Source organism: Streptomyces sp. NPDC020742 (assembly GCF_040641675.1).
Taxonomy (GTDB): Bacteria; Actinomycetota; Actinomycetes; order Streptomycetales; family Streptomycetaceae; genus Streptomyces.
Genome location: NZ_JBFAEA010000024.1, coordinates 1 through 106,366, shown reverse-complemented (window position 1 = coordinate 106,366; position 106,366 = coordinate 1). Strand labels below are relative to the sequence as shown.

Here is a 106,366-nt window from a genome sequence, read left to right as displayed (position 1 = left end):
CTGCAGGGGGGACCCTGTGGGAGAGTAGGACGCCGCCGAACTATTATTAGCTCCGGTCCCTGAACCCTTGTGGTTCAGGGACCGGAGCTTTTTTGCGTTGGCGGGTGACCTCGGGACCCTCGGTTATGAAGCCCACGGCTGGTCGTGCGGTCGCCTGTGTTAGCTGGTGCGTCCAGAGCGTCCAGAGCGGCGGCGCGATTCCTGTTGGATGCCCCTCTTCTGCACGTGGGTGTGTTGAGCCAAAGCCCGTACGGCCGGGCGTTGTGGCCTTGTTCCGGAGGAGGCGCTGCCGCAGGCCTGCATGTGCCCTTCTTACGTGCATCCCCGGTTCGGGTGCTCAGCAGGCTTGGGACTTGGGGCCGTGTTGGCTCGGCTGGCTAGAGAGGCAGACACGGGGGGAGGGCTGGCACTGGCAGGGGAGACGTGCGGCCCGTTGCCTGGTGTGGGGCGGGCGGCGTATGGGGGTTAGAGGCGGCCGGAGGCCTTGAGGGTGAGGTAGGCGTCGGCCAGGTCGGGGGCGAGGAGGGCCGGGGTGGAGTCGATGACGGTGATGCCGTGGCGGCGGAGGCGGTCGGCGGTGCGGCGCCGGGCGGCGCGGGTTTGTTCCGCGGCGGCGGCTGCGTAGACGGCCTGGGGTGTGTGACGGCCGGCGGCCATTTCCTCGATACGGGGGTCGGCAACGGCGGCGACGATGAGTTCGTTGCGCCGGGTGAGGCCGGGAAGGACGGGCAACAGGGCCTCTTCCACGGGTGCTGCGTCGAGGCCGGTGAAGAGCACGATGAGGGACCGGCGCGGGGTGCGGCGGTGGATCGTCGCGGCCAGGCCGCGGGCGTCGGCCTCGACGAGTTCGGATTCGAGGGGTGCAAGGGCGTCGGTCAGCGCGGGGAGGACGTCGCGGGCGGCGCGGCCTTGTACGGAGGCGCGTACCCGGCGGTCGTAGGCGAGCAGGTCCACGCGGTCGCCGGCGCGGGCGGCGAGGGCGCCGAGTAGCAGGGCGGCGTCCATCGAGGCGTCGAGGCGGGGGATGTCGCCCACGCGGCCGGCGGAGGTTCGGCCGGTTTCCAGGACGAGCAGGATGCGGCGGTCGCGTTCGGGGCGCCAGGTGCGGACGGCGAGGTCCTGCCGGCGGGCGGTGGCGCGCCAGTCGATGGAGCGGGTGTCGTCGCCGGGGGTGTAGTCGCGGAGGCTGTCGAATTCGGTGCCTTCACCGCGGCTCAGGATGCTGGTGCGGCCGTCGAGTTCGCGGAGCCGGGCGAGTTTGGCCGGGAGGTGCTTGCGGCTGGTGAAGGGGGGCAGGACGCGCAGTGTCCAAGGGACGTGGTGGTTGCCTTGGCGGGCTGCGAGTCCCAGGGGGCCGTAGGAGCGGACCGTGACGCGGACGGCGTGGTGGTCGCCGCGGCGGGTGGGGTGGAGCGTGGTCGTGAGGCGGCGGCGTTCGGCGGCGGGGACGCGGACGGTGTGGCGTGCGGCCGGGCCTTCGGTGTGGGGGTGGAAGGAACTCGGCGGCCAAGCGTCGCGGATCTGGGCGCGCAGGGTGCGGCGGCTGGGGTTGGTGAGGGTGAGGTGGCTGTGGGCATCGTCAGCCAGTCGAACAGTTGTATCACCGGTTCGGGTGAAATGGAGCTTTCGCACTGGCGCGGCGAGCGCGAGGTCGCACAAAATTGCTATCAGCAAGGTGAGTTGGACGGTGAGTATGCCGAGCCAGCTGGGCAGCACCAAGCCGACGAAGAGAGATCCGAGAGCGGAGATGAGGGCGGTGCGTCCGGTGAGGGCCACGGTGTCGCCTCAGCGGGGGACGGGGAGATGAGCGAGTACAGCGTTGATCACGGAGTCCGCAGTGACTCCTTCCATCTCCGCTTCCGGCCGGAGCTGGATGCGGTGACGGAGTGTGGGAAGAGCGAGCGCCTTGACGTCGTCGGGGGTCACATAGTCGCGGCCGGTGAGCCAGGCCCAGGCACGTGACGTCGAGAGCAGGGCGGTGGCGCCTCGGGGGGAGACGCCGAGAGAGAGCGAGGGGGATTCGCGAGTGGCACGGCAGATATCGACGATGTAGCCGGTGACTTCGGGGGAGACCGAGGTCTTGGCAACGGCGGTGCGGGCCGCTTCGAGATCGGCGGCCGAGGCGACCGGCCGTAGCCCGGCGGCGTCCAGGTCGCGGGGGCTGAAGCCGGCCGCGTGGCGCGTGAGGATGTCTATCTCGTCCTGACGTGCGGGAAGAGGGACGGTCAGCTTCAGCAGGAACCTGTCGAGTTGGGCCTCCGGCAGCGGATAGGTGCCCTCGTACTCCACGGGGTTCTGAGTGGCTGCTACCAGGAACGGCTCGGGGAGGGGACGGGCTGTGCCGTCGACGGTCACCTGACGCTCTTCCATGGCCTCCAGCAGGGACGCCTGGGTCTTGGGAGGGGTGCGGTTGATCTCGTCGGCGAGTAGCAGGTTGGTGAAGACGGGCCCCGGTTGCAAGGAGAACTCCGCACTGCGGGCGTCGTAGACCAGCGAGCCGGTGATGTCACTCGGCATGAGGTCTGGGGTGAACTGCACCCGCTTGGTGTCGAGTTCGAGGGCGGTCGACAGGGCGCGGACCAGCAGGGTCTTGGCGACGCCCGGGGCTCCTTCGAGGAGTACATGACCGCGGCAGAGGAGTGCGACGACCAGGCCGGTGACGGCGGGGTCCTGGCCGACGACGGCCTTGGCTATCTCGGTGCGCAGCTCCTCCAGGGAGGCGCGGGCGCTGTCAGCGGTCGGGGTGCTCACGAGGGGCATGCCTCTCTTGGGAAACGATCGAGGATTCAAGGGCGTCGAGGTGGTCGGCCAGCTGCACCAGAGCCCGGTCGTCCGCGGGGGCCGGGCCGAAGAGCAGGGCGCGCAGATCCGCCCCGGTCTCGGGGGCTGAGGCCAAGTGGGCCTGGAGGGGCGGGAGAAGGGTGTCGGGGGTGTGGGCGTGCGTCGGGGGCACGCCGATGAGGGGAGCGAGCCGGTCCCGGGTGGCCGAGCGCAGCACGTCGGCAGCCCGGTCGCGGGCGTGGGACTGCTCGTAGAGGCGGGCGTGGCCTTCGGTGGTCTCGGCTGCGGGCACGGTGACGGGCAGTCGCTCGTGGACCAGTGGGCCCAGCCGGCGGGCGCGCCAGACGGCGGCAAGGCAGGCGGCGAAGGCCAGTTGGAGCAGGGCCCAGAGCCAGCTGGAGGGGATCAGGTCGAAGAGGCTGCGCCGGTCGTCCTCGGCCGAGGACGGATCACTGACGGAGGGGAGGTACCAGACCAGATGCTTGTACGGACCGAGAAGCTGAAGTGCCAGCGAGGCGTTGCCGTGTGCGGCGAGATGCTGGTTGTAGAGGAGATCGGGGGCGCCGAGGAGCACCGTGTCCCGGCCGGAGGCCGGGGCGGGCAGTTGTACCAGGGTGGGCTTGCCGTCGCTGAGGTAGCAGCGCTCGGCGCCGTCGTCGGGAGTGGTGTAGCGCAGGCCGCCGAGAAGGGCGTTGCCGGCGCGGCGCGCGTCGGGCAGCGAACATCCGGGGCGGAGCGTGGTGTTGCCGGCTGCGGAGCTCGGCTGGACGCTCGGGGCGAAGGTCTGCAGGGCCGTGGCGCCGGGGGCGAGCAGAACGGTGCGGCCGGGCGTGTGGGCGGTGGCGGCGTGCAGGCCCGCCAGCTGAGAAGGGGTCAGGACGTCGGGGTCGGTGACAAGCAGAGTGGTGTCGGGGCCGGCCGCGGCGGCGGCCTCCTCGGCGGACGTCACGACGTGCGTGGAGACGCCGTGGGAGGCAAGGAGCCGGGCCAGCGCACGGCTTCCGGACCGGTCCGCCGAACGAGGGTCGAGCCGGCCATGCTGCTCGCCGGACTGCAGCGCCGCCAGGACGATGCCGCTGACGGTGAGCAAGAGGAGAGCGAGCAGCGGGCCGCGGGACCGGGCCCACAACTGACGGGAAGTGGTGGAGAGCGCGGGGGCGTTGGCGGTGGCCGTGGTCATCCGCGGCTCCTGGCAGGGGCGGTCGCCGGGGCGGGCCTGGCGTGCTGCAGGTCGGTGTCGAGGACGGTCAGGAGGGCGTATGCCTGCTCCGTACCGGGGCGGCCGCCGTATGTGACGTCGTCGAAGATGCGGGCGGCGGTGCGCAGTTGGTCGGCATGCCGTGGCAGGGCCCGGCCGGCTTCGGTGGCCGCCTCGTCGGCGGTGCGGCCGGGGCCGGGGGTGAGCAGGGCCCGTTCCTCCAGGGCGAGGACGATCGCCCGCATGCGGTCCTGGATCGCCTGGCTCCACAGGCCGGCCGTGGCGTACCGTGCGGCGGCCGTGCGGTGTTCGGCTGCGGTGCGGGGTGTGGTGGCGAAGAGCGTGCGGCGCGTGGTCGGGGTGCGGCGTACCGCACCGAGTCGCAGTCGGAGTGCGAGGAGTAGCAGCAGTACGCAGGCGGCGATGGTGAGGAGGCCGATCCAGCCGCCGGGGGTGGCGCCGGCGGCCGTGTGGAACAGCTCGTCGAGGCGGTCCCAGAGCCAATCGAGGGCGCGCTGGATCGGGTTGGGGTCGTGCTGGTGGTACCGGGGGTCGGACAGTTCTCGCTCGGCCGCTTCGCGGGCGGGGAGGCGAGGGGTCCGCACCGGTATACCGTCGTCATCGGCGCGCGCCAGGAGGCCGGGCGCTGCCATGTTCCCCCCTGTGGTCACCGCATCAGCTTCCCGGTGCGGCGTCGGACGGGCGCGGTCCGGAGCTGTCGCTGGAGTCGTCGCCCGAGGCGGTGCCGGCCGATGGGTCCTCGGCCGGCACGTCGGGGGCGGGGACACCGTGGGTGGGGAGGCCGTGGGCGGGAGGTTCGGTGCCGTAGCCGGGAAGGCCGGCGGCGCGGGCGAGTTCGAGGTCGAGTGCCTCGCGGCGGATGCGCTGGTCCATGTAGAGGAGCGAGGTGACGCCGGCGCTGATCGGGAAGGTGATGGTGGAGCTGATGACGGCGCCGATGCCCAGCACGATCAGGAACGACCAGCTGGTGGTGTTGCTGCTGCCGTTGGCCCAGTCCAGCAGGCTCTCACCGTCGATGAGGAAGGCGATGAGGGTGGCCGGGATCTGGATGATGAACTCGACGATGCCGATCAGGAGGAAGGCGAGCAGCTGGGCGCCGAGCACCCGCCACCAGGCGCCCCGTACGAGCTTGGCGGAGCGGCGCATGGAGGCGATGACACCCTGCTTCTCCAGCATCAGGGCGGGGGAGGCGAGGCTGAAGCGGACCCACAGCCAGATGTTCACGGCGGAGGCGACCAGCCCGCCCAGCACGGCGAGGAGCAGGCCGGTGTCCAGCGATGCAGTGGCGGCGAGGAGCACGCCCGGGGCCATGCCGACGGCGAACACTGCGGCGAGGAGCAGCGGGAGCAGGACGAGCAGGCCGAGCAGGCGGGGGAGTTGGCCACGGGCGTCGTTCCAGGCGTCGCCGGTCGTTACCGGGCGGCCCAGGACCGCACGGCTGACGACCATGGTGAGCAGGCCGGTGGCGATGATCGTGGCGAGCAGTCCGATCACCGAGGTGATGGCGCTGCCGGTGAGCGAGTCGCCGATCTGGCGCATCGTCTCGCGGATGGCCGGGACACGGTCGTTGGACACCGCCGGTGCGGCACCGGATCTCTGGAACCACAGTCCGGTGACGACGGTGACCGCGGTCTGTGCGACCACCGCCACGAGCAGCGAGATGCCGAGGACGGTGCGCCAATGGGCCCGCATGGTGGCGACCGCGCCGTCGAGTATTTCGCCGACGGCGAGCGGGCGCAGCGGGATGACACCCGGCTTGGCCGCCTGTGGTACCGCCGCCCAGTTGCCGCCCCACGGGGGCTGATTGCCGGGGCCCGGCGCGGTGCCCCAGCCGGGGCCCGGGCCGGAGGAGGCACGGGTCCGTTCGCTGGTGTGCCCCCGGGCGTCGCTCTGGCCGGGGATGCCGGCCGGGGCCGACCACTGGCCGGCGGGCGGCTGGTCCTTGGACCAGTTCGGTGGGGACGGCTGCTCGGCGGTGCCGGTCCGGTCGGGGGAAGGGGTCGGGGTGGGCTGCTCCTGCGCGCCGCGGCCCGGCTCGTCGGAGGGCGTGGATCCGGGCGAGGCCCAGCCCGGAGAGTTGTTCATCGTCGCTCCTTCTTGCTGCCCGTCCGCCGGGGCGGCCGAGATCCAGGGTCCGCGGTGGCGCTCATCGTGTCATGGCACGGGGTGTTGTCCACCTGTGCCCTGAGGATGAGGGGACCTTCTGCTGGAGGGGCAGTCGGCGGCAGACTGAACGGATGGGCGATCAGCACGAGGTATCCGAGACGGGCGCCGGGGCGCTCGCCATCCCGTCCCTTCGCTGGGAGGAACCGCCGGAGGGGCCCGTCGTGGTCCTCCTTGACCAGACACGGCTGCCGGCGGAGGAGGTGGAGCTGGTCTGCACGGACGTTCCGGCGCTGGTGGCGGCGATCCAGTCGCTGGCGGTACGCGGCGCTCCGCTGCTGGGGATCGCGGGGGCGTACGGCGTCGCGCTGGCCGCGGCGCGGGGTTTCGATGTGGAGGAGGCCGCGGTGGTGCTGGCGCAGGCCCGGCCGACCGCGGTCAATCTGGGGTACGGCGTGCGACGGGCGGCGGACGCCTATCGCGCGGCGGTGGCCGGCGGGGCGGAAGCCCCGGCCGCGGCGGCGCTGGCCGAGGCCAGGGCCGTCCACCGGGAGGACATCGACGCCAGCGCGCGGATGGCGGCGCATGGCCGTGCGCTGCTGGGCGAGCTGCTGCCGGGTGGTGGTTACCGGATCCTCACGCACTGCAATACGGGCGCGCTGGTGTCCGGGGGAGAGGGCACCGCCCTGGCGGTGGCGCTGGCGGCGCATCGGGCCGGTGAGCTGCGCCGGCTGTGGGTGGATGAGACGCGGCCCCTGCTGCAGGGGGCGCGGCTGACCGCCTTCGAGGCGGCGCGGGCGGGCATGGCGTACACCGTGCTGTCGGACGGTGCGGCGGGATCGCTGTTCGCCGGAGGTGAGGTGGACGCGGTGCTGATAGGCGCGGACCGGATCGCGGCGGACGGGTCGGTGGCCAACAAGGTGGGCAGCTATCCGCTGGCCGTGCTGGCGCGGTACCACCACATTCCGTTCGTGGTGGTGGCGCCCACCAGCACGGTGGATCTGGCGACGGAGCAGGGGGCCGACATCGAGGTGGAGCAGCGGCCGGGCCATGAGGTGACGGAATTCTCGTTGCCGTCCGTACGCGGGGCCGGAGCACTGTCGGCCACCGGCGTGCCGGTGGCGCCGCTGGGCGCACAGGCCTACAACCCGGCCTTCGACGTCACCCCGCCGGAGCTGGTGACCGCGATCGTGACGGAGGCGGGAGTGGTGTCGCCGGTGACCCGGGAAGGCCTTGCGGGGCTGTGTTCCACGTCACGTTGGAGTAAGTCACGATCAGGTAATGGGATGATGGCCGAATGAAGGGACGCGTCCTGGTCGTCGACGACGACACCGCACTGGCAGAGATGCTCGGCATCGTGCTGCGCGGCGAAGGCTTTGAACCGTCGTTTGTGTCGGACGGTGACAAGGCCCTCGCGGCCTTCCGCGAGACCAAGCCGGACCTTGTCCTGCTCGATCTGATGCTGCCCGGCCGGGACGGCATCGAGGTGTGCCGGCTGATCCGTGCGGAGTCCGGTGTGCCGATCGTCATGCTGACCGCCAAGAGCGACACGGTGGATGTGGTGGTCGGCCTGGAGTCGGGCGCGGACGACTACATCGTCAAGCCGTTCAAGCCCAAGGAGCTGGTGGCCCGCATCCGGGCGCGGCTGCGGCGTTCCGAGGAGCCGGCGCCCGAGCAGCTGGCGATCGGTGACCTGGTCATCGATGTGGCCGGGCACTCCGTCAAGCGGGACGGGCAGTCGATCGCGCTGACCCCGCTGGAATTCGATCTGCTGGTGGCGCTGGCGCGCAAGCCGTGGCAGGTGTTCACGCGTGAGGTGTTGCTGGAGCAGGTCTGGGGCTATCGGCACGCCGCCGACACCCGGCTGGTCAACGTCCATGTGCAGCGGCTGCGCTCCAAGGTCGAGCGGGATCCGGAGCGTCCGGAGATCGTGGTGACGGTGCGCGGTGTCGGCTACAAGGCCGGGCCCAGCTGAGATGGTCCGGGACGGTTCGGCCCCGGAGGGAAAGCGGGGGCGCACCGTTGGACCGACGGGTGATATGTCCTTTTCGGGGAAGTTGTCCGCCTGGTTGTTGCGCGGCGGGCAGCTGCTGCCCGACGGCGCGGTGAGCGGGCCCGTCCACCCCCTGCTGCGCCTCTTCAGCCGCTGGGTGCGGCGGCCGCTGCTGCCCGCCCTGCGACTGTGGCGCCGCAATATCCAGCTGCGGGTGGTGGCCACCACCCTGCTGATGTCGCTCGCCGTGGTGCTGCTGCTCGGCGTCGTGGTCGTCGGACAGGTGCGCAACGGCCTGCTCACCGCGAAGGCGCAGGCCGCGCAGAGCCAGGCCGTGGGCGGCTTCAGCGTCGCCCAGAAGATGGCCGACGGAGCCGATGACAACGCCTCCGACGACCCCGCCCGCACCGGAAACCGTGGCACCCAGGACTCCGCGACCTGGCTGACCGGCCTCGTCGAACAGCTCGCCAGCGGTGGCCAGGGCGTCTTCTCCGTCGTGGCGCTCAGCTCCGACTCCGACGAGCCGTTCGGCGACTCCAGCCCCGGGACCCGCGGGCCGCGCGCCTCGGGTGACGTCGACCCCGAGCGGAGCGTGCCCGCCGACCTGCGGCGCAAGCTGGACACCAAGGCCGGCACCTTCCGCCAGTACACCCAGATCAAGCGGATCGGGTCGGACGACGGCGTACCGGCGCTGATCATCGGCAAGCGGCTCAACGACGTCAACAGCAACCAGTACCAGCTCTACTACCTCTTCCCGTTCAGCCAGGAAGAGGAGTCGCTCAAGCTCGTGACGGGGACGCTCGCGACGGCCGGCGTGTTCGTGGTGATCCTGCTCGGCGCGATCGCCTGGTTGGTGGTGCGGCAGGTCGTCACCCCCGTACGGATGGCCGCGGGGATCTCCGAGCGGCTGGCCGCCGGCCTCCTCCAGGAACGGATGAAGGTCACCGGCGAGGACGACATCGCCCGCCTCGGCGAGTCCTTCAACAAGATGGCGCAGAACCTCCAGGTCAAGATCCAGCAGCTGGAGGAACTGTCCCGGATGCAGCGCCGCTTCGTCTCCGACGTCTCCCACGAACTGCGTACCCCACTGACGACCGTACGGATGGCCGCCGACGTCATCCACGACGCGCGCGACGAGTTCGACCCCGCCACGGCACGCTCCGCCGAGCTGCTGCGCGGCCAGCTCGACCGTTTCGAATCGCTGCTCGCCGAGCTCCTGGAGATCAGCCGCTTCGACGCCGGCGCCGCCGCGCTGGAGGCCGAGCCGGTCGACCTGCGCGACGTGGTGCACCGCGTCATCGAGGGCGCCGAACCGCTCGCCGAACGCAAGGGCACCCGCATCGTGGTGCGCGGCGCCGAACAGCCGGTCATCGCCGAGGCCGACCCCCGCCGGGTGGAGCGGGTGCTGCGCAACCTCGTCGTCAACGCCGTCGAGCACGGCGAGGGCCACGATGTGGTGGTGCGCCTGGCGTCCGCGGGCAGCCGCAGCGGCGGCGCGGTGGCCGTCGCGGTCCGCGACTACGGCGTCGGCCTCAAGCCCGGGGAGGCCACCCGGGTCTTCAACCGCTTCTGGCGCGCCGACCCGGCGAGGGCCCGTACGACCGGAGGCACCGGCCTCGGCCTGTCCATCGCCGTCGAGGACGCCCGGCTGCACGGCGGCTGGCTGCAGGCCTGGGGCGAGCCGGGCGGCGGCTCGCAGTTCCGGCTGACCCTGCCCCGCACGGCCGGTGAGCCGCTGCGTGGATCCCCGATCCCCCTGGAGCCGGAGGACTCGCGACGCAACCGCCGGTCGGCCGAGACGACGCAGCCGCAGGCCGGAACCGTACCCGCGATGCCCCCGATACCCGGCCAGGCACGGACCTCACAGGACGCCGACGCGGCACCGGACGTCACGGACGGGCAGACCACGGCCCGGCCGGACACCGCTCCGGCGGAGCCGGCCGGCGACGATTCCCGGGCGGCCCCCCAGGGGGCGGGCACGCGGGGCGACGAGGCGGCCCCGGAGACCGGGGTCGGGCAGGACGCCGGGCAGGGCCTGGAAGCGGAAGGCGAGCTGCGTGGAAACTGAGCGCGGAAACGAGCAGGGGGCGGGGCCGGCGCGCCGCAGGCGCACCCGTAAGGGGACCGGGCCGGCCGGCAAGGCGCTGCTGATCGGCTGTGCGGGCGCGCTGCTCGCCGGCTGTGCGTCGATGCCGGACAACGGTGATGTCACCGCCGTCGACCAGTCGCCGCGCGCCGAGGGCGACTCGCAGGTGCGGGTCTACGGCGTCCCACCGCAGGACGGCGCCCAGCCGACCAACATCGTGCGCAGCTTCCTCGACGCGACGACCAGCGACGAGGCGGACTTCCGCACGGCCATCCAGTACCTCGCCAAGCCGGCCAAGCGGACCTGGCGGCCGTTCCAGGTGACCAAGGTGCTCCAGGAGCGCCCCAAGCCCGAACCGAAGGTGCAGCCCAACCGCGAGGACGGCAACGGATATACCGTCACCCTCTCGGGCAGTCAGGTGGCGTCGGTCGACGACAACCACGCCTACACGCCCGAGGAGAAGCCGTACCGACAGACGATCCACCTGGTCAAGGAGGACGGCCAGTGGCGCATCGACCGGCTGCCCAACGGGCTGGTGCTGGGCCTGTCCGACTTCCAGCGCATCTACCGGTCCGTCAACAAGTACTACTTCGCGTCCTACCACTCGGAGTCACAGGACCCGAAGGCGAGCCGGAACGTACTGGTCGCAGACCCGGTCTACCTGCGGCAACGGATAAAGCCGATCACGTCCAGCGTCCAGGCGCTGCTGGCCGGGCCCACCGACTGGCTGAACGAGGTGACGAGCTCGGAGTTCCCGCGGGGCACCCGGCTCGCCGCCCGTGACCTCGCGCTGGACGACTCCAACGCACTGCACGTCAAGCTCAGCAAGCAGGCGGCGAACACCGACACCACCCAGTGCAAGCGGATGGCCGCTCAGCTCTTCTTCACCGTCCAGGACATGACGCGGGCTTCGAAGATCAGCGAGGTGGAACTGCAGGACCCCGGCGGCAACTCGCTGTGCGAGCTGTCCCAGGAGCAGGCCGAGCGGGACTTCGTCTCCTCGCCGCGCAGCGCGAGCTCCGCCAAGGAGTACTTCATCGACGCCGACCACAAGGTGGTCGCCATGTCGGACTACGCGACCGAACCGACGCCGGTGCGCGGCCCGTTCGGCACCGGCCGGACCCCGCTGCGCTCGGTCGCGATCTCGCGCGCCGAGAACACCGCGGCCGGGGTGTCCAGCGACGGCCGGTCGCTCTACGTGGCTCCCCTGGAGGACGGCACCGAGCGCGGTGGGCCACTGCTGACCAGCGCCGGTCCGGTCAAGAGCGCCGACGAGGGGCTGACCGCGCCGAGCTGGGACGGCCTGGGTGATCTGTGGATCGCGGACCGGAGCGCGCACGGTTCGCGGCTGCTGCGGATGCGCGAGGGCAAGGGCGACCCCGAAGAGGTCGCGGTGCCCGGCCTCGGCGGGCGGCGGATCAAGGCGATCAAGGTTGCCGCGGACGGTATCCGGATCGCGATCCTGGTGGAGGACAAGGGGCGTACGACGCTTCAGCTCGGCCGGGTGGAGCGGAAGGGCAGTGCCCTGCACCCGGTGCTGTCGGTGCAGGAACTCCGGCCGATCGCACCGCAGTTGGAGGACGTGGTGGCCGCGTCCTGGGCGGGTGGCAGTCGGCTGGTGGTCGTCGGGCGGGAGTCCGGCGGGGTGCAGCAGATGCAGTTCATGGAGACCGACGGCTCGGCGTCCAACGCGCAGACACTGCCGGGCGTCAACGGCGTCAAGGCGGTCGCGGCGTCGGAGGACGAGACCCGACCGCTGATCGCCGATGCCACCGAGGGCATAGTGCGGCTGCCTCCGGACGCGAACTGGAAGACCGTGGCGAAGGACGGGACGGCGCCGGTGTATCCCGGGTGACGGGGCGGACGGGGGAGGCGTGGCCGCGGGGTGGTGGCTGCCAGGGAGCGCTCTGTGGTCGCGACGGAAGGTCACTGAACGGCCCCGAACGGCCTGAACGGTCCGGGACGGCTCCGAACGGTCCCGAGCGGCCCGGGCCGTCCTTGGTGGTCGGTAGGTCGAACCACCCCGAATGTCCCGGACGATACGAAACGGTCCTGCGCGACACCGGACGGTCCAGACCGACACCGGACGGGTCTGAGCGTCCCCGAGCGATGCCGGGCGTCGGGAGTGGTCCGGGAACCGTCCAGCGGCCGGTGGCCGCCGCCCGTGTCCGCGCCCGCACCCCGCCACGACCGGTGGGGCCGCGCCGGGGCCGTGCCGGGGGTCGGGGTCTGGCCGGCGGGCGGATCCTTGCCTCCGCGGGTGCGTCATGGTGTGACGCGGTGCGTTCGACGGCAGGCCTGGCTGAGCGGCGGTGAATCGCGGATCACTGGTCCGCGGACCGACTCCGGAGCGTTTCCTGGAGATATCCACAGGGGTGGTAGGCGGCCCCCGCCCGGCGGCACAGTGGAGACATGCAGGGGGTGTGGCGCGAACTGGCCGGTCTGGTGCTGCCGGTGGCCTGTGCGGGGTGTGGCCGACCGCGTACGGAACTGTGCACGGGGTGCCGCCGGGCGCTGGCGCGGGACGGGCGCGGGGCGGGCCGGGTGCAGCCGTGGCCGGTGCCGCCGGGACTGCCCCGGGTGTGGGCGGGAGCGCCGTACGCCGATGAGGTGCGGGCGGTGCTGTTGGCGCACAAGGAACGTGGCGCGCTGCGGCTGGCCGGGCCGCTGGGGGCAGTGCTGGCCGGTGCGGTACGGGGCCTGCGGCCGGGCGGCGGGCCGCTGCTGCTGGTGCCGGTGCCATCGGCCCGCAGGGCGGTGGCCGGCCGGGGGCACGATCCGGTGCGCCGGATCGCGCTGGCCGCGGCCGCCGCACTGCGAAGGGGGATGGGGGAGGGGGCGGGGGTGGGGGCCCAGATCTTCCCCGTGGCGGGGGCCCAGGTCCTCCCCGTGCTGCGGCAGCGGCGCCCCGTGGCCGATCAGGCGGGCCTGAGCGCCCGGCAGCGGCGGGCGAATGTGGCCGGTGCCCTGGAGGTGCGGAGTACGGCCGGGAGGCTGCTGAGGGGGCTACCAGTGGCGCTGGTGGACGATCTGGTGACGACGGGGGCGACACTCGCCGAAGCTGCCAGGGTGGTCGCGGCGGCCGGCGGCAGGGTGATCGGTGCGGCCGTGGTGGCGGCACCGATCAGCGCCTTCGGCACCGAAGTGATCTCCCCGTCCGGATCGAGGTGATCCCCCCCGTCCGGACGAGGAGATCTCTCCAGTGGGGGGGAAGCGATCTCCCCGGCGGGAGGGAAGTGATCTCCCCGGTCGTCCGGGGTATGTCATTCCGGCCGGGCACATGGTTGTCGGGCGCAAGGGTATGGAGAAAAAATCACCTGAACGGAGCCGGTGGCTACCAGGGGGTGCCGACATCCGCCCCGGAGAGCTATGTTCGGTTGTGAGGACTTGGCGGGTGTTTTGCCTCGGATGTCGCGATAAATGCGTTCAGGGGCGTTTGCGGCGACCCTGAAAGCGGGGGGCGTGGAGACCGTGTCGTCGGGGGAGGAGGAGGTGAAAGTCGCCAAGTCCGAGGCTTCGGCAATCACCGGAGCCTGGTGCAAGAAGGAATCGCCCCGCCCGACGGGTGGAGCGATCCGGGAACGGAGTTCTGCGTGGACATCGTCGTCAAGGGCCGCAAGACCGAGGTGCCCGAGCGGTTCCGCAAGCACGTGGCCGAGAAGCTGAAGCTGGACAAGGTCCAGAAGCTCGATGCCAAGGTGATCAGCCTGGACGTCGAGGTGTCCAAGGAGCCCAACCCGCGGCAGGCCGACCGTTCCGACCGAGTGGAGATCACGCTCCGCTCCCGTGGCCCGGTGGTCCGGGCCGAGGCGGCCGCAGCCGACCCGTACGCCGCGCTGGACCTGGCAACCGCCAAGCTGGAGGCGCGGCTGCGGAAGCAGCACGACAAGCGCTTCTCGCGGCGTGGCAACGGCCGAATTCCGGCGAGCGAGGTCGCGGTCAGCGTGCCCGACGCCGCGAATCTGAACCCCAACGGCGAACTCGCCGCCGAAGCCGAGGAGAAGATCCCCACCACGAAGATGGGGTCGATCGACGTCCAGGGTGAAGGGCCGCTGATCGTCCGGGAGAAGACCCACTCGGCCGCACCGATGTCGCTCGACCAGGCGCTCAATGAGATGGAGTTGGTCGGTCACGACTTCTATCTCTTCGTCGACGCCGACACCAAGCTCCCCAGTGTCGTCTACCGGCGGCACGCATACGACTACGGCGTCATCCACCTGAACCCCGATTTGTTCGGGGAGGAAGAGCCCGGCGGCGCAGGCGGCGCGCTGGGCGGCTGAACCCCACCCGCTCGGTGCCCCCGGCGTACGCCGGGGGCACCATCGTGCCCGGAGAAAGCAGGAGTTGAAGCCGTATAGTGTTTGTGCCGGCCAGGGAGTACGGGGACGCAAAGCGGCGACGAGCCGGGGAGACGGTCGTATGGCATTGATCGGGCTGGCCGCCGAGGGCTGCTGTCAACCAGCCTTATGTCCAAGCTCTGTCCTTTCGGCGGAGTAGGTGACGGGGAGGATCCATGGGGGACAGTTTTGGGCCCGTGCGCGGTGACGCGGACGACGAGGAAGGCGGCACCGGCGACGACCGGGCCATGAGCGTGCCGCGCCAGGAGCCGATCCGGGTCCTGGTGGTGGATGACCACGCGCTCTTCCGCAGAGGCCTGGAGATCGTCCTGGCCCAGGAGGAGGACATCCAGGTCGTCGGCGAGGCGGGAGACGGCGCGGAGGCGGTCGACAAGGCCGCCGACCTGCTGCCCGACATCGTGCTGATGGACGTACGGATGCCCAAGCGCGGCGGGATCGAGGCCTGCACCTCCCTCAAGGAGGTGGCCCCCAGCGCGAAGATCATCATGCTGACGATCAGCGACGAGGAGGCCGACCTCTACGACGCGATCAAGGCCGGCGCCACCGGCTACCTCCTCAAGGAGATCTCCACCGACGAGGTGGCGACCGCGATCCGCGCGGTGGCGGACGGGCAGTCGCAGATCAGCCCGTCGATGGCGTCGAAGCTCCTGACCGAGTTCAAGTCGATGATCCAGCGCACCGACGAGCGCCGGCTGGTGCCCGCGCCCCGGCTCACCGACCGTGAGCTGGAGGTCCTCAAGTTGGTCGCCACCGGCATGAACAACCGCGACATCGCCAAGGAACTCTTCATCTCCGAGAACACGGTGAAGAACCACGTCCGCAACATCCTGGAGAAGCTGCAACTGCACTCCCGGATGGAGGCCGTGGTGTACGCGATGCGGGAGAAGATCCTCGAGATCCGCTGAGCGGCCGGGGCGTCGGCGTCCGGCCGCTCCCCGCCGCTCAGACCGGCGGCTGCAGTCGGTCCAGCTCCGCGCGCAGGGCGGCGGCCAGCCGCGGGTCGTCACAGCGCTCGACGCGCACCGCGTCACAGCCGACCCAGCCCGCGGCCTCCAGCAGGGCCTGAGCCATCGGGGCGACGGCCTTGTCGTCCTGCATCGAGACCTGGCGGGCGACGAGGGTGGTGCCCTCGCGGCCCGGGTCCACCCGGCCCCGCAGCCGGCCGCCGGCCAGCAGGGGCATCGCGAAGTAGCCGTGTATCCGCTGGGGGCGGGGGACGTAGGCCTCCAGGCGGTGGGTGAAGCCGAAGATCCGTTCCGTGCGGGGGCGGTCCCAGATCAGGGAATCGAACGGTGAGAGCAGGGTCGTACGGTGCCGGCCGCGGGGCGGGGTGGCGAGCGCGGCCGGATCGGCCCAGGCCGGCTTCCGCCAGCCCTCGACCTCGACCGGCACCAGGCCGGAATCGGCGATCACGGCATCGACCTGCTCGCCCTTGAGACGGTGGTAGTCCGCGAGGTCGGCGCGGGTGGCCACGCCCAGGGCGGCCCCGGCCTGGGCGACCAGGCGGCGCAGGCAGGCGGTGTCGTCGAGGTCGTCGTGGAGCAGGGGGCCGGGGACGGCACGCTCGGCGAGGTCGTAGACCCGCTTCCAGGCGCGGCGCCGGGTGCAGACCACCTCGCCGGTGTCCAGCAGCCACTCCACCGCGATCTTGGTTTCGGACCAGTCCCACCACTCTCCGCCGTTGCGTCCGCCGCCCAGCTCCGTGGTGGTCAGCGGGCCGTCCGCCGTCAGCCGGTCCAGGACGGCGGCGCAGGAGCGCTCGCGGTCCGCCATGAGGTGCCAGCGGTGCCCCTTGGCGCGCCGGGCGCGGCGGCGGAAGGCGAAGTGCGGCCACTCCTCGATGGGCAGGATGCAGGCCGCGTGCGACCAGTACTCGAAGCTGTGCCCGTCGGCCCAGTAGGCGGACTCGACGTCCGGGCGGCCGACGGCGCCGAGGCGGGCGTAGGGGACCAGCTCGTGGGAGCGGGCCAGCACCGAGATGGTGTCCAGCTGTACGGCGCCGAGGTGCCGCAGCACACCGCGGACCCCCGCCCTGCGGTCCGGAGCGCCGAGCAGGCCCTGGGCCCGCAGGGATAGGCGCCGGGCGTCGTCCCGGGAGAGCGTGGTCACGGGCTTGGGCAGGGCCGGTGGTTGTGTCACGGCGGTCATGCGGAACAGCGTAGGGGCGGCCACTGACAACGGGCCCGGGCCGTAAGCGGCCGACCGGGACCGCCGCGGCACGCCCATCACACCCGCCACGTCAGGGCACATCTGTCGCGTCAAGCCACATCCGTCGCGTCAAGCCGCATCCGCCACGCCCGACACACCCGCCGGGCGCCGGCGGACCGGAGCGGTTCAGCGGGGGTGGGGCAGGTAGGGCATGCCGTCGGGCAGCGAGAGGCCGGCGGTGCCGTCCGAGGCGTACTGCGGGTCCCCGGCCAAGTCGGAGGGGAGGAGGGAGCCGATCCAGGCGTCCCGGCGGGTCCCGGAGTGCACCAGCTTGGCCCGCAGGGCGCCCTCCCGCTGGAAGCCGAGTCGGCGGGCGACCGCCCAGGAGCCCGCGTTGCCGACCTCCGCCACCCACTCCATCCGCTCCACGCCGAGCTCGTGGAACGCCCAGCGGAGCACGGCCCGGCCCGCCTCGACGGTGTAGCCCCGGCCGCGCTGCTCCTTCGCCGTCCAGTAGCCCAGCTCGGCCTGCCGCTGGGGAGCGTGCAGGGCCAGGCGGACCAGGCCCATGGCGCCGACCAGGGAGCCGTCCGCCCGGGAGACGACGGCGAAGTCGTAGGCGGTGTCGTCCCGCCAGCCGTCGGGGACGACCGTGCCGGTGAACTGCTCGGCGTGCTGGAGCGTGTAGGGGGAGGGGACGCTCGTCCAGCGCGGGATGTCGGGCTCCTGGCAGGCGGCGTGCACGGCGGGCGCGTCGCCGGGCTCGAAGGGGCGCAGCACCAGGCGCTCGGTGGTGAGGGTGACGGGCTTCATGGCCTGATTCTGCGAGCTTGCGGAAGACCCCGCGACGGATTTTTCGGCGTGATTCCCGGCACCCGTGCGGCACCTTCCCGCGGCCTCGTGCGTTCACGTGGGGAAGGGACAGCGGCGTTCGCTGCGGCGGTCCTCCCGGCTCGGCGGCGTCCTCCTTTACGATGGCCGTTGCGGCGGGGCCTGCCCCCTTGGAAAAATGCCGCGCCCGCGCACTCGACCGTGCAGGCCCGACCGGCAAGGAGACCAGCCCTAGTGTCCGTCTTGACGAAGATCATGCGTGCAGGCGAAGGAAAGATCCTGCGCAAGCTGCACCGCATCGCGGGCCAGGTCAACTCCATCGAGGAGGATTTCGCGGCCCTCTCCGACGCCGAGCTGCGGGCGCTCACGGACGAGTACAAGCAGCGCTACGAGGACGGCGAGAGCCTCGACGACCTGCTGCCCGAGGCGTTCGCCACGGTCCGTGAGGCCGCCAAGCGGGTGCTCGGCCAGCGCCACTACGACGTCCAGCTGATGGGCGGCGCGGCCCTTCACCTGGGGTATGTAGCCGAGATGAAGACCGGTGAGGGCAAGACCCTGGTGGGTACCCTCCCGGCGTACCTCAACGCGCTGTCCGGCAAGGGCGTCCACCTGATCACGGTCAATGACTACCTGGCCGAGCGGGACTCCGAGATGATGGGCCGGGTACACAAGTTCCTGGGCCTGACGGTCGGTTGCATCCTCGCCGACATGACCCCGGCGCAGCGCCGTGAGCAGTACAACTGCGACATCACCTACGGCACGAACAACGAGTTCGGCTTCGACTACCTGCGCGACAACATGGCCTGGTCGCAGGACGAACTCGTCCAGCGGGGCCACAACTTCGCCATCGTCGACGAGGTCGACTCGATCCTCGTCGACGAGGCCCGTACGCCGCTGATCATCTCCGGCCCGGCGGACTCGGCCACCAAGTGGTACGGCGACTTCGCCAAGTTGGTGCAGCGCCTGAAGCGGGGCGAGCCGGCCAACCCGCAGCGCGGCGTCGAGGAGACCGGCGACTACGACGTCGACGAGAAGAAGCGCACGGTCGGCATCCACGAGTCCGGTGTCAGCAAGGTCGAGGACTGGCTGGGCATCGAGAATCTGTACGAGTCGGTCAATACGCCGCTGGTCGGGTACCTCAACAACGCCATCAAGGCCAAGGAGCTGTTCAAGAACGACAAGGACTACGTCGTCATCGACGGCGAGGTCATGATCGTCGACGAGCACACCGGCCGTATCCTCGCCGGCCGCCGCTACAACGAGGGCATGCACCAGGCCATCGAGGCGAAGGAGGGCGTGGAGATCAAGGACGAGAACCAGACGCTCGCCACGATCACCCTGCAGAACTTCTTCCGCCTCTACGACAAGCTCTCGGGCATGACCGGTACGGCCATGACCGAGGCCGCGGAGTTCCACCAGATCTACAAGCTCGGCGTGGTCCCGATCCCGACGAACCGGCCGATGGTCCGCAAGGACCAGGCGGACCTGATCTACCGCACCGAGCCCGCGAAGTTCGACGCGGTCGTCGAGGACATCGTCGAGAAGCACGGCAAGGGCCAGCCGATCCTGGTCGGTACGACCTCCGTGGAGAAGTCCGAGTACCTCTCCCAGCAGCTCAACAAGCGCGGTGTCCGGCACGAGGTCCTCAACGCCAAGCAGCACGACCGGGAGGCGTCGATCGTCGCCCAGGCCGGCCGCAAGGGCTCGGTCACGGTCGCCACGAACATGGCCGGCCGCGGTACGGACATCAAGCTCGGCGGCAACCCCGACGACCTCGCCGAGGCCGAGCTGCGGCAGATGGGCCTGGACCCGGTCGAGCACGTCGAGGAGTGGGCGGCCGCGCTGCCCGCCGCCCTGGAGCGGGCCGAGGCCGCGGTCAAGGCGGAGTTCGAGGAGGTCAAGGAGCTCGGCGGGCTGTATGTGCTGGGCACCGAGCGGCACGAGTCGCGCCGGATCGACAACCAGCTGCGCGGCCGCTCCGGCCGTCAGGGCGACCCGGGCGAGTCGCGGTTCTACCTCTCGCTGGGCGACGACCTGATGCGCCTGTTCAAGGCCCAGATGGTCGAGCGGGTCATGGCGATGGCCAATGTGCCCGACGACGTCCCGATCGAGAACAAGATGGTGACCCGGGCGATCGCCTCCGCGCAGTCGCAGGTCGAGCAGCAGAACTTCGAGACGCGCAAGAACGTCCTGAAGTACGACGAGGTGCTCAACCGTCAGCGTGAGGTCATCTACGGCGAGCGTCGGCGCGTTCTGGAGGGCGAGGACCTGCAGGACCAGATCAAGCACTTCATGGACGACACCATCGACGCCTACATCCAGGCCGAGACCGTCGAGGGCTTCGCCGAGGAGTGGGACCTGGACCGCCTGTGGGGCGCGTTCAAGCAGCTCTACCCGGTGAAGGTGACCATCGAGGAGCTGGAGGAGGAGGCCGGCGACCGCGCGGGCATCACCTCCGACTTCATCGCCGACGCCGTCAAGGAAGACATCGGCGAGCAGTACGCGGCCCGTGAGGAGCAGCTCAGCTCGGACGTCATGCGGGAGCTGGAGCGCCGGGTCGTGCTGTCCGTCCTGGACCGCAAGTGGCGTGAGCACCTTTACGAGATGGACTACCTCCAGGAGGGCATCGGCCTGCGGGCGATGGCCCAGAAGGACCCGCTGGTCGAGTACCAGCGGGAGGGCTTCGACATGTTCACCGCGATGATGGAGGGCATCAAGGAGGAGTCCGTCGGCTACCTGTTCAACCTGGAGGTCCAGGTGGAGCAGCAGGTCGAGGAGGTCCCGGTGGAGGAGGCGGCCCAGGCGCCGTCGCTGGACAAGGAGCTCCAGGGTGCGGTGCCGGCTGGTGCCGGGCGCCCGGAGATCCACGCCAAGGGCCTGGAGGCGCCGCAGCGTCCCGACCGGCTGCACTTCACCGCGCCCAAGGTGGACGGTGACGGCAGCGTCATCGAGGGCGACTTCATCAGCGATGAGGAGGCCGGCGGCCCGGCCCGTTCCGAGGCGGACGGGCTGACCCGTGCGGAGCGCCGCAAGGCCCAGAAGAGCAGCGGACGCCGTCGTAAGAAGTGACCGATGAGCGGTGATGCGGCCGCGGTGCCTGGCACCGCCGCCGGATGACGGAGAGCGCCCCGGCCGGGGAACGGCCGGGGCGCTCGTGCGTCCGGCGGTCATCGGGCCGGGCTCCCGGTGCCGGGGGCCGGGCCGAGGTCGAGCGCGGCACAGCGCCAGCGGGAGTCCGCGCCCAGCTCCAGTCGGAAGGCGAGGGCCCGCAGCCGCTCACCGGTGGCGATCCGGGCGAACGCCTCGATGACGCCGCGGCCCGGCCGGCACAGCCCGCACTCCCGCAGGGCCGGCACGGGGCCGCGGCGCCCCGCGACGAGGGGCCGCAGCGGCGCCTGCGGGGCGAGCTCCGCCAGCCGGTCGTAGGCGGCGGGCAGCGCGTGCCCCAGCAGGGCGTGTACCGGCCGCTGTCCGCTGAGCGTGAGCACCAGCTGCTCGGCGAACCACAGGTGCGGCCGGCTCTGCCGGGCCCTGCGCTGGGCGCCGACGGTCGGCAGGGGTGGAGTGCCGGGGCCGGCGGCGCGGGCCTGGCGGGAGCCGGTGCGGGTGGGGCCGCGGCCGGCCGCTCCGGGGCCCCGACCGGCCGGGCCGAGGGGGCGCCGGGTCGCGGCGGGGGCCCGCCGGGGCCGGGGGACGGTCACTGGTGCTGGTGCTGGTGCTGGTGCTGGTGCCGGTGCGGCGGCCGGACCGGTCGCGGCCGGGCGGGCCGGGCGGGCCGGCGGGGTGCGGGGGTCCGACGGGGTGCCGGCCGGTTCCTGCGCCGTGGGTGCCATCGATGTCATCGGTGCTGTCGGTGCTGTCGGTGCTGTCGGTGCAGTGGGTGCCGTCGGTGCGGTCCGCGGGCCCGGCACAGTGCCGGTGCGGCGGACGGCGCCGGTGTGGGTGGCCGTGTCGTGGGCGGCGGTGGTGCGGGTCGTGGTGCCGTTGCCGACGGTCGTGATGGTGATCGCCCCCGTGGTGCCGGGCCCGGTGAATTACTGGGCGGTAGCTTTTTGGTGGGGACCTTTCGTACCGGCGGGGACGAGGGGGCGGCAAGGCGCGGCGGGGCCCAAGAGCGATGGTGCGGAGTTCACCCGTCCGTGGTGCCGGCCCGGGGTTGAGCGCCGGGAGCGGGGTGCGGGACGGGCCCGGAGCGGGCGCCACCGGGGCCGGCGGGCGGCACGATGGGGGACTCACGCCCGTATGCTGGCTGGACCATCGACGGTGTCGAGCGAATCGAGCGGAAGCGGCTGCCATGCGCGTCTACGTCCCCCTGACCCTCTCCGGACTGGCAGCGGCCCACAAGAACGGCGAGCTGGGCGCCGGCCCCCTGGGCGCGTACGCGGTGACGCCCGCGCTGCGCGAGTGGTACGTCTCGGACGACATCGAGGAGCTGGAGTACGCCGCGCTCAACCGCGCGGCCCAGGCCTCACTGCGGCTGCTCGCCGGGGACCCACAGGTGGCGCGGCGCCGCGTGGTGGTGGCCGTGGACGTGCCGGACGGCGCGGCGGTGGCGGACCCGGACCGCGGGCTGGACCAGTCGGCGCTCGGCGAGGTACGGGTCGCCGGGCCGGTGCTGCTGTCGAAGGCCGCGTCGGTGCATGTGGACGCCGAGGACGCGGTGGCGGACATCGCGGCGGCCGCGGCGGCGCTCGGCGCGGCGGACCAGGGCGACGACGACGCGCAGTTCACCGTGGACGGCGCCGAGGACCACGACCTGATGTGGTTCGGCGTGCAGGAGATTCCCGAACTGATCGGCTGATACCGGCGCCGGAGCAGCGCCGTTCTCGCCGTTCCGGCTGCGCTGTCAGTGCGGCCGGGTACGTTTTCTGCAGGGAGGCAGCGCGCGAGCGCACGGAGATCGACCTGGGGAAACGCATGGGGAAGCACGCCACACACATCGTCTGGGACTGGAACGGCACCCTGTTCCACGACATCGACGCCGTCATCGGGGCGACCAACTCCGCCTTCGAGGAGATCGGGCTGGAGCCGATCACCCTGGAGATCTACCGGGAGCTGTACTGCGTGCCCATCCCGCAGTTCTACGAGCGGCTGATGGGGCGGATGCCGTCGGAGGCGGAGTGGCTGGTGATGGACGAGGCGTTCCACCGGCACTACAGCGCGCACCGGCTCGGCTGCGGTCTGACCGAGGGGGCGGACCGGCTCCTGGAGAGTTGGCAGGAGTCGGGGCGCAGCCAGTCGATCCTCAGCATGTTCGGGCACGACGAGCTGATACCGCTCGTCCGCGGCTTCGGCATCGAGTCGCGGTTCGTGCGGGTGGACGGCCGTACGGGGCCCTCCGGTGGCACCAAGAGCGCGCAGATGGTGCGGCATCTGGCGGCGATGGAGCGGGTGGACCCGGGGCGGACGGTCGTGGTCGGGGACGCCGTGGACGATGCGGTGGCGGCGCGGGACGCCGGTGCCTATGCGGTGCTGTACACCGGCGGGTCGCACAGCCGCGGGAGCCTGGAGTCCGCCGCGGTGCCGGGGGTACCGGTGGTGGACAGCCTCGCCGAGGCCGTGGAGCTGGCGGAGGCCATCGTCGTCGGATAGCGGCGGCCGGGACCGTGGCGACCGCCGGGCGCCGGCGGGGCGGCGGTGACCTCCTGTCCGGCGTCCTGTTCGGCGGTCACCTCCGTCCCGGCGTCCTGTTCGGCGGCCACTTCGGTCCGGCGTCCTGTCCGGCGGTCACCTCCGTTGCCGTCCCGGCCTCCCGGCCGGTGTCCGGACCGGTGTGCTGCGCGGCGATGGCGCCCACGGGCGCGGCGCCCCGGGCGGCGGGGGGACGCATACGCCGCCCTTTGCGGCGTTGTCCAGAAGGTCCAAGTCCGCACCGAGGTTTTGTACGCACAAGGCCCATGACGGCACCCGTGGAGGGAGCGATAGCCTTGCACCGTGATCAGCGCGATATCCCGCGGGGGCGCCGAGGCCCCCGCCCTGCGCCCGGGGCACTACCGTGACCGGGCGGTCGCTGGTCCTTGCGGCCGACGCACCATGTCGACTCCTCCAAAGTTCGTCGATATCGGAGCGGCCCCCTCCCCACGCGGCATAGCGTCGACAGCGACAGGACACCCCGCGTCGCTCCAGCGTTGTGCGGCTTCCACACCGTTCTTCCACAACGTCACGCAACGGCGCGCGACAGGAGCCAGAGGACATGCAGACCAAGCTGGACGAAGCCAAGACCGAGCTGCTCGCCAGGGCCGCCCGGGTCGTTGAAAGCAGCCCGGCCGGGGGCAAGCACCCGGTACGCGGTCTCGACCCGGACTTCCTGACGGGATTTCTCCAGCGCTACTACCTGCACACCGCCCCTGAGGACCTGATCGACCGGGATCCGGTCGACGTCTTCGGCGCCGCGCTCTCGCACTACCGCCTGGCGGAGCAGCGTCCGCAGGGCACCGCGAACGTCCGGGTGCACACGCCGACGGTCGAGGAGAACGGCTGGACCTGCACCCACTCCGTCGTCGAGGTCGTCACCGACGACATGCCCTTCCTGGTCGACTCGGTCACCAATGAGCTCTCGCGCCAGGGCCGCGGCATCCACCTGGTGATCCACCCGCAGGTGATCGTCCGCCGTGACCTCACCGGCAAGCTCATCGAGGTGCTCGACACCAACGGCGAGGTGTACGGCAACGGCGCCCGGGGCAAGACCGCCGAGCTGCCGCACGACGCGGTGGCCGAGTCCTGGATCCACGTCGAGACCGACCGCGAGACCGACCGGGAGGACCTCAGCCAGATCACCGCGGATCTGCTGCGGGTGCTCTCCGACGTCCGTGAAGCCGTCGAGGACTGGGACAAGATGCGCGGCGCCGCGCTGAGCATCGCCGCGCAGATGTCCTCCGAGCCGCTCCCCGACGACCTGCCCCCGACGGAGGTCGAGGAGGCCCAGGAGCTGCTGCGGTGGCTGTCCGATGACCACTTCACCTTCATCGGCTACCGCGAGTACGCCCTGGACTCCGCGCCCGGTGAGGGCGGCGTCCAGGAGGACGTGCTGACCGCCGTGCCCGGGACCGGGCTGGGGATACTGCGCTCGGACCCCCCGCACCGCGAGAGCGACGCCGGCCACCCCGTCTCGCCGTCCTTCAACCGGCTGCCCGCCGACGCCCGCGCCAAGGCCCGTGAGCACAAGCTGCTCATCCTGACCAAGGCCAACAGCCGCGCCACCGTCCACCGGCCCTCCTACCTCGACTACGTCGGGGTGAAGAAGTTCGACGCGCAGGGCAACGTCATCGGGGAGCGGCGCTTCCTGGGCCTGTTCTCCTCGGCCGCGTACACCGAGTCCGTGCGCCGGGTGCCGGTCATCCGCCGCAAGGTCGCCGAGGTCCTCGAAGGCGCCGGCTTCACCCCGGACAGCCACGACGGCCGCGACCTGCTGCAGATCCTGGAGACCTACCCGCGCGACGAGCTCTTCCAGACCCCGGTCGACGAGCTGCGGTCCATCGCCACCAGCGTGCTCTACCTGCAAGAGCGCCGTCGGCTGCGGCTCTTCCTGCGCCAGGACGAGTACGGCCGGTACTACTCCGCGCTGGTCTACCTCCCGCGGGACCGCTACACCACCGCCGTCCGGCTGCGCCTGATCGACATCCTCAAGGAGGAGCTCGGCGGCACCAGCGTCGACTTCACCGCCTGGAACACCGAGTCGGTGCTGTCCCGACTGCACTTCGTCATCCGCGTCCAGCCCGGCGCGACCCTGTCCGACCTCACCGACGCCGATGCCGACCGCATCGAGGCCCGGCTGGTGGAGGCCGCCCGCTCCTGGGCCGACGGCTTCTCCGAGGCGCTGGTCGCCGAGGTCGGTGAGGAGCGCGCGGCCGAACTGATGCGCCGCTACGGCCACGCCTTCCCCGAGGGCTACAAGGCCGACAACAGCCCGCGCAGCGCCGTCGCCGACATCCAGCACCTGGTGAAGCTCACCGAGGAGCCCGGCAAGGACTTCTCCGTCAGCCTCTACGAGCCGGTGGGTGCGGCCCCCGGCGAGCGCCGCTTCAAGATCTACCGCACCGGTGAGCCGGTCTCGCTGTCGCGGGTGCTGCCCGGCCTGAACCGCCTGGGCGTCGAGGTCATCGACGAGCGCCCGCACGAGCTGCGCTGCGCCGACTCCTCGCTGGCCTGGGTCTACGACTTCGGGCTGCGGATGCCGGAGCACGTCAAGGGCGATGACGCCCGCGACCGTTTCCAGGAAGCGTTCACTGCGGTGTGGACCGGCGCGGCCGAGAGCGACAACTTCAACACGCTGGTGCTGCGGGCCGGGCTCAACTGGCGCCAGGCGATGGTGCTGCGCGCCTACGCCAAGTACCTGCGGCAGGCCGGGTCGACCTTCAGCCAGACGTACATGGAGGACACCCTCTCCAACAACGTCCACACCACCCGGCTGCTGGTCTCGCTCTTCGAGGCGCGGATGTCGCCGGAGCGGCAGAGCGCGGGCACCGAGCTGACCGACGGGCTGCTGGAGGAGCTGGACGGCGCGCTGGACCAGGTCGCCTCCCTGGACGAGGACCGGATCCTGCGGTCCTTCCTCACGGTCATCAAGGCGACGCTGCGCACCAACCACTACCAGAAGAACGCCCAGGGCCAGCCGCACGGCTACCTGTCGATGAAGCTGGACCCGCAGGCCATCCCCGACCTGCCGGCGCCCCGCCCGGCGTACGAGATCTGGGTGTACTCGCCCCGCGTCGAGGGTGTCCACCTGCGCTTCGGCAAGGTCGCGCGCGGTGGTCTGCGCTGGTCGGACCGTCGGGAGGACTTCCGCACCGAGATTCTCGGCCTGGTCAAGGCGCAGATGGTGAAGAACACCGTCATCGTGCCGGTCGGCGCCAAGGGCGGCTTCGTCGGCAAGCAGCTGCCGGACCCCTCGCAGGACCGGGACGCGTGGCTGGCCGAGGGCGTCGCCTGCTACCAGACCTTCATCTCCGGTCTGCTGGACATCACCGACAACCTCGTCGGTGGCGAGGTCGTCCCGCCGAAGAACGTGGTCCGCCACGACGAGGACGACACCTACCTCGTCGTCGCCGCCGACAAGGGCACCGCGACGTTCTCCGATATCGCCAACGAGGTCGCGCAGGCCTACGGCTTCTGGCTCGGGGACGCCTTCGCCTCCGGCGGCAGCGCCGGCTACGACCACAAGAAGATGGGCATCACCGCCCGCGGCGCCTGGGAGTCGGTCAAGCGGCACTTCCGCGAGCTGGGCCACGACACCCAGACCGAGGACTTCACCGTGGTCGGCGTCGGCGACATGTCCGGCGACGTCTTCGGCAACGGCATGCTGCTCAGCGAGCACATCCGGCTGGTGGCCGCGTTCGACCACCGGCACATCTTCCTCGACCCCAACCCGGACGCGGCGACCTCGTACGCCGAGCGCCGCCGGCTGTTCGAACTGCCCCGCTCGTCCTGGGCGGACTACGACACCGAGCTGCTCTCGCAGGGCGGCGGCGTCCACCCGCGCTCGGCGAAGTCCATCCCGATCACCGCGCAGGTCCGGGCCGCCCTCGGCATCGACGCCGGGGTGAAGAAGATGACCCCGGCCGACCTGATGCGGGCCATCTTCCGGGCGCCGGTCGACCTGCTGTGGAACGGCGGCATCGGCACCTATGTGAAGGCCGCGACGGAGTCCAACGCCGAGGTGGGCGACAAGGCCAACGACGCGATCCGGGTCAACGGCGAGGACCTGCGGGTCAAGGTGGTCGGCGAGGGCGGCAATCTGGGCCTGACCCAGCTGGGCCGGATCGAGTTCGCCATGGCCGGCGGGAAGATCAACACCGATGCGATCGACAACAGCGCCGGTGTGGACACCTCCGACCACGAGGTCAACATCAAGATCCTGCTCAACGCCGTGGTCGCCAACGGCGATATGACGGTCAAGCAGCGCAACAAGCTGCTGGCGGAGATGACCGACGAGGTCGGCGCGCTGGTGCTGCGCAACAACTACGCGCAGAACACCGCGCTGGCGCTGGCGCAGGCCCAGTCCCCCAGCATGCTCCACGCCCAGCAGCGCTTCCTGCGCCGCCTGGTGAGCGACGGCGCACTGGACCGGGCCCTGGAGTTCCTGCCCACCGACCGGCAGATCCGCGAGCGACTGAACACCGGCCGGGGCCTGACCCAGCCGGAGACCGCGGTGCTCCTGGCGTACACCAAGATCACGGTCTCCGAGGCGCTGATCCGGACGGTGCTGCCGGACGACGCCTACCTGGAGCGGCTGCTGCACGCCTACTTCCCCTCGGCGCTGCACGACCGCTTCCCCGAGCAGGTCGACGGGCACGCACTGCGCCGCGAGATCATCACCACGGTGCTGGTCAACGACACCGTCAACACCGGCGGTACGAGCTTCCTGCACCGGATGCGGGAGGAGACCGGCGCCTCCCTCGAAGAGGTCGTCCGGGCGCACACCGCGGCCCGTACGATCTTCGGGCTCAACCAGGTCTGGGACGACGTGGAGGCGCTGGACAATGTCGTCGCCGCCGACGTCCAGACCCGGATCCGGCTGCACTCGCGGCGGCTGGTCGAGCGCGGCACCCGCTGGCTGCTCAACAACCGCCCGCAGCCGCTGGAGCTGTCGGAGACCATCGGCTTCTTCGCGGAGCGGGTCGGCCAGGTCTGGGCGCAGCTGCCCAAGCTGCTGCAGGGCAGTGACCTGGAGTGGTTCCAGACCATCCTGGACGAGCTGACCGGCGCCGGGGTGCCCGAGCCGCTGGCCGTGCAGGTGTCCGGCTTCTCGTCGGTCTTCCCGGCGCTGGACATCGTCGCGGTGGCGGACCGGATGGGCAAGGAGCCGCTGGAGGTCGCCGAGGTCTACTACGACCTGGGCGAGCGGCTGCAGATCAACCAGCTGCTCGACCGCATCCTGGACCTGCCGCGCAACGACCGCTGGCAGTCGATGGCCCGCGCCTCGATCCGTGAGGACCTCTTCGCGGCGCATGCGGCGCTGACCGCGGAGGTGCTCTCGGCGGTCAACGGCTCCTCGACGCCGGAGCAGCGCTTCAAGGCCTGGGAGCAGGCGAACGGCGCGCTGCTGGGCCGCGCGCGGGCCACCCTGGAGGAGATCTACGGTTCGGAGGGCTTCGACCTGGCGAACCTGTCGGTCGCCATGCGGACGATGCGCACGCTGCTGCGGTCGCACAGCTGACGGACGGAGCACGACGGGGAAGGGGGCGGCGCCCGGTGCGCCGCCCCCTTCCCCGTGCCCGTACACGGGCCGCCGTTGCCCGCTGGGTGCGGGTGGAGTCCGCGTTCCCGGGCCGCCGTTGCCGGCTAGGAGCGGGTGAACTCCTCGTACGCCTCGATGACCTCGTCGGTGGGGCCGTCCATCAGCAGCTCGCCGCGCTCCAGCCACAGCACCCGGTCGCAGGTGTCCCGGATGGACTTGTTGTTGTGGCTCACCAGGAAGACCGTGCCGGCCTCCTTGCGCAGCTCGCGGATGCGGGCCTCGGAGCGCTTCTGGAAGGCGCGGTCACCGGTGGCCAGCGCCTCGTCGATCATCAGTACGTCGTGGTCCTTGGCCGCGGCGATGGAGAACCGCAGGCGGGCGGACATGCCGGAGGAGTAGGTGCGCATCGGCAGCGAGATGAAGTCGCCCTTCTCGTTGATGCCGGAGAAGTCGACGATGCCGTCGTAGCGCTCGCGGATCTGCTCGCGGGACATGCCCATCGCCAGGCCGCCGAGGAGGACGTTCTTCTCGCCGGTCAGGTCGTTCATCAGGGCCGCGTTGACGCCCAGCAGCGAGGGCTGGCCGTGGGTGTAGACCTTGCCGCGCTCGGCCGGCAGCAGACCGGCGGCGGCCTTGAGCAGGGTCGACTTGCCCGAGCCGTTGGAGCCGATCAGGCCGATCGACTCGCCGCGGTAGGCGGTGAAGGAGACGCCCTTGACCGCGTGCACCTCGCGCACGCCGGCGGACGGCTTGCGGCGGATGATCCGGTTGAGCGCCGCGGTGGCGCTGCCCTTGCCGGCGCCGGTGCCGTAGACCCGGTAGACGATGTGCAGATCGTCCGCGATCACGGTCGGGATGCGCGCCCCGGCGGCCTCGGTCGGCCGGCTGTCGTTGGTCTGTTCCGTCATGAGCTCAGCCACGTCCGTACCGCTCCTCGGCCTTCCAGAAGTACACGAATCCGATGACACCGGCCAGCAGCGCCCAGCCGGCGGCGAACGCCCAAACGTGGTGCGGCAGCTGCGCCTTGGTGAAGCTGTCGATCAGGGCGAAGCGCATCAGGTCGATGTAGACCGCCGCCGGGTTGGCGTTCAGCAGGAGCTCCACCAGGTGCGGGACGTGCTTGCCCTTGAGGATCAGGCTGATGTTGAACATCACGCCCGAGGCGTACATCCACGTCCGCATGATGAACGGCATCAGCTGTGCCAGGTCCGGCGTCTTGGCGCCGAGCCGGGCCATCACCATCGCCAGCCCGGTGTTGAACACAAACTGCAGCGCCAGCGCCGGGATCACCAGCAGCCACGACCAGGTCGGCATCTGCCCGAAGCACAGCAGGATGACGCCCAGCACGCCCATGGAGAACAGCAGCTGCTGGAGCTGCATCAGGCAGAACGAGATCGGCAGACAGGCCCGTGGGAAGTGCAGCGCCCGCACCAGCCCCAGGTTCCCCGAGATCGCCCGGGTCCCCGCCATCACCGAGTTCTGCAGGAAGGTGAAGATGAAGACGCCGGTGACCAGGAACGGGATGAAGTCCTGGACGCCCCGCTTGGTGCCGATCAGCACGCCGAAGATCAAGTAGTAGACGGCCGCGTTCAGCAGTGGGGTCACGACCTGCCAGAGCTGGCCGAGCCGGGCGCTGCTGTACTGCGCGGTCAGCTTGGCGCTGGCGAACGAGCCGATGAAGTGCCGGCGCTGCCACAGCTGGCGGACGTAGTCCGGCAGCGGTGCGCGGGCGCCGCTGACCGTCAGGCCGTGGTGGGCGGCCAGGGCCTGTAGATCGAGGTCGGGGGAGGCGCCGGATCCGGGAGTGCCGGCGGGCGCCGGGGCCGGGGGCGTGAGGGTCTCGGGCATGAGGGCCGCTTTCGCTTGCGTCCGGGGGCCGCGGAACGGCCACGATGGAACGGGTCCGTATCGTCGCGACGCCGACACTAAAGGGAGCTCACGTCGAAACGCAACCGTAGCGTCGTGACGGTAGGCTCATGGCATGGCAAAGAACGGGGCAGAAGTCAGCGCGCAGGAGCACAGCACGCAGGACCGCAGCGGGAAGGACTCCGCGGCCGGACGCCGGGCTCCGGCGGGGGCGGCGGTCCTGCGGGAGGACAAGACGGCGGCGATCCGCGCCGCGGTCTTCGAGGAACTGGCCGCGGTCGGCTTCGCCCGGATGTCGATCGAGGGCATCGCCCGCCGGGCGGGCGTCGGCAAGACCGCGGTCTACCGGCGGTGGCGCTCCAAGCTGCACCTCGTGCTCGACGTGGTCTCCGCGGTGGCGCTCGCCGGTCTGCCGTCGCCGGACACCGGATCGCTGCGCGGGGACGTCCGGATGCTGCTGGAGGTCGCGTCCCGTGCGCTGCGGCACCCGATGGCCTCGCAGATCCTCCCCGACCTGCTGGCCGAGGCGGCGCGCAGCCCGGAGCTGGCCGGGGCGCTCAGGACGGCGCTGCACGACAGTCAGCAGGGCGTCGCCGCCGCCATGGTGGCGCGGGCCGTGGAGCGCGGGGAGGTGCCCGCCGGCGTGGACGGCGCGCTGGCGCTGGACCTGCTGACCGGGCCGCTGTACTGGCGGCTGGTGGCGGTCCGGGACGACCTGCCGGACGGCTACCTCGACGCGCTGGCGCGGTCGGTGGTGACGGCCCTCGGGGCGAAGTGACGGCGTAGGGCGGTCAGTGCCGCCTGCGCCGCCACCCACGGGCGCCGGCCGGGCAGCCGGTTCGGCCTCCCCGGGGTGCGGACCGGGCGGTGGCCGAGGTGCCCGTGGCGTCCGTGGTGGCTGCGGCATGCGTGGCGTCTGAGGTGTCCAAGGCGTCTGAGGCGTCTAAGGCGTCTGAGGGGTCCGTGGCGTCCGTGGCGCCCCACTCGAGCGTCGCCGGCCGTCGACCGCCGGCCGTCGACCGCGGGGACAGCGGCCAGGCAGCCCGGCCACGGCCGCCGCGGTGCGCGGGGACGGCCTCCCGGTGCGCCCGCCTGCGGCAGCGGCCGTGGAGCCGAATACTGAGGGGGTGTCACCTGCCCGCCCGCCCCGCCCCTCCCGCCGACGGCTGCTCCAGGCCACCGGCGTCGGTCTGGGTGCCATGACCGCGGGCGCCGGCGTCTGGGCGTGGTGCCTGGACGAGTTGCCCCGTACGGCCGGACCGGCGGGCGGCAGCCCCGTGGTGGACCCCGCCGACCAGTCCTTCCTCCAGGTGATCGCGCACGCCGACGACGGCCTGTACTTCATGAACCCCGACCTGGAGCAGTCCCTGCGCGCCGGCGCCCGCTCGGTCACGGTCTGCCTCACCGGCGGCGAGGCCGACGGGCGCAACGCCGGCCGCCGCGCCGCCGACCCGGCCGCGGTGCCCCGCAACCGCCCTGCCTTCGCCCGGGCCCGGACCAATGGACTACGCGCCGCCCACGCGGCGATGGCCACCGGCGACCCGGCCGCGCCCTGGGACCTGGCCACAATCTCCCTGCTCCCCGGCTTCCAGGCCGAGCTGCACACCCTCCGCGCCGCCCCGCACCACCAGCTGATCTTCCTGGAATTGGTGGAGGCCCGGGCCGTCTGGCGGGCCCGCGCCACCTCGCTGCGCGGGCTGTGGCTGGGCGCCACCGACACCCTGCCCACGCTGCGCCCGGCCGGCACCCCCGTGCCGCGGCGCTTCCACTACACCCGCGACCAGCTCGTCGAAACCCTGGTCGCGGTCCTCGACCGGGTCCGGCCGACGGTCGTACGGACCCTGGACCCCAACGCGACACACTCCCGCAGGCCCCCGCCGGCCAGCCCCGACCACGACCCCCGGCTGGCCGGCCTGCGCTACTACGACCACCAGGACCACACCGCCTCGGCCTACTTCGCCCAGGCGGCGCTGGCCGCCTACCGGGGGCGCGCCCGCTACCGCCCGGCCGTCGTCGAGAACTACCTCGGCTACGAGGCCGCGGTGCTGCCCAACGACCTCGACCTGCCGGCCGCCCGCCACAAGGCCCGGCTGCTGTCGGTGTACGGCTGGGCCGACCACCGCCGCTGCGGCGACCCGGCAGGCTGCGGCGACCGCAAGGTGGGCGGCTCGGCGCTGAACGGCAGCTCCCGCAACTGGACCCGCTCCACCCGGCTGCGCGCCCCCGGCTCCAACGCCTGGATCCGCGTCGCCGCCGACGGCCGGCTCGCCGCCTTCGCCGTCCTGGGCGGCGCGGCGTACTGCTGGACCGAGACCAGGCCGGGCAGCGGCAGCTTCGGCCGGCCGGCGGAGGTCGGCGGGGAGCTGCTCCAGGGCCAGATCCATGCGGTGCGCCGCCCCGACGGGGCGCTCCAGCTCTTCGCCACCCGCACCGTGCTGCCCGGCCGGAACGCCTCGCACCGCCGGGAGGTGGTGACTGCCGCGCAGCACGGCACCGCACCCGACGGCCGGCCGCGCTTCGCGCCCTGGGAGTCGCTGGGCTCGCCCGACCCCGACCCGGTGCGCTCGCTGGAGATCGGCTTCCCCGCGGCGGCGGCCGCCCCGGACGGCACCGTGCATGTCTTCGTCCGCACCTGGGACGGCAACATCGCCCACCGCAGCGGCCCGAACGGCTCCTACTGGTCGCTGTGGGAGCGGCTGGAGGGCACCGTCAGCACCCTGCAGGCGTCACCGCAGATCGTGGACGGGCTGGACGCCTGTGTGGACTCCGACGGGCTGATCCACCTGGTGGCGGCGAGCGCCCGGACGGTGGCGCACTGGGTGTCCCGGGGCGCCGGGCAGATGCCGCGGCCGGCCGCCGTCACCGGGCTGCCGCAGCCGGCCGGCCCGGTCAGTGCGGTGCCGCTGGCCGACGGCGTGGTGCGGATCGCCTACCGCCGGGCGGTCACCGCACAGGTGCTGATCGCCGAGCGGCCCCGCACGGTCGGCACCTGGCGGGTGGCGGCGCAGTGCGAGGCGGTCGGCGGCTACGGCCGGGTGGCGGCGGCGCCGGTCGGCAGCGGCGACCGGATGGTGCTCGCGGCTCGCGACGACGCGGGCGCGCTGCGGTTGACGATGGCTCAGGACGCCCCCGGGCCCTGGCAGACCGGCAGGGTGCCGCACTCGGCGGCGGCCGGCGTCACCCAGGACGCGGTGGGGCGCGCGGTGGTGGCCGTACTGGGCACCGACGGCCGGCTGCACACCACCCGGCAGGCCTCGGTCGGGCCAGGCGGGCCGTTCCAGGGCTGGCGGTCTCATGCCGGGGCGGCCGGGCGCAGGATCCGCCGGGAGACGAGGTAGGTGAACGGGAGCGCCAGGGCCGCCGCCGCCAGCGGCGCCACCGTGCTGTCCACCCCCAGCCAGCTCACCAGCGCCACCAGCCCCGCGCTCTGCACCGCGTAGTTGGTCAGCTGCGTCAGCGGGAACAGCAGGAACTTCCGCCAGGTCGGGCGGGTGCGGTAGGTGACGTAGGTGTTGAGGAAGAACGAGCCGACCAGGGCCAGCGCAAAGCTCACGGTGTACGCCGCGAAGTACGGCAGCAGGCGGTGCAGCGGCAGGTAACAGGCGTAGAACGTCGCGGTGTTGACCCCGCCCACGGCGGCGAAGCGCACCAGCTGGCCCCAGGGGACGGGCGCGGGGCGGCCCGGCATCAGGCGGCCCCGGAGCCGGCGGTGGCGGTGCCCGCCGGCTCGGGGGCGAGGCCGGGGGCGTTGCTCTCCTTGACCAGGAAGTGCGGCCGCCGCTTGGTCTCGTAGTAGATCCGTCCGATGTACTCGCCGATCAGCCCGAGCATCACCATCTGCAGCCCGCCCAGGCCCACGATGATGGCCACCAGCGTCACATAGCCGGGCGCGGTGACCCCGCCCACGACGGCCGCGCCGATGATCCACAGGGTGTAGACCGCGGCGAGCGAGGCCAGGCCCAGCCCGGCGTAGATGGCCAGCCGCAGCGGGCGGCAGTTGAATGAGAGCATCCCGTCGATGCCGTAGTTCACCAGCGAGCCGAGCCGCCACTTGGTCTCGCCGGCCTCCCGGGCGGCGTTGCGGTAGTCGAAGGTGATGGTGTCGAAGCCGATCCAGGAGAACAGGCCCTTGGAGAAGCGGTTGTACTCCGGCAGCGACAGCAGCGCGTCCACCGCGGTGCGGGACAGCAGCCGGAAGTCGCCGACGCCGTCGGTGAGCCGGACGTCGACCCAGGTGTTGACGACCCGGTAGTAGAGCCGACTGAGCGCGGACCGCAGCCGGCGGTCGCCGTCCCGGCTGCGTCGGGCGATGACCTGGTCGTGGCCGAGCTGGTAGAGGTCGAGCATCTTCTCGATCAGCGCCGGCGGGTGCTGCAGGTCGGCGTCCATGATGATCACCGCGTCGCCGGTGGCCGCCCGGAGCCCGGCCAGTATGGCCGGCTCCTTGCCGAAGTTACGGCTGAAGGACAGGTAGCGGGTGGTGCCGCGGTGCTGCTGGGCCAGGCCGCGCAGCCGGGCCAACGTGCCGTCGGCGCTGCCGTCGTCCACGTAGCACAGCTCGTAGCTGACCCCCAGGCGCGTCAGGACCGCGCGGACCGCGGCGTCGAAGCGGCTCAGCACGGCCTCTTCGTTGTAGCAGGGGACGACGACGGAGAGCTTCATGGGCGGGCCTCCCTGGTGGAGCGGGACCGCGGCCGGCCCCGCAGGCGTCCCCGGAGCGCGACCACGGCCAGCGTCAGGGCGGCCGCGCCGCTCGCCGCCAGCCCCGGGCGCAGCCCCGGCGGGACGTATGCGCATGTCAGCCGCCCGGCCCCGGAGCCCAGCGGAACGGTCAGCAGCCCGCCGAACGACGACGGTGCCCCGTACGGGCCGCCGTCCACCGAGCAGGCCCACCCCGCGACGGCGGGGACGGCCAGCACCGCATGGCCCCGGCTGCCCGCGGGCAGGTGGGCGGTGAGCCGGTGCCCGCCGGCGGTCAGCGTGCGCGGCCCGCGCAGGGCGTGCACCGCCGCGGCGAGCCGGCGCGGCGACAGGCACCCCAGCGCATGCCGGGGCACCAGCTGGCGGCCCTGTCCGAGGAAGCGCACCGCGACCGTGCCGTCGGCGGGCACCCGGCCCAGCCGGCGCACCGGGTTCGCGGTGGAGTCCCACCTGCCGAAGCCCGCGGTCTGCCGGCCTGGCCCGCTGACCCGGCCGGCGAACCACGGCGCCGACCAGACCACCACGCTGCCGGGGGTGCACCGCGCGGTGAAGGTGGTGCCGGTGCGCGCCGGCTCCGCCCCCTGACGGGCCGGGGCCGGCGGCAGCAGCCAGCCGCCGCGCACCGGCACCGGTGCCGCGCCCGCGGCCGGGGTCAGCTCCGGCACCTGGTAGACGCGGGCGCCCAACACCCGCTCCTGGCGGGCGAAGACGGTGCCGGCACGGGCGCCGCCGACGGCCCGCGGCAGCCGGGCGCGTACGGTCAGCAGCGGGGCCGCCGGCCCGGTGTGGTGCACGGCGAACCGGTTGCGGTCGTTGCCGGCCGGCGTCAGCGCGCTGCTCACCCCCATCAGGGCCTGGCCCACCGGGTCCTCGAAGCTCAGGGTGTGACGGCCTCTCATGTACCAGCCGGCGCCCAGCGCCTGCAGGGTGCGGGCGGTGGCCGCGGGCACGTAGCTGCTGTAGTACGCGCCGCCCTCGCCGCCCAGCAGCAGCGGATCGTTGTTGGCGAACTCGTGCGGGCCGGGGTCGGTGCGCGCGTGTGGCCAGCCGGCGCGTGCGACCAGCCCGGAACGGGCCGCCAGGGACGCCCGGTTCAGCGTGATCTTGGGCTGGAACCAGGCGATCCGGTCGCGCGCCGCGGTCACCGAGAACGCCGTGTACGCCGACCCGAGCAGCACCGTGCCGGTCAGCACGGCGGTGACCACGGTCCGCGTCCGGGCACTGTGCACCACCGCCAGCGCACCCAGCCCCGCCAGCGTCACCGCGCCGCCGCCGGCCACCAGGACCCAGGTGGCGTCGCTCACCGCCTCCTGCCCGCGGCAGAGCCAGGCCAGCAGCGCGACCAGCGCACCGCCCGCGGCCAGTTCACCGGCCCGCGGGCGGTGCGCCAGCGCCAGCCAGGAGAGCATCACCAGGATCCCGCTGAGCACGAAGGCGGCGCGGTAGGGGCTGCCGTTGGGCAGGGCGAAGCCGTGCCACAGCAGGATCGTCGGCTCCCAGACGAACGAGGCGGCCACCGAGGCCGCCAGCCCGCACCAGGCCAGCCGCATCCGCAGCGGCACCGCCCGCACGAACGGGAAGGCGGCGGCCAGCAGCAGCCCGGGGACCCCAAAGAAGACGTTGGGCGCCGGCAGCGCGCCGTGGCCGCCGGGCAGCAGCTGCGCCAGCAGGTAGAGCGGCGACGGCCGGTCGTGGGGGAGGAGCGCGGGCGCCGGCTGGGCGGCCCGGCTGGCCGCCAGGCCCACGGTCAGTACCGGCGCCGCGAGCAGGATGCCGGTGGCCGCCATGGTGGTGGCCCGTGCCGCCGCCCGCAGTCGGTCACCGGGCGCCGTCCCCTCGGTCGTGGCCAGCCGTACGCCCAGGACCAGCGCCATCGCCAGGGTCGCCATCGCCGCCGTGTAGAAGTTGCCGGCCCAGGCTAGGGCGAGAAGCAGGGTGCCGGCCACCCAGCGGGTCCGGCGCAGGCACCACTCCGCGGCGATCCCCACCAGCGGCAGCGCCACCAGTCCCCACATCCACATCGGGTCGGCGAAGCCGTCGTTCAGCACCCAGGCGCACAGCCCGTACCCGACCGACAACAGCGCCCGTAGCCATCCGGAGCCCGGGTGCAGCCGCCCCAGGAAGACGGTCATCAGGGCGGTGGCCAGCCCGATGCTCAGCAGGGTGACCAGGAAGACCGGGAGGTCGGCCAGCGCGCGGGGGAAGAGGCCGACCAGCCAGGAGAACGGGTTCATCAGGTAGGTGAAGAAGTCCGCGAGGAAGGGGACGCCGTACCCGCTGCTCCAGTTGAACAGCAGGTCCCCGTTGGCGTCGCCGTGCAGCAGGTCCCATAGCCGGGCGTGGAAGGGCACGAACTGGTTGCCCAGGTCGTTGACGGCACGGGAGCGCGGGCCGAACGGGTAGCTGCCGTGCAGCGCCAGCGCCAGGCAGTACGCCCCCGTGGCCAGTGCCGCCGCGAGCCAGGGCGCGGCCAGCCGCCGGAGGGCACCCCGCGGAGCCGCCGGGCGTTCACTTGCGGGGAGGGGCCGGGCAACCTCCTGGGCCCGGACCGCCTCTTGTGGGGTGGCGGGCGTCGGAGCCACCGGCACTCCTCCACACTCGGCGAACGTTCACCCAAAGTTATATGTCTTAATAGTCCCTTTTGCCGTGCTGGACGCGGGGCTTTCGAGGGATTGCGGTACGAACGATCGGAGGCCGTATGCCGGTGCCCGCCACCCCGCCCGGGGCCACCCCGCCGGACCCGGACGGTGCCGCTCCCCTGGTGTCCGTGATCGTCCCGGTCCACAACACCCGGCCCTACCTCGCCCGCAGCCTCGGCTCGGTCTTCGCCCAGACCCTCGACCAGCGCCGCATCGAGGTGATCGCGGTCGACGACGGCTCCACCGACGGCAGCGCCGACTGGCTCACCGCACAGGTCCGCCACCACCCCAACCTCACCGTCATCCGCCAGGAGGCCTCCGGCGGCGCCGGCCGGCCCCGCAACGCCGGCCTGGACCACGCCACCGGCGCGTACGTCTTCTTCCTCGACTCCGACGACCGCCTCGGCCCCGAGGCCCTGGACCGCCTCACCCGCATGGCCCAGGCCCACGGCTCGGACGTCGTCTACGGCCGGATCGTCGGCGCCGACGGCCGCCCCGCCCCGGTCGACCTGCACACCACCCGCGCCCGCGTCACCCCCTTCGACTCCCCGGTCTACTGGACCCTGGCCGCCTACAAGCTCTTCCGCCGCGCCTTCCTCACCCAGCACCGGCTGCGCTTCGTCGAGGGCCGGCTGCTCGCCGAGGACCTCCCCTTCGGCATCGGCGCCCTGCTCCACGCCGACACCGTCTCCGTCCTCGGCGACTACGACTGCTACTACCTCCACGGCCGCCCCGACGACAGCAACGCCAGCCGCCAGGACCTCGACTGGTGCGCGTACCTGCACTACATCGGCACCGACGTGCTGCCCCTCGTCGAAGGCGGCGTGCCTCCGGGACCGGACCGGGACCGGCTGCTGGTCCGCCACTTCCACGGCGAGATCCTGATGCCCTTCGCCGCCCCCTACCTCGCCCGCTCCCTGGCCGGCCGCCGGGCCATGGCCGAAGCCGCCCGCCCGCTCGTCGCACGCCACCTCACCGAGGGGGTGCTCCGCGCCCTGCCGCCCGGCCTCCGGCTGCGCGCCCACTGCCTGCGCACCGCCGACCACGACGCCCTGACCGCCGTCGTCCGCGCCGACACCGGTGCCGACCCCGGCCCGCCGCGGATCGCCCCCGACGGCCGGGTGCACGCCGGCTACCCGTTCTTCCGCGACCCGGCGCACGGCATACCCGACTCCTGCTACGACCTCACCGACCGGATCGTGATGCGCCAGCGCCTGACCGGCTACCGCTGGGCCGGCGGCGTGCTGCACCTGCGCGGCACGGCCGCCCTGCCCCCGCTCGACGCCGGCAGCGCCGAGGTCCTGCTGCGGGGCCGCACCGCCGAACACCGCATACCGGCGCAGTACGACGGCGAGCGCTGGCGGGCCTCGGTCGACCCTGCCACCGCGGCGGACGGCGACCCGCTCCCCGACGGCACCTGGGGACTCAAGATCGCGCTCACCGCCCACGGGGCGGACGACACGGACGGGGCGGACGGCGCGGACGGTACGGACGGCACCGGGCCGGCTGCCGTCCACCGCGCGGCCTGGCTGGTCCCGGAGGACGCCCCCGCCCCCGGCGAGCCGCCGGACGGCCCCGCCTACACCCCGCGGATCACCGGCCGCGGCCCGGCCGGCCCGACCACCGCCGCCCTCTTCCTCTCCCGGCCGCACGGCCACCTCCACCTCACCCTGGGCCGCGCCGCCACCGAGCACCCCCTCGGCACCGACCTGCGCGGCACCGCCACCACCACCCGCACCGGCCGCACCACCCTCACCGCTCACCTCACCCTGCCCGGCTGCCCTCCGGACGCCGCACTGCACCTACTCCTGCACGACCCCCGCACCGGGCGCACGGCGGCCCTGCGCACCGCCGTCGAACCCGCCGCCGACGACCGCTACACCGTCCGCGCCCGTCTGCGCGGCGGACCGCCCGGCAGCTGGCAGGTGACCCTCCGCCTGAGCGCCGGCCCGCTCCGCCTCGACCTGCCCGTCCGCACCGGCGACGGCCCCGCCCCGCTGACCGTCACCCTGCCCCGGCCGCCGCGGTGGCTGCCGTCACGCTGACGGGCACCCCGGCACCCCGGCACCCCGGTACCCCGGCACCCCGGCACACCGTGCGCCGGCCCGGTAGCGGGAGCACTCTGGTAGCAGCGGTTCCGGAGGTGATCGCGATGTTGCAGACCGCTGTGGGATGGCACGTCGAGATGGAATTCGAGGAGGACACCCACCGCACCCGCGCCGCCGCCCTGGTACGGCTCCCGGACGGCAGTGAGGTGCGGTCGCACGGATACGCCAGCCGCCACCCCGCCGACTCCAATCAGCCGCGGGTCGGCGAGGAAGTCGCGGGAGCCAGAGCGCTGAACGAACTGGCGATGAAGCTGCTGACCAAGGCGCACGACGAGATCGACCAGGCGTCCGGCCGGACGTCATACCCGCTGAGGAGCTGAGCGGCAGCACACCGGGCACCCGGGTCGCGGGCCTCGGCGCCCGCGCAGCAGGGTGCCCGACCATGACCGCCGCACCGGATCCCCGCACCGGATCCCCGCACCGGATCCCCGCACCGGATCCCCGCACCGGATCCCCGCACCGGATCCCCGCACCGGATCCCCGCGCCGGACAGGGGCGTGCAACGACGCACGGAGCGGCCCGCCGTGGCGGGCCGCTCCGTGCGGACGACTGGGGGCTTTAGGCCTCCGGGTGGTGGTGGCGCCAGCCCGCCCACGCCGAGGTGATCATGTCCCGGACGTCGTGGTGCGCCTTCCACCCCAGCTCGCCGGTGATCCGGTCGGCGGACGCCACCACCCGCGCCGGGTCACCGGGCCGCCGCGGGGTGACCTCGGCGGTGACCCCCTGATGGCCGGTCAGCTCGGTGATCAGGTCGATCATCTCGCGCACCGAAACCCCCTCACCGCGCCCGATGTTGAGGGTCAGATCGCGCACCGGGCCGGGCTCGGCGAGCTTCCGGGCGGCCGCGACATGCGCATCGGCGAGATCGGCGACATGGATGTAGTCGCGGATGCAGGTGCCGTCCGGGGTGTCGTAGTCATCGCCGAAGATCCGCGGCGCGGCGCCCTCGGTGAGCTTCTCGAAGACCATCGGCACGATGTTGAACACCCCGGTGTCGGCCAGCTCGGGCGTGGCCGCACCGGCGACGTTGAAGTACCGCAGACAGGCCGTGCTGATGCCGTGCGCCCGGCCCACCGCACGGGCCATCCACTCGCCGACCAGCTTGGTCTCGCCGTACGGATTGATCGGCGTGCACGGGGTGTCCTCGGTGACCAGGTCGACGTCCGGCATGCCGTACACCGCCGCCGACGAGGAGAACACCAGCCGGCCGACACCGCCGGCGACCATCGCCTCCAGCAGCGTCTGCAGCCCGTGGACGTTCTCCCGGTAGTACCGCAGGGGCATCTCCACGGACTCGCCGACCTGCTTCTTCGCCGCCAGGTGCACCACATCGGTGACGCCGTGCTCGGCGAGGGTCGCATCCAGCACCGCCCGGTCGAGGGTCGATCCGACGATCAGCGGGACATCCTCCGGGAGGCGCTCGGCTACCCCCGTCGTCAGGTCGTCCAGCACCACGACCTGCTCGCCCGCCTGCCGCAGCGACCGTACGACATGGGCACCGATGTAGCCGGCTCCACCCGTGATCAAGTAAGACATAGCGCTCATCCTAGGCTCGGGTTCCTACAGGGACAGTGGGCCGGGTCAGGGCCGCAGCCGGCGGGCGGCGATCCGCCACACACTGCGCAGCCCCGCCGCGACCCGCAGCGACAGCGCACCCCCGGTCGTGGCGTACGGCTGCACCAGCAGCACACCGTGCCGCCGGCTGGGCAGGACATGACGCTTCAGGCCCGGTCCTGTCGCCCGCAGCGCGGCCCGGAAAGCCGCGCCGTCGGCACAGCTGACCTGCGCCATCAGGTCCCAGGGCTCGGGGTCGGCGGCCTGGTCGCCCGGTTCCGCCAGCGCCGCTATGTCCAGCACCATCTCGGCGGTCCAGCCGGCGCCCCGGCCGCCGCCGGCCGGCGCCGGCGTCAGCGCCGCGGTGTGCACCGGGCCCCGCCGGTCGTCGCGGCGCCGCCGCAGCTCGACGTCGATGCTCTCCGGCCCCGCCGCGGCCAGCCGCCCGTACAGGTCGTGCACCCGCAGCCGCAGCACACTGCGCCCGCCCACCGCCGGCTCCGCATCGATGGTCACCGGCAGCCGGTGCAGCGGCTTGGAGTCCAGGTCCTCCAGCTCGACGCCCGGCAGGTCCGCTGACCACACCGCCCGCCCCGCCTCCTCGGCGTACGGCGGCAGCAGCCGGCCCGGCCGGGACGCCAGCTGCGTCAGCCGGTCCAGGTCGCGGGGGACGGGCGAGGCCAGCACCACCCGCGCCAGCCAGCGCGCCGGGGCCCGCGCCGCCCGCAGCGCCGACTCGTCGAACCCGGCCAGGTACTCCCGGGTCAGCCGCCACCACTCGGCGCGGTAGTCGGCGCCGCGGGTGTGCAGCTCACGGACGTACATCCGCAGGTCGTGGTCGAGGAACTTGGTGGCCGCGGCGTCCGCCAGCGCCTTGTGCCCGGCGTCCTGGAAGATCCGGACGCTGCTGCGGTGCGCCTCGATCCGCGCCCGCCAGTTCGCCACGTCCTTACGGTCCAGCGAGATCGACTGCCGGGCCGCCGAGCGGCGCACATGCCAGACGTAGACGCTGTCGGGGATGGTCGCGACCCGGGGCGCCGCGGCCAGCACCCGCGCGGTGAACACGAAGTCCTCGTAGGTGAAGCGGCCCTCGGGGAAGGCGATGTCGTGCGCGGTCAGGAACTGACGCTCGTAGAGCTTGTTGACGCACAGCGTGTCCCGGACCAGCTGGGGGCTGGCATCGGCCGGCTCGTGCACCGCCGCCTCCCGGTAGAGCGCCGGCAGCCAGGGCACATCGCGCCGCGCCGGCAGCTCCCGGCGCACACAGGCGCCGGCCACCACCGGGGCGTCATGCTCCAGCGCCGCCGCCAGCAGCCCCCGGGCCGCCCCCGGAGGGAGCACATCATCGCTGTCCAGGAACATCACGAAGCGGCCGGTGGCCGCGCGCAGACCGTCATTGCGGGGCGTTCCGCAGCCGCCGCTGTTCTCGGCGCGGTGGATCACCCGCAGCCGGGGCTCGGTGTGGGCCAGGTCGTCCAGCGCGGCGCCGGTGCCGTCGGTGGAGGCGTCGTTCACCGCGATCACTTCGGTGACCGTTTCACCAGGGCTGCCCTGCGCGAGCGCGGAGCGCACCGCATCACAGACGTGACCGGCATCGTTGTAGGCGATGACGATGATGCTGACCTGTGCGGATGGCGTGATGGTGGGCCCCGCCGGCAGCGGCTCTAGGGCTTCTTTCACAGTCACTGAATCTACATTTCGTGTCGACAGCGTCTCTTGGCGTGAGCGGGGTCCGAACCCATTTTCCGATGATTCAGAGGGCGAATCCCGTCGAGCGGTTGCACCCCTCGCTCCGGTTTCCCGCCCTCTTGCCGTCTTCTTACCCGGCGGGAATCGGGGCTCGGGGTGTACAGACCCGTAAGGGCGCCTGCACATGCTGTAACGACGCGAACGCCACACGATGCCGATCCGCGCGCCACCACCTTGCCGCGGACCGGCCCGCGGTCACCGCTCCATCAGATCCGCGACCCGGCCCGCCGCCCCGCCGTCGTCCCGGTGGCAGAACTCCTGGCGGAAGTCCGCGTACGCCTCCGCGGCCGCCGCCGCGATCCCGTCCAAGTCGCCCAGCGCATCGATCAGTTCACCGGTCGAGGTCAGTAGCGGACCGGGCACCCGGGCCTCGAAGTCCAGGGTGAAACCGCGCAGCGCATCGCGGTAGTGCGGCAGGTCCGGCGTCAGGAACAGCATCGGCCGCCCGGTGTTCGCGAAGTCCGCCGCCAGCGACGAGTAGTCGGTGACCAGCACATCCGCGGCCAACAGCAGCTCGGTGGCGTCCGGGTGCGCCGACACATCCAGCGCGAACGGCGCATGGTGGGCCGGCAACCGGTCGGCGACAAGGGGATGGCTGCGCACCAACAGCACGTGCTCGTCCGCCAGTTCCTTCCGCGCCAGCTCCAGATCCAGCGGCAGATGCAGCCGGTGGTGCCCCGCGTCGTAGGCCATGTCGTCCCGCGGCGTCGGCGCGTACAGCACCACCTTCCGGCCCGGCTCGATGCCCAGCCGCTCCCGCACCGCCGCCGCCCGCAGCTCCCGGTCCGCGGCGAACAGCGCATCGGTGCGCGGCAGCCCCGTCTCCCACACCCGCCCCGAGAACCCCAGCGCCGACCGCAGCACCGGCGTGCTGTGCGCGTTCGGCGACAGCAGCACGCTCCACTGCCGACCGACCCGGGGCCGCGGCGCCAGATGCGCCAGCCCCGCGCACAGCGTGCCCGCCAGATCCGCCCCGATCCGCTTCAGCGGCGTACCGTGCCAGGTCTGGATGATCCGCTGACCCCCGCGCCGGGCGAACCACCGCGGCAGATGGGTGTTGGTGACCACCCAGCGGCTGTGCGCCAGCGCCCCGTACCACTCGGCGCTCCCCACCACCACCGCCCGCGCCGTGTCCGGCACCGTGCTCTGCCCGTCCCGCACCGCCCACAGGTGCTCCACATCCGCACCCCGGCGCACCAGCTCCTCGTGCACCGCCCGCGGCGAATCCCCGTACGCCCGGCCGCCGAAGCTGCTGTAGAGCACGGTGTCCCGCAGCGGACGCGACCGGTGCAGCGCATAGTGCTGCTCCCGCAACACCCGCCGCCGGTAGGGGCCCCGGTCACTGGCCGGCACCGCCGGCCCCGCCGTCACCACCGCCTCGTCCTGCGCCCGCCGATCCAAGGAGAACGGCTTGCCGCGCACCGTACGCACCGCCGGCAGCCCGTCCAGCACCGACGGCGCGATCCGCACCGGCGCGTCCGCCACCGGAACCGGCGCGCCCCGCTCCCGCAGATGCAGCGTCCAGCAGCCCTCCCGCAGCGGCACCGGACCGGCCAGCGACGGCAACGCCCCCAGCGGCAGCGTCCCGTGCAGCCGGCCCTCGTCGTGCGTCGTCGCGAACGCCACCTCGGCGGCGTGCACGGTGTGCCGGAGCACCAGCTCCGTGGCGTGCGGCGCGGCCTGCGGCAACCGGCCCGCCACCAGCAGCGTGCCGTCCGCCCGCCACACCACCCGGTCCAGATACGGCTGCGGCGTCCGGTCGTGCAGCACCAGGTGCCCGCCCGGGGTCGCCGCCACCACCAGCTCCCGGCCGTGCGACAGCGGATACCCCACCGGCGCCAGCGAAGGATCGCAGGCCACCGGACCGGTACCGCCACCGGGCAGCACCAGCTCCGGCGTCCAGCTCTCGGTGTGCGCCGGAGGGATCGCCGACGGCGCACCGTCGCGCGGCGGCCGGGCCGCCGCCAGCGCCTCCAGCCGGACCCGGACGGTCACCTCACCCGCCTCCTGCCGCGCCCCCTCCACCGGGAACGACACCACCGTCCCCGTCCCCTGATGCGTCAGCCGCAGCGCCGTCGGCGCCGGCCCCGGCGCCAGCACCGTCACCTCCAGCGCACCGGCCGCCGCCCGGTGCCCCGCCAGCCGCCGCACCGGGCGGGTCACCGACAGCCGCAGCCGCCCCGCCTGGTACCCGGGCGTGATCCGCACCCCGTCGCCCGCCTCCCCGTCGGCCACCTCATGGGCGGCGGGCGCCGCCCCCGAACCGGTCTCCGGAGGCCCCAGCGGCGCCGCCCGCACCACGCCCGCCGCGGCCAGCACCACCCCCACCGACCAGTCGCCCTCCTCGAAGCGCCCGCCCCGGCGCAGCCGGGCCGGGTCCACCCGCACCTCGAACCCCGCCCAGTCGTAACAGTGCTGCTCCTGACCGGACTCCGCCGTCGCCTCCGGCATCAGCACCGGACGCAGCGGCAGCAGGATCCGCCGCCGCCCGCACGACAGCACCGCCGTCCGCAGATAACGGTGCCGGTGCGCAGCGTCCAGATTGCGGATGTACGCATGGCCGCGCAGCACCAGCGCCCCGTCCCGCCACACCGCCTCCCGCACCGTCGCCCGCACCGGGAAGTCCCCCCGGTCCAGCCGCGTCACCCCCGGCGGCAGCTCCAGCGCCGGGCGCAGCGGCAGCACCGCCCGCTTGCGCAGCGGCGGCCCCGCCACCGCGAACCCGGCCGGATTGCGCGCCTCGTGCCCCAGCAGCGTCAGCAGATCCGCCAGCCGCCCCGCGCGGATCAGGTACCAGCGCATCCGCAACTCCACCGGCAGCGCCGGGAACAGCTGCGGATCCACCCCCGACAGGAAGCCGCGCGCACAGTCCAGGAACGCCGTCCGCGCCTCCGACGACGCGGCCGGCAGCCCCTCGACCAGGTCCAGCAGCCCGCCGGTCAGCTGCGCACGGTCGTAGTCCGACAGATAGGCGTGCAGATGCACCCGGGCCGGGTCGGTCAGGAACCGCCGCACCCCCGCCACCGCCGCGAACCGGTCCCGTACCCCGCGCGCATCCGGGTGCCGGTGCCGGTCCGGCCCCTCCGGCAGCCGCCAGTAGCAGACGTGCTCATGCAGCACGTCCACCGTCCTGGCCAGGAAGTGCGCCGGCAGCGTCACCGCCGCGTCATGACACAACGCCCCCTCCGGGAAGGCCAGTTCGTGCCGCTCCCAGAACGCCCGGCGGAACACCTTGTTCCGGGCGAAGTCGTCGGACAACAGCGCCAGATCCTCGGTGATGTGGGTACGCAACACCGTCCGGTGCGCCGCCGGATGCCGCGCGCACTGGCTGCGCCCGGCCGCACCCAGCCGGTACACATTGCCGGTCGCCAGATCCGACCCCGACCGGTCCAGCAGCCCGACCAGATCCGCGTACGCCCGCGGCAGCAGCACATCGTCCGCGTCCAGGAAGGCCAGGTAGTCGGTGTGCGGATAGGCGTGCCGGGCACCGGTGTTGCGGACCGCTCCGCACCCCGGCGCGGCACCGTCCGCCGCCCGCGGAAGGTGCACGACCCGGAACCGCGGGTCCCGCTCGGCGAACCGCCGGGCCACCGCCGCCGGCCCCTCCCCGGCCCCGGCGTCCCCCGCCCCCGGGCCGGGCCCGCCGTCCACCATCACCACATCCAGCTCGGTCAGCGTCTGCGCCGCCACCGACTCCAGACACTCCTCCACAATCCGCTCCGCCCCCTCACTGCGGTGAACCGGGACGACGACGGTGAGCCGAGGCTTCATACGCGGACCAAGCCTTTCCGGACGGGGTGATGCACAAGACCGGTCCGTTCAACTCACCCATCGGCGGCACGGTCACCGGATCTGCGCTGAAAGGGTGAGAACCCCGCCCGCCACCCCCGGCCCGGCGGTGACCTCCGTGCCGGACGCACCGGCGTGCCGTGGCGCCCCGCCGCGCCCGATGCCGTAGACCCGAGGCACAGCGTCCAGGCGCCCCGCGCGCCGCGTCCGCACGGAAGGTGACCGCGTCCCGATGCCCGGCCGTACCGACAGCTCCGCCACCACCGACAGCCCCGACGCCCATCCGTCCCCCACCGAACCCCGCCCCGCCGGCACCGCCCGCACCACCGGCACCGCCCCGACCGCTTCCACCGCACGGGTCCCGGCCGACCACCCCCGCCACGGCCTCGCCCGGCTGCTGCCCGCCCGCACCCCCTACCGCCGGCAACTGCGCCGGATCGGCGCCCGACGCGTGCTGGAGATCGGCTGCGGCGACGGCGCCACCCTCGCTGGCTGCGCCCCCGGAAGCGTCGGCATCGACCACGACCCCGAGTCGGTGGCGCACTGCCGGTCCCGCGGGCTGACCGCCTACACCGCCGACACCTTCCTCGCCGGCCCGCACGCCCGGCCCGGCGCCTTCGACGCCCTGCTCTGCGCCCACGTGCTGCACCACCTCGACGACGAACAGGTCGAGGGGCTGCTGCGGGCCTACGTCCCCTACGTACGGCCCGGCGGCGGCGTCGTACTGATCACCCCGCAGGAAGCCGGCCACCGCGCCGGCCCCGACCCGGTGCGCTTCACGGACTTCACCCTGCTGCGCGCCTTCGCCGCATCCGCCGGCCTCGCGGTACGCCGCACCTACTCCCACCCGCTGCCCCGGCCGGCCGGGATGCTGCTGCGCCCCAACGCATTCGTCCTGATCGGGCAGGTACCGGGCTGACCTCCAGCGGGGCACGGCGGGCTGCTTCCCGCGGCACGCTGGCTCGGTCGCCGCGGCACGCCGGCCCGGTCGCTGTGACACGCCGGCTCGGTCGCTGTGACACGCCGGGTCTGCCTTGGTGCGGCATGCCGGGCGTGCCCCCGTACGGCACAGGGCCGGCTCCTGTACGGCGCCGGGCGTGCACCTGTACGGCCCCGGGCCGGCTCCCGTACGGCACAGGAGCGGGGAGGGCCCGTACGGCGCGCCAGGCCGGAACGGCGATGCCGCCCCGGCCCGCGCCCACCCGGCTCAGTGCGTCCGGGCCCGCTTCCTGGCCCGGAGGATCGCCCGGGTGACGATCGGCGGCAGCACCTCCCGCGCGACCCTGCGCACCGTGCTGCGCGTCGGCAGCGGCGCACGCGGCACCGCCCGGGCCGTGGACGCCGCCCGGGCCTGCGCCGCCGGCCGCTGCCCGGCACCGGCCGCCGGCCCCGCACGGTGCCGCGACACCGGGTGCGGGGGCTCCTCGGCGCCCTTGGCGCTCAGCCGCACCAGCGGCGCACCGTGCACCTCCTGCACCTCGTGCCAGATGCCGCCACGGGCCTTGATCCACTCCAGCAGCGCCGTCCGGTACGGCTCCGGATCGCCCCACGTCCCGTAGAACTTGGTGCCGGTGATGCAGATGGGACGCAGCCCCTCGGTCGCCACCGCCCCCCAGGTGGCCGCGGCCACCCCCGGGCAGTGCTCGGCACGGAAGTCGTCCAGGACCACCACACCCTCGTCGGTGAGCAGCTCCCGCACCGCCAGGATGTCGCCGTGCACATGCTCGTACAGATGCGAGGCATCGATGTGCGCGAAGCGCACCGACCCCGGGTCCACATGGTCGCTGACGATCGAGCTGAGACCCTGCACGATCGTGGGCAACTCCTCATGGAACGAAAGGTAGTTGGCCTCGAAAGCGCGCCGCGTCAACGTCGCGTAGGACCGCGCCATCTCCCGGGAGTTGGAGGCGTCCTCGGCCGGCGAATCGAAGAGGTCGCAGACCGTGAAGCGCTCGCCGGCGTCCAGCCGGGCACCGAGGAAGATCGCACTCTTGCCCAGGTACGCGCCCAGTTCGAGCAGATCACCCCGCTCGGAACGGCCCCTCTGATGGGCCAGGAACCAGTCGAAGAGCAACTGGTCGGCGGTGAAGAACCAGCCTTTGACCTCGGCCAGCCGGGTGGGGCGCGGGAGCTGTTCGGCACTCTGGTCTGCGATGGGGGCAGTCATCTGCGGTCCGTCTCCAGACGGTCGGGAACCTCGGGCGGGTGCGCTGCGAAAAAACACCACAAAACGTGGGGGAAGCGGGCGCGCGGCGCGGACATCTGCAGTTGGAAACCGTGCGTCCGGCCGGCGGACGGCCGGGCAGCGGCGGGCCCCCGCACAGCGGGCGGGACACCCGCACCCGGCAGGCGAACGGCCGAGCGCCGCCCTCGGTCTCCACGACCGGGCGGCCACGCACCATGGGTGGCACGGCAGTGCGCGACATCGTAGGGGGACCGACATGAACGGCAGGTGTCCACGGCCGCGCCCCGCCTCCACACCCCGCCCGGCCCCCGCCCGGCCCCCGCGCCCCACCTGCGGGCGCGCCGCGCGCGTGGGCGTTATGCGCGAGCGTCCGCCCCGGCCGCACTTCACCGCCCGGCCCGCCCCCCGGCCTCACTTCACCGCCCCCGCCATCACCCCCGACACGAACTGCCGCTGGAACGCGAAGAAGACGATCAACGGCACCACCATCGACAGGAACGCCCCCGGCGCCAGCACATCGATGTTGTTGCCGAACTGCCGCACCTCCTGCTGCAGCGCCACCGTGATCGGCGGACTCCCGCTGTCCGCGAAGATCAACGCCACCAGCATGTCGTTCCACACCCACAGGAACTGGAAGATCCCCAGCGACGCGATCGCCGGACCCCCCAACGGCATCACCACCCGCGTGAACAGCCGCAGCTCACCCGCCCCGTCCAGCCGGGCCGCCTCCAGCAGCTCCCGCGGGATCTCCGCGAAGAAGTTCCGCAGCAGGAACACCGCGAACGGCAGCCCGAACGCCGTATGGAAGAGGATCACCCCCGCCGTGGTCTCGAACAGCCCCACCGCACCGAACAGCTTCGCCACCGGCACCAGCGCCACCTGCACCGGCACCACCAACAGCCCCACCACCACCAGGAACCAGCCGTCCCGGCCCGGAAAGTCCAGCCAGGCGAAGGCGTACCCGGCCAAGGACCCGATGACCACCACCAACACCGTCGCCGGCACCGTGATCACCGCCGTGGTCAGCAGCGAGCCCATCACCTTCCCGTTCGACAGCAACTGGCCGTAGTTGTCGACGGTGAGCTGCGCCGGCCGGACGAACACCTCCCACCAGCCCGACTCCGCGATCTGCTGTGGACTGCGCAGCGACGACACCAGCAGCCCCACCGACGGCATCAGCCAGAACAGCGCCACCAGCACCAGGAAGACCCGCACCGCGCCCCCGCCGGTCCGCGCCGCGAGCCGGGCCGCCCACGACCGCCCCGCCGCGGCCCCACCCGCCCGCCGGTGCCGCCCGCCGTCCGGACGCCGCCCCCGTACGCCACCCGCCACGGCCGTCATCGGCGACGCTCCTTCCGCACCCGCCGGAGATTGACGATCATCACCGGCATCACCAACAGCAGCAGAAACACCGCGATCGCACTGCCCAGCCCCTCGTCGACATCGGTGCCGAACGACGACTGGAACAACTGCAGCGCCAGCACATTCGCCGACCGCAGACTCGACCCCGGCGCGATGATGTACACCAGATCGAAGATCTTCAGCACATTGATCATCAGCGTCACCAGCACCACCACCAGCACCGGCGCCAGCAAGGGCACCGTGATCCGGCGGAACACCTGCCACTCACCCGCCCCGTCCACCCGCGCCGCCTCCAGCAGCTCCCGCGGCACCCCCGCCAGCCCCGCCGCGATCAGCACCATCGCAAAACCCGCCCACATCCACACATACGCCCCGATGATGGCCGGAGTGACCAGCGCCGGCCCCAGCCAGTCCACCCCGCCGTACGGCGCCGCGAAGTTCGCCGCCGGCAGCCGCAGCCGCGCCCCCTCCGCCCGCCCCGCCGGCAACCCGAACGACCCGTCCGCCGCGGTCCTCGCCGACGCCACCACCACGCCACCCCGCACCGCCTCCACCACCACCCCCGCCAGCGCCTTCTCACCCCGGTCAACCACCCCCGGCCGACCGCCCCCGCCCCGGGTGAAGTCCAGCCACACCGTGCCCGTCACCTTCCCCGGCCGCGGCCCGGCCGCCACCGCCACCCGCGCACCCCGCACATCGTCCTGCGCCGCCGCCACCAGCGGCAGCAACACCGGCGACCCCGCCCGCACCACCGACCGCGTGGTGAACCCGCCCCCGCCCGACGGCCGCAGATCCGCCCGCGGCCGCGGCTTCGCCCCCGGGAACGGCACCGGCTCGGCGAACGTGTCATGCACCCCCACCGACACCGCGTTCGCCACCCCACGCCCCGGATCCCGGTCGTACACCAGCCGGAAGATGATCCCGGCCGCCAGCATCGAGATCGCCATCGGCATGAAGACCACCAGCTTGAACGCCGTGCCCCAGCGGATCCGCTCGGTCAGCACCGCGAAGATCAGCCCCAGCGCCGTCGACACCGTCGGCGCCACCACCACCCACACCACGTTGTTCCGCAACGCCGTGACGATGGCCTCGTCCGAGAACATCGCGCCGTAATTGCCCAGCCCCACAAAGCCGTTGCCCGACGCATCGAACAGGCTCCGGTAGACCGAGAACCCGATGGGATAGACCACCAGCGCACCGAGCAGCACCAGCGCCGGCAGCAGAAACACCGCGGCCACCCAGCGCCGGCTCCCTCGCACACCCCGGCCGGGCCGGCGCCCACCCGCACGGCCTATACGGGCCCCTGCCCTCCCGGTGCCGGCCCTCCCGGTCCCGCCGGTCGTGCCGGACTTGCCGGTCCTGCTGTTCCTCCCAGCCCTTCCGGCCCTCCCGGCCCTCCTGGTCCCCCTGATCCTGCCGGTCTTGTCGGTCTTGTCGGTCTTGCCGTTCCTGCCGGTCCGATCGGTTCGTGCCTCGCTCATCCTGACGGTCCCCCCCGTCCGGTTCCGGTCGAAGGTCTCCGGTCGAAGGTCAGCCCTTGAAGGACCTCGCCGCGTCCTTCTCCAACCGCGCCTGCGTCCCCGCCACGTCCTTCGGGTTCTTCACGAAGTCCTGCAGGTCCTTCCACTCGCCCTGCCCCGGCTTCCCGCCGAACGAAGCGGGCGCCTGGTCGGACATGTCGAAGCGGAAGTCGTCCCCCGCCGCGATCAGCGCCTTGGCGATCTTGCGCATCACCGGACTGGCGTACGCGCCCGGGTCGAGCTCCTTGTTCGGCGATACGAAACCGCCCGCACCGGCCCAGATCCGGGCCGCGTCCGTCGACGCCAGGAACGTCAGCAGCGCCTGTGCCGCCTTGCCGTCCTTCAGCGCCACCGCCACATCGCCACCCGTCACCACCGGCGATTTCGCACCCACCGCCGGGAACGGGAAGACCTTGGCATCCGTACCAATCTTCGCCTTCGTCTGGGCGATGTTGGCCGCCGCGAAATCGGCCGAGGAGACCATCGCGGCCTTCGGGACGTCCCCACCGCTGAACGTCTGGGTCACCGACGTCGGGAAGTCCGTCTGCAGCGCCCCCGAACCGCCGCCCGCCAGCAGGTCCTTACGCCCGAACAGCTGCCCCAGCGTGGTCAGCGCCTGCTTGACCGACGGATCCGTCCACGCGAGCTGGTGCCGCGCCAGCCGGTCGTACTTCTCCGGCCCCGCCTGCGAGAGGTAGACGTTCTCGAACCAGTCGGTGAGCGTCCAACCGTCCGAACCGCCCACCGAGACCGGCTCCACGCCCGACTCGGAGAGCGTCTGCGCCGTCTTGAGGAACTCCGTCCACGTCGTGGGCTCCCCGACGCCCGCATCGCCGAACGCCTTGGCGTTGTACCAGACCAGCGACTTGTTGCTGGCCTTGAAGTACACGCCGTACGGGGTGCCCTTGTGCGCGCCGAGGTCCCGCCAGCCCTTGGTGTAGTTCTTGGCCAGCTGCGCCTTGGCATCCGCCCCGAGCGGCTTGAGCCAGCCCTTCTCCGCGAACTCGTTGAGCACACCGACCTGTTGGAGCATGGCGACGTCCGGCGGCCCGCCACCGGCGATCTTCGAACCGATGAAACCGGCCATGTCGTCGCCGCTGGGTACAAAGTCGACCGTGGCGCCGGTGCGCCGCTCGAACTCGTCCAGCACCTTGACGAAGTTCGCCCGCTCCGGTCCCGTCCAGACCGCGGTGACCTGCAACCGCTGCCCATTCAGCCGGGGCAACCGCACCGTCGCCGCCGCCGAGCCGCCCTTGCCCCCACCGCCCCCTCCACCGTCGCCTCCATCCTTCGCACCGCCACCGCCACCGCTCCCACCGCCCCCACAGCCGCCCAACGCCAACGCCAGCGCCATCGCCACGGCCGCCGCCAGCGCGCCCGCGCCCCGTCCACCCATCCGGTCACGTCCCCTGCGCATCCCTCAGCCCCCTGTCGGTCGCCGCGCCGGCCGTCACGCCGCCGCGCGTGCTGCGCGCCGCTCCCTGCCGGCCTGCCGCTACCTGTCTGGCTCTTTCTGGTGGAAATGCTTGCCGCGGCGCCTACCTGGTGCCGCAGATCCCGGCACCCGTGGTGCCTGTGGTGCCTGCGATGCCCGTGGTTCCTTGGTGCCCTTGGTGCCTGTGGTGCCCGCACTGCCCGAGGCGCCCGAGGTGCCCGAGGTGCCTGTCGTACCCGTGGTGCTCGTCGTACCTGCGGTGCCCGAGGTGCCTGTCGTACCTGCGATGCCCGAGGTGCCCGCAGTGCCTGTGGTGCCTGTCGTGTCCGTGATGCGCGTACCCGATGCGGAGAGCTCCGCGGCACCGGACAGGACCGCGCCTGTCTCGTCCGCGCCTGCTGCCCTCGTCCGCGCCCGTCCTCGTCCCGTGCCAGACCGCGTCCCGCGCTCGTCCTGGCCCAGCGTCCTGTTTGCCGGCGCCCGTACGCGAGCCTGCCAGCGCCCGTACCTGTCTGCGCCCGTCCTCGACCCACCCACCCGCCCGCCGAGCCTGTCACCGGCGCCGGACGGGTGACGACGACCGTCCGTCAGGTCTACGCCCTGCCCCCGGCCTCCGCAATACCGCGTCCTGCGCCAACTCACCTTTCGTGATGGTGCTGTTACGGGCGCGGCGCGGCTACGCACACACAAGCCCCCAACCACGAGGGCGGGTGCGGAACGACCCAAAGTAGAGCGGCACAAGGGGGAACGGAACCACCACGGCACTTCCCTCAGGCCGGCGGCGCCCCGACCTCTTCAGCGCACCCGGGGGCGCCCCGACCCGTTCGCGAGACCCGAGGTGCCCCGACCTCTCCGCCTCTCCGCCTCTCTGCCAGACCCGAGGTAGGTACCCCGGGCATCCCCGCCAGCCCCGAGGGCTCCCGAACTCCCCCCCCGGGCCAGCGGCGATCCGCCCTCCCCGCTCCCGGTCAGCCCTCAGACCAGCGGCGACGGGGCCGGCGCGTCCGAGGACTGTGCGGCGCGCTGGAGGGCGCTGGCCAGCAGCGCCAGGTCCGTGGGCCCGTTGCCCAGTTCGCGGAGGGGGCGGCGGGCCGGCGGGTCGCCCATCCGCTGCCACTCCAGTGGTACGACCGTGGGGCGCAGCGTGGACGTACGGGGTATCCGACCGGTCACCCGCCCGGCCTGGAACGGCGTCGAGGTGCCGTCCGCGGCGCGGTGCAGCCGTCCGCGGCCGGGCGGCGCCGGCGGGGCGGGCTCGGCGGCCGGTTCGGCGGGGTCGGTCGGGGTGCCCAACTCGATGCGCAGCTCGGCGCGTTCACCGGTCGCGGTGTCGGCCGTGCGGTCGGGGTGACTGGTGGAGACTATGAGGTGAACCCCGAGCGCCGCTCCCTCGCGGGCCACGGCTTCGAGCGCGCGGACCACGGAGCCGGCGGCGGGGCGGCCGGGGCTGCCCAGTGCGGGGGCCACCAGGGAGTCGAAGTCGTCGACGAGGACGAACAGCCGGGGCATCGGTGCGGCAGGGGTGGCATCGGGGTCGATGGCGGTCCCGGCAGCAGCGGTCCCGGCGGGGGAGTCGGTGCGGGCCCGTAGCCTCAGAGTGCCGCGGGTGCCGCTGGTGCCGGTCGTGGACGGGTCCGCCGGGGTGCCGCCTGCCTCCTCCTTGTTTCGGCAACGATTACGGAAAGTGATTGGTTCCTGCTCTCCGTCACCAGGGTTCGAGGCGACGGAGGCGGCGGAGGTAGGGGAGGCACCGGCCTCAGTAGACCCACTAGGCCCAGTAGATCCGGTGGACTCGGCGGGGCGGCGCGGGGCGATGATCTGCGGGGCCGGCAGATGGGCGGCGCGCCACGCGGCGAACGGGGTGTCGCCCAGTATTTCCGCCCGGCGCTTCAGCTCCGAGCTCAGTGCCTGGGCGAACTGGCGCATCCGGACCGGGTCGGACGCCGCGAGGTACGTCGTGACGTGCGGCAGGTCCGTACAGGCCCGCAGGCCCTCGCCGCGCTCGCTGCCGGCGCCGTCCACCAGCACCAGTGACAGCAGGTCCGGGCGGTCCGCCGCGGCGAGCGAGGCCGCCAGCGAGCGCAGCAGCTCCGTCTTGCCGGTGGCCGCCGCGCCCTCCACCAGCAGATGGGTGTCGTCGGCGGCGAGGTCGGCGTGCACCGGGCCGCGCGGTCCCGCGCCGAGCACCGCGGGTGCGCTGGGCCGGTCGGAGTCCAGGGCGGCGGCCCACCGTGCCATCAGGGACGCGGGGGTGGCGCGGGCCAGGCCCAGTTCGTCCAGCAGCCGGGCCGAGTCGGGCAGCGGGACGGCGGCGCGCGGCGCCGTGGGCCCGCCGGCGAGGGTCGTGGCGTCGACCTCGCGCAGGGGCGCCAGCGCCCGGGCGAACCGGTCGGCCCAGGCGGCGGAGACCGCGTCGACGGCCGCGACCGTGCCGTTCGGTCCGGAGCCCGGCTGGACGACGCGCAGTGCGGTGGCGACATCGCCGCTGAGGACCGCGACCGCGCCGCACTCGCCGAAGGCGGGCGACGCCGCGCGGGCCGCCTCGTACGTCGAGGCCAGCGGGAAGGCGGGGGAGGCCGCCGGGGTCTCGGCCAGGCAGAGCAGGTGGATGCCGGCCGCGGCGCCGCTGGAGGCGAGCCGGGCGGTGGTCTCGCGCAGTGCGGAGGAGCCGGGGTCGCCGTCGACGATCAGCAGGGTGTACGGGCCCTGGTGGCGGGCGGCGGCCAGGGACACCTCGGCGCGTTCGGCGCTGGCCCAGCCGGGGCCGAGCGGGCCGTCGTCGAGCCGGCGTACGAGTTCGGCGGCGCGGGCGGTGGCCTGTTCGGTGTCGTGGGCGAGCAGCAGCCGGCAGTCCTGGCCGTGGGCGGGGCGGACGTGCGGCAGCCAGCCGAGCCAGGACCAGTCCGCCACCCGTTCCTCGGCGGTGCGCGCCCGGTCCGCGCTGATCAGCACGATGTCGAGGGTGCCGGGGGAGTGCAGCGCGGCGAGCTGGGCGAGGGCGGCGCGGGCCAGGCCGATGAGCCGGGCGCGGGGGCCGGCGAGGCCGAGGGAGCCGGCGCGGCGCAGCTCGACGGTGACGGGGACGGCGGCCCGGCCGCCGCCGCGGCTGGCGGTGCCCAGCCGGACGGTCAGTGCGTCGGGGTGGGCAGGGCCGCGTTCCCACAGGCGGGGACCGGGGCCGAGGGCGGTGAGGAGGACGGCGGCGGCGTCCGGCCAGCGGTCGTCGTCGGCGGTTCCGGAGGGGGCCGTGCCGCGCTCGGGGTCGTGGGCGTCCTGGGGGAGGGGTGCCGGGGCGTGGCCGGGCGGGAGGGTGCCGTCGGGGCGATCCGCGGCGGGCCGCGCGCCGGTGAGCCGGCGGGCCCACGCACCGAGCCCGCCCCGGCGGGCCACCTTGCGGGGGGCCAGGTCGCTGCGGGGGTGGGCGGACGGGTCGGACGGGGCGTACGGGCCCGGTGCGTCGGACGGGCCGGAGGCCTCGTACGGGGCGGACAGGGCGGCAGCGTCGTACGGGGCGGACGGATGGTGCGGGTCGTACGGGGCCAGCGGCTGCCCGCTGCCGTGTGTGGGGTCCGTGGCACCGTACGGGGCGCCGTGGGCGGCTTCCCGGTGTGGACCGGTCCCGTAGCCGGCGCCGTAGCCGTGCGCGGTGGCGGCGTCCGGCCATGGGGACGGTGCCGCCGCGGCGTCCTGGGCCGGGGTGCCGCGCACCGGGGTGTCCCGCCGCCCGGCTGGGGCGGTGTCCTGCGGGGTGCGCGGGGCCGGTACGGGGGAGGCGGCGGTGCTCCCGGGGGCCGGGTGGTAGCTGCCGGGCGCGCCGATCGGGGCGCAGGCGCCGTGCGGTCCGGGGGCGAGCCGCAGCCGGCCCTCGCCGTCGGGGGTGGTGTGCAGCGCCGGGTCCGGGGCGGCGGGGGCGGCCTGGAGGCGCAGGGCGGATTCGCCGATCCGCAGCAGGGCGCCGGGGCGCAGTGGTGCGGGCTGTTCGCCGAGGTCGGTGCCGTCGACGGCGGTGCCGTTCGTGGAGCGGAGGTCGGCCACCTGGACCGAGCCGTCCGCTGCGACGGTGACGGCGCAGTGCAGCCGGGAGACGTCGGGGTCGTCGAGCGGGACGTCGGCGTCGGCGGAGCGGCCGATCCGGATCTGCCCGCCGTGCAGCAGGTGGACGCCGCCGGCGTCGGGGCCGGAGATGACGCGCAGCCGTGCGGTGCCGTGTGGGAGGCCGTGGGCGGGGGCCGGGCCGGGGCCCTGGAGGGAGAGCACCGCGCCGTCGATGAGCGGGGGCTCGCCGAGTGCGACGCGCTGGGGGTCGAGCCGCTCGGTGCCGGCGTAGAGGACGACCGGGCCGCTGCCGCCGGCGCCGCCGGAGCCGGAGCCGGTGCCCGAGCCGCCGAGGTCGGCGCCGGAGCTCGCTACGGAGGCCGCCAGCGAGCCGGCCACTGCCGCAAGGGCGGTGCCGGCGGGGGCCGTGACGAGCACGTCGCAGGCCCGTGTGGTGTGGCCGCTGCGCGGCCCGAGGACGGTCAGCCGGATCTGCATCGCCGTCAACGGTCCCTTCTGCCGGGATCCGGCAGGGGTTCCGCTCACTTTCCCCCGCCAACCCGGGCACGTCGGCACGTACAAGTCCCAAGTGCACGTCACGACAAAGATCGCGCGCCCCCACCGCATCGTGCTGGAGGCATCCTCCCACCTGCCGCTGACAACACGCCCGCCGACCGTCCCTCAGTGATCTTGTTTGGTCTTCTCGGGGTGAAAAAGTGGCTGCTTGCGCGCGGTGTCCGGCCGGATTCGGACCTCCGTGGTCAGCTCGGTACCGTCCCCGGTCGGCCGATGTCCGCGCCGCGCGCCCGTACCGGCGGCGACCTGCGCGGACGGGCAACCATCCGTCCGCAACGCGCGTCTTCCCCACAAGCCCGGGCCGGGCCGCCGGACCGAAAAGCTTGTGCGACGGCACTACAGTGGATCGGACGGGCCGCGAGCTGACCCAGCGGGCCAGGCAAGAGAACCACCACGACCAGGGAGCGCATGACGTGCGGCCGGTAGGCAGCAAGTACCTGCTCGAGGAGCCGCTGGGCCGCGGCGCCACGGGCACCGTCTGGCGTGCCCGCCAGCGGGAGACGGCGGGCGCCGAGGCCGCCGTGGCCGGGGAGCCCGGTGAGACCGTCGCGATCAAGGTCCTCAAGGAGGAGCTGGCGCACGACGCGGACGTGGTGATGCGCTTCCTGCGGGAGCGCTCGGTCCTGCTGCGGCTCGCCCACCCCAACATCGTCCGCACCCGCGACCTGGTGGTCGAGGGCGATCTGCTGGCGCTGGTCATGGACCTGGTCGACGGCCCCGACCTGCACCGCTATCTGCGGGAGAACGGCCCGTTCAGCCCGGTGGCCGCCGCCCTGCTGACCGCCCAGATCGCCGATGCGCTGGCGGTGAGCCACGCCGACGGTGTGGTGCACCGCGACCTCAAGCCGGCCAATGTGCTGCTCGCCGGGTCCGACGGTGCCGGCGAGATGCACCCGATGCTGACCGACTTCGGCATCGCCCGGCTCGCCGACTCCCCGGGCCTGACCCGTACCCACGAGTTCGTCGGCACCCCGGCGTATGTGGCGCCGGAGTCCGCCGAGGGCCGTCCGCAGACCTCCGCGGTCGACATCTACGGCGCCGGCATCCTGCTGTACGAGCTGGTCACCGGGCGTCCGCCGTTCGCCGGTTCGACCGCCCTGGAGGTGCTGCACCGGCACCTGAGCGAGGAACCGCAGCGCCCCGGCTCGCTGCCGGAGCCGCTGTGGACGGTGATAGAGCGCTGTCTGCGCAAGCGTCCCGAGGAGCGGCCCAGCGCCGAGAACCTCGCCCGGGCGCTGCGTACCGTCGCGGCCGGCATCGTGGCGCACGCGAGCCCCGCCCAGGCGGAGGCGGCGCTGGGCGTCGCCGCGCTGCTCGCCCCGGACCCGGCGCCCGCGACGGTGCCGGGGACGGGCGCCGACGGCGGCGGGGCCGGCGGCGACGCCGACCCCACTCAGGTGCTCCCCTCGGGGCCCGGCGCCGGCGGGTACGACCCGGCGGCGGCGACGAGCGTGCTGCCGTCCACGGGCGGGCCGGGCGCCGACCCGACCCGGGCCATGCCGCCGATGCCGATGGGCGCGCCGTCGGCCGGTCCCCAGGGACAGGACGGGCCGCACCCGTGGGAGTCCCAGATGCGGGCGGCCCGGGACCGCAACGAGCCGACCCAGGTGCAGTACCTGGACCCGAACCAGGATCCGCTGCGCCGCCGTCCGCAGCGCCGCCCGGCCGCCCCCCAGCAGCCGCCGTACCACCAGCCCGCGCCGCCGCCGTACGCGCAGCAGCCGCAGGCGCCGCAGCGCCGGCCCGAGCCGCCGCCGCAGCGGTACGAGCCGCAGCGCCCGCCGGCGCCGGAGCCCCGCCCGCGCCGTGAGCCGCGGCAGCGCAGCGCCAACCCGATGCGGATCCCCGGCCTGGGCTGTCTCAAGGGCTGCCTGTTCACGCTGATACTGCTGTTCGTGGCGGCCTGGCTGATCTGGGAACTGACCCCGCTCCAGGAGTGGATCGGTACGACGCGGGGCTTCTTCGCGCAGATCGGCCACGTGTACCGCAGCGTCGAGGACTTCGTGCAGAAGTTCAGCGGCTGACGCACCGCGCACGCAGAGCCGCCCGCACCGCGGGCGGCTTTGTCGATTTCTCGACTTCTTGCGGTTTCTTGCGGGCAATTTCGCCCACAGAAGTGAAGGTTGCCGCGGTCCTGGGCACGAAGTCCCCTGGCATCCGCGTAGCTTTGACGCCAACCTCAGCCCCCGCAGGACGCTCGGGGGCCCGACACGTCGGAGCAGTCTTGGCACGGAAGATCGGCAGCCGGTACACCGCCCACCAGATCCTGGGGCGCGGCAGCGCCGGCACGGTGTGGCTGGGTGAGGGTCCCGAAGGGGCCGTGGCCATCAAGCTGTTGCGTGAGGAACTCGCCGCCGACCAGGAGCTCGTCGGCCGGTTCGTGCAGGAGCGGGCGGCGCTGCTGGGGCTCTCGGACCCGCATGTCGTCGGGGTCCGCGACCTGGTGGTCGACGGCAACGACCTGGCGCTGGTGATGGACCTCGTACGGGGCACCGACCTGCGCACGCGTCTGGAGCGGGAGCGCCGGCTGGCCCCGGAGGCGGCGGTCGCCATCGCCGCCGACGTCGCCGACGGGCTCGCCGTCGCGCACGCCGCGCGGATCGTGCACCGCGACGTCAAGCCGGAGAACGTCCTGCTGGACATGCAGGGACCGCTGGGTCCCGGCGGCGCGCACCCGGCGCTGCTGACCGACTTCGGTATCGCCCGGCTGGTGGACTCCCCGCGCCGCCTGCCCCAGCCCCCGGCCGGCGGGACCTCGGCCCCGCTCCGCTCGGCCAAGGTCATCGGCACCCCCGACTACCTCGCCCCGGAGATCATCGAGGGGCTGCCGCCGCGCGCCTCGGTGGACGTCTATGCGCTGGCGACGGTGCTGTACGAGATGCTCGCCGGCTTCACGCCCTTCGGCGGCGGCCATCCCGGTGCGGTGCTGCGCCGCCATGTCACCGAGAGCGTGGCGCCGCTGCCGGGCATCCCCGACGAGCTGTGGCAGCTGCTGGTGCAGTGCCTGGCGAAGGCGCCCGCCTCCCGGCTGCGCGCCTCTGAGCTGGCCGCCCGGCTGCGGGAGCTGCTGCCGTTCCTGGCGGGGATGGGGCCGCTGGACATCGACGAGCCGGAGGACGAGCCGGCGGAGGAGGAGCCGGGCGGGGCGGACGGCGGCTCCCGGGACGAGGCGTTCTACCCGGCGGCAGCGGGCGAGGCGGCCCCGCCGCGCGGCGCGGTCCCGCTGGTGCAGGGGGCGGTGCCGGACTCCAACCGGGAGACCCACACCAGCATGCGGGTGCCGGGCCCGGACGAGCTGGCGGGCGGTGCGCACGGCACCGCCCGGGCGCCCCGGGCCGCCGGTGAGCGCCGGGCCGGCTCGGCCCGGCACCGTGCCTCGCCGGAGGCGGTGCGCCGCCGGCGGATCAAGCTGGGTGCGGCGGCGGCCGCTGTGGTGCTGGCGGCGGGCCTGGGCGGCTGGCTGGCCTCGGGCGACGACGGCTCCGGCGATGCCACGCCGGGCGTCCACGGGCCCGGTCCGGACGAGCCCTGACGCTCCGCCCCGGGCGGGCCGGGCCCCTCGGGGCGGGCTCGACCTGCCGGGGCGGGTCAGGTTGCCGGTGGTAGCCGTTAGGCTGGGTGCGTGGCAGTCGTCGATGTATCCGAAGAGCTGAAGTCCCTCTCCTCGACCATGGGGTCGATCGAGGCCGTCCTGGACCTCGACAAGATGAGGGCCGACATCGCCGTGCTTGAGGAACAAGCGGCGGCGCCGTCCCTGTGGGACGACCCGGAGAGCGCCCAGAAGGTCACCAGCCAGCTGTCCTACCTCCAGGGCCAGCTGCGCCGGGCCGAGGAGCTGCGCGGCCGGGTCGACGACCTCGAAGTGCTCTTCGAGCTGGCCGACGCCGAGGGCGACGAGGATGCCCGCGCCGAGGCCGAGGCCGAGCTCACCGAGGTCCGCAAGGCCGTCGAGGAGCTGGAGGTCCGCACCCTCCTGTCCGGCGAGTACGACTCCCGTGAGGCGGTCGTCAACATCCGCGCCGAGGCCGGTGGTGTGGACGCCGCCGACTTCGCCGAGAAGCTCCAGCGCATGTATCTGCGCTGGGCCGAGCGCCACGGCTACAAGACCGAGCTGTATGAGACCTCGTACGCGGAAGAGGCCGGCATCAAGTCGACCACCTTCGCCGTCAAGGTCCCCTACGCCTACGGCACGCTCTCCGTGGAGCAGGGCACGCACCGCCTGGTGCGCATCTCGCCGTTCGACAACCAGGGCCGCCGGCAGACCTCCTTCGCCGGTGTCGAGGTGTTGCCCGTCGTCGAGCAGACCGACCACATCGAGATCGACGAGTCCGAGCTGCGGGTGGACGTCTACCGCTCCTCCGGCCCCGGCGGCCAGGGCGTCAACACCACCGACTCCGCGGTCCGGCTGACGCACATCCCCACCGGCATCGTCGTCTCCTGCCAGAACGAGCGCTCGCAGATCCAGAACAAGGCGACCGCGATGAACGTCCTCCAGGCCAAGCTCCTCGAGCGCCGCCGCCAGGAGGAGCAGGCCAAGATGGACGCGCTCAAGGGCGACGGCGGCAACTCCTGGGGCAACCAGATGCGTTCCTACGTCCTGCACCCGTACCAGATGGTCAAGGACCTGCGGACCGAGTTCGAGGTCGGCAACCCCACCGCGGTGCTGGACGGCGACATCGACGGCTTCCTGGAGGCCGGTATCCGCTGGCGCAAGCAGCAGGAGAAGTAGCGTGCGGGGCCCCTCCGCGGGCTCCTGATGCCGAAACAACTGCCTCCCCAAGGGAGGCAGTTGTTTTACGTCGTGGCTTTTTGGTCACAGTCGTATGTCCATGTACCGCTCAACTCTTGGCAATTCGGTCATCCAGTCTTTATTCGGCCTTGACGATGTTGGTCTGACTGGGAAGGCTGAGCGCGGCATACGTGTGTCTTGGGGCGCGGGTATGAACGGGGAGACTGAGTTGGCCTGTCGGCATTCCATGGGCCGGAGCTCGCCCACCCCCATCGGCTCGCGGCCCCTGCAACGGTGCTCCATTGACGAGTTCAGCTACTGGGGGTAGCAGTACATGACGAAGAAGACGCGAGTGCGCGTTGCGCGCATTGCGGCCGGTGCGGTGATCGCGGCGGGTGCGTCGCTCACCGCGACCGGTGTTGCCTCCGCGGCCAGCCTGGGTGAGACCGGCGGCCAGGACGGCGGGATCATCGGCGGCATCATCGGCGGGATCATCGGCGGCGGTGACTCCGGCGGCGACACCACCGGTGGCGACACTGCCGGCACCACCACCGGCGGCGAGTCCGCCGGCCAGGTCGGCGGCGAGATCGGTGGCACCGACGGCGGCCAGTCCGGCGGCGAGATCAGCGGCGGTCAGACCGGTGGCGACAGCGGCGCCCAGACTGGTGGCGAGAACGCCGGCCAGACGGGCGGCGAGAACGCCGGTCAGACCGGTGGCGAGAACGCCGGTCAGACCGGTGGCGAGAACGCCGGCCAGACGGGCGGCGAGAACGCCGGCCAGACCGGTGGCGAGAACGGTGGCCAGACCGGCGGTGACAACGGCGGTCAGACCGGCGGTCAGAACGGTGGCCAGACCGGTGGCGGCAACGGTGGCCAGACGGGCGGTGACAACGGCGGTCAGACCGGTGGTGACAACGGCGGTCAGACCGGTGGTGACAACGGCGGCCAGACCGGCGGCGGCAACGGCGGCCAGACCGGCGGTGACAACGGGGGCAACACCTCCGGCGACTCCACCGGCACCGGCACCGACAACGAGGGCTCCAAGCCGGTCGAGCAGCCCGGCAAGGGCAAGGAGCAGATCGGTGACACGCCCGGCCAGGCCAAGCAGCAGGCCAAGGGCGGCGAGCTGGCGGAGACCGGTTCGTCCGGCACCACCTTCCTGCTCATCGGTGCGGCCACGATGATCGCCGGCGGTGTGGGCTTCCGTATGCTGCCCCGCCTGATCAACAAGAACGGCGGCGCAGCAGCGGCCTAAGCGCTGATGTAGCACCACGTGGGGCCCGGGACGCCATGGCGTCCCGGGCCCTCGGCGTTATCCGGCGCAGCCCAGGTGCGCTGTGTACGGCGTCCACTACGCACGGAGCGGTGTCTTGCACGCTCCGTGATGATCCCGGCGCTGTCAGACGGTCTGGTGCAGCAGCAGCCCGACCGCGACCAGCACGATCATCAAAGCCAGCAGCATGGCGGGGCTGAGCTGGGCGAAGATACCGCCCGCTTGCTGCTGGAGCCGTTCTCTGCTCGCCCGGCACACAGGGCAGCGGCCCTCGCTCACAGGGGCCGCGCAGTTGGCGCACACCAGTCGGTCGTACGTCATGCGACCTCCTTCTCCACTGCACCAACGCACCGGAAGGCGCATCGGTTCCCTCCTCCACTGTGCCAGCTCCGGCTCGGAACGGCGCGCCCCGCGGGATTGTGCGGCTTTTTGTCCCAAAGGTGCCGTGAATAAACGCACCCAGTCCGTCCGCCGACTGCACCGCCCCACGAGGTTCGCGTATGGTCACGCACACCGACGGGAGCCGCAACTCGGCAACCCGTGCCGCTATCCAGGTCGACCGTGGTGCATCAGTGATCCGATTCGACAACGTCTCCAAGACCTACCCGAAGCAGAACCGGCCCGCACTCAGGGATGTCTCGCTCGAGATCGAGCGCGGTGAGTTCGTCTTCCTGGTGGGCTCATCGGGCTCCGGCAAGTCCACCTTCCTGCGGCTGCTGCTGCGCGAGGAGCGGGCCAGCCATGGCCATGTGCACGTACTCGGCAAGGACCTCGGGAAGCTCTCCAACTGGAAGGTTCCGCAGATGCGGCGCCAGGTGGGCACGGTCTTCCAGGACTTCCGACTGCTCCCCAACAAGACCGTCGGGGAGAACGTCGCCTTCGCCCTCGAGGTCATCGGCAAGCCGCGCGGTCAGATCCGCAAGACGGTCCCCGAGGTCCTCGAACTCGTCGGCCTCGGCGGCAAGGAGGACCGGATGCCGGGCGAGCTCTCCGGTGGTGAGCAGCAGCGTGTCGCCATCGCCCGGGCCTTCGTCAACCGCCCGATGCTGCTCATCGCGGACGAGCCCACCGGCAACCTCGACCCGCAGACCTCGGTCGGCATCATGAAGCTGCTGGACCGGATCAACCGGACCGGTACGACGGTGGTCATGGCCACCCACGACCAGCAGATCGTCGACCAGATGCGCAAGCGGGTCATGGAACTCGAAAAGGGCCGGCTCGTACGCGACCAGTCGCGCGGCGTGTACGGCTACCAGCACTGAAAGGACGCCATGCGCGCCCAGTTCGTCCTGTCGGAGATCGGCGTCGGTCTCCGCCGAAACCTCACGATGACCTTCGCGGTGATCGTCTCCGTCGCCCTCTCGCTGGGCCTGTTCGGCGCCTCACTGTTGATGCGCGACCAGGTCAGCACGATGAAGGGCTACTGGTACGACAAGGTCAACGTCTCCATCTTCTTCTGCAACAAGAACGACGCCGAGACCGGCGCCAACTGCGCCAAGGGTGCCGCCACCCAGCAGCAGAAGGACGACATCAAGGCCGAGCTGAACCGGCTGCCGATCGTTTCGAACGTGCAGTACGAGTCCAGCGACCAGGCCTACAAGCACTACAAGGAGCAGTTCGGCGACACCCCCGTCGCCGGGCTGGTGACGCCCGACCAGCTGCCGGAGTCCTTCCGCGTCAAGCTCAAGGACCCCACGAAGTTCACCGTCATCAAGTCGGCGTTCTCCGAGCGGCCCGGCGTCCAGGAGGTGCAGGACCAACGGGACACCGTTGAGCCGCTGTTCAACCTCCTCAACGGCATGAACATCGCCGCGATAGTCGTGATGGCGCTGATGCTCGTCGTTGCGCTGATGCTGATCGTCAACACCGTCCGGGTGTCGGCGTTCAGCCGGCGGCGGGAGACCGGGATCATGCGGCTGGTGGGAGCGTCCAGCTTCTACATCCAGATGCCGTTCATCCTGGAGGCCGCCATCGCGGGGCTGCTGGGCGCCGCGTTCGCCTGTGTGCTGCTCATCGGCGGCAAGTACGCCCTCATCAACAACTGGCTGGCGAAGAAGATCCAGGTGGTCAACTTCATCGGCTGGGACTCGGTGGCCGCGGTCCTTCCGTTGGTGCTGCTGATCGGGCTGTTGATGCCCGCGCTCGCCGCGTTCTTCGCGCTGCGCAAGTACCTCAAGGTGTGAGCTTTGCCAAGGGGCGCCGTACGGACAACACACCGTACGGCGCCCTTTTGTCCCCTAGACTCACCGGCATGTCGGGCCCGTGTTCGTACGACCGGCCCCGCCGCATTCGCCGCGGGGCGGCCCTGACGTTGTTCCTGGTGAGTGTGCTGGCCACCGGCGCGGTGACCGGCACCTGGAGCGACCGGGCGGAGGGTGCCGCCGGCCGTTCCGCCGCGGGCGGTTCGGAACTCCGGGGGCACGGCCGGGAGTCCGCCACCGCCGACCGGGCGGCCGTCGAGCGGGCCGCCGCCGAGGCCGTCGAGGACGGCAAGTCCGGTTCGCAGGCCGCCGCCGACGTCGTCAGCCGCAGCGGGGACCGCTGGTCGGCGATCTACACACCCCGTGAGTTCGAGGACTTCCAGGCGGGTTTGGACGGCGGCTACGTCGGTGTCGGCCTGTGGGTGCGGCAGCCGGCGGACGGCCGGACCGAGGTGTCCCGGGTGCAGCCCGGCAGCCCCGCCGCGCGGGCCGGTATCGCGGTCGGCGACCGGCTGCGCAGCATCGACGGCCGGACCACCCGCAGCCGGCCGGTCACCGAGATCGTCGCCGCGCTGCGCGGTGCGGCCCCCGGCGGCTCGCGGGCACCGGCCGCCGGCGCCGGCACCCCGGTACGGCTCGGCCTCCAGCGGGACGGCCACCGCTGGAGCACGACCCTGCACCGCATCCGGCTGCGGACCCACAACGTCGTCACCGACCATCCGGACGGACCGCACGGCCCGGTCCGCGTCAAGGTCACCTCCTTCGGCGAGGGCACCGGCGCGGCGGTCCGCCGGGCGGTGCGCCGCGCCTCCGGCAGCGACGGGTTGCTGCTCGACCTGCGGGGCAACACCGGTGGCCTGGTCACCGAAGCGGTCGCCACCGCCTCCGTGTTCCTGGACGGCGGGCTGGTCGCCTCCTATGACTACCGGGGCGGTCAGCGCGCCCTGTACGCCGAGCACGGTGGGAACACCCGGCTGCCGCTGGTGGTGCTGGTCGACGGCGGCACGATGAGCGCCGCGGAGCTGCTGTCCGGCGCGCTCCAGGACCGCGGCCGGGCGGTGGTGGTGGGCTCCCCGACGTTCGGCAAGGGCTCGGTGCAGATGCCCACCCGGTTGCCGGACGGTTCGGTCGCCGAGCTGACCGTCGGCCACTACCGCACGCCCGGCGGCCACACCGTCGACGGCGCCGGCATCACCCCCGACCTGGTCGTCGGGCGGCATGCCGAGCGGCGGGCCCGCACAGTATTGAGTGGCCTCGGGGTGGGCTCGTAGTGCGAAAATGGCCGCACTATGGCTAAGGACAAGGGCAAGGACAAGAACCCCGGGCGCAAGCTCGTGGCGCAGCACAAGAAGGCGCGGCACGACTACCACATCCTGGACACCTACGAGTGCGGTCTGGTGCTGACCGGCACCGAGGTGAAGTCGCTGCGTCAGGGCCGGGCGTCGCTGGTGGACGGCTTCGTCCAGATCGACGGCAATGAAGCCTGGCTGCACAACGTACACATTCCGGAGTACGCGCAGGGCACCTGGACCAACCACGCCGCCCGGCGCAAGCGGAAGCTGCTGATGCACCGCGTGGAGATCGACAAGCTGGAGTCCAAGAGCCAGGAGACGGGGCACACGATCGTCCCGCTGGCGCTGTACTTCAAGGACGGCCGGGCCAAGGTCGAGATCGCGCTGGCCAAGGGCAAGAAGGAGTACGACAAGCGGCAGACGCTCCGGGAGCAGCAGGACCGCCGGGAAGCGGACCGGGCGATCTCCGCGGTTCGCCGCCGGCAGTGGGCCTGAGCTGCGGGGGCGGCGCGGGAATAACAGTGGAATCCGCGCCCGTTGTTCACGTACGATGGCGGAGCACCCCACAGAGGGTGCCCAGCGCGGTACGGACCGGGAGACCGGCCTCGGACCGCATTGAAAAAACAACATGGGGATGATCGGTTTCGACAGCGGATGTCGAAACAGGGGAAGCGTGTCGAGGAAGCGGCAATGATCTCGTAAACCATATGCCGAAACCAATAATCGCCAACACCAAGCGCGATTCCTTCGCCCTCGCTGCCTAAGTAGCGACCTGCGAAGTGTCAGCCCGGGGATGATCCCGACCCGGATCCTGGCATCAGCTAGGGGTCTTATCCACTGAGCCCGGTCACGGGGCCCGGTGGAGACATCTCACAGTGACTGAGCCCGTCGGAGACTTGTTCGCGTGATCTCCGGGGCTGAGAAAAGCGCAGCGAACTGCACACGGAGAAGCCCTCTTTCCGCACCGTTGGACGCGGGTTCGATTCCCGCCATCTCCACTCATCCCATGTAGGCCGGCGCCCTCGCGAGTTTCTCGCGGGGGCGCCGGCTTTTTCGTGGGTCCGGGCCTCCGTGGGTCCGCGCTTCCGGTGGGTCCGGGCGTCTCAGTGGGCGTGGCGCGCCGACCAGGCGACGGCCAGCGCCAGGGCGGCGGCCGTGGCGGGGACCCCGTACGCGGCGGCGGGTCCGGCCAGGTGGTCCGCCGCCCAGCCGCCGGCCGCCGAGCCGGCCCCGATACCGCCCAGCAGCGCCGTCACGGCGAGCGTCATCCCCTCGTTCAGCCGCGCTGCCGGGGTGCGGGACTGGACCAGCGCCATGCCGGTGACCATGGTTGGCGCGGTGGTCATACCGGCCGCCAGGAGGGCGGCGGCCAGCGCCGCCGGGCCGCCGGTGGCCGCGGCGAACGGGGGCAGCAGCATCAGGGCGGCCATCGCGCCCACGCAGACGACGAAGCGGTGCGCGGGGCGGACCGCGGGGCGCAGCAGCCCGTGGAGCAGGCCGGCCGCGCAGGACCCGGCCGCCTGAAGGGCCAGCATCGCGCCCGCGGCGGAGCGTATGCCCTGGTCATCGGCGTACGCGAGGGTGACCACCTCCAGGGAGCCGAAGATCGCGCCGGTGGCGAGGAAGGTGAGCAGGAGGGGGCGGAAGCCGGGCAGGCACAGCGGGGAGGGGTCCCCGGAGCCGGCCGTCGCCCGCCCGGCGGCCGGGGGTTCGGTGCGGCGCTGGGCGGCGAAGAGCAGCATCCCGGTCAGCAGCAGCGCCGCGGCCACCGCCGTACCGGCCTCGGGGAAGAGCGTGGTGCACAGCAGGGTCGCGAGCAGCGGGCCGAGCAGGAAGCACAGTTCGTCCGCGGCCTGTTCGAAGGAGTTGGCGGTGTGCCGGGCGGCCGGGTCGTCGCGGAAGAGGTGTGCCCAGCGGGCGCGGGACATCCCGCCGGTGTTGGGCGTGGTGGCGGTGGCGGCGTACGAGGCGAAGAGGGTCCAGTTGGGCGCCCCGTAGCGCACGCACAGCAGCAGGGAGAGGGAGCCGAGCGCGGCGATCACGGTGGCCGGGACCGCGGTGCGGGCCTGGCCGTGGCGGTCGATCAGCCGTGCGGTCCACGGCCCGGCCAGCGCCGTGGCGGCCAGCCCGGTCGCGGTGACCGCGCCGGCCAGGGCGTAGGAGCCGCGCGAGCCGGCGATCATCAGGACCGCGCTGACGCTGAACATCCCCATCGGCAGGCGGGCCAGCAGGTTTGCTGCGGTGAAGGCGCGGGTGCCGGGGACGGCGAAGATCCGGCCGTAGGGGGCCGGCAGGCGGAAGCGGCGGCGCGGGGCGGGGCGTACCGGAGCGGGGGAGGCGACCGGCCGGGCGGCGAGGAAGAGGATCATGCCTCTACGGTCGTGGCGCGCCCCAGCGGCGGTCCAACACCTGGTGAGAGGCCATTCACGCACCTGTGTTGTGAATCTCTGATAGCGGGTCGTCGAGGGCGGCGGAAACCGGGGCGCGGGGCGGGTGGGCGCTGCCAGGATGGCCCGATGCCGTCCGATATCGATCCCCGCCTGCTCCGGGCGTTCACCGCCGTCGCCGAGGAGCTGCACTTCACCCGCGCCGCGGCCCGGCTGTACGTGGCGCAGCAGGCGCTGAGCCGGGACATCCGGCGGCTGGAGCGGGAGGTGGGCGCCGCGCTGTTCCTACGGACCACCCGCCAGGTGGCGCTCACCGAGGACGGTGCGCGGCTGCTGCCGTACGCCCGGCGGGTGCTGGCCGCGCACGAGGAGCTGACCGCGGCCCTCCGGCCGGTGCCGGAACGTCCGCTGCTGGTCGATGTGGCCGCCCCGGTGGGCACCGCGCACCGGGTGCTGGAGGCGGCCCGGGGCGCGCTGCCGGACAGCTGCGAGCTGGTGGCCCGCTTCCACAGCGGGTTGACCGGGGCGGCGGCGGAGCTGCTGGACGGGCGGCTGGACGTCTCCTTCGGGCGGTTCGCGGGCCTGCCGCCGGCGGTCCGGGCCGGCCTGGCGCATCAGCCGGTCCGGCTGGAGCCGATGGCGGTGCTGCTGCGCGCGGACCATCCGCTGGCGGCGCGGCCGGAGGTGCCGCTGGCGGAGCTGGCGGGCGAGACGCTCTACGCGGCGGCCGGCAATCCGCGCACGGCGGAGTGGACGGAGCTGGCGGCGCGGCTCTTCGCCGGGCGCGGTATCGCGATGGCCGAGCCGTTCCCGGAGATCGAGGGGGCGCAGGAGTTCGTGCGGGTGGTGCGGAAGCGGGGGTGGTCGGTGCTGGCGAGCGTGGAGTTCATCGAGGTGCCGGGGATGGTGCTGCGGCCGCTGGTGGACCCGGTACCGCTGTCGCCGGTGTCGATGGTGTGGCGGCGGGGGCTGGCGCATCCGGGGCTGGCGTCGCTGCGCACGGTGGCACGCGAACTGGGCGCCCGGGACGGGTGGTTGTCGCCGCCCGCGTGCGCCTGGTGGCTCCCGGAGGCGGATGCGCGGGCGATGAGCGTGCACGGCTGACGGCCGGGCTGCGGGGTCGGGCGAGGGGACGCCTGCCCGGCCGCGCTACGGAGGCGCCCGGCGCGGGAGGCGGCCGGGCGGCTCTGCGTTACGGGGCCGCCGTGGCGGCCGCGGTACCGGCGGCGTACGAGGTGAACGAGGCCCAGGCGCCCGGCGAGAAGTCGAGGTGCGGGCCCTCGGGGTCCTTGGAGTCGCGGACGTGGACGGTGGAGGGGTGCGCGGCGACCTCGACGCAGGCGCCGCCCTCCTCGCTGCTGTGGCTGGACTTGTGCCAGGGGTAGGCGACCTCCACGCAGTTGCCGCCTTCTTCGCTGCTGTAACTGGACTTACGCCATTGGTAGGCGACTTCGAGGCAGTTGCCGCCCTCGCTGCCGCTGTGGCTGGACTTGAACCACGTCAGGTCGGTCATCGCTCTCCTAGCAGCCGGTCCAACAGGCCCAAGGTCTCTTCGGCGTTGAGGGCCTGCATCCGCAGCATTCCCTACTTCTGGGAGAGGACGCTGACCTCGTTGGGGTCGTCGGTCAGCTCGCTGCTGCGCTGTGCCTCGGTGTAGGCCAGATGGTGGTGTTCGACGGTCTCCAGCAGGACGAATGGCCCGGCAAGTCCGGCGTGCGTCTCGCGGTTCAGCGGCAGGATCTGGATCGCCACTCCGGGCAGCTCCGCGCAGCTCCGCAGATGGGCGAGCTGGTCGCGCATGACGTGTCGGCCCCCGAGGTTGCTTCGCGCCACCGCCTCGGAGAGGACGAAGCTGGCGGCGACGGGTGGCTGCTTGTGCAGCAGCTCCTGGCGCTCCAGTCTCGCCGCGAGGCGCTTCTCGACCTCCCCCTCGCTGAGGTGCGGGACCGTGCTGCGGAAGGTCGCTCGCGCGTAGTCCTCGGTCTGGAGCAGACCGGGAACGACACCGTGCTCGTACGAACAGAGTGAGACGGCCAGCTGCTCGAAGCCGATGAACTCCTCCGCCCAGACCGGGTACTTGTCGCGCGCCGGCAGCTTTGCCACGCCCGCCGCCAACGCCCCTCCGGTGCCCAGCAGTTGGTCGAACTCGCCTGCCAGGTGGGGCAGCAGGGCGCGTCTGCCCTGCTCGATGGAGGCGATGGTCTCCTCGGACGCGGTGCTGCGTTCGCTGAGGGCGCGCTGGGTTAAGCCCGCGTTGATGCGGAACAGCGCCAGCTGGGTGCCGATGACTTCCATGGCGGCGGAGTGCCGGTTCTTGTTCTTGGGTTTCGCTCGCGGTGGCATGGCCCTCCACTCCCCCTGCGTCGGCGCGCATGACCCTGAGTACGCCCGTACTCGCGAGATGTACGGGTGCGGCTACGGGGACGGGTGTACGTACGGGCACACCGTAGTGACACTCCGCGACTGCGAGGTAGGGGCGCGGAGATCCGCCGCGGTGGGGCGGAGGGCCGGTCCGCGCCCCCTGCGGCGTGCCTCACCACCCCGCGGCCCGCCCCGTGAGCGCACGGTTGCGCGGAGGTCACCTCTCGCCACGGCGGAGGAAATCTGCCGTCCCTAGCGTCGCGTCCGACGACCCGACTCCTGGGAGGCGCGATGACGGCCGAGGCCGCGACAGGCACCCGTAGTGACAGTCCCGGCGGCACCCCGGCCGGTGGCCGGACCCGGCGCGGGGGGCGGTGGATCGAGCGGTGGGACCCCGAGGACGAGGGGTTCTGGCGGGAGACCGGTGAGCGGACCGCGCGGCGGAACCTGGCGCTCTCGGTGCTCTGCGAGCACATCGGGTTCTCCGTGTGGAGCCTGTGGTCGGTGATGGTGCTGTTCATGGGGCCGGAGTACGGCATCGACCCGGCCGGGAAGTTCTTCCTGGTGGCGGTGCCGACCCTGGTGGGCGGGGTGCTGCGGGTGCCCTACACCTTCGCGGTGGCGGTGTTCGGGGGCCGCAACTGGACGGTGGTCAGCGCGCTGTTGCTGCTGCTGCCGGTCGCGGCGGCCGCGGCCGTGATGCACCCAGGGACCTCGTACGGCACGTTCCTGCTGGTGGCGACGGTCGCCGGGGTCGGTGGCGGGAACTTCGCCTCGTCGATGACGAACATCAACGCCTTCTTCCCGCTGCGGAAGAAGGGGTACGCGCTGGGGCTGAACGCCGGCGGCGGCAACATCGGGGTGCCGGTGATCCAGCTGCTGGGGCTGCTGGTGATCGGCACCGCCGGGGCCGGCCACCCGCGGATCGTGCTGGCCGTCTATGTGCCGCTGATCGTGCTCGCCGCGGTGCTCGCGGCCCTGTTCATGGACAACCTCGCGCCCGTCACCAACGACACCGGCGCGGCCCTGGACGCCGCCCGGCAGCCGCACACCTGGGTGATGTCGCTGCTGTACATCGGCACCTTCGGCTCGTTCATCGGCTACAGCTTCGCCTTCGGGCTGGTGCTGCAGGGCCAGTTCGCCCGTACCCCCCTCCAGGCCGCGTCGCTGACCTTCATCGGGCCGCTGCTGGGGTCGCTGGTGCGGCCAGTCGGCGGGCGGCTGGCGGACCGGTTCGGCGGAGCCCGGATCACCCTGGGGAACTTCGCGGCGATGGCCCTGGCCACCGGTGTGGTGATCCAGGCCTCGGCGGTGCGGTCGCTGCCGGTGTTCCTGTGCGGGTTCATCGCGCTGTTCGCGCTGTCGGGGCTCGGCAACGGCTCCACGTACAAGATGATCCCGGGGATCTTCCAGGCCCAGGCGGTGCGCCGCGGCCTGGAGGGGGAGGCCGCGGCGGCCCACGGGCGGCGGCTGTCCGGCGCGGCGATGGGGCTGATCGGGGCGGTGGGCGCGCTCGGCGGGCTGGCCATCAACCTGGCCTTCCGGCAGTCCTTCCTGACGACCGGCTCGGGCACCCCAGCGTTCGTCTCGTTCCTGGCCGCCTATGCGGTGTGCGGCGCGGTGACCTGGGCCGTATACCTGCGGCCCGGGGCGCGGGGGCGGCGTGCGGCGGGCGAAGGCGTGGCCGAGCCGGCCACCGACGGGCCGCGGGGCCGGGTCCACGCGGAGGTGTGAGGCGGCGGGGCGCGGGGTGGCGCCCCTGCACCCGGCTGCGCGGCGGGGCGCGGGCGGTGGCGCCCGCACCCGGCCGCGCTGAACGGGGCGGGGCTGCTCGACCGGCCGCCCCGTGCCCCGTCGTAACAGCGGGGAAATACTGGAGGACCAGGCCTGTCACGTGGTGTTGGCACCCTGGACACTTGGCGCGCTGTGCCGTCCGAGCCGCGGCGGCGGTGCGCCGCACGCAGCACAACCACCCTGGGCGGAGCGGGACCACATGCACGATCGGCAGCAGGAGCAAGCGCAGGAGCGGGCGGGGCGGGACCGGACGGAACCGGGGGCGGAGCGGGCGGTCCGGCCGTTGGACGGGTTCACCGTCGGGGTGACCGCGGCCCGGCGGGCGGAGGAGCTGGGAGCGCTGCTGGAGCGGCGCGGTGCGGCGGTGCTGCACGCGCCGGCGCTGCGCATCGTCCCGCTGCCGGACGACACCGAACTCCTCGCGGTGACCCGGGACCTGATAGGGCACCCGCCGGACGTCGTGGTGGCCACCACCGCCATCGGTTTCCGCGGCTGGGTCGAGGCCGCGGAGGGCTGGGGGCTGGGGGAGGACCTGCTGGACCGGCTGACCGGGGTGGAGTTGCTGGCCCGGGGACCGAAGGTGCGGGGCGCCATCCGGGCCGCCGGGCTGACCGAGAAGTGGTCACCGGCCTCCGAATCGATGGCCGAGGTGCTTGACCGGCTGCTGGCGGAGGGCGTCGCCGGGCGCCGGATCGCCCTGCAACTGCACGGGGAGCCGCTGCCGGGGTTCGTGGAGGCGCTGCGGGCCGGCGGCGCCGAGGTCGTCGGGGTCCCGGTCTACCGCTGGATGCCGCCGGAGGACCTGGGGCCGGTCGACCGGCTGCTGGACGCGACCGTCGCGGGCGGCCTGGACGCGGTGACCTTCACCAGCGCACCGGCCGCCGCCTCGCTGCTGCGCCGTGCCGGGGAGCGCGGGATCCGCGAGGCGCTGCTGGCCGCGCTGCGTACGGAGGTGCTGCCGGTGTGTGTGGGACCGGTCACCGCGCTGCCGCTGGAGGCGGAGGACGTGCCGACCCTGCAACCGGAGCGGTTCCGGCTCGGACCGCTGGTGCAGCTGCTGTGCCGGGAACTGCCGGGCCGAGTACGGCCGTTGCCGGTGGCCGGGCGGTGGCTGGAGATCCGCGGGCACGCCGTCGTGGTGGACGGGGAGCTGCGGCCGGTGCCGCCGGCCGGGATGGCGCTGCTGCGGGCGCTGGCCCGCCGCCCCGGCTGGGTGGTCTCCCGCGCCGAGCTGCTGCGGGTCCTGCCGGGCGCGGGCCGGGACGAGCACGCGGTGGAGACCGCGATGGCCCGGCTGCGGGTGGCGCTGGGCACCCCCAAGCTGATCCAGACGGTCGTCAAACGGGGGTACCGGCTGGCACTGGACCCACATGCGGACACCGACAAGTACGGGGGCGCCTGAGGCCTGGTAGGGGCCGGTGCGGCTGGGTGCGGCCGGCCCGATCTGACGCGGTCCGGCGCGACCCGGTGCGCCCTGCGCCGCAGGTGTGGTGGCTGACGCGCGCCGCGGCAGGCGCACCGGGAGGTGCCTCAGCTGTCCACGCGCAGGGCCCGCTGCGCGTCTCCACGTGCCGGGGCAGGGTCGGGTGCGCGGCCCCGGGGGCGGGAGTGGCCGCCTCCGGAGGGTTCCGGCCGGACGGTGCGCCGGGCACCCTGGGAGCACACGTGTCGGGTTCCTAAGGAGTGACAGGCACATGACGGCGCCTTGCGACCTGCGGTTCGACTGCGGCCGGATCTGCCTGGACCTGGTGGCCACGGCCGGCGGGGTGCCCGCCGAACGGCTCACCGGCCCCGAGCAGTTGGCGGCCTGGCTGGCGGGCGCCGGGCTGGTGCCGCACGGCACACCGCTGGACGGCCTCGACGGCCGGTGGGTGCCCCGTTTCCGGGCACTGCGCGACCTGCTGCACCGGGTGGTGCACGACGAACTGGACGGCCGGGCGGCCGACGAGGACCTGGCGCGGCTCAACTCCGCCGCCCGCTCCGGCCGGCCGCCCGCCCCGGGTGCGGTACGCGGTGCCGACGGCGCCCTGGCCCGGGTGCTGTCCGAACCGCCCGACTGTGCCGGGCTGCTGGCCGCGGTGGCCCGGGACGCGGTGGCGCTGCTGACCGATCCGGTGGCCCGTGGCCTGCTGCGGCAGTGTGCGGCCGGGAACTGCTCGCTGGTCTATCTGGACACCTCGCGCGGCCGGCGCCGCCGCTGGTGCTCCAGCGAGGTGTGCGGCAACCGCGAGCGGGTGGCGCGGCACCGCCGGCGGATCGTGCGCGAGGGGGCCGACGAGGGGGCCGACGAGCGGGCCGACGGGGGCCATCCGGCGCCCGCACCGGACGCGCCCGCCTCCGCGCCGTCTTCCCCACCCGTTGCCGTGCCGTCCGCACCGGCGCCCGTCCCACCGGCACCGGCCGTACGGGCTTCCGCACCCGCCGGCCCCACCTCCGCGCCCACCGCATCCGCCTCCACCCCGGCATCCGCGCAGGCCGCGCCCGCTCCCGCACCCGCCGGCCCCACCTCCGCGCCGGCCAACTCGGCGCCGGGGAAAAATATTTCTGCCGGCAGCTGAGTATCCCGCCCGTCCCGTCCGTACTCCTCACCGCAAGTCCGATTCATGGCCAGGCCCCCGGCGATCTTGGGTGATCCGGGCTATCGACCCGGGAGTTGGAGTGCGTAAGGATGCCGTCGTGGCAGACAGGACGACACCTGACGAGGAGCTCATGCGAGCCCTCTATGACGAGCATGCGGGCCCGCTCCTCGCTTTCGTCCTGCGACTGGTGGCGGGAGACCGGCACCGCGCGGAGGACGTGGTGCAGGAGACGTTGGTGCGCGCCTGGCGCAACGCCGACCAGTTGCAGCGGGCCACCGGATCGATCCGTCCCTGGCTGGTGACGGTCGCCCGGCGGATCGTGATCGACGGGCACCGGAGCCGGAAGGCCAGACCCCAGGAGGTCGACGCGACCCCTCTGGAGACCATGCCGGCGGCCGACGTCATCGACCGGGCGCTGCGCATGATGACGATCTCGGAGGCGCTGAGCGACCTCAGCCAGGCCCACCGCGAGGCCCTCGTGGAGACGTACTTCAGGGAGCGTACGGTCAACGAGGCAGCGGAGGTGCTGCGCGTGCCGGCCGGAACCGTACGGTCCCGGGTCTTCTACGCGCTGCGCTCCCTGAAGCTCTCGCTGGAAGAACGAGGAGTAACGGAGTGATCCCGCCCACGCCGCCGGACCGGCACGCCGACGTCGGCGCGTACGCGCTGGGCGTCCTGGACGCCGCCGACGCGGAGCAGTTCGAGGTGCATCTGGCCGCCTGTGACTGGTGTGCGGCCGAGCTGGAACAGCTGATGGGCCTGCCGCGGGTGCTGGCCGACTTCAAGGCGTCCGCACCCACCCCGGAGACGATCACCGCGGTGCCCGGGCCCGGACTGCTCCACGGACTGCTCGGCGAGGTCACCGCCACCCGCCGCGGGCGCGCCCGCCGCCGGCTGTTCCTGGTCGCCGCGGCCGTGGTGCTGATCGTCGGCGGCCCGCTGGTCGCCCTCTCCCTCAAGGGCGGCGCCGCCGACCCGCCGGCACCCGCGGCCCCGCCGCTGGCCAGCGCTGTCCGCGCCCAGTACGCCGAGGGCGAGAAGGTCACGTCCGTCGACCCGGACACCAAGGTGTCGGCCGGCGTCTCCATGGCGTCCCGCCCCTGGGGCACCCAGGTCGTCCTCGAACTCGCCAACGTCAAGGGCCCCCTCAGCTGCAGCCTGATCGCGGTCGGCAAGGACGGCCACCGGCAGACCGTCACCACCTGGGCCGTGCCCAAGGGCGGCTACGGCATCCCCGGCAGCCCCGCCAAGTGGAACCGCGAGCCCCTGTACGCGGCGGGCGGCGCGGCCCTGGACCGCGGCGACATCGACCACTTCGAGATCAGCACCCTGGAGGGCAAGAGGCTGGCCACGGTCAAGGCCTGAGACGCCCGAAGTGGAGGTCTGAATCAACATCCGGCAGATTCTGGTGGAATCTGCCCGATTTTTCCCCGCTGGCCAGGTGCGCACGGTGCCCGGTTCGCGTACGGTTGACGGCTGCCCTACGCACAGCAGAAGGGGGCCTGGGTGGCCGCGCACAACGCCACGCACGCACCGGACCACGCGCCGGATTCCGTTCGCGACCGTGAGATCGAGGCCGAGCAGACGCATCTGGACCGCGTCTACCGGCGCCTCGAGGAGAAGATCCACGAGGCGGAGTTCCTGATGGACGACGCCGCCAAGCGCGGCCAGGTCGGCACGCCCGGCGCGCTGGCCGAGCGGGACGCCCAGGTGTTCCAGGCCGGCGTCCACCTCCACCGGCTGAACTCCGAGTACGAGGACTTCCTCTTCGGACGGATCGACCTGCTCCTCGGCAAGGACGGCAAGAAGGGCCCGGACGGCGCGTACACCTCCGTCGAGCCCGCCGAGGGCGTCGTCGAGAACAACCGCGCCGAGATCGCCGAGACGCTGCACATCGGCCGTCTCGGCGTCCTCGACGCGGACTACTCCCCGCTGGTCATCGACTGGCGGGCGCCGGCCGCCGCCCCCTTCTACCGCGCCACCCCGGTGGCGCCCGGCCGGGTCGTCCGCCGGCGGGTGATCCGCTCCAAGGGCCGCCGGGTCCTGGGCGTCGAGGACGACCTGATGCGCCCGGAGGTCACCGCGACCCTGGACGGCCAGGAGCTGCCGGCGATCGGCGACGGCGCCCTGATGGCGGCGCTGGGCCGGGCCCGCAGCCACACCATGCGGGACATCGTCTCCTCCATCCAGGCCGAACAGGACCTGGTCATCCGCGCCCCGGCCGCCTCGGTCACCGAGGTCGAGGGCGGCCCCGGCACCGGCAAGACCGCGGTCGCCCTGCACCGCGCCGCCTACCTCCTCTACCAGGACCGCCGCCGCTACGCCGGGGGCATCCTGATCGTCTCCCCGACCCCGCTGCTGGTCGCCTACACCGAGGGCGTGCTGCCGTCCCTCGGCGAGGAGGGCCAGGTCGCCATCCGGTCGCTCGGCTCGCTCGTCGACGGCGCCGAGGCCACCGCGTACGACCCGCCGGCCGTCGCCCGCATCAAGGGCTCCGCGCGGATGCAGAAGCTGCTGCGCAAGGCGGCCCGCGGGGCGCTGGAACTGGCGGCACCGGCGGCACCGCCGGCGGAACCGGAGGACGGGTCCGGCCCGGCCACCGGGGCGGACGCCCAGCTGTCCCTGGAGGACCTCTTCGAGGCGCCCGCCGCACCCCCCGCAGCCGCCGGCCGCCGTACCCGCTCCCGGGGCCGCCGGCCCGCCACCGCACCCGCCCGGCTGCGGGTCGTCGCCTTCGGCACCCGGCTCGAACTGGACGCCGACGAGCTGCACGCCATCCGCCAGTCGGCCCTGGGCGGCACCGCCCCGGTCAACCTGCTGCGCCCGCGCGCCCGGCGGCTGATCCTGGACGCCCTGTGGGCCAAGTCGGGCGCCGGCCGCCGCTACACCGACCCGGAACTCGCCGCCGAGGCCCGTGCGGGCTTCGACGAGGACCTCATCACCGAGCCGGACTTCCAGGCCTTCCTGGACGCCTGGTGGCCCGAGCTGACCCCGCGCGGGGTGCTCGCCACGATGGCCGACGACAAGCTCCTGGGGCGCTGGGCGCGCCGCGTCCTCAACCCCCGGGAGGTGCGCCAACTGGCCCGCTCCCTGGGCCGGTTGGACGCCGACGGGCACGGCCCGCTGTCGGTGCACGACGTCGCGCTGCTGGACGAGCTCCAGCTGATCCTCGGCGCCCCGATGCGTCCGGCCCGCCCGCGCGAGGCCGACCCGCTCGACCAGCTCACCGGCCTGGAGGAGCTGACGACCTACGTGGACCGCGCCGGCGGTGGGCGCGGCCGGCGCGACCGGCTGGAGGAGGAGCGCACCGACTACGCCCATGTCATCGTCGACGAGGCACAGGACCTGACGCCGATGCAGTGGCGGATGGTCGGCCGCCGCGGCCGGCACGCCACCTGGACCGTCGTGGGCGACCCCGCGCAGTCCTCGTGGTCCGACCCGGACGAGGCCGGGCTCGCCCGGGACGAGGCGCTCGGCACCCGCCCGCGCCGCCGCTTCACCCTGACCGTCAACTACCGCAACCCCGCGGAGATCGCCGAACTCGCCTCCAGGGTGCTGGCGCTGGCGATGCCCGGGATGCCGTCGCCGCGGGCAGTCCGCTCGACGGGCCTCAGGCCGCGCTTCGCGCTCGCCGGGGACGGCTCGGCGGCCGCCGGTGACGCGGAGCTGGCCGAGGCCACCACCGCCGAGGCGAAGCGGCTGCTGGACGCGGTGGACGGCACGGTCGGCGTGGTGGTGGCCATGAACCGCCGGGAGCAGGCCCGCCGTTGGCTCGCCCCGCTCGGCGACCGGGTGGTGGCGCTGGGCTCTCTGGAGGCCAAGGGCCTGGAGTACGACGCCACGCTGGTGGTCTCGCCGGCCGAGATCGCCGACGAGTCCCCGGCCGGCCTGCGGGTGCTCTATGTGGCGCTGACCCGCGCCACCCAGCAGCTGACGGTGCTCTCCGCCGCGCCCGACGAGCCGGACGCGGCCGGGGTGCCCGACCTGCTGCGGGACTGAGCGCCGGGGCCGTGCCCCGGTGCGCGTCGGGGGCCGTACGGGGGAAGGTGAAATCCATCCGCGGGACGGGATTCCCTTCCGGGGAGGGTTTGTTAGCCTGGGTGACGGCACCGGCTCGATCCAAGCCCCCGGGCCCAACCATCGTCGCTACGAGCGACCACTTGCCGCGAGGCGAGCATGGCGGGTCGGTGTCATAGCGTGTCAAGAGGCCCACGTCAGCACATGACGTGGGCCTCTTTGCGCACCCCGTCAATTCTCGTATGGTGGAATGCGTTTTCCGAAGTCGACGCCTCCTGGTGAACACAAGGTTCGCAATCCACCGCGGCTACCGCGTACCGAGGGGTAGGTGCGACGATCGGACGGCACAACGCTGTGACACGCAGCGACACACAGCGACACGGTGAAAGCAGAGGAAGTCGGCCATGGCAACGGCGCCCAGCGTCTCCTACTCGATGACGGTCCGGCTGGAGGTGCCCGCGAGCGGAACCGCGGTCTCCCAGCTCACCACGGCCGTCGAGTCCCACGGAGGCTCGGTCACCGGCCTCGACGTCACGGCGTCCGGACACGAGAAGCTCCGGATCGACGTCACCATCGCGGCGACCTCGACCGCACACGCCAACGAGATCGTCGAGCAGCTCCGTGGCATCGAGGGCATCTCGCTCGGCAAGGTCTCGGACCGTACGTTCCTGATGCACCTCGGCGGCAAGATCGAGATGTCGTCGAAGCACCCCATCCGCAACCGCGACGACCTGTCCATGATCTACACCCCCGGCGTCGCCCGGGTCTGCCAGGCCATCGCCGACAACCCCGAGGACGCCCGCCGGCTGACCATCAAGCGCAACAGCGTCGCGGTGGTCACCGACGGCTCCGCCGTCCTGGGCCTGGGCAACATCGGCCCCAAGGCCGCGCTGCCCGTCATGGAGGGCAAGGCGGCCCTCTTCAAGCGCTTCGCCGGCATCGACGCCTGGCCGCTGTGCCTGGACACCCAGGACACCGACGCCATCGTGGAGATCGTCAAGGCCATCGCGCCCGGCTTCGCAGGCATCAACCTGGAGGACATCTCCGCCCCCCGCTGCTTCGAGATCGAGGCGCGGCTGCGCGAGGCCCTGGACATCCCGGTCTTCCACGACGACCAGCACGGCACCGCCATCGTGGTGCTCGCCGCCCTCACCAACGCGCTGCGGGTCGTCGGCAAGAAGATCGAGGACGTCCGGGTCGTGATGTCCGGCGCCGGTGCGGCCGGCACCGCCATCCTCAAGCTGCTGATCGCGGCCGGTCTCGGGCACGCCGTGGTCGCCGACATCCACGGTGTGGTGCACGCCGGCCGTACGGACCTGGTCGACGCCGACCCCGACTCGGCGCTGCGCTGGATCGCCGACAACACCAACCCCGAGGGCGTCACCGGCACCCTCAAGGAGGCCGTGGTCGGCGCGGACGTCTTCATCGGCGTCTCCGCCCCGAACGTGCTGGACGGCGAGGACGTCGCGAAGATGGCCGACGGTGCGATCGTGTTCGCACTCGCCAATCCCGACCCCGAGGTCGACCCGGCCATCGCCCGGCAGACCGCGGCCGTCGTGGCCACCGGCCGCTCGGACTTCCCGAACCAGATCAACAACGTCCTGGTGTTCCCCGGCGTCTTCCGCGGCCTCCTGGACGCCCACTCCCGTACGGTGAACACCGAGATGATGCTGGCTGCGGCCCGCGCCCTCGCCGACGTCGTCCTGGAGGACGAGGTCAACCCGAACTACATCATCCCCAGCGTCTTCAACGAGAAGGTCGCGGGCGCGGTGGCCGGTGCGGTCCGTGAGGCGGCCAAGGGCAGCGGACCGGCTGTGACTGCTGCCACGGCGGTCTGAGTACGGCGCGTCGCGGGACACGCCGTCCGTAAGGCGCCCATAGGGTGGCGGACAGTGGGCGACCGCCGCCCTGCGGCGCCGGCCCGGAGCGGGAATGGTACGGAGCGTCACCACTGACGAGGCAGTGGCGCTTTTCGTGTGACCCTCCTGGGTGCCGGATTGGCTTTACCGCCGCAGGTAGGGGCAGGATGCGTAATCGGGCGAGAGGGTCTGGCACCAGACCCGGGTCCGGAGACTGTCCGAGGACCCTGGCAGCATCGGCTTCGATCTCACGCCTCATTGGCAAGAAGAACACGGGAGTACAAACATGAACCGCAGTGAGCTGGTGGCCGCTCTGGCCGATCGCGCCGAGGTGACCCGCAAGGACGCCGACGCCGTTCTGGCTGCCCTCGCCGAGGTGACCGGCGAGGTCGTCGCCAAGGGCGACGAGAAGGTCACCATCCCCGGCTTCCTCACCTTCGAGCGCACCCACCGTGCCGCTCGTACCGCGCGCAACCCGCAGACCGGTGACCCGATCCAGATCCCGGCCGGCTACAGCGTGAAGGTCTCCGCGGGCTCCAAGCTCAAGGAAGCCGCCAAGGGCAAGTAAGACCCTCAGCACGGCATGACGGGGCGGCCATCCCCTCCAGGGGTGGCCGCCTTTCGCATGCCCGCACGCCCCCGGGCGCCCGACCGGAGGTCCCCCTCCCGCGGCGCGGCGGGTCCACGGCCCCCGCGCGGGGCGTCACCGCGGCCGTACGGGGCCGGGGCGGCGTCCGGGGCGTCCGGGCCCCGTACGGCCGCCGACAGGGGCGCAGCGGCGCCGGTGGGGCCCTCGGTGGGCGGCGCGGAGCCGGGCGGCGGGCCGGGCGGCCCTGCGCAGGGCCGTGCGCGGCGGTGGACGGGCCGGGTCGGGGTCGGGCACGGCAAAGCCCCCTGCCGCCCGTCCGGGAACCGGAGAGGGCGGCAGGGGGCTTTGGCTTCGGCGGTCAGTCGCGCCGTGCGCCGTGGGGTCAGTCGCGCAGTGCGCCGTTGGGCAGCTCCACCTGGGCGCCCAGCTCGACGAGCTTCTCCATGAAGTTCTCGTAGCCGCGGTTGATCAGGTCGATGCCGTGCACCCGGGAGGTGCCCTGGGCGGCGAGCGCCGCGATCAGGTACGAGAAGCCACCGCGCAGGTCGGGGATGACCAGGTCGGCGCCCTGCAGCTTGGTGGGTCCGGAGACCACCGCGGAGTGCAGGAAGTTGCGCTGGCCGAAGCGGCAGGCGGAGCCGCCCAGGCACTCGCGGTAGAGCTGGATGTGTGCGCCCATCTGGTTGAGCGCGGAGGTGAAGCCCAGCCGGGACTCGTAGACCGTCTCGTGGACGATGGACAGGCCCGAGGCCTGGGTCAGCGCGACCACCAGGGGCTGCTGCCAGTCGGTCTGGAAACCGGGGTGGACGTCGGTCTCCAGGGCGATGGCGTTGAGCGAGCCGCCCGGGTGCCAGAAGCGGATGCCCTCGTCGCCGATCTCGAAGGCGCCGCCGACCCTCCGGAAGGTGTTCAGGAAGGTCATCATCGACCGCTGGTGCGCCCCGCGGACGAAGATGTTGCCCTCGGTGGCCAGCGCCGCGGACGCCCAGGAGGCGGCCTCCAGGCGGTCCGGGAGGGCGCGGTGGGTGTAGCCGTCGAGCTTGTCGACACCGGTGATCCGGATCGTCCGGTCGGTGTCCATGGAGATGATCGCGCCCATCTTCTGCAGCACGCAGATCAGGTCCTCGATCTCCGGCTCCACCGCGGCGTTCGACAGCTCGGTGACGCCCTCGGCCAGTACGGCCGTCAGCAGCACCTGCTCGGTCGAGCCGACCGACGGGTAGGGCAGCCGGATCTTGGTGCCGCGCAGCCGCTGCGGGGCCTCCAGGTACTGCCCGTCGGCGCGCTTCTCGATCTTCGCGCCGAACTGGCGCAGCACGTCGAAGTGGAAGTCCACCGGCCGGCCGCCGATGTCGCAGCCGCCCAGGCCGGGGATGAAGGCGTGGCCGAGGCGGTGCAGCAGCGGGCCGCAGAAGAGGATCGGGATCCGCGAGGAGCCGGCGTGTGCGTCGATGTCCGCGACGTTGGCGCTCTCCACGTGCGAGGGGTCCAGGACCAGCTCGCCGGGCTCGTCGCCGGGGCGGACCGTGACGCCGTGCAGCTGCAGCAGCCCGCGCACCACCCGCACGTCGCGGATGTCGGGCACGTTGCGCAGGCGGCTCGGGCCGCTGCCGAGGAGGGCGGCGACCATGGCCTTGGGCACGAGGTTCTTCGCGCCGCGAACCCGGATCTCGCCCTCCAGCGGGGTGCCGCCGTGGACAAGCAGTACGTCGTCAGTAGAGACGGTCATGGATCTCGCGTTCCTGGAGACGGGCAGGGCCAAGGGGAAATGGTAAGGGCGTCCGAGGGGATGCCCGTAGGCCCGTGCAGTCTCTGAGCATGTAATGGCTTTGTCACAACACGCTCGGCTACGATCCGCCTTTGATCTGTAATCGCCTTATGGCTGAAATGCCGAGGAAAGTCTTGAATGTGAGGTTCGGTGTCCTGGGTGGCCGAGAGGCTCCCACGGCGTGCGCCGGGGGCTGCCGCCGTACGCCCTGCCCTGCTCTTGCACGGTCCTGGGCGTTGACTCCCCGCTTCGGGCAGAAGTGCGGGATCATGTGGCCATGACCGAGGTGTCCTCGCTCACAGGCCGGCTGCTCGTCGCGACCCCCGCGCTCGCCGATCCGAACTTCGACCGCGCGGTGGTGCTCCTCCTCGACCACGACGAGGAGGGCTCGCTCGGCGTGGTCCTCAATCGCCCCACACCGGTCGGTGTCGCGGACATCCTCGCGCCGTGGGCCGCGCTGGCGGGCGAGCCGGGGGTGGTCTTCCAGGGCGGTCCGGTCTCGCTGGACTCGGCGCTGGGCGTGGCCGTGGTGCCCGGCGGGCTGTCCGGTGAGGGCGGCATCCCGTCCGTGGACGGCGGCGCGCGGAGCGCCGAGGGCGCACAGGCGGCCGGGCTGCCGGCCGCGGACCGGACCGATCCCCGGTCCGGGGAGGAGCCGCTGGGCTGGCGCCGGGTGCACGGGGCGATCGGCCTGGTCGATCTGGAGGCGCCGCCGGAGCTGCTGGCCGCGGTGCTCGGCAGCCTGCGGATCTTCGCCGGTTATGCGGGCTGGGGTCCGGGCCAGCTGGAGGACGAGCTGGTCGAGGGCGCCTGGTACGTGGTGGAGTCCGAGCCCGGGGACGTCTCCTCGCCCGATCCCGAGCGGCTGTGGCGCGCGGTGCTGCGGCGGCAGCGCAACGAGCTGGCGATGGTGGCGACGTATCCGGACGACCCGTCGCTGAACTGAGCCCGGGGGCCGGCGGCTTCGGGGTCCGGAGCCGGTGTGCGGGATCGGCGCGTCCCGCTGAATTTCGTTGAGCGCTGGATTATTGTTGCGGCTTCGTCATGGGGAAGTGTCAGTCCCTGTCGCTATCGTTCGAGGCGTCAGGGGACGGTGCGCGGCCGCCGGCGCGGGCCGCGCTGTACAGCGGGGGAGAACGCCATGCACAGGCCGAGTGTGCCGGGTGATCTGGACCATCCTGAGCGCGTGTGGGCGCGCGCCGCGACGCTCGCGGTGGTCGCGGCCGCGATGGACGACTGGGACGAATTCTCCTGGGGCGAGCAGGGGTTGGAGTGCTGGAACGGCGGCGGCAGCTACTGGTGGCGGCTGAAGCTGTTCGACGGGGACCGGGCGCTGCTGTGCGGCCAGGACTCGGACGGCAGTTACACCCATGACGGTGGCCGGCAGATCGACTTCCTGGCCGGCGGTCCCGAGTGGCTGCCCTGGCAGCGGCTGCGGCACGACGCCGACGGCAACCTTTTCGGCTTCCTCTACTGGTGGCAGGACGGCGCCTGGGCCCGCGCGCCGTACCCCGAGAAGCTGCCGGACGACGGCCTGGAGATGGCGATGAGTTGGGCCGCACCCGGTGACGGCGCGGTCGGGCGGCTGGTCGAGGACCTCGTGGCGCGCACCGAGACCGAGGTGGACGCCGGGGCGGAGGTCCGCTCCTTCCTCGCCGCGGCCGAGGCCCGCGCGGTGGGCGCCTCGGACATCGCCGGGCTGCTGGACGCGGTCTGCGACAAGGACGCCTGGTACGACGTCCGGCCGGAGGAGGCGCTGGCCTTCGCCGAGAAGCTGGGGCTGACGGCCGGTGCGCGGGACGGGATGGCGGTCGCGCCGTAGGGGCGGCGGGTGACGTGACGGTGGCCGGCACGGTGACGCCGTGGGCGGTTCCGGGCGGTTCCAGGCGGTTCCAGATGGTCCCGGGCAGTGGTCGGCGGTGACGGACTCAGGCGCCCCGCCGGCCCCGTACGGCGTCCGCGGCCCCGGTGGCGTCCCCGGTGGCGTCGTCCCCGGTCTCCCTGGCGGTCCCGGCTGTCGTGGCGTTCCCGGTCCCCGTCGGGCCGGTGTGGCGGTCCGGCGCGGGGCCCCCGTCGGCCTCCGCCGCCTGCCGCGCGCCCAGGGCGAAGAACCGCTTGGCGAGCGGATGGGCGTCCTGGGCCGGCAGCGCCAGACGGACGGGCACCGCCGGCGCGTTCTTCAGGCGCACATAACGGATCTGGGGGTGCGGGTGGCGCCCGGCCACCGGTTCCGTGGTCACCCCGACGCCGTGCCCGGCGGCCACCGCCTCCAGCCACTCGTCGAAGTTCCCCGCCGTACAGGCGAGTCGGGGGCGCTGCTCGGCGGGCCAGAGGTCGGGCCGGGTGGTGCCGGTGACGGTGTTGACCACCAGCGGCAGCCCGGCCAGCTCGGCCCAGTCCAGCACCCGGCGGTGGGCAAGCGCCCGCAGGCCGGCCGCCGCCACCCGGTCGGGGCCCTCCCGTCCGGGGGCCTCCCGTCCGGGGCGGCCCGCCGCGGACGGTATACGGGGCAGCGCGGCGACCCGGGGCTCGTACAGCAGGACCGTGGTGCGCAGCCCGGCGTCGCGGGGGACCTCGCCGCGCAGCACCACGACGTCCGACTCCCCGCTCTCCAGCCCGGCCAGCGGGGAGTCCCGGCGCACCAGCCGCACGCCGGCGCCGGTCGCGGCCTCGAACGCCGCGGTGAGCGCGGTGCAGGCGGCGGGCAGCGGCGAGGTGAAGCCCAGCCGTAGGGGCGCGGGGCCGGTGGGCGAGCGCAGCGCGGCGGCCAGCCGGGGCAGGAGCAGGGCGAGCTCGGCGTGCAGCCTGCGGCCCGCCTCGGTCGGTTCGACCCGGCGGGTGGTCCGGTCCAGCAACCGGGCGCCCAGGGCGGCCTCCAGTGCACGGACGGTGCGGGTCAGCGCCGGCTGGCCGATCCGCAGCCGGTCGGCGGCGTGGGTGAAGCTGAGCTCCTCGGCGACGGCGAGGAAGCCGCGCAGATGCCGTAGTTCGATGCCCGCCAGGGAGTCCAGGGAATCCAGGGAGCCAAGGGAGCCCAGGGAGTCAAGGGAGCCCAGGCGGTCCAGGGCGTCCGGGGTGCTGTCCTCACTCATGCCGGCCCAGCATAAGTGCACCCCGGCGGGCATTTCCCCGGACATCGGGAGACTTCCTACGGTTCCCCGGTCGGTTCACCCGGGGCGCCGGATCGCCCAGCACCCCGGACGATCAGGGGAGTTGAGCACGGTGGGAAAGGTCTGGCTGCTGACACTGGGGGCGTTCGCCCTCGGGCTGGACGCCTATGTGATGGCCGGGCTGCTGCCCGTGCTGGCGGACGACCTCGACACCCGGGTGTCGCTCGCCGGCCAGCTGGTGACGGCCTTCACGCTGGCCTATGCGGTCGCCGCGCCGCTGGTCGCCGGGCTGCTCTCCGGACTGCCGCCCCGGGCGCTGCTCCTGGCCGGGCTGGCGGTCTTCACGCTCGGCAACGGGGCCACCGCCCTGGCACCCTCCCTGGGAACCCTGCTGGCCGCCCGGGCGGTGGCGGGCGCCGGGGCCGGGGTCTACTCGGCGCTCTCCACGGCGGCGGCCGCCGCCCTGGTGCCGGGGGAGCGGCGCGGCCGGGCGCTGGCCCTGGTGATGGGCGGGATGAGCGCCGGCACCGTGCTGGGGGTGCCGGTCGGGGTCCTGCTGGCCGAACACACCGGCTGGCGGGCCACGATGTGGCTCCTCACGGGCCTGGGCGCGGTGGCGCTCGGCTGCCTGGCCGGGCTGCTGCCGTCGGTGCCGGCGGGGCCCGCGGTGCCGCTACGGGCCCGGCTGGCGGCCGTTGCGGACCGCGCGGTGGCCCCCGTCGTCGGGGTGTCGTTCCTCGCCGCGATGGCCAGCCTCGGCCTGTACACCTACCTCGCGCCGGTGCTGGCGGCGGCGGGCGGGGTCAAGGAGGTGGCGCCCTACCTGTGGGCCTGGGGCGCCGGCGGGGTGCTGGGCAGCGCACTGGCCGGGCCGCTGGTGGACCGTACGGGCCGGGCCCGGCGGCTGACCGGCGGGGTGCTGGCGGTCATCGTGGTGGCGCAGGCGGCGCTGCCGCCGCTGACCGCCGGGGTGCTGCCCGCCGCGGTGGCCGCGCTGGTGGCGTGGGGTGCGGCGGGCTGGGCGCTGCAGGTGCCCCAGCAGCACCGGCTGCTGGCGGCGGCTGCGGGGCGCGGCACGGTCGCCCTGGCCCTGAACAATTCGGCGCTCTACCTGGGCAGCGCAGCCGGCTCGGCGCTCGGCGGGCTGGCGCTCGCCACCGGGCTCGCGCCGTACGCACTGCCGTGGGCCGCCGCCGGGGTGGCGGCGGTCGGTCTCGCCCTCCACCTGGCGGCGGGCCGACGCTCCCGGGTTGTCGCGCGCGTGAGTACCCTTGGCAGTTATGAGCACTCTTGAGCCCGAGCGCGGGGCAGGTACGGGGACCCTCGTAGAGCCGACACCGCAGGTGTCGCACGGCGACGGTGACCACGAGCGCTTCGCCCACTACGTCCAGAAGGACAAGATCATGGCGAGCGCGCTCGACGGTACCCCCGTCGTCGCGCTGTGCGGCAAGGTCTGGGTCCCGGGCCGCGACCCGAAGAAGTACCCGGTCTGTCCCATGTGCAAGGAGATCTTCGAATCCATGGGCGCCGGCGGCGACAACGGCAAGGGCGGCAAGGACGGCGGCAAGAAGTAACCGCCGTCCGCCAAGGCGCCCATCGCGGCACAGCCGCTGCCTTGCGGCACCGCCGTCGGCCGTGCGGCGGCGTTCCCGCCGCGGGCGCGGGCCCGGGTCCCCCGTGGACGCCCGGGCCCCTCGTCGTTCCCGGCTACGGGCCACCGTGCCCCCGGCCCTTCGTCGTTCGCGACTCCGGGCCGTCGGCCCCGGGTCCCCGTCGTTCCTGACTGCTGACTGCTGACTGCTGACTGCTGACTGCTGACTGCTGGCTCCGGGCTGCTGGCTCCTGCCCCCTGGCCCCGGGATCCCGACTTCCGGAGTTGCAGCCCGGCCCTGGGTTCCCGGCTCGCGGTATCGCAGCCCGGCCCTGCCTCCCGCACCAAGCGTCCCGCGCCCCGACTCTGTGTCCCGCGGCCCGTTTCTGTGTCCCGCGGCCCCGATAACCGTCCGTAGGGCCACGGCAGTTGCGCGGCGCGGCCCGCGGCTGGTGTCACGGGCCGGAGGGACCGAGTGTGCTCTGCCGCGGCGGTCCTGTGCCGGCCCGCACCACCCCCGGTCTCCCTCTCTCCCGCTCACGCTCCCTCCCCTCTCCCTCCCTCCCGTTCCCTCTCCTTCGCCCTGCGCCGCCGCTTCGTCCTTCGTGCTGCCCCGGCGCTTCGGCTGGCGCGGGCATGCTGCTCGGCGTCGCACGGCACTGCCTGTCCCACACGGCACTGCCCGTCCCACACGGCACTTCCCGTCCAAGGGGACGGCGTGCTCGCTCCCTACGGCACTTCCCGTCCAAGGGGGACGGCGTGCTCGCTCCCTCGACGATGCCGGCCGCCCACCAGCGCGAGCAGCAGGTGGATCTGGACCACCGTCAGGACGCCTCCCCGGGCGAGTTGGTGTCCCTGGGCCAGGTACGGCCCCTGGGGCACGTACGGCCCCTGGAGGGCGTCCACCGGTTCGGGCCGGTGCCGCCGGAGTTGACGGCAGCGGTGCCCCGGGGGTGCTCGGACGCCCGATCGAGGGGGCGCCCCCAAACGTGTGAGGACCCGTGCAAGGAGGGCGCCCGTCCGGCCGGACGGTGCCACGGTGGTGCGGTGCGGCGGCCCCCCTCCGCGGTACCGCCGTGGCGGGCACCGCCCTGCCGACGGGTTGCGCCCCGCCGACCGGTCGGCACCGCACTCCGCGTAGCGGCGGCGGTGGACGAAACCGGACCAGCGCCCTGTTCGGGGACGGACCGTCGCTCGGCGGCGGCCCCTCGCGCCGGGGGGCCGGGAAGATGTGCCAGAGTTGCCACGTCCGGGCTGTGAGCACGTACCGTACGGCGGAGCGGAACTGCCGGGACACCGGGGAAGGGGCAGCTGGCTTGACCACGCACGCACCGCACGCGTCGCACACGGTGACGTTGCCGGCCTCGCTCGACGAGGCGGTGGCGGCGCTGACGGCCATGCCCGCCGCCGTACCCGTCGCGGGCGGCACGGATCTCATGGCGGCGGTCAACGCCGGACTCCTCAGACCCGCGGCCCTGGTGGGCCTCGGCCGGATCAGCGAGATCCGCGGCTGGCAGTACCTGGACGGCCATGCGCTGCTCGGCGCCGGCCTCACCCTCGCCCGTATGGGACGCCCCGACTTCGCCGCCCTGATCCCCGGCCTGGCCGCTGCCGCCCGCGCGGCCGGACCGCCGCAGATCCGCAACGCCGGCACCCTGGGCGGCAACATCGTCACCTCCGCCCCCACGGGCGACACCCTCCCGGTGCTCGCCGCCCTGGAAGCCACCGTGATCATCGCCGGCCCGGAGGGGGCCCGCCGCGAGATCCCGGTCAGCCACCTGCTGGCCGGCCACGACCTGCTGCACCCCGGCGAACTCGTCGGCTTCGTACGGGTGCCGCTGCTGCACGCCCCGCAGGCCTTCCTCAAGGCGACCGGCCGCACCGGCCCCGGCCGCGCCACCGCCTCGGTGGCGCTGGTCCTGGACCCCGTACGGCGCGGAGTGCGCTGTGCGGTCGGTGCGGTCGCCGCGATGCCGCTGCGGCCCCTGGAGGCCGAGCAGTGGGTGGCCTCGCTCATCGACTGGGACGGCGAACGCGGCCTGGTGCCCGAGGCGCTGACGGCCTTCGGCGACTACGTCGCGGCCGCCTGCATCCCGGACCCGGCCCCGCCGGAGGACGGCTCGGAACCGGCGACCCTGCCGCCGGCCGCACTGCACCTGCGCCGTACGGTGGCAGCCCTGGCCCGCCGCGCACTTGGGAGGGCGCTCTCGTGAGCGACGCCGACAACCGCCATCCGCAGCACCCGCACCCCGACCAGGGCTGGCAACCGCTGCCGCAGGGCGGCGAGTACGAGTCGGAGGCGACGGCCTTCGTCCAGCTCCCGGAGGGGTTCACCGCCGAGGTCTACGGCGGGCGGACGCCCGGCTGGACCCCCGGTGCCGATCCGCTGGCCGCGCCCGGCCACGGCTACACCCCGCCGGCCTCGTTCACCCCCCACACTGCCCACGCCCCGCACCCCCCGCAGGCCCCGCATGCCGCGCCGCCGGCCGGTGCGGGCGGCGACCCGGCGGCCACCGGCCAGTGGACGATGCCGTTCGCCGACCCGTCGGCCGGATACGCCGACCCGTCTGCCGGCTACCCCACCCATGGGGAGGCCCACCCCCACCACGCCCCGCACGCCCCGTCGGAGCCCTACCAGGGCGGTGCGCCGGAGGCGGCCCGCCCGTGGGGCGGCGAACCCGTCCAGTGGCCCGTGGCGGGCAGCCCGGAGGCCGGCGCCACCGGGTCGTGGTCGATCCCGGCGGCTGACGACGGCCTGGAGGAGTCCGGCGAGTACCTGCTCGGCGACGAGCGCCTGACGGGGCATCCGGGAGGAACCGGCGGATACGGGGGCCAGCACGGATACACCGGGCCGGATGCCGCCGCCTACCAGGGCGGCCCGTACCAGGACTCCGGCGGGTACGACGGCGCGGACGCGGACGGCACCGGCGGGGCCGGCGCGACCGGGCACTGGAACTTCACCGCCGGGCTGAGCGCCACCGCCGGCACCCAGCAGCCCTCCGGGCCGACCCCGCAGACCGCACCGGGCGGACCGGCCCAGGACCCGTACGGCGCCCCCGCGGAGCCCTCCTACCCGCACGACCACGGCCTCGGCGAGGTCGGCGCGGCCGGCCACGGCGCCGGCCCGGCCCACGGCGACCACCACCACGAGCGCCATGGCGACCACCACGGCGACCGCCATGGCGACCATCATGGCGACCCGCACGGCGCGACCGGCGGCTACGGGACGGACACCGGCGCCGTGGACGCCGCCGCCGGTGCGACCGGACACTGGTCGCTGCCCGCCGACGCGCTCGCCCAGTGGCCCCCGGCGCCCACCACGGAGCAGCCGCAGCACGACGGGGCCACGGCCGCCGACCGGCACGACGCGGCGACGGAGGTGCCGGCCCCGGCCGGTGCCGGCAGCTGGTCGACCCCCGCCGGGGACGAACGGCCCGAGGAGCCCGGCGCGTTCGCGTCCGCCGACGAGGGCCACCCGGCCGAGCCGCACGCCGCGGACGCCGACGCCGCCCCGAACGCCCCCGCGCCCGGCGGCCCGTCCGCCGAGCCCGCCGGCTACCCCGCCGCCGAGAGCGCACCCGCCGAAGCCGCCGAACCCACCGGGCCCGACGGGTCCGACGGGGCCGCGGACCCCGGTGCGCCCGAGGAGTCGGCCGCGCCCGTCGATCCGGCGGAGCAGGCCGGGCCCGCCGAGCCGGACGACCCGGCCGAAGCGGTCGCCGCCGACGCGGGCACGGACCCCGCCGGCGGATCCGAGGCGCCCGCCGAGGCCCCCGCCGACGCCGGCCCGGAGGCCGCCGAGGCGCCCGCGCCCACCGGCCTGGAAGGCCACGACGAACACCCCGCCACCTCCTACGTCCTGCGCGTGAACGGCATCGACCGGCCGGTCACCGACGCCTGGATCGGCGAGTCGCTGCTCTATGTGCTGCGGGAGCGGCTCGGCCTGGCCGGCGCCAAGGACGGCTGCTCCCAGGGCGAGTGCGGGGCCTGCTCGGTCCAGGTGGACGGGCGGCTGGTGGCGTCCTGCCTGGTGCCCGCGGCCACCACGGCCGGCTGCGAGGTCCGCACGGTCGAGGGACTCGCGCAGCACGGCGTGCCCTCCGACGTGCAGCGTGCGCTCGCCGCCTCCGGTGCGGTGCAGTGCGGCTTCTGCGTACCGGGCATGGCGATGACCGTGCACGACCTGCTGGAGGGCAACCACGCCCCCAGCGAGCTGGAGGTCCGCAAGGCGCTGTGCGGCAACCTCTGCCGCTGCTCCGGCTACCAGGGTGTGGTGGAGGCCGTCGAGGAGGTCGTCAAGGCCCGTGAGCAGGCCGCGGAGGCCGCCTACGCCACCGAGGACGCCCCGGACGCAGCGGCTCCCGCGGACACCGCCCGCATCCCCCACCAGGCGGGCCCCGCCGACCCCATGGGCCACGCCCCGCACGACCAGGATCCGCAAACGGGAGGCTCCGCATGAGCGGCACGTCCGATGTCGCCGGCGCCGTCGCCGCGACCCCCGCGGACGGCGTTCCGATCCCCGTCGAACCGCCGCACGGCCTGGGCGTGTCTCTGCCGTCCGCCGACGCCGAGGCGAAGACCCAGGGCACCTTCCCGTACGCCGCCGACCTGTGGGCCGAGGGGCTGCTGTGGGCGGCCGTGCTGCGCTCGCCGCACCCGCGCGCGCGGATCCGGTCCCTCGACACCCGGCCCGCGCAGGAGATGCCGGGCGTCCGGGCCATCGTCACGCACGAGGACGTCCCCGGGGACGCCGGGCACGGCCGGGGCACCGCCGACCGTCCGGTCTTCGCCAGGGACGAGGTCCGCCACCACGGCGAGCCGATCGCCGCGGTGGCCGCCGACCACCCCGACACCGCCCGGCTGGCCGCCGCCGCCATCGCCGTCGAGTACGAGGTCCTGGAGCCCGTCACCGACCCCCAACTCGCCTTCGAGGCCGAGCCGCTGCACCCGGACGGCAACCTCATCCGGCACATCCCGCTCCGCTTCGGCGACCCCGATGCCGTCGGCGAGGTGATGGTCGAGGGCCTCTACCGGATCGGCCGTCAGGACCCGGCGCCGATCGGTGCCGAGGCCGGACTCGCGGTGCCCCGCCCCGACGGCGGCGTGGAGATCTACACCGCCTCCACCGACCCGCACACCGACCGCGACCTGGCCGCCGCCTGCTTCGGCCTGCAGCCGGAACAGGTCAAGGTCGTGGTGACCGGCGTCCCCGGGGCCACCGCCGACCGCGAGGACCCCGGGATCCAGCTCCCGCTCGGCCTGCTGGCGCTGCGCACCGGCTGCCCCGTCAAACTGGCCGCCACCCGCGAGGAGTCCTTCCTCTCGCACGCCCACCGCCACCCCACGCTGCTGCGCTACCGCCACCACGCCGACGCCGACGGCACGTTGGTCAAGGTGGAGGCGCAGATCCTGATGGACGCCGGCGCCTACGCGGACACCTCCGCCGACGCCCTGGCCGCCGCGGTCTCCTTCTCCTGCGGCCCGTACGTCGTCCCGCACGCGGTGGTCGACGGCTGGGCGGTGCGCACCAACAACCCGCCCTCCGGCCACGTACGCGGCGAGGGCGCCCTACAGGTCTGCGCCGCCTACGAGGGCCAGATGGACAAACTGGCCGCGCGCCTGGGCCTGGAGCCCGACGAGATCCGGCTGCGCAACATCATGGCCACCGGCGATCTGCTCCCCACCGGGCAGCCGGTGACCTGCCCGGCGCCCGTCGCCGAGCTCCTGCACGCCGTGAAGGACGCACCGCTGCCCGAGCTGCCCAAGGACGCCCCCGAGGCCGACTGGCTGCTTCCGGGCGGTCCGGAGGGGGCGGGGGAGCCGGGTGCGGTCCGCCGGGGCGTCGGCTATGCGCTGGGCATGGTGCACATGCTCGGCGCGGAGGGCGCCGACGAGGTCTCCACCGCCACCGTCAAGGTCAGCGGCTCGGTCGCCACCGTCATCTGCGCCGCCGTGGAGACCGGTTCGGGGTTCTCCACCCTGGCGCGGCAGATCGTGCAGGACACCCTCGGCGTGGAGGAGGTGCACGTCGCGGCCGTCGACACCGACCAGCCGCCGGCCGGCCCCGCCTGCCACGGCCGGCACACCTGGGTCTCGGGCGGCGCCGTCGAACGCGCCGCCAAGATGGTCAAGACCCAGCTGCTGCAGCCGCTGGCCCACAAGTTCGGGATGTCCACCGAGCTGCTGCAGATCAGTGACGGCAAGATCACCTCGTACGACGGCGTGCTCAGCACGACGGTCGCCGAGGCGCTGGACGGCAAGGAGCTGTGGGCGACCGCGCAGTGCCGGCCGCACCCGACCGAGCCGCTGGACGACAATGGCCAGGGCGACGCCTTCGTCGGCCTCGCGTTCTGCGCGATCCGCTGCGTCGCCGACGTCGACATCGAGCTGGGCACCATCAGGGTCGTCGAGATGTCCGTCGCCCAGGACGTGGGCCGGGTCCTCAACCCGCGCCAGCTGCGCGCCCGCATCGAGGCCGGCGTCACCCAGGGCCTGGGCGCCGCCCTGATGGAGAACCTGCGGACCACCCGCGGCCAGGTCCGCCACCCCGACCTGACCGGCTACTCCTTGCCGACCGCCCTCGACGTCCCCGACATCCGCATCGTCAAGCTCGTCGAGGAGCGCGATGTGGTGGCCCCCTTCGGCGCCAAGCCCGCCAGCGCCGTCCCGGTCGTCACCGCACCCGCCGCCGTGGCCGCAGCGGTCCGCGCCGCCACCGGCCGCCCCATCGGCCGCCTGCCGATCCGTCCCCAGGCGGCGGTGGCCCAGGTGATCCAGCAGTAGCGGCGGGGAGTTGGGCCCGCCGCGGACGCGACGGCCAACGCCCACTGCCCACCGCCCCCCGTCACCCCCGCCCACAACGCCCGGAGGCGGCCCCCACACGGGAACCGCCTCCGGACCGGACCACCGCGCACCTCACGTCGTCATACGAGGCGCACATCGAGGCCGTGGCGGGATGCGAACCCGCGTTACTCGCTTTGCAGGTTTGTCCGGGCTGGTCAGGGGGCTATACGTCGACGTCCGTAGCTGTTCACGGCAGCACTGGGTGCCGTGAAGGGATGGGCTGGGACACCGCCATGAACGTCGCCGAACGACAATGAACGAGACGGAAACTGAGACGGCGCTGGGTCCCCGCCACGGCCGTCCAACGCGCACGAGGTTGGGCTTGGCTGGCGCCTGCAACGGCCCGATGAGGTCAGCCACCAACGGCCGCTCCGGTCCGGGTCCGCCCTTCAGACCGCTGCTTTGTAGGCTTGGGGGGTCCAACCGCATCCGTGCTGATAGTGCCTGTCAGCTTTAGCGGACCGTCGTGTACCTGCTGCGTTCTGACCTGTTCAGGTGCGAGCCGCAGCCAAGCGACGGCAGGGGCTTTTCGGAACGGAGCCCGTTACAGCATCAGCTGGCGACAGCCGTGCGCTTCTCGTTGGCTCAGCTAACGGTTATCGGCGATAACCTCGATGGCCAAAACCCGGATCAACTCAATGTCTGGGTAGAGCCTCATCGCCTCGCGGCTCAGCGGCAGCAGGACTTTGGATTCAGCGTAGCGAGCATCATCTTTCGCATGCACAATCCTATTTCGAAGCATGTAGATTCTCTTCGCGACCTGGGACGCCAAGGACTCGCCACTCTTCAAATTAATCGCAGGGATTCCGGAAATCGGGCCCTTATTTCCGAAGTGGCTGCCATGGTCGAGCGCAAAGAATTCTTGCAGCTTGCCCTCTTGGACGCATTCTTCGACGAGGATCCGTAGCTGATCCCCTTCGCTGGCTCCGCGTGACCGCTCCACAGAATTAAGGATTTGGAGTACTGACGAATCTTTCTCCTCATCGAAGTCGAGCGAACGCAAGATCCTGCGCACCTTCCTGACAGTCTCTCGCCTGTGAATTGCAGGAAGGTAGTGCTCAAGAACCTGGTAGTAGGACAGGTAGAAGAGTGTGTGGTTACCTCGAATGGTGAAATCGCTGGGGATGGAAAAGAGTGTCGCGATATTGTTGGGAACTGGCGTTTTTGGGAATCTAACGGTGTAGGCGATGGCTCCTCTGCGCGGCCGAGGTGACAGGCTCTCCCTCTTCGGTCGCAGAGAATAGGGGCACCTGTGCCGGGCATTCAGTTCAAACAGAAATGAATTCGCCAAGTCGCGAGATCGGCTCAGCAGCTCCGACCTTTCGGTTGCTCCTCCGAAGTAGACCTTCAAGGTTCTCTGAGTGCGAACCTGCTCTCTTTCGTGCGATGTCAGCGGGATGCAAAGGGCCGAGTTCGGCGAGATCTCGATGCACGTAGAGCCATCTCTTGAAGTGACGCGAATTACTGTGGAGATGTGGTCGCGGCTTTCGTCACGCGCGAATGGCGGATCAAACGCATGAGCGTGAGAGCAGGGATGGATTTCAAATTTGAATTTACTAATACTTTGGGGCCTGAATGCGTTAATTCCATGCTGATTTACTTCGAATTCAGCAAATCCCTTCTCGGGGTCGATCCATCCTTCATGTTCCGCCATCCTCTCGGCGCCTCGGTCAATCGCTTGCAAGATTTCAATCGCCCCATCGATGGGTACGGCAACCTCGCGTTGGGGCCACGTTCCCCTTGCGGGAGAATCAAAGATCAGGCATTCGTTAACTGTTTTTATGTACTTCAGGTCGAGCGCCTTCTCGATCTGAGAGATTTTATCTGTGTCGAGCAATTCCAGGTCGTTCTCCCTTGCCTTTTCCGACACGAAGATCTCCTTTTTATGTCGATCGTGGGGCAGATGCTGGGAAGTCTGCGACCGCCGTGTTCGGCAGCATAGATCATTTATTCCGTGTTTGAAGGAGAATTTCCTAGGTCGGCGAAGCTTGTGGCTGCTAAAGCCGTGGAGCGACAGCCGCAGACACTACGTCCACCTTCTCTGGCATCCGGGGCTGGTTGCTCATCGCGCGGCGTGGGCGCTGGCCGGCTGGAGCCGGGCGGCGACGGGAGCACAGGCCCGGGCGGGGTTGGGGCGGCGGGAAGCGGGGGAACCGCCTTGTGCCCTGAGAAGTTTGTAACTCACTGGCCGGATCCGGTAGAAGGCGGCGAGCAGGGGTGCCGCACTGCTGGCCTGGCAGGAAGTGTGTCATTTGCCCGCCGTCAAACGCTGTCCGACTGACTCCCAAAGGTCCTCGGGGCGGTTGGGTGGGCCCGCTACCAGGGGCTCGATGCCAGAGCATCGGCCACAGTGGTCATGTCGGTGACTACTGCATCAGCCCCTGCCGCAGCCAGGGCGAGGCCCTTGTGCGACTTGTTGGCGAAGCCGATGGACATCGCTCCAGCCGCACAAGCAGCTTCGACGTCCGTCACCGAGTCCCCGATGAGGGTGCAGTGATGGGGGTGCACGCGAAGTCGTGCGGCGGCGAGCAGCAGCGAGTGGGGGTCGGGCTTCATCAGGTCGGGGCGGTAGGCGGTGCGTCCAATGACCTCGTGCACCAGGTGACGCAGGCCGTGCAGCTTCAGGAAAGCCCGTACACAGGCCGTGGAATTGTTACTGACTACGGCGACCTTTCGCCCGGACGAGTGTGCCGCTTCCAGGGCGGCGACCGCGCCGGGCACAGGTGGGCCTGCGACCTTAATGGCCGACACTTCGGCTTTGGTGGGTGATTCTTCGATTGCCCGGATTGCCGGTTCGCCGCCCTGCGTGGCAAGGCGCAAGATCTCCATCGGGTCATCGACGCCGTCCGCCTTGCCGCCAAGCGTCGCGTCGTGCCGGGCCACCACCTCCGAGAGTTCCCGCGCGACGCCGGGGGCGGGCCGACCCGCGAACAACGTCGCAGATCGGCCCATCGAAGTCGAACAGGACTCCGCCGGTGGCTCTGGCGACCTCGGAGAGCTTGCTATTTCCCATCAGGGTCGAGGTCCCTTCCGATGGTGTTCCAAACGCTGTCGAACCACATACGGGCCTGCTCGACCTGCTGCGCGCCGCTCGACGACTCGCCCTCGTTCACGGAGTAGTGGAACAGCGTGGCGTCTGCCCCCACGAGGTCGTAGATCTCGATGACCTCCCCCTCCGTAACCACCTTGTTGGGTCGGATGGGGTAGTACTCGAAGAATGCGTCTTCCTGGTTGATCACGTACAGCTTGAAGAACTGCGTGCCGCCGTGGACCCACACGCTCACGTTGGTCTCCGCCACCAGCCCTAGAACGCTTAGTTCGTGGATGGAGTTGGTGATGCTGCGGGTGAAGCCCACCATCATGTCGTGCATGCGACGGCGTAGGCGCGGGTCGTCCGACCCGTCTTCACGACGCACGGGCGCGGCGTGGGGCACCGCCATGTCTGGCACCAGGATGCGGATCTTGATGCTCGACGGGGTCAGCCGGCCAACGCGGATTTTGTGGACAGGTTCTTGAAGCGCGCTGTGCAGCGTCTCGCTGGAGAACCCAGCGAAGTCGATCGAGACATCCGAGCTGGCAAACGCCTGCTCCACGTAGGGGCGGAGACCGGCCGGGCGTTCGGTGCGGTTGCGGACGTACACGCCGCTGCCCTTGCGAGATACCACTAGGCCCTCGTCTTCAAGGTCCCGGAGCGCCCGCTGGATCGTGGCGCGGGCGAACCCGTACGGGCAAAGTCCTCTCCGACCGGCTCAAGCGTCTTCAGCCGACGCTTGCCGCTCGCGGTGTCCTCATCGACTCGGGCCGCACCAGCGAGGGCGGCTACCTCGAAATGACCCGCCTGGCCACCGCGCCCCCACACGAGCAGAAGCGGATGGTCTGACCCGCGACCACCGCGCCCGGACAAGCAAGAGGAGCACCATGGCCCGGGCGTGCTCCTCTTGCTGTTCGGCGAACGCCGCCCGAGGGTCGCGCCGCGGAAGCGGCTCCTTCATCACGCTGTGAGGCGCAGCGCCTCACAATAGACACCCCTATCTTTTGTCCTAAGAGGGAAGACGCTGCGTCATCTGCGTCATGCGAGCCAAAAAAACGGACCTGCGGCAAAAGCCATGACGCAGACGGCGGACACTGCGTCATCCTGCGTCATCTGCGTCATCTAATGACGCAGCCCATGACGCTGCGATGACGCACCCCCAAACCGCTGCGTCACTCAAAATCGCAGGTCAGACGTACGAATGACGCTGATGACGCAATGACGCAGAAATCCGTACCTCGGACAGCCCGCCCTGATCGAAGGGGATCTCTACATGGACACGGTCGACATCGCCGCTGTTGATTCCACCCTCGTCCTACTCACTGTCGAAGAAGCCGCCCGCCGACTCCGCATCGGCCGGACCACCTGCTACGGGCTCATCCGCTCCGGAGAGCTGGAGTCCGTACCCGTGGGCCGACTGCGCCGCGTCCCGGCCGCCTACGTCACCCGTCTCCGCACCGCCCAACGAGCCGCTTGACGACGCCCGGGGCGGCGGCACTCCCGGACAGGACAGCCCGCCGCCCCGGTCTCCATCCCGACACACAAGAAGCAGGAGCCTGCCTGTGGCAGAGGAAAAGAAGCGCACCCGACAGCCCAACGGCCGCAGCTCGATCTACCTCGGTAAGGGCGGCAAGTGGCACAGCCGCGTCACGGTCGGCATCCGTGACGACGGAACGCCAGACCGCCGCCACGTCGAACGGAAGACCCGCGCCGAAGCGACTGCCGCTGTACGCGAGTTGGAGAAGCAGCGCGACGCCAAGACGGTGAAGAAGCCCGGCAAGGCATGGACGGTCAAGGCGTGGCTGACGCACTGGATCGAGAACGTCGCGCCCCTGGCGGTCAACGACAACACGATGGTCGGTTACGGCGTCGCCGTTCGGAAGCACCTCATCCCCGGCTTGAGGGCTCACCGCCTCGACAGGCTCAAGCCCGAGCACATCGAGGCGTTCTACGCCAAGATGCAGGCCAACGGCAGCAAGCCCGCGACCGCTCACCAGGCGCACCGAACCCTCCGTACCGCCCTCAACGAAGCCGTACGGCGCGGGCATCTCGGCAAGAACCCCGTGCAGTTGGCCAAAGCGCCCAAGACGGGGGAGTACGAGGTGGAGCCCTACAGCGTGCAAGAGGTGCAGCGGCTGCTGAAGGCCGCTGAGCAGCATCGCAGTTCCGCACGGTGGGCTGTCGCCCTCGCGCTCGGGCTGAGCCAAGGGGAAGTGCTGGGGCTGACGTGGGACGACGTGGACCTTGAGGGCGGGTTCCTCGTGGTCCGTCGTAGTCGCCATAGACCGCAGTACGCCCACGGGTGCCCGGACCCGTGCGGGCGCAAGACGGCCGGGTACTGCCCGCAGAGGCGACGTACGAACCCGGAGTTGTCCACCACCAAGTCCCGTGCCGGCCGATGCGCGGTCGGTCTCCCCGAACAGCTCGTTGATCTACTCCGTGACCATCTCAAGGCGCAGGGAGAGGAGAGGGTGGCAGCCGGGAAACGTTGGGAGGAGAACAGGCTGGTCTTCCCGGACGAACACGGCCGTAGCCCCTCCCACCGCCGGGACCGCGCAGAGTGGAAGGCTCTCCTCGTGGAGGCGAACGTTCGGGATGGACGCCTTCACGACGCCCGGCACACGGCCGCCACGGTCCTGCTCATCCTCGGTGTCCCCGAGCGGGCCGTCATGGGCCTCACGGGGTGGTCGACCACAGCCATGGCCGCCCGCTATCAGCACATGGTGGACGCCGTGCGGACGGACATCGCGAAGCAGGTGGACGGCCTGATCTGGAAGCCCGAGATGGGCCGACCGGACGATGATGACGGTGGAGCCGCTGGGAAGCTCGTGCGGGCTGGTTAGGGGCGGCTGCGGGCCGCAGTTCCTCGGTGTGAGAGGTGCGGCCCAACCTGCCGATATTCGTGCGCCTCCGGTGTCCTGCCGCGACATCCTGCCGAAGGGCTTGTGGCATTAGTGACGGCGGGTGTCGGACTGGTCGGGACGCTTGGCGGCGCAGCCATGGGCGGACTGGCTGCGGTACGTGGGGCGCGTATGGGGGCGGAGACCACGGCGCGATCGGACGTAAGTTCGATAAGGCTTGCTCGGATTGCGGTAGGCGTCCGCGGTCTCCCCGTGCCGGATTCCAGTCGCGGTGCCGAGGGATTGCGGTGATGCTGTCAAGGGAGCGTGACCGGCCTCGTGCCGGCAGCGTGCGTCGGTCACCGCGCTGTACAGGAAGGTGGCGACCATGACGGCGATACCGAACGCGACACAGCGAGGGCACGGGGAGCCCGGCGGCAGCGAAATGATCAATGGCGCGTCGTTGTTCGCTGGGATCATGCTGATGATTAGTGGGCCTTTCAGCATTCTTACGGGCGCAGCCGGCATCGCGCAGGACCGCATATTCGGCGCGTCCCGGTACCTCTACCAGTTCGACCTCACCACTTGGGGCTGGATCCATGTTTGGGTCGGGGTGGCACTCGTCATTGCTGGTCTGGGGGTTTCGGCAAACAAGAGCTGGGGTCGTGGGGCCGGCATGGCAGTGGCAGGAATCAGCCTGATCACCCAGTTCATGTTCGTTCCGTACTATCCGGCGTGGTCCATCCTTGTGATGACGATCGATCTCCTCATCGTGTTTGCGCTGGCGAGGTTCCATGTCGGAACGAGCGGCGGTCGGTGAATCACGGCGCGGCCATCTCGGCTGGAAGCCCCGAGCGGACCAGCCGGACGATGACGGCGATGGCGCGGCCGGCGCCCTCGTACCGGCCAACTGAGACGGGAACTGAGACGGACGGCCAAAAGGGCGGCACCCCTTCTGGGGTGCCGCCCTTTTCCTTTGCCTGGTCAAGGCACTGGAGGCCGTGGCGGGATTCGAACCCACGTAACTCGCTTTGCAGGCGAGCCCCTGAACCACTCGGGCACACGGCCGGGGTGCGGTGCTGTTGATGACTCTAGGCCGCGGGGCGGGGGGCCCGGCAAGGGTGGGGAGAGGGTCGCCATGAGGCCGTCATAGGGCGCAACACCCGTGTCACACAGGGCGTCGCGGCCCGGCGCCGCCCGCTCCGCTCAGGCCGCGCCCGTGTGCAGGAACTCCGCCACCACCGGCGCGAACAGCGCGGGCTCGTCCACCCACGGGTAGTGGCCCACCCCATGCAGCGGCCGCACCCGGGCGTCGGGGAACGACGCGGCGACCAACTCCCCCGCCCGCATACCCGACAGTGCGTCCCGGTCACCGGTGACCACCAGCACCGGGCAGGTCAGCTCCCGCAGCCCGTCCAGCAGTGCCAGCCGCACCTGCTCGTCCACGCCCTGCCAGAACCCGGCCCGCGGCACCGGCCCCAACTGCGGCCCCTCCGTGGCGGCGTGCTCCCGTTGGGGCGCGTCCCACCGCCCGTAGGCGAGCGGCGCCGCGGCCAGCAGCAGCTCCCGTACCTCGCTCAGATCGGACGCCTCGGCCAGCCGCTCGACCGCCGCCGAAGCCTGGGGCCACCACTCCTCGTCCGCCCGCGACGCGAAGATCTGCCGGGCGTCGTCGGGCTGCTCCCCCTGTAGCCGGGAGCCGGGGCAGACCAGCACCAGGCGGGTCAGCCGCTGCGGATGGCCCGCCGCGTACGCCTGCGCCACCGCGGCGCCCGCACCGTGGGCGAGCAGGGCGAACCGCTCCAGGCCCAGGTGTGCGCGGAGCGCCTCCAGGTCCTCGGCGAGCTGCGGGAAGGCGTAGCGGGCGGGGTCCTCGGCGACGGGGGAGGCGCCGGTGCCCCGGCTGTCGGGCACGATCAGCTGCCGGTCCGCGGCCAGCCCGCCGAGATCGCCCAGGTACGCCGCGTCCCTCCCCGGCCCGCCGGCCAGGCAGACCAGCGGCGGCAGCGGCGCGTCGTCCGGGCCGAGCAGGCGGTAGTGGAGCTCGGCGTCGTCGTACGTACGGAAGTGCGGCATACGGACAGCTTGCCCGACATGCGAGAACCCAGGCCCCCACGTGGGCCGCGCCCCGCGGGGCCTGCCTTCGGACGGGCGACGGCAGTTCGACGCCGGGCCTAGGACCGACGAACGAGCCCGTTCCCGTCCTCCGACAGGGGCGAAGCCGCGCGGTGGCTCTTACGCTGGGCCGATGACCGCAGACCGGCCCGCCCTCTCCGATCCGCCCCGGGAGCACCCGGTACCCGACGCATCCGCCACCGGTGGCGTGCTGTCCCCGTCCTACCGCGCCCTGACCCTCGGCATCATCTCGGTCGTCTCCCTCGTCGCCTTCGAGGCCATCGCGGTCAACACCGCGATGCCGGTGGCCGCCCGCGCCCTGGACGGCATCGGCCGGTACGCCTTCGCCTTCTCCGCGTACTTCACCGCGAGCCTATTCGCGATGGCGCTGGCGGGGGTGTGGAGCGACCGACGCGGCCCGCTGGCACCGCTGTTCACCGGGATCGCGGCGTTCGGAACGGGCCTGTTGGTCGCGGGCGGCGCACAGGGCATGGGGATGTTCATCGCCGGCCGCGGGGTACAGGGCATCGGCGGCGGACTGGTGGTGGTCTCGCTGTACGTCGTGGTCGGCCGCGCCTATCCCGAGCGGCTCCGCCCCTCGGTCATGGCGGCGTTCTCGGCGGCCTGGGTGCTGCCGGTGATCGTGGGGCCGCTGCTCGCCGGGACGATCACCGAACAGCTGGGCTGGCGCTGGGTGTTCGTCGCCATCCCCGCCCTGATACTCCTGCCGCTCGCGGTGATGCTGCCGGCGCTGCGCAAGCTGCCGCGGACCGCGCCGGGGCCGGGCAGCGGGGTACGGGGCGTACTGGGCGACCGCCGCTGCCTGCTCGCGCTGGCCGTCGCGGCGGGCGCCGGTCTGCTGCAGTACGCCGGCGAGCACCCGACGTGGTACGCGCTGCTGCCCGCGGCCGCCGGGCTGGCCCTGCTGGTGCCGGGCATCGTCCGGCTGCTGCCGCCCGGCACGTTCCGGGTGGCGCGGGGCCTGCCGACGGTGGTGCTGATGCGGGGGCTGGCCGCAGGCGCGCTGGTCGCCGCCGAGAGCTTCATCCCGTTGATGCTGGTCACCCAGCGCGGCCTGTCCGCCACCCTCGCCGGCCTCTCCCTCACCGGCGGCGGGCTGACCTGGGCGCTCGGCTCGTACCTCCAGAGCAGGCCCCGGCTGGAGCCGTACCGGGAGCGGCTGATGGGCCTGGGCATGGCCCTGCTCGCCGTCGCGATCGTGATGGTGCCGCTGGCGCTGATCGACGGGGTTCCGGCCTGGATCGTCGCGGCGGCCTGGACGGTCGGCGGCTTCGGCATGGGCCTGAACATCTCCAGCGGCGGCGTCCTCCTGCTGAAGCTGTCCCGCCCGGAGGAGGCCGGCCGCAACGCCGCGTCCCTGCAGATGGCGGACGCGCTGGGCAACGTCACCTTCGTCGGCGTGAGCGGTGTGCTGTTCGTGGCCTTCGGCGGCGCGGACATCGCGCCCGGCGCGATCACCACCCACTCCGCCAGCCATCCGGCGGCGTTCACCGTGGTCTTCGCCACGATGGCCGCGGTCGCGGCGGCGGGGGCGGGGACTGCGGTGCGCCTCAAGCCGAAGGCTTGACTTCCCACGTTGTCGCCTCACCCGCCGTGGTGGTTGTTCGCCGGGGGCCGGCGGCCCGTGCGTCGTCGGCCCTCTCGCCGTGGCGCCTGCGGCGGGCGGGGCCGCTGCGCGGGGCTGTCGGGTGCGGTGGTGGGCCTGCGGGGGTGGGTGTCCAGACTGCTTCGCTTTACGTCTGGACACCCACC

Annotated in this window: 75 protein-coding genes, 1 tRNA gene, 1 other RNA gene and 2 pseudogenes; 46 read left to right on the top strand and 33 right to left on the bottom strand. The window is 72.7% G+C overall.

Annotation, left to right across the window (positions count from 1 at the left end; all coding sequences use genetic code 11):
- Window positions 1-465: 465 nt before the first annotated feature.
- The 5 genes from AB0G84_RS29780 to AB0G84_RS29760 are packed head-to-tail and all read right to left on the bottom strand — an operon-like array spanning window position 466 to window position 6,085.
- Entirely contained in the window at window positions 466-1,776 is a 1,311-nt protein-coding gene (locus AB0G84_RS29780; protein ID WP_361327446.1) for a DUF58 domain-containing protein, read from the bottom strand.
- Window positions 1,777-1,785: 9 nt separating this feature from the next.
- Window positions 1,786-2,760 (bottom strand): MoxR family ATPase, encoded by a 975-nt coding sequence (locus AB0G84_RS29775; RefSeq protein WP_361327444.1) that lies wholly within the window; start codon window positions 2,758-2,760, stop codon window positions 1,786-1,788.
- Window positions 2,732-3,961 (bottom strand): DUF4350 domain-containing protein, encoded by a 1,230-nt coding sequence (locus tag AB0G84_RS29770; RefSeq protein WP_361327441.1) that lies wholly within the window; start codon window positions 3,959-3,961, stop codon window positions 2,732-2,734. The genes AB0G84_RS29775 and AB0G84_RS29770 overlap by 29 nt, the downstream gene beginning before the upstream one ends.
- Entirely contained in the window at window positions 3,958-4,632 is a 675-nt protein-coding gene (locus AB0G84_RS29765) for a DUF4129 domain-containing protein (protein WP_361327438.1), read from the bottom strand. The genes AB0G84_RS29770 and AB0G84_RS29765 overlap by 4 nt, the downstream gene beginning before the upstream one ends.
- Window positions 4,633-4,654: 22 nt before the next feature.
- Window positions 4,655-6,085 carry a hypothetical protein gene (locus AB0G84_RS29760; RefSeq protein ID WP_361327436.1) on the bottom strand — a complete coding sequence of 477 codons (1,431 nt, stop codon included), beginning with the start codon at window positions 6,083-6,085 and terminating at the stop codon, window positions 4,655-4,657.
- A 152-nt stretch (window positions 6,086-6,237) separates the two neighbouring features.
- Here AB0G84_RS29760 and mtnA point away from each other — a divergent pair, with 152 nt between their 5' ends.
- The 7 genes from mtnA (at window position 6,238) to AB0G84_RS29725 (ending at window position 15,445) form a co-directional block, all read left to right on the top strand.
- On the top strand, window positions 6,238-7,404 hold the full coding sequence (gene mtnA / locus AB0G84_RS29755) for an S-methyl-5-thioribose-1-phosphate isomerase (protein WP_361327433.1): 1,167 nt from the start codon (window positions 6,238-6,240) through the stop codon (window positions 7,402-7,404).
- Window positions 7,401-8,078 (top strand): two-component system response regulator MtrA, encoded by a 678-nt coding sequence (gene mtrA, locus AB0G84_RS29750; protein WP_030416996.1) that lies wholly within the window; start codon window positions 7,401-7,403, stop codon window positions 8,076-8,078. The genes mtnA and mtrA overlap by 4 nt, the downstream gene beginning before the upstream one ends.
- 64 nt (window positions 8,079-8,142) lie before the next feature.
- Window positions 8,143-10,164 (top strand): MtrAB system histidine kinase MtrB, encoded by a 2,022-nt coding sequence (gene mtrB / locus AB0G84_RS29745; protein WP_361327430.1) that lies wholly within the window; start codon window positions 8,143-8,145, stop codon window positions 10,162-10,164.
- The gene (locus AB0G84_RS29740; RefSeq protein ID WP_361327427.1) at window positions 10,154-12,037 is read left to right on the top strand and encodes an LpqB family beta-propeller domain-containing protein; all 1,884 of its coding nucleotides are present in this window, start codon (window positions 10,154-10,156) and stop codon (window positions 12,035-12,037) included. The genes mtrB and AB0G84_RS29740 overlap by 11 nt, the downstream gene beginning before the upstream one ends.
- Before the next feature lie 557 nt (window positions 12,038-12,594).
- Entirely contained in the window at window positions 12,595-13,353 is a 759-nt protein-coding gene (locus AB0G84_RS29735; protein ID WP_361327424.1) for a phosphoribosyltransferase family protein, read from the top strand.
- A gap of 422 nt (window positions 13,354-13,775) precedes the next feature.
- Window positions 13,776-14,462, top strand: a complete 687-nt coding sequence (gene raiA, locus AB0G84_RS29730) for a ribosome-associated translation inhibitor RaiA (RefSeq protein ID WP_361327422.1) — start codon at window positions 13,776-13,778, stop codon at window positions 14,460-14,462.
- 233 nt (window positions 14,463-14,695) lie between these two features.
- The gene (locus AB0G84_RS29725) at window positions 14,696-15,445 is read left to right on the top strand and encodes a response regulator transcription factor (protein ID WP_361327419.1); all 750 of its coding nucleotides are present in this window, start codon (window positions 14,696-14,698) and stop codon (window positions 15,443-15,445) included.
- A gap of 37 nt (window positions 15,446-15,482) precedes the next feature.
- Here AB0G84_RS29725 and AB0G84_RS29720 read toward each other — a convergent pair whose 3' ends face one another.
- A complete protein-coding gene (locus tag AB0G84_RS29720) occupies window positions 15,483-16,688 on the bottom strand; it encodes a crosslink repair DNA glycosylase YcaQ family protein (RefSeq protein ID WP_361327416.1) in 1,206 nt (401 codons plus the stop codon).
- Window positions 16,689-16,874: 186 nt separating this feature from the next.
- Window positions 16,875-17,501, bottom strand: coding sequence for a GNAT family protein (locus AB0G84_RS29715; protein ID WP_361327413.1), 627 nt, complete (start codon window positions 17,499-17,501; stop codon window positions 16,875-16,877).
- 252 nt (window positions 17,502-17,753) lie between these two features.
- Between AB0G84_RS29715 and secA the strand changes: the two genes are divergently transcribed.
- Entirely contained in the window at window positions 17,754-20,588 is a 2,835-nt protein-coding gene (secA, locus tag AB0G84_RS29710) for a preprotein translocase subunit SecA (protein ID WP_361327410.1), read from the top strand.
- A 98-nt stretch (window positions 20,589-20,686) separates the two neighbouring features.
- Here the strand turns inward: secA and AB0G84_RS29705 are convergent, their stop codons facing one another.
- The gene (locus AB0G84_RS29705; protein ID WP_361327407.1) at window positions 20,687-21,352 is read right to left on the bottom strand and encodes an Rv3235 family protein; all 666 of its coding nucleotides are present in this window, start codon (window positions 21,350-21,352) and stop codon (window positions 20,687-20,689) included.
- 461 nt (window positions 21,353-21,813) lie between these two features.
- On the opposite strand from AB0G84_RS29705, the gene AB0G84_RS29700 reads away from it, so the two are divergent.
- From AB0G84_RS29700 to AB0G84_RS29690, 3 genes are all read left to right on the top strand, one after another.
- On the top strand, window positions 21,814-22,320 hold the full coding sequence (locus AB0G84_RS29700; RefSeq protein WP_361327404.1) for a hypothetical protein: 507 nt from the start codon (window positions 21,814-21,816) through the stop codon (window positions 22,318-22,320).
- 116 nt (window positions 22,321-22,436) lie between these two features.
- Window positions 22,437-23,111 (top strand): HAD family hydrolase, encoded by a 675-nt coding sequence (locus tag AB0G84_RS29695; protein WP_361327401.1) that lies wholly within the window; start codon window positions 22,437-22,439, stop codon window positions 23,109-23,111.
- Between the two features lie 601 nt (window positions 23,112-23,712).
- Complete coding sequence (locus AB0G84_RS29690; RefSeq protein WP_361327398.1) at window positions 23,713-28,674, top strand: NAD-glutamate dehydrogenase; 4,962 nt, start codon at window positions 23,713-23,715, stop codon at window positions 28,672-28,674.
- A 125-nt stretch (window positions 28,675-28,799) separates the two neighbouring features.
- On the opposite strand, the gene AB0G84_RS29685 is transcribed toward AB0G84_RS29690, so the two are convergent.
- The gene (locus AB0G84_RS29685; protein WP_361327461.1) at window positions 28,800-29,603 is read right to left on the bottom strand and encodes an ABC transporter ATP-binding protein; all 804 of its coding nucleotides are present in this window, start codon (window positions 29,601-29,603) and stop codon (window positions 28,800-28,802) included.
- Window positions 29,604-29,607: 4 nt separating this feature from the next.
- The gene (locus tag AB0G84_RS29680; protein ID WP_361327395.1) at window positions 29,608-30,543 is read right to left on the bottom strand and encodes an ABC transporter permease; all 936 of its coding nucleotides are present in this window, start codon (window positions 30,541-30,543) and stop codon (window positions 29,608-29,610) included.
- Between the two features lie 133 nt (window positions 30,544-30,676).
- Here AB0G84_RS29680 and AB0G84_RS29675 point away from each other — a divergent pair, with 133 nt between their 5' ends.
- Both AB0G84_RS29675 and AB0G84_RS29670 read left to right on the top strand, forming a co-directional pair.
- The gene (locus AB0G84_RS29675) at window positions 30,677-31,339 is read left to right on the top strand and encodes a TetR/AcrR family transcriptional regulator (protein ID WP_361327392.1); all 663 of its coding nucleotides are present in this window, start codon (window positions 30,677-30,679) and stop codon (window positions 31,337-31,339) included.
- A 349-nt stretch (window positions 31,340-31,688) separates the two neighbouring features.
- On the top strand, window positions 31,689-33,899 hold the full coding sequence (locus tag AB0G84_RS29670; protein ID WP_361327389.1) for a PIG-L family deacetylase: 2,211 nt from the start codon (window positions 31,689-31,691) through the stop codon (window positions 33,897-33,899).
- Here the strand turns inward: AB0G84_RS29670 and AB0G84_RS29665 are convergent.
- Genes AB0G84_RS29665 through AB0G84_RS29655 form a run of 3 tightly spaced genes read right to left on the bottom strand, consistent with a single transcriptional unit; the run spans window position 33,854 to window position 37,844 of the window.
- Window positions 33,854-34,249: a GtrA family protein gene (locus AB0G84_RS29665; RefSeq protein WP_361327386.1), complete on the bottom strand. Its 396-nt coding sequence runs from the start codon at window positions 34,247-34,249 to the stop codon at window positions 33,854-33,856. The two genes, AB0G84_RS29670 and AB0G84_RS29665, sit on opposite strands and share 46 nt — an antisense overlap.
- The gene (locus AB0G84_RS29660; RefSeq protein WP_361327383.1) at window positions 34,249-35,223 is read right to left on the bottom strand and encodes a glycosyltransferase family 2 protein; all 975 of its coding nucleotides are present in this window, start codon (window positions 35,221-35,223) and stop codon (window positions 34,249-34,251) included. Before AB0G84_RS29660 ends, AB0G84_RS29665 begins: the two co-directional genes overlap by 1 nt.
- Window positions 35,220-37,844, bottom strand: coding sequence for a YfhO family protein (locus tag AB0G84_RS29655; protein ID WP_361327380.1), 2,625 nt, complete (start codon window positions 37,842-37,844; stop codon window positions 35,220-35,222). The genes AB0G84_RS29660 and AB0G84_RS29655 overlap by 4 nt, the downstream gene beginning before the upstream one ends.
- Window positions 37,845-37,960: 116 nt before the next feature.
- On the opposite strand from AB0G84_RS29655, the gene AB0G84_RS29650 reads away from it, so the two are divergent.
- Window positions 37,961-39,946: a glycosyltransferase gene (locus tag AB0G84_RS29650; protein ID WP_361327377.1), complete on the top strand. Its 1,986-nt coding sequence runs from the start codon at window positions 37,961-37,963 to the stop codon at window positions 39,944-39,946.
- A gap of 107 nt (window positions 39,947-40,053) precedes the next feature.
- Complete coding sequence (locus AB0G84_RS29645) at window positions 40,054-40,329, top strand: DUF1876 domain-containing protein (RefSeq protein WP_361327374.1); 276 nt, start codon at window positions 40,054-40,056, stop codon at window positions 40,327-40,329.
- 238 nt (window positions 40,330-40,567) lie between these two features.
- Here the strand turns inward: AB0G84_RS29645 and galE are convergent, their stop codons facing one another.
- The 3 genes from galE to AB0G84_RS29630 form a co-directional block, all read right to left on the bottom strand.
- On the bottom strand, window positions 40,568-41,545 hold the full coding sequence (gene galE / locus AB0G84_RS29640; protein WP_361327371.1) for a UDP-glucose 4-epimerase GalE: 978 nt from the start codon (window positions 41,543-41,545) through the stop codon (window positions 40,568-40,570).
- A 45-nt stretch (window positions 41,546-41,590) separates the two neighbouring features.
- Window positions 41,591-43,243: a glycosyltransferase family 2 protein gene (locus AB0G84_RS29635; RefSeq protein ID WP_361327458.1), complete on the bottom strand. Its 1,653-nt coding sequence runs from the start codon at window positions 43,241-43,243 to the stop codon at window positions 41,591-41,593.
- 264 nt (window positions 43,244-43,507) lie between these two features.
- Window positions 43,508-47,083 carry a bifunctional glycosyltransferase family 2 protein/CDP-glycerol:glycerophosphate glycerophosphotransferase gene (locus tag AB0G84_RS29630; protein WP_361327368.1) on the bottom strand — a complete coding sequence of 1,192 codons (3,576 nt, stop codon included), beginning with the start codon at window positions 47,081-47,083 and terminating at the stop codon, window positions 43,508-43,510.
- A 250-nt stretch (window positions 47,084-47,333) separates the two neighbouring features.
- On the opposite strand from AB0G84_RS29630, the gene AB0G84_RS29625 reads away from it, so the two are divergent.
- Window positions 47,334-48,020, top strand: a complete 687-nt coding sequence (locus AB0G84_RS29625) for a class I SAM-dependent methyltransferase (protein WP_361327365.1) — start codon at window positions 47,334-47,336, stop codon at window positions 48,018-48,020.
- A 288-nt stretch (window positions 48,021-48,308) separates the two neighbouring features.
- On the opposite strand, the gene AB0G84_RS29620 is transcribed toward AB0G84_RS29625, so the two are convergent.
- The 5 genes from AB0G84_RS29620 to AB0G84_RS29600 form a co-directional block, all read right to left on the bottom strand.
- Entirely contained in the window at window positions 48,309-49,268 is a 960-nt protein-coding gene (locus tag AB0G84_RS29620; protein WP_361327362.1) for a class I SAM-dependent methyltransferase, read from the bottom strand.
- Window positions 49,269-49,697: 429 nt separating this feature from the next.
- Window positions 49,698-50,627 (bottom strand): carbohydrate ABC transporter permease, encoded by a 930-nt coding sequence (locus AB0G84_RS29615; protein ID WP_361327359.1) that lies wholly within the window; start codon window positions 50,625-50,627, stop codon window positions 49,698-49,700.
- A complete protein-coding gene (locus tag AB0G84_RS29610; protein WP_361327455.1) occupies window positions 50,624-51,943 on the bottom strand; it encodes a sugar ABC transporter permease in 1,320 nt (439 codons plus the stop codon). The genes AB0G84_RS29615 and AB0G84_RS29610 overlap by 4 nt, the downstream gene beginning before the upstream one ends.
- 235 nt (window positions 51,944-52,178) lie before the next feature.
- A complete protein-coding gene (locus AB0G84_RS29605) occupies window positions 52,179-53,585 on the bottom strand; it encodes an ABC transporter substrate-binding protein (RefSeq protein ID WP_361327356.1) in 1,407 nt (468 codons plus the stop codon).
- Between the two features lie 993 nt (window positions 53,586-54,578).
- A complete protein-coding gene (locus AB0G84_RS29600; RefSeq protein ID WP_361327452.1) occupies window positions 54,579-58,136 on the bottom strand; it encodes an FtsK/SpoIIIE domain-containing protein in 3,558 nt (1,185 codons plus the stop codon).
- Between the two features lie 491 nt (window positions 58,137-58,627).
- Here AB0G84_RS29600 and AB0G84_RS29595 point away from each other — a divergent pair, with 491 nt between their 5' ends.
- The 4 genes from AB0G84_RS29595 to AB0G84_RS29580 all read left to right on the top strand — a co-directional run bounded on the left by AB0G84_RS29595 (window position 58,628) and on the right by AB0G84_RS29580 (window position 64,198).
- Complete coding sequence (locus tag AB0G84_RS29595) at window positions 58,628-60,238, top strand: serine/threonine-protein kinase (protein WP_361327353.1); 1,611 nt, start codon at window positions 58,628-58,630, stop codon at window positions 60,236-60,238.
- A 200-nt stretch (window positions 60,239-60,438) separates the two neighbouring features.
- Window positions 60,439-61,746, top strand: a complete 1,308-nt coding sequence (locus AB0G84_RS29590; RefSeq protein WP_361327349.1) for a serine/threonine-protein kinase — start codon at window positions 60,439-60,441, stop codon at window positions 61,744-61,746.
- A 90-nt stretch (window positions 61,747-61,836) separates the two neighbouring features.
- Window positions 61,837-62,943: a peptide chain release factor 2 gene (gene prfB / locus AB0G84_RS29585; protein ID WP_361327346.1), complete on the top strand. Its 1,107-nt coding sequence runs from the start codon at window positions 61,837-61,839 to the stop codon at window positions 62,941-62,943.
- 334 nt (window positions 62,944-63,277) lie between these two features.
- Window positions 63,278-64,198 (top strand): hypothetical protein, encoded by a 921-nt coding sequence (locus AB0G84_RS29580; protein WP_361327343.1) that lies wholly within the window; start codon window positions 63,278-63,280, stop codon window positions 64,196-64,198.
- Between the two features lie 144 nt (window positions 64,199-64,342).
- Here AB0G84_RS29580 and AB0G84_RS29575 read toward each other — a convergent pair whose 3' ends face one another.
- Complete coding sequence (locus AB0G84_RS29575; RefSeq protein ID WP_361327340.1) at window positions 64,343-64,537, bottom strand: hypothetical protein; 195 nt, start codon at window positions 64,535-64,537, stop codon at window positions 64,343-64,345.
- A gap of 251 nt (window positions 64,538-64,788) precedes the next feature.
- Between AB0G84_RS29575 and ftsE the strand changes: the two genes are divergently transcribed.
- From ftsE to ssrA, 5 genes are all read left to right on the top strand, one after another.
- Window positions 64,789-65,478: a cell division ATP-binding protein FtsE gene (gene ftsE / locus AB0G84_RS29570; protein ID WP_018091242.1), complete on the top strand. Its 690-nt coding sequence runs from the start codon at window positions 64,789-64,791 to the stop codon at window positions 65,476-65,478.
- 9 nt (window positions 65,479-65,487) lie between these two features.
- Window positions 65,488-66,399: a permease-like cell division protein FtsX gene (ftsX, locus tag AB0G84_RS29565; RefSeq protein WP_361327336.1), complete on the top strand. Its 912-nt coding sequence runs from the start codon at window positions 65,488-65,490 to the stop codon at window positions 66,397-66,399.
- A 68-nt stretch (window positions 66,400-66,467) separates the two neighbouring features.
- On the top strand, window positions 66,468-67,688 hold the full coding sequence (locus AB0G84_RS29560) for a S41 family peptidase (RefSeq protein ID WP_361327333.1): 1,221 nt from the start codon (window positions 66,468-66,470) through the stop codon (window positions 67,686-67,688).
- Between the two features lie 18 nt (window positions 67,689-67,706).
- Window positions 67,707-68,204, top strand: coding sequence for an SsrA-binding protein SmpB (gene smpB, locus AB0G84_RS29555; protein ID WP_361327330.1), 498 nt, complete (start codon window positions 67,707-67,709; stop codon window positions 68,202-68,204).
- Window positions 68,205-68,339: 135 nt separating this feature from the next.
- Window positions 68,340-68,710, top strand: a transfer-messenger RNA (tmRNA) gene (ssrA, locus tag AB0G84_RS29550).
- 102 nt (window positions 68,711-68,812) lie between these two features.
- Here ssrA and AB0G84_RS29545 read toward each other — a convergent pair.
- Window positions 68,813-70,078: an MFS transporter gene (locus tag AB0G84_RS29545; RefSeq protein WP_361327327.1), complete on the bottom strand. Its 1,266-nt coding sequence runs from the start codon at window positions 70,076-70,078 to the stop codon at window positions 68,813-68,815.
- 147 nt (window positions 70,079-70,225) lie between these two features.
- Here AB0G84_RS29545 and AB0G84_RS29540 point away from each other — a divergent pair, with 147 nt between their 5' ends.
- Complete coding sequence (locus AB0G84_RS29540) at window positions 70,226-71,200, top strand: LysR family transcriptional regulator (RefSeq protein ID WP_361327324.1); 975 nt, start codon at window positions 70,226-70,228, stop codon at window positions 71,198-71,200.
- Between the two features lie 88 nt (window positions 71,201-71,288).
- On the opposite strand, the gene AB0G84_RS29535 is transcribed toward AB0G84_RS29540, so the two are convergent.
- Window positions 71,289-71,609, bottom strand: a complete 321-nt coding sequence (locus tag AB0G84_RS29535) for a DUF397 domain-containing protein (RefSeq protein WP_361327321.1) — start codon at window positions 71,607-71,609, stop codon at window positions 71,289-71,291.
- Window positions 71,610-71,680: 71 nt separating this feature from the next.
- Entirely contained in the window at window positions 71,681-72,439 is a 759-nt protein-coding gene (locus AB0G84_RS29530; protein WP_361327318.1) for a helix-turn-helix transcriptional regulator, read from the bottom strand.
- A gap of 309 nt (window positions 72,440-72,748) precedes the next feature.
- Between AB0G84_RS29530 and AB0G84_RS29525 the strand changes: the two genes are divergently transcribed.
- From AB0G84_RS29525 to AB0G84_RS29490, 8 genes and pseudogenes are all read left to right on the top strand, one after another.
- Window positions 72,749-74,191, top strand: a complete 1,443-nt coding sequence (locus AB0G84_RS29525) for a nitrate/nitrite transporter (protein WP_361327315.1) — start codon at window positions 72,749-72,751, stop codon at window positions 74,189-74,191.
- Window positions 74,192-74,450: 259 nt separating this feature from the next.
- On the top strand, window positions 74,451-75,653 hold the full coding sequence (locus tag AB0G84_RS29520; RefSeq protein WP_361327312.1) for a uroporphyrinogen-III synthase: 1,203 nt from the start codon (window positions 74,451-74,453) through the stop codon (window positions 75,651-75,653).
- 292 nt (window positions 75,654-75,945) lie between these two features.
- A pseudogene (locus tag AB0G84_RS29515) lies at window positions 75,946-76,506 on the top strand (ABATE domain-containing protein); the annotation flags it as partial.
- Window positions 76,507-76,927: 421 nt separating this feature from the next.
- The gene (locus tag AB0G84_RS29510; RefSeq protein WP_361327309.1) at window positions 76,928-77,449 is read left to right on the top strand and encodes a sigma-70 family RNA polymerase sigma factor; all 522 of its coding nucleotides are present in this window, start codon (window positions 76,928-76,930) and stop codon (window positions 77,447-77,449) included.
- Complete coding sequence (locus AB0G84_RS29505) at window positions 77,446-78,195, top strand: zf-HC2 domain-containing protein (RefSeq protein ID WP_361327306.1); 750 nt, start codon at window positions 77,446-77,448, stop codon at window positions 78,193-78,195. Before AB0G84_RS29510 ends, AB0G84_RS29505 begins: the two co-directional genes overlap by 4 nt.
- Before the next feature lie 141 nt (window positions 78,196-78,336).
- Window positions 78,337-80,829: a UvrD-helicase domain-containing protein gene (locus tag AB0G84_RS29500; protein WP_361327303.1), complete on the top strand. Its 2,493-nt coding sequence runs from the start codon at window positions 78,337-78,339 to the stop codon at window positions 80,827-80,829.
- A gap of 422 nt (window positions 80,830-81,251) precedes the next feature.
- The gene (locus AB0G84_RS29495; RefSeq protein WP_361327300.1) at window positions 81,252-82,685 is read left to right on the top strand and encodes an NAD-dependent malic enzyme; all 1,434 of its coding nucleotides are present in this window, start codon (window positions 81,252-81,254) and stop codon (window positions 82,683-82,685) included.
- Window positions 82,686-82,992: 307 nt separating this feature from the next.
- Window positions 82,993-83,274: an HU family DNA-binding protein gene (locus AB0G84_RS29490; protein ID WP_006605312.1), complete on the top strand. Its 282-nt coding sequence runs from the start codon at window positions 82,993-82,995 to the stop codon at window positions 83,272-83,274.
- A gap of 403 nt (window positions 83,275-83,677) precedes the next feature.
- Here AB0G84_RS29490 and murA read toward each other — a convergent pair whose 3' ends face one another.
- Window positions 83,678-85,024, bottom strand: coding sequence for a UDP-N-acetylglucosamine 1-carboxyvinyltransferase (murA, locus tag AB0G84_RS29485; protein WP_361327297.1), 1,347 nt, complete (start codon window positions 85,022-85,024; stop codon window positions 83,678-83,680).
- A gap of 316 nt (window positions 85,025-85,340) precedes the next feature.
- On the opposite strand from murA, the gene AB0G84_RS29480 reads away from it, so the two are divergent.
- Window positions 85,341-86,009: a YqgE/AlgH family protein gene (locus AB0G84_RS29480; protein ID WP_361327294.1), complete on the top strand. Its 669-nt coding sequence runs from the start codon at window positions 85,341-85,343 to the stop codon at window positions 86,007-86,009.
- A gap of 195 nt (window positions 86,010-86,204) precedes the next feature.
- Window positions 86,205-86,885, top strand: a complete 681-nt coding sequence (locus AB0G84_RS29475) for a hypothetical protein (RefSeq protein WP_361327291.1) — start codon at window positions 86,205-86,207, stop codon at window positions 86,883-86,885.
- 106 nt (window positions 86,886-86,991) lie between these two features.
- Here the strand turns inward: AB0G84_RS29475 and AB0G84_RS29470 are convergent, their stop codons facing one another.
- Entirely contained in the window at window positions 86,992-88,155 is a 1,164-nt protein-coding gene (locus AB0G84_RS29470; RefSeq protein WP_361327288.1) for a LysR family transcriptional regulator, read from the bottom strand.
- 130 nt (window positions 88,156-88,285) lie between these two features.
- Here AB0G84_RS29470 and AB0G84_RS29465 point away from each other — a divergent pair, with 130 nt between their 5' ends.
- Both AB0G84_RS29465 and AB0G84_RS29460 read left to right on the top strand, forming a co-directional pair.
- On the top strand, window positions 88,286-89,467 hold the full coding sequence (locus AB0G84_RS29465; RefSeq protein ID WP_361327449.1) for an MFS transporter: 1,182 nt from the start codon (window positions 88,286-88,288) through the stop codon (window positions 89,465-89,467).
- The gene (locus AB0G84_RS29460) at window positions 89,454-89,747 is read left to right on the top strand and encodes a DUF3039 domain-containing protein (RefSeq protein ID WP_361327285.1); all 294 of its coding nucleotides are present in this window, start codon (window positions 89,454-89,456) and stop codon (window positions 89,745-89,747) included. The genes AB0G84_RS29465 and AB0G84_RS29460 overlap by 14 nt, the downstream gene beginning before the upstream one ends.
- Window positions 89,748-90,493: 746 nt before the next feature.
- Here the strand turns inward: AB0G84_RS29460 and AB0G84_RS29455 are convergent.
- Window positions 90,494-90,646 (bottom strand): hypothetical protein, encoded by a 153-nt coding sequence (locus AB0G84_RS29455; protein WP_361327464.1) that lies wholly within the window; start codon window positions 90,644-90,646, stop codon window positions 90,494-90,496.
- Window positions 90,647-91,080: 434 nt separating this feature from the next.
- Between AB0G84_RS29455 and AB0G84_RS29450 the strand changes: the two genes are divergently transcribed.
- From AB0G84_RS29450 to AB0G84_RS29440, 3 genes are read left to right on the top strand one after another with little or no spacing between them, the layout of a single operon-like run.
- Complete coding sequence (locus tag AB0G84_RS29450) at window positions 91,081-91,977, top strand: FAD binding domain-containing protein (protein ID WP_361327282.1); 897 nt, start codon at window positions 91,081-91,083, stop codon at window positions 91,975-91,977.
- The gene (locus AB0G84_RS29445) at window positions 91,974-94,223 is read left to right on the top strand and encodes a 2Fe-2S iron-sulfur cluster-binding protein (protein WP_361327279.1); all 2,250 of its coding nucleotides are present in this window, start codon (window positions 91,974-91,976) and stop codon (window positions 94,221-94,223) included. Before AB0G84_RS29450 ends, AB0G84_RS29445 begins: the two co-directional genes overlap by 4 nt.
- Window positions 94,220-96,547 (top strand): xanthine dehydrogenase family protein molybdopterin-binding subunit, encoded by a 2,328-nt coding sequence (locus tag AB0G84_RS29440; RefSeq protein ID WP_361327276.1) that lies wholly within the window; start codon window positions 94,220-94,222, stop codon window positions 96,545-96,547. The genes AB0G84_RS29445 and AB0G84_RS29440 overlap by 4 nt, the downstream gene beginning before the upstream one ends.
- A 649-nt stretch (window positions 96,548-97,196) precedes the next feature.
- Here the strand turns inward: AB0G84_RS29440 and AB0G84_RS29435 are convergent.
- From AB0G84_RS29435 to AB0G84_RS29425, 3 genes are all read right to left on the bottom strand, one after another.
- Complete coding sequence (locus AB0G84_RS29435) at window positions 97,197-98,477, bottom strand: hypothetical protein (RefSeq protein WP_361327273.1); 1,281 nt, start codon at window positions 98,475-98,477, stop codon at window positions 97,197-97,199.
- 446 nt (window positions 98,478-98,923) lie between these two features.
- On the bottom strand, window positions 98,924-99,490 hold the full coding sequence (locus AB0G84_RS29430; RefSeq protein ID WP_361327270.1) for an HAD family phosphatase: 567 nt from the start codon (window positions 99,488-99,490) through the stop codon (window positions 98,924-98,926).
- Window positions 99,491-99,609: 119 nt separating this feature from the next.
- Entirely contained in the window at window positions 99,610-100,248 is a 639-nt protein-coding gene (locus tag AB0G84_RS29425) for a GntR family transcriptional regulator (protein WP_361327267.1), read from the bottom strand.
- An 83-nt stretch (window positions 100,249-100,331) separates the two neighbouring features.
- Between AB0G84_RS29425 and AB0G84_RS29420 the strand changes: the two are divergent.
- From AB0G84_RS29420 to AB0G84_RS29405, 4 genes and pseudogenes are all read left to right on the top strand, one after another.
- Window positions 100,332-100,487 (top strand): annotated as a pseudogene (locus AB0G84_RS29420) (ATP-binding protein); the annotation flags it as partial.
- Between the two features lie 424 nt (window positions 100,488-100,911).
- Window positions 100,912-101,115, top strand: a complete 204-nt coding sequence (locus tag AB0G84_RS29415) for a helix-turn-helix domain-containing protein (protein ID WP_361327264.1) — start codon at window positions 100,912-100,914, stop codon at window positions 101,113-101,115.
- Between the two features lie 85 nt (window positions 101,116-101,200).
- Window positions 101,201-102,481: a site-specific integrase gene (locus AB0G84_RS29410; RefSeq protein WP_361327261.1), complete on the top strand. Its 1,281-nt coding sequence runs from the start codon at window positions 101,201-101,203 to the stop codon at window positions 102,479-102,481.
- A 385-nt stretch (window positions 102,482-102,866) separates the two neighbouring features.
- Window positions 102,867-103,298, top strand: a complete 432-nt coding sequence (locus tag AB0G84_RS29405) for a hypothetical protein (RefSeq protein WP_361327258.1) — start codon at window positions 102,867-102,869, stop codon at window positions 103,296-103,298.
- Window positions 103,299-103,471: 173 nt separating this feature from the next.
- Here the strand turns inward: AB0G84_RS29405 and AB0G84_RS29400 are convergent.
- Window positions 103,472-103,546 (bottom strand) — tRNA-Cys (locus AB0G84_RS29400).
- Between the two features lie 138 nt (window positions 103,547-103,684).
- Window positions 103,685-104,554 (bottom strand): alpha/beta hydrolase, encoded by an 870-nt coding sequence (locus AB0G84_RS29395; RefSeq protein ID WP_361327255.1) that lies wholly within the window; start codon window positions 104,552-104,554, stop codon window positions 103,685-103,687.
- Window positions 104,555-104,726: 172 nt separating this feature from the next.
- On the opposite strand from AB0G84_RS29395, the gene AB0G84_RS29390 reads away from it, so the two are divergent.
- Complete coding sequence (locus AB0G84_RS29390) at window positions 104,727-106,181, top strand: MFS transporter (protein ID WP_361327252.1); 1,455 nt, start codon at window positions 104,727-104,729, stop codon at window positions 106,179-106,181.
- Window positions 106,182-106,366 lie beyond the last annotated feature (185 nt).

What these genes read in the sequence shown, in the direction of transcription:
- AB0G84_RS29480 (WP_361327294.1), top strand. Translation starts at nt 85,341, where the DNA reads ATGACCGAGGTGTCCTCGCTCACAGGCCGGCTGCTCGTCGCGACCCCC.
- AB0G84_RS29735 (WP_361327424.1), top strand. Translation starts at nt 12,595, where the DNA reads ATGCAGGGGGTGTGGCGCGAACTGGCCGGTCTGGTGCTGCCGGTGGCC.
- smpB (WP_361327330.1), top strand. Translation starts at nt 67,707, where the DNA reads ATGGCTAAGGACAAGGGCAAGGACAAGAACCCCGGGCGCAAGCTCGTG.
- AB0G84_RS29630 (WP_361327368.1), bottom strand. Translation starts at nt 47,083, where the DNA reads ATGAAGCCTCGGCTCACCGTCGTCGTCCCGGTTCACCGCAGTGAGGGG.
- AB0G84_RS29575 (WP_361327340.1), bottom strand. Translation starts at nt 64,537, where the DNA reads ATGACGTACGACCGACTGGTGTGCGCCAACTGCGCGGCCCCTGTGAGC.
- AB0G84_RS29695 (WP_361327401.1), top strand. Translation starts at nt 22,437, where the DNA reads ATGGGGAAGCACGCCACACACATCGTCTGGGACTGGAACGGCACCCTG.
- AB0G84_RS29520 (WP_361327312.1), top strand. Translation starts at nt 74,451, where the DNA reads ATGCACGATCGGCAGCAGGAGCAAGCGCAGGAGCGGGCGGGGCGGGAC.
- AB0G84_RS29625 (WP_361327365.1), top strand. Translation starts at nt 47,334, where the DNA reads ATGCCCGGCCGTACCGACAGCTCCGCCACCACCGACAGCCCCGACGCC.
- AB0G84_RS29675 (WP_361327392.1), top strand. Translation starts at nt 30,677, where the DNA reads ATGGCAAAGAACGGGGCAGAAGTCAGCGCGCAGGAGCACAGCACGCAG.
- AB0G84_RS29470 (WP_361327288.1), bottom strand. Translation starts at nt 88,155, where the DNA reads ATGAGTGAGGACAGCACCCCGGACGCCCTGGACCGCCTGGGCTCCCTT.
- AB0G84_RS29530 (WP_361327318.1), bottom strand. Translation starts at nt 72,439, where the DNA reads ATGCCACCGCGAGCGAAACCCAAGAACAAGAACCGGCACTCCGCCGCC.
- AB0G84_RS29460 (WP_361327285.1), top strand. Translation starts at nt 89,454, where the DNA reads ATGAGCACTCTTGAGCCCGAGCGCGGGGCAGGTACGGGGACCCTCGTA.
- AB0G84_RS29690 (WP_361327398.1), top strand. Translation starts at nt 23,713, where the DNA reads ATGCAGACCAAGCTGGACGAAGCCAAGACCGAGCTGCTCGCCAGGGCC.
- AB0G84_RS29535 (WP_361327321.1), bottom strand. Translation starts at nt 71,609, where the DNA reads ATGACCGACCTGACGTGGTTCAAGTCCAGCCACAGCGGCAGCGAGGGC.
- AB0G84_RS29765 (WP_361327438.1), bottom strand. Translation starts at nt 4,632, where the DNA reads ATGGCAGCGCCCGGCCTCCTGGCGCGCGCCGATGACGACGGTATACCG.
- AB0G84_RS29720 (WP_361327416.1), bottom strand. Translation starts at nt 16,688, where the DNA reads ATGACCGCCGTGACACAACCACCGGCCCTGCCCAAGCCCGTGACCACG.
- AB0G84_RS29665 (WP_361327386.1), bottom strand. Translation starts at nt 34,249, where the DNA reads ATGCCGGGCCGCCCCGCGCCCGTCCCCTGGGGCCAGCTGGTGCGCTTC.
- AB0G84_RS29715 (WP_361327413.1), bottom strand. Translation starts at nt 17,501, where the DNA reads ATGAAGCCCGTCACCCTCACCACCGAGCGCCTGGTGCTGCGCCCCTTC.
- AB0G84_RS29560 (WP_361327333.1), top strand. Translation starts at nt 66,468, where the DNA reads ATGTCGGGCCCGTGTTCGTACGACCGGCCCCGCCGCATTCGCCGCGGG.
- AB0G84_RS29620 (WP_361327362.1), bottom strand. Translation starts at nt 49,268, where the DNA reads ATGACTGCCCCCATCGCAGACCAGAGTGCCGAACAGCTCCCGCGCCCC.
- AB0G84_RS29770 (WP_361327441.1), bottom strand. Translation starts at nt 3,961, where the DNA reads ATGACCACGGCCACCGCCAACGCCCCCGCGCTCTCCACCACTTCCCGT.
- AB0G84_RS29725 (WP_361327419.1), top strand. Translation starts at nt 14,696, where the DNA reads ATGGGGGACAGTTTTGGGCCCGTGCGCGGTGACGCGGACGACGAGGAA.
- AB0G84_RS29545 (WP_361327327.1), bottom strand. Translation starts at nt 70,078, where the DNA reads ATGATCCTCTTCCTCGCCGCCCGGCCGGTCGCCTCCCCCGCTCCGGTA.
- AB0G84_RS29405 (WP_361327258.1), top strand. Translation starts at nt 102,867, where the DNA reads ATGACGGCGATACCGAACGCGACACAGCGAGGGCACGGGGAGCCCGGC.
- AB0G84_RS29495 (WP_361327300.1), top strand. Translation starts at nt 81,252, where the DNA reads ATGGCAACGGCGCCCAGCGTCTCCTACTCGATGACGGTCCGGCTGGAG.
- AB0G84_RS29490 (WP_006605312.1), top strand. Translation starts at nt 82,993, where the DNA reads ATGAACCGCAGTGAGCTGGTGGCCGCTCTGGCCGATCGCGCCGAGGTG.
- AB0G84_RS29760 (WP_361327436.1), bottom strand. Translation starts at nt 6,085, where the DNA reads ATGAACAACTCTCCGGGCTGGGCCTCGCCCGGATCCACGCCCTCCGAC.
- AB0G84_RS29645 (WP_361327374.1), top strand. Translation starts at nt 40,054, where the DNA reads ATGTTGCAGACCGCTGTGGGATGGCACGTCGAGATGGAATTCGAGGAG.
- mtrB (WP_361327430.1), top strand. Translation starts at nt 8,143, where the DNA reads ATGTCCTTTTCGGGGAAGTTGTCCGCCTGGTTGTTGCGCGGCGGGCAG.
- AB0G84_RS29395 (WP_361327255.1), bottom strand. Translation starts at nt 104,554, where the DNA reads ATGCCGCACTTCCGTACGTACGACGACGCCGAGCTCCACTACCGCCTG.
- AB0G84_RS29685 (WP_361327461.1), bottom strand. Translation starts at nt 29,603, where the DNA reads ATGACGGAACAGACCAACGACAGCCGGCCGACCGAGGCCGCCGGGGCG.
- AB0G84_RS29700 (WP_361327404.1), top strand. Translation starts at nt 21,814, where the DNA reads ATGCGCGTCTACGTCCCCCTGACCCTCTCCGGACTGGCAGCGGCCCAC.
- AB0G84_RS29615 (WP_361327359.1), bottom strand. Translation starts at nt 50,627, where the DNA reads ATGACGGCCGTGGCGGGTGGCGTACGGGGGCGGCGTCCGGACGGCGGG.
- mtrA (WP_030416996.1), top strand. Translation starts at nt 7,401, where the DNA reads ATGAAGGGACGCGTCCTGGTCGTCGACGACGACACCGCACTGGCAGAG.
- AB0G84_RS29440 (WP_361327276.1), top strand. Translation starts at nt 94,220, where the DNA reads ATGAGCGGCACGTCCGATGTCGCCGGCGCCGTCGCCGCGACCCCCGCG.
- AB0G84_RS29600 (WP_361327452.1), bottom strand. Translation starts at nt 58,136, where the DNA reads ATGCAGATCCGGCTGACCGTCCTCGGGCCGCGCAGCGGCCACACCACA.
- AB0G84_RS29540 (WP_361327324.1), top strand. Translation starts at nt 70,226, where the DNA reads ATGCCGTCCGATATCGATCCCCGCCTGCTCCGGGCGTTCACCGCCGTC.
- AB0G84_RS29475 (WP_361327291.1), top strand. Translation starts at nt 86,205, where the DNA reads ATGCACAGGCCGAGTGTGCCGGGTGATCTGGACCATCCTGAGCGCGTG.
- AB0G84_RS29580 (WP_361327343.1), top strand. Translation starts at nt 63,278, where the DNA reads ATGACGAAGAAGACGCGAGTGCGCGTTGCGCGCATTGCGGCCGGTGCG.
- mtnA (WP_361327433.1), top strand. Translation starts at nt 6,238, where the DNA reads ATGGGCGATCAGCACGAGGTATCCGAGACGGGCGCCGGGGCGCTCGCC.
- AB0G84_RS29775 (WP_361327444.1), bottom strand. Translation starts at nt 2,760, where the DNA reads ATGCCCCTCGTGAGCACCCCGACCGCTGACAGCGCCCGCGCCTCCCTG.
- galE (WP_361327371.1), bottom strand. Translation starts at nt 41,545, where the DNA reads ATGTCTTACTTGATCACGGGTGGAGCCGGCTACATCGGTGCCCATGTC.
- AB0G84_RS29650 (WP_361327377.1), top strand. Translation starts at nt 37,961, where the DNA reads ATGCCGGTGCCCGCCACCCCGCCCGGGGCCACCCCGCCGGACCCGGAC.
- ftsX (WP_361327336.1), top strand. Translation starts at nt 65,488, where the DNA reads ATGCGCGCCCAGTTCGTCCTGTCGGAGATCGGCGTCGGTCTCCGCCGA.
- AB0G84_RS29660 (WP_361327383.1), bottom strand. Translation starts at nt 35,223, where the DNA reads ATGAAGCTCTCCGTCGTCGTCCCCTGCTACAACGAAGAGGCCGTGCTG.
- AB0G84_RS29390 (WP_361327252.1), top strand. Translation starts at nt 104,727, where the DNA reads ATGACCGCAGACCGGCCCGCCCTCTCCGATCCGCCCCGGGAGCACCCG.
- AB0G84_RS29605 (WP_361327356.1), bottom strand. Translation starts at nt 53,585, where the DNA reads ATGCGCAGGGGACGTGACCGGATGGGTGGACGGGGCGCGGGCGCGCTG.
- murA (WP_361327297.1), bottom strand. Translation starts at nt 85,024, where the DNA reads ATGACCGTCTCTACTGACGACGTACTGCTTGTCCACGGCGGCACCCCG.
- AB0G84_RS29415 (WP_361327264.1), top strand. Translation starts at nt 100,912, where the DNA reads ATGGACACGGTCGACATCGCCGCTGTTGATTCCACCCTCGTCCTACTC.
- AB0G84_RS29680 (WP_361327395.1), bottom strand. Translation starts at nt 30,543, where the DNA reads ATGCCCGAGACCCTCACGCCCCCGGCCCCGGCGCCCGCCGGCACTCCC.
- AB0G84_RS29705 (WP_361327407.1), bottom strand. Translation starts at nt 21,352, where the DNA reads ATGGCACCCACGGCGCAGGAACCGGCCGGCACCCCGTCGGACCCCCGC.
- AB0G84_RS29525 (WP_361327315.1), top strand. Translation starts at nt 72,749, where the DNA reads ATGACGGCCGAGGCCGCGACAGGCACCCGTAGTGACAGTCCCGGCGGC.